Raw genomic sequence first — 115,343 nt, forward strand, 5'->3', positions numbered from 1 at the left:
ATCGGCCCCGCCTGTCGGCTCTGTGAGCGGCAGGCTTGCCTCGCTCGCGCCGAGCCGCCGATCACACGGCCACTCGGACTGGATGAGATGGTCACGGGACTCTCCGCCTTCGATTTTCGCTAGTCGCCAGATCCCGTTATGAATGGCTCGGAGAAGGAGCCTCCGACAAAGAACCGGCTCAGCGTTTGCGGGCGCGCATCGTCCGGGACGGTTCCGGTGAGGCCGGGTGCGGGCATCGCCAGGAGGCGCCCTGTCAGGGCGAGGCTCCGGCTCATATAGGGCGCGCGCCCATTCAACTCGATCTGGTAGCGACCGGTGCGGATGGATGCATCGTTCAGAAAGGCGACGCCATTCAGAAGGCGTCCTTTGAAGTGTGCGTCATCATAATCGAGACCGTCACCGGTCAGGCGAGAGAGACTGAAGAAGCCGCCACCGAGCTGATCATCGATAATCGGTGACAGGTCGAGGTTGGGTAGCTCGCCATTTGAGAAAGACGCCTCGAACTGGCCGTCGCCTCGCGAGAGGAGGCGGTCCAGCGCCGGTGGTCCGGCAAGAGAGAGATCGATGCTGGCCGTTCCGGTTGGAAGTATGCCTGGAAGCGTGAGCGCGTCGGAGAGCTGCGAGCCTGAAATGTCCGCGAAGTGAAGTTCGAGGCGGCTTTCGACACCTTCCTCCCCATTGTTTCGACGCCAGTTGCCTTGCAGGGTCCCGCCGAGAAGGTCTGCATTATTGATGTCCAGTGCACTCTGGCCGTCGCCGAAGCGGCCGCTGACGGCAAGGTCGGCAAGCCTCACATCGCCATAGCTCGCCTCGTTCGCTGAAAGGCGGATATCGATATGAGTGGCCTCGCTGGAACCGACCGTTGTGCGCGGCGCGCGGTTTGTGCCCAGCCGTCCTCGGCGTCGGCCATCTCCACCATCAATGCGGGTGACGAGCGACAGCAGGTCCAGAGATTGAAAGGCGAGGGTGGCCGAGATCGATGTAGGGGACCCGCGGTGCGGCGGGACAATGCTGAGCGTACCGTTCCCATCGTGGTCCTCGACGCTCATCTCCTCGACGGTAAGCGTGGTCCGATCATTCGCCTGGGCGATGATCCCGCGCATGGAGAGGGAATCGGGCAAGGCCGTCGGAAGGCGAAGATCGAATGGCCTGAGAGCCCGTCTAAGCTGTGTGAAATCGCCTGAAAACTTGCCCGAGACGGAACGCAACCAGTTGCGGTGAAGAGGATCGAACTTGCCGTCAAATGTGAGGGAGCCGAGGTTCGAACGCAGATTGACGCCGAAAACTGTGGGCTCCAGACGAGCGAGGTTGCGAAGATGTTCGATCGTGATGGAGCCGCTTAACGGCATGTTCCGCCATGTGGCGCCGCCTTCCAGGCGAAGGGACCTGTCGGCATCGAGGCCGGTCAGGCGACCCTGAATATTGCTCACGACCGGACGCTCGTTCTCCTGACCTGATGCAAGGACGCTGCCATCGCGAAACTCGAGATAGGCCGGTCCGAGAGGCGCGGGGGTGGCGTCCGTGCCAATCCATCGGCGCAGTATATTGTCTAGAATGGCCGGTCCTTCCTCCCCCATATCGGCCGATGAGATGCGAAGGGTCGGTTCAATCAGGATGACGGAGGAGAGATTGGCTTCGCCAAACAGGGCATCGAGAAGGGAAAGCTGGAGGTTGGCCTGCTCGACGCGGAGCGGCGCATGGCCGTCGGTAGTCGTCTTTCCAATGCGCAGATCCGTCACCACCGCCGACAGGCGCGGAAAGTAGCGGATCGATAATTGATCGTCGATTTCGACCGGTTGGCCGGTCCAGCGCGTCAGCGACGTTGCGATCCTCTCGCGCAGAAGAACTTGCGAAGCGACATAGGAGAGCGCCGGCAGCAATAGCGCCATTACCAGCGCAGCGGACGCTGCGATAATACCGAATTTGCGAATGCGGCGTTTCATGAAGTCGCTCTAGCCTATCAGGCCGTCCCCGTGCTGCTTATCCATGAAGCACGTAGCCGATATGGTAAAGGAAGTCTGACCCGGTAATTTACCTTAGGCTCATATGTCTTAGTGAATTGTAAATTGCGTGGCAGTTTGGCAAGCTTTTGTTAACATTTGCTGCACGATCATGCGGAAGGCTCAGAGGCCTGACCCCTGTCCCCCGGGAAAGTGTTTTTGCTCTCTGATGTTCGGTTAGCACTTTTTCTGCCCCAGCCCCGCGCTGGGGCTTTTTTTGCATTCAGACAGGCCGGTCCCGTCCCAGAGCGTAAGAGAGCATCAGGACCGGTATCATCGCAAGCACAAGAATGAGAAGGGCCGCCGCCGCGCCCTCTTCGACAGCGCCGCGCGAGGCATTTTCGTAAACGTAAGTTGCCAGCGTGTTGAAGCCGAACGGGCGGAGGAGGATCGTCGCGGACAATTCCTTCACCGTATCGACGAAGACGAGGATGAAGGCTGTGCCGAGGGCAGGCTTGAGTAGCGGCAGCAGAACACGAAAAAGAGAACGACCAGCGCCGGCTCCGAGTGATCGCGCGGCATTGTCGATGTCCGGCGGCAGTTTTTGCATTCCCGAGCGCAGATTCGCATCGGCGAGCGCCAGAAAACGGGCCGTGCAGACATAACCGACAGCGATGGCCGATCCGGAAAGAAGAAGACCGGTCGAAATGTCCAGATGGGTGCGCAAGAAGCGGTCGAGCGCGTTATCGAAGCTTGTCAGGGCAAAAAGGAGACCGAGGCCGAGGATGGTGCCGGGCATCGCATATCCGAGCGTCGCAAGCCGGGAAAGGCCAGCCAGGATGTTAGAACGCTCGAGGCGGCTCGCCGCCAGCATTGCGAAGGCGAGCACCACGGTGACAAGGGCGACCGACGAGCCAAGCAATGCAGAGTGAGTGATCGCCTCCTGCATGCCGGGCGTGAAAAATTGCTCGGACCGGTGGATCGCGTAGCGCCCGAGGACGCCGACCGGTATGCCGAAGCCGAGCAGGATCGGAATGGCGCAGAGGCATGTTGCAGCCAGCGCGCGTCCGTTCGAAAGATTCTGACGCGCGGGTCGGCTCATCATCTGGGTGGCACGGGTACCGTGAAAGCTCTGCCGCCGCCTTGCCCAGTTCTCGGCCAGCACCAGTGAGAAGACGATAATCATCATGACGACGGCAAGCTGGGCCGCGCCGGAGAGGCTGCCGCGGGACAGCCAAGTGTCGTAGATCGCGAAAGTCAGCGTCCGGACGCCCAGATGCTCTACCGCTCCGATGTCGTTCAATGTTTCCATCATCACGAGCGCCAGGCCCGCGACAATGGCGGGTCGCGCGGTCGGCAGAAGGACCCGGCCGAAGACCGTTCCCGCCCCCGCGCCGAGGGTTCGAGCCACATCGGCAATATTGCGGCCCTGCATCAGAAAGACGACGCGGGTCGCCAGATAGAGATAGGGGTACAGAACCGCAGCCATGACCAGCGCGGCGCCGGCTGTGGAGCGGATATCGGGAAACCAGTAGTCCCGCGCACTCTGCCAGCCGAAAAAGGCGCGGAGGGCGCCCTGCACCGGGCCGGTATAGGCAAGAAATTCAGCGAACGCGTAGGCCGCTAAATAGGGCGGCACGGCGATGGGCAGGATCAGCATCCAGGCGAAGAGGCGACGGCCGGGAAATTCGAAGGTTGCGATCAGCCATGCCGTGCCAACGCCCACCACCACCGTGCCAAGGCCGACAAGCATCAGGAGAAATAGGGTCGTGCCAAGGGCATTTGGCAGAACGACCGTTGTCAGATGGGCCCATTGCGCGGTGTCGGTCGTGCCGAATAGGGCGATCAGCAGAACCGTCGCGATGGGAAGGAGAGCGAGCGCCGCAATGATGCCGACGCCTATGAGAGGCTTGCTGTCCCGCGGAGTGCGTGTGCCTTCGATCCGCCGTGGTTTCAGCCGAACGCGCCATTCTGAAAGAAACGCTTCCATCAGACCTCATCGCCCCGCTGGGCGCCGTACGGAAGACAGCGAACGCACCGGCAAGGGGGTTTGGCCGGTGCGTTCGCTGTTACGGCTGGTTGCCCAGCCGATCAGTTTGTCGGCCCTTGGTTTAGTCCGACGCGATCCACCATCTCCGACGCTGCTTTTCTGTTGGCAGCCACCTCGGAAAGAGGCAGATCGTCGGCGCGCAGTTCGCCAAAACCCTTGACGACATCCGAAGGCTCCACGCCCTCCTTGACCGGATATTCGAAAACCTGGCTGGCGTAGATGTGCTGGGCTTCGTCCGACGCGAGGAAGCTCATCAGCTTCTTGGCGGCATCCGGATGCGGCGCATGTTTTGCAAGCGCCATGCCTGAAATGTTCACATGGGTGCCATGTTCGCCGATCGTCGGGAAGATGATCTTGATGGCATTGGCCCAGTCCTGCTGTTCCGGCTCTTTCTCGTTGGTCAGCATCAGACCCACATAATAGGTGTTGCCGAGCGCCAGATCACATTCGCCGGAATAGATACCCTGCGCCTGCGCACGGTCGTTGCCATCGGGCCGACGAGCCAGGTTTTCACGCAGTCCTTCCATCCACTGCTCGGTCTTCTCCTCACCCCAGCGAGCGATCAGGCTGCCGAAAAGTCCGAGATTGTAGGAGTGCTGCGCATCGCGGATGCAAATCTGGCCACGATACTTCTCGTCGGCGAGATCGGCGTAATCCATTTCATCCGTGTCGATACGGTCCTTGCTGGCGTAGATGACCCGTCCCCGGCGGGTCAGGCCGAACCAGTTGTTCTCTTCGTCGCGATATTCCTGAGGGATCGCCGTGTTCAGCTCATCCATTTCGACCGGCTGTGTGATCCCCATTTCCTTGGCATTCACCAGCCGGGAAATGTCGGTGGAGAGGATTAGGTCGACCGGGGAATTCTCCGCTTCGGCCTGCACCCGCTCTTCGAGGCCCTTGTTGATGAAGAGAACGCGTGTGGGAATGCCCGTCTCTTCCGTGAAGGCATCCAGAACCGGCTTGATGAGGTCGGGCTGCCGGTAGCTGTAGATGTTGACGACATCGTCCTGCGCTTGGGCAGCCGACATGAGAAGAGGCGAGGCCAGCAAAGCTGTCGCGACGGTCAGGCGCGTGACAAATGACGTCATGGAGAACTCCCAAGTATCAAGAAAAGCGCCATCCCGAAGAAGCATGGCGATCAATCTACGGTTCTTCTCCGAAAGTCGATGCAATCGGTCAAGGATAGTGCGACTTGGCTAGAACGATTCCAGTCTGAAAGGTCGCTTCAGGTCAGGACGCGTTCCGGGGGGAAGGTGACTTCTACAAGGGTGCCGATATTCGGCTCGCTCTCTATGGAAAAACGCGCCTTGTTCGCCTCTACGAGCGCCTTTGTCAGCGGCAGGCCGAGGCCGGTGCCATCCCGCCGGGTTCGGCGCAATGTGCTGATCTGCTTGAATGGCTTCAGCGCCTGGGAAATATCCTCTTCGCTCATACCGATGCCGCTATCGCGAAAGCGTAGCGCCACGGAGCCATCGCGGTTTGGGCCGGTCGAGACGATGACCTGACCCCCGGCCGATGTGAACTTGACCGCATTGGTCAACAGATTGATGGCAATCTGCTTGATCGAGCGCGGATCGGCGACGACGTCCGGGAGCCCGGAGGACAGCGATGTGCGAATGATGACCCGTTCGGCATTCGCCTGTGGCTGCAACATGGCCACGGCATCCGCTACCACTTCGTTGAGGCCGATCGCCTCATATTCCATTTCCTGATGGCCCCCCTCGATCTTCGAGATATCGAGCAGATCGTTGACGAGATCGAGGACGTGATTGCCCGACTTCTGAATGTCTCGCAGGTAATCGCGATAGCGCGGATTGCCCACAGGACCGAAGCGCTCCGAGATCATGAGTTCCGAGAAGCCGATAATAGCATTGAGCGGTGTGCGCACCTCGTGGCTGACGCGCGCCAGAAATTCCGTCTTCTGGGCCGAGGCATCCTCGGCTGCTCGCCGGGCCTGCCGCAGTTCGTTTTCAACCCGTTTCCAAGGGGTGATGTCACGCAGGACAACGCAATAGCCGCCATTGGCCGGCAATTTGCCCAATGTGATGAAGAGCGGGATGAATCCGCCGCCTTTCTCCTTGCCGATCACCTCGCGTCCGTCGTTCAGAACAGATGCGCGCTCGCTCTCGCGCAGCGACGCGAGATAAGCGTCGATGGTGAGGCGGCTCTCATAGGCGAAGAGTTGTCGGAACGGCCGGTCCCGCAAGCTCTCCGCATCATCGCCGAACAGAGCCTCGCTGGACCGGTTCATCGCCCGGATATCGCCTTCCGGTGTCAGCAGAACAACGCCATCGGTGGCCGTATCGAGTATGGCGGTCAGCTCTTCGACATGGCGGCGAAGCGGGGCCGCCGTTTCCTCGACGCGGCGCTCGGCTTCCTCCTCGGAAATCAGGTCGGTTGCTGCCGCATACGTTTCGGCCTGCTGATCCTGTGCCTCGATCTGCGGAGTGTCGTCCGCCTGATCCTCCTCGCTGCCAGGCAGTGGCATGAACGCAAAAAGCAGAGCGCTGCCCTCGTTCCAGCCTATGGCCTGCATTTGCGCATTGATCGGCACCACCGAACCGTCGGATTTCACCATTTGGACTGGCGGGCCACCGCGCCTGTCGCCATCGGCGGAGGCCGCTTCGTCGAAAAGTGCAGCGAAGCCCCCGGATTCTTCGATCGTCGCGACGTCTCGATAGGCGGTGAGTGTCAGTAGTGAGCGTGAGGCGTAAGCAATCTTGCCATGGTCGAGCACCAGAGAGGCGATGGGAAGCCGGGCAAGCGCCGACGGCGTGAGATGTGTACTCCGCGCCGGGGAGGGCGTGACCTGCGGATCGCTCGTTGCGTCGCCTTGGGCTTCTGTTTCCTCCGAAATGTGTTCGGCAGCAGGCTCCTCGACGGGAGCGACACCAAGGTCCTCACCGGACATGCCTACCGCGCTTGCGGCATCACCGGCTGCTTCGTCGGCCACCATTCCATCGTCGGTGAGGAGCGGAACGCCTGAGTGGGAGGCGTTTTCATTCGTTTCCGCAGCGTCCGCGGCTGGCTCCGCCGATCCGTAATCAGGATCTGGTGAAGGGGAAGTCTCGACCGCAGCAGATTCGGCAGATCCTTCGCTCTCCTCCGACAGACTCGTTTCCGCGTCTTCGGCTCCATCATCGCTCGTCGCTTCGACGTTTCGCTGCCGATCCAGCCCCGATATCCGCGCCAGAACCTCGGGAGCGAGCCGATTGCTTCGCTGCCATCCCATGGCCTCGATCGCGAGGCGTGCAGCTTCGTCGCCTGCTTGCTCGAGATCGGCGTCGCCCGTCGACAGGGTCGGCGGGCTGGAGACCTCGTCGACCAGTTCAGCTTCCCTCGTTGTCGGTGCCGTCTGCCGATCATCGTCTTCCACGACTGGCTCGGATACCTCGTCCGAAAGCAAAAGATCCGACCTCTCCTCGGCGGCGCGCGTCCTCTTGTCCGGTGCCGACTTCGCTTCGCTCTCTTCTGCAGGAAGGGTCTTTGCACTCTCTTCGCGAAGGTGAGCGCCGATACTCTGGAAGGCAATTGTTTCGGCGTCGGTCAGCGTTCTGCGACTTCGTCTGTCCAGTGCGGAATGGTCAGACCTGCGTCGCAGCGGTGCAGGAGCCATGGCCGGCGGTTCCGCCTGAGTCTCCGCTTGTGCCTCGGCTGCGGCCTGCGTCTGGGAGGCGGGGTGCTGCGGTCCGTCCCCCGTGCGGCTGCCGTCCGGCCATCCTTTCGCAAATAGCAGGCCCCGCTGCTCAGGGTCCGGCGATATCCGGTCCGGGTGGGCGACGCCGTAGCCGCGATATCCGAGGAAATGCCGTTCCCGATCGTAAAGGGGAAGCGCGGCCAGATCGGTGGGGACAGCGTTCGGCGTCCCCGCAATTGGCCAGTCGACAGAGCGGCCCGACCACGTGTCCCGGCGTTTCATCAGGCCATCAAGCCTGTGGTCGGGATCCATGCCGAGCCGTTCCATCACGATGTGAAATTCGCGGCCTTCGATGGCGCCCGTGGTCCCGACAAGCCGCTTGAAAGATTCGGAGACGATCGTGAAGCGGTTGTCGGCGTCGGTCTCCCAGAGAAAACGGAGCGGCGCTTCCGTACGCCCTGCAGCATCCTCATCGTCTTCGGAGCTTTGTGGAGGGGAGGCCTCGTCCTTTGCCGATGCCGGTTCGAGAAACAGGAAAAGAATAAAATGGCGCGGCGAGCCGCCAAGATCGCCAAGTGCGGCCGGTACGCGGCCCCAGTCAGTCCCGATGCGCTGTTTGACCGATGTCGCGCCTTCGCTGTCGAGTCGGCTACGCAGGAAAAGAATGTCTTCCGGCGACGGGTTGATCTCGGCCAAGCGTGGATCGCTCGCGACATGCCGGCCCTTTTCGTCCAGCAGCGCCGCCACCGCCTTTTCGTCAGAGAAACCTGTAATGGCCTGGGAGGGGCCATCGCCGGGCGCGATCAGCAGAATTGCCGTGACGCCGTCCGGCAACTCGACCTGCCGCGCTTTGACGGCTAACTGGCGGGCTCCGATGCCGCGGTCGACTCGAAGGAGCAAGGGGCGGGGAGAGACGCCACTGCCCGCAGCGCGCAACTGACGCCGGGCCTGTGCCTGCAAAGGCGCGGGCTCGCCGATCAGATCCTCGATCGCAAACGAGCCAAAAAATGAAGCGCCCGGCCCGTTCACCCAGATAATCTCGGCGGCATCCTCCGTGAGGACGGCCAGAGCGTCTCCCCGTGAGAAGCTCTCCCGAACCTCCGGCAATACCGCAATATCGATAAAAGGGTAGAGGCGCATGAACTGTCCTGATGGGCGGCGCGCGATGGCCCTGTTTACGTTTCTTTAAATAATCAAAGCATGACCGTCACGTAAACTGGATAACACTGCCGGTGCCAAACGACGGTTAACGGGCAATATGCTGCACTGCAAAATCAATGTTGCAATGCAGCAATATGTCTCCTATATTGTAATGAAGCAGGAACCGATAACACGCTTGACCATTGGTCATATTAAATGGTCAGAATACTGAAAAGGAAGGAGTTTCCAATCATGGCACGTTCCACGACAAAGACAGGCTCCGAAGCTCAGGACGCCATCAACAACACGGCGGAAGCCACCAAGGAAGCTGTTGATACAGCGACCGCAAATGCCAATAAAGCTGCCGCGGCGATGGCTAATAATTTTCGCCCGGAGGCGATGAGCGAGCAGTTTCGCAGCTTTACCGAAAAGGGAATTGCTCAGAGCCAGGAGGCTTATGCCCAGTTCAAGTCCCAGGCTGAAGAGAACCAGAAGGCTCTTGAAGAATCGGTCGAGACCGTTCGCTCTGCCGTGCAGACCGTTTCGCGCAAGAGCATCGAGAATGCGCGCAAGCAGTCCGAGGCGGCTTTCGATCACGTTGAGCGCCTGATGGGCGTCAATTCGATCAGCGAACTCATGGAAGTTCAGACGTCATTCTTCCGTCAGCAGGCCGAGATGAACATCGCCCAGGCGAAGGAAATGCAGAACGTCACCAGCAGTGCCGTTGAAGAGGTTTCCAAGCCGGCTCGCGAAGCCTTCACAAAGGCCGTCGACAAGACGACGCGCTGATTGGCAGCCGGCCATCAAGGCCGGCAACCGCTTTGAAAGATGAAAACCGCCGCATCTCCGGATGCGGCGGTTTTGCTTCTGGAGGAGAGCGAAAACTCATCGCATCTTCCCCTTGAAAGAGCAGCCGTGCGGCTGTATGGAGCCTTTCGCCGGACGCGTCAGCTTGCCGGCGGATAGTGTGCGGTCGTAGCTCAGCTGGTTAGAGCGCAGGATTGTGGCTCCTGAGGTCGGTGGTTCGAACCCACCCGACCGTACCATCCCTCCGTTGAAACATCTCGCTTTCGGCAGTCGCTCTTTCCGCATGGCGGAAAATGATGGCCGACTGCCAATCCCATGTGAACCGCTGGCGTCCCTGCCTTCCGTTCGTGGTGCCGAGCGTGTCACTCTTTCTCTTCCGATTCGCTGGAATGGTTCCGACTTGTCACGCTTCTGTTTCGTCCACGCCGCCGACCTCCATCTTGGCACCAGATTTCATGGTCTGGCGATGCGCGACGAGGAAATGGCGCGTCATTTCGCTGCCGCGACACGACGGGCGCTTGAGCGCCTCGTGGACAAGACGATAGAGCGGCAGGCGTCGTTCCTGCTGATTGCCGGCGATATTTACGACGGGGAGTGGCGGGACGCGGCTGCAGGGCTTCACTTCGCCGCTCAGATGGCACGGCTGGACCGCGCCGGTATCAAGGTGGTGACGCTGCGAGGAAACCATGATGCCGCCAGTGTGGTGCGTGGTCGTATAACCCTTCCCGATAATGTCGTCGAGCTGGCGACAGCGCGGCCACAGACGATCGAGATGGACGAACTGCGGGTCGCTGTTCATGGTCAGGGCTTCGCCGATCGCTCCTGCGCGGAAAATCTGGCCACCCGCTATCCGTCACCTAAGGCCGGGTTTTTCAATATTGGTCTCCTGCATACCTCTCTCGACGGCAGACCCGGCCATGGTAGCTATGCGCCATGCACACCGGTGGATCTGGAAGCGCGCGGCTATGATTACTGGGCTCTTGGCCACATCCATGAATTCGAGGTCGTCCGGCGATCCGATCCGATGATCGTCTATCCCGGTAATTTGCAAGGGCGTTCGATCCGGGAAAAAGGGCCGAAAGGCGCGGTTCTCATCACCGTAGAGGATGGACGTATCGTCGGCGAGCCGGAACGACTCCTCGTTGATGCCGGACAGTTTGCAGAAGTGCAGCTTTCGATCGATGGCATAGAAGAAATGCACGATCTCTGGCTGGCTCTCAGCGAACTTTGCGCCCATGAGCCTGCTGCGGTGGAAGGAGCGCTTCACGCCATGCGGATCGTGTTGACAGGGCAGGGGCCATTGCATGGCCCGCTCGTGGCCATGGGCAATACCGAGCGCGTCGCCGAGGCTCAGGCCGCAGCCGACCGAAAGCGAGGTGACGTTCGAATTGAAAAGGTGAAGCTTCGCACTCGTCCTTCCGCCCGGCCGGCCGCGGACAATGAGGACATGGCCAGTCTCGACGATCATCTGTCTGCTGTTGCGGAGGATCCCGCGGTGAAGGAGCGTCTGAGAGCAGCGCTCGAACAGATCGGCGCGCGCATGACGGCCGGGGTTGGTCAGTTTTCCGAGCAGGATGTCGAGGCGCTTCTGTTGGAAGGGCTTGCCACAGCCCAGCAGCGGGTCGACAGGGGAGACTGAGCATCATGCGCTTTCTCCATCTCGATCTTATGGCCTACGGCGCGTTTGCGGATCGGCGACTGACCTTTCGGCAGGACGCCGGCCTACACGTCGTTTACGGTCCGAACGAAGCCGGCAAGTCGACGATGCTGCAGGCCATCGGGGATCTGCTGTTCGGTTTTCCAGCCCGCAAACAGATGGACTTTCGCCATGATGCCGCATCACTGCGTGTCGGCGCATCCATACGGGCCGCAGACGGCCGCGAATTCGCCTTTACGCGGCGGCGTGGCAATAAGGCGACGCTGCGTGATCCCGGTAGCGACGACGTTCTGCCCGACGAAAGCCTGGCAGCCTTTCTTGGCGGAATGGATCGTCAACGTTTCGAGCGCGAGTTCGGTCTGACAGCCGAGGCGCTGCGCCAAGGCGGGGAAACGCTTGCCGGTCTGTCGGGCGATCTTGGCGCGAGCCTCCTTGCGGCCTCTTCGGGATTGGGCGGTCTTCGCAAGTTGCGAGAGGCCATCGAGGCTGAAGCGGATTCGATTTTCTCCAAACGCAAGTCGAAAGATCGGATCTTCTGGATCGCCAGCGAAGAGCGCGATGAGGCACGGGCTGAAGAGCGCGACGTTGAGATTGCCTTGAGCGCTCAGGAGTGGCGCGATACGGAAAAGGCCATCCAGGAGACGGCCGGCCTGCAGGAAGAGGCCAATGCGGAGCTTGCCGCGGCCGAGATCGCGCTGGCTTCGGCGGAAAGGCGGCTGGCGCTTCGGCCCGCTCTTCGACATCTGGACCAGGCGCGGGAGCGGCTTTCCCAATTTGCGAGCCTTGAAACCTTCACCGACGACCTGCCGGAACGCTTGGAATCCACGCTTGCAGAGCGTGAGAGCGCGGAGGAAGTCCTTCGCGATCTCTCCGAACGGCACCGGGTCGCCGAGGCTCGCCGAGAGGGGCTCGAGGCGCGACCTGATCTGGCAGAGGCGGCGGACGCCGTGCGCCTCGTCGCGGAAGACCTCGGACGCTATCGCAAGGATGTCGCCGACGTTCCCAAGGTTCAGGCGCAACTGCGTGAACGGCGCGAAGCGATTGGCCGCCAGTTGAGCGAAATGGGGATTGCGGCCGACAAGGCGACGGTGACTCGCATCACCGTGGCGCAGCGCGCCGATCTTCGTCAGGAGGCTCTCCATCTTCAGGATGCGGAACGCGAGCGTGGGCGACTTGAGAAAGAAGCGGAGGCCCTGCAGCGTCGCCTCGATTCGGAAACCTCGTCGGACGAGATCACAGCGCTTCCGGAGACAAGACAGTTGGAGCGGGCCGTGGCCGCGCTGCGTCCGGTCTTCGACGATGCGGTGGCCGCTGAGCAGGAAAGTCGCAGAGCGCAAGATGATCTTGAGGCGAGCCGGCAGGCCGCTCTCGCTCTCGATCCATCCGTCGCCGATCTCGACCGTTGCGTCGATAGGCCGGTCCCGCTCCAGCGCGAATGGTCCGTCCTCCTCAACGAATGGCGCGGCCACCATCAGGAAAGGGAGAACCGGGGCAATCGTCTGGCAGAAACCCGAAAGCGCATCGCGGCGATCAAGCAGCGTATTGGTGAAGCGGAGCGCACTGAAGCGCTGGTCGATCCGCTGTTACTTTCGCAGTCTCGCCAAAGTCGCGACCGCAAGTTGGGCGATCTGCGCGAGGGAACGTCATCGGACTGGGATGGGCTGCACACTGCGATTGTCGAAACCGATCGGATCGCAGATCGACTTCTGGCAGAAGCCGAGAGTGGCGCAGGGTTGCGCCGCGATCGGGCCGAACAGGCTCGAGAAGAAAAGGCTCTGGAGGATGACGAGAGCGCGATCGAGGAGCTGGATCGGCAACTCGCCAATTGGCAAGCTCGCTGGCAGGCCCTTTTCGCTTCCATTACCGAAAAGCCGCCTTTGCCGGAGCGAACCGAGAGCTGGATGGCCCGGTTTGTCGATCTGCGCGATGATGCGTCTGACGCCAGACGCAGACTCAAAGCCGCAACGAGGGCTCTGGCGACCGCGCAGGATCAGGTGCCGGCATTGCGTGAACTTGCCGGAGTTCTAGGGCTCGGCCAGCTTGGTGGACTGGGGGTGCTTCATCTCTGGGCCGCCATCCTCGAACGTCTCGCGGAAGTCGCCGCCGAACGCCAGTCGCGTGCGGCGACGGATGCTCTACGCCACGAGCACGAGAGAATGCTTCGTGATCATCGGCAGCAGATTGAGCAGTTTGATGCGACGATCGCGCTATCACGCGCCCGTCTCGATCAGGATCTTGGCGATCTTGGCTTGCCGACGGGCCATGGCGCCGATGCCGTACTCACCCTTCTGGAAAGTCTGGCTTCGATGTCCTCCATGCAGGAAGAGGCAGCCCGCCTGCAGACACGCGTCGAGGGTCTCGAGGCGGATGTGGAGCGCTATCGTTCACGTGTCATGGACCTCTTGAGCCGATTGGCCCCCGATCTTTGTGAAGAGGCACCCGATGCAGCCGTCACGATTCTCTGGCAGCGATGCCAGAAGGCTGTGACGACGGCGGAGCGCCTTTCCGAAGCGGAGGAGGAACTGACGACGGTCGAAGATGAGTTGGCGTTTGCGAGAGGTCGAACTGAGGAGACGCGGCAAAACGCGGACCTGATCCTGAGCACTCTGCCCGAGACGCTGGATGCCACGACGTTCATCGAGCGTCTACGGGAGCGCCGCGCTGCACGCCGTTCCTGCCAGGATCAGGAGCGTCAGTTCACCGAAATTGCTCAGGACCTGACGGAAAGCGAAGTGCGTGAGGCCGTTCAATCCGAAGGGGAGGAGGCGGCCCACCGCGCCATACTGGAACTGCGTGACGCCAAGGATGCCGCGCAGGACAAGAAGCAGCGTCTCGCGCAGGAGCTTGGCCGGCTTGGCCAGCAGCTTGAGGGTTTACGGCGGAGGAAGGGATCGGAACTTGCCGCGTTCCGTCGCCAGGGGGCAGAAGAACGGATGGAGATCGCCGCCCACGAATGGGGCCGCTTGAAAGCAGCGTCCATCCTTTTGGATGCGGCGATGGATCGCTACGCAAAGTCCGTTCCGAATACGACATTGGATGGGGCGGCGAACCTCTTTGAATTATTGACGGATGGCGCGTTCTCTGGCCTGGCGGAAGACCTCGATGCGGAAGGACGCCCCATTCTTCTCGTCACACGAAATGATGGCACGCGTCTGCCGGTGAACGGCACGCTGTCAGAGGGCACCCGCGATCAGCTCTATCTCGCCCTGCGTCTCGGCTGGTTGAAGGAACGCGCGGCGCAGGCCGATCTGCCGCCTTTTGTGGGCGACGACCTCTTCGCCAGTTTTGACGATCAGCGCACCGAAGCAGGATTGAAGGCGCTTTCATCTGTTTCGCCTTCACTTCAGCCCATTCTCTTTACACATCACAGGGCCGTAGTGGAGACCGCTCGAAAAGCTCTTGGCGACAGGCTCGACCTGATCGAACTCTGATCTTATTCAAAAAGGTCGATCTGCTTGATCGGAGGAACATTCGCTCCGGTTTCGCTCTTGGCTGGCCCGGATGCGATTTTCGGAGACGAAGCTTTTGTCGACCGACGGACCTTCCCGGCGGCCCGCTTCGGTGTTTCGCGAACTGAGGCATTGTCTTCTCCGGCAATGGCCGGAACGGTCCCACCATCCATCTCGATCTGAAGCGACATGCCGGCCGCGATGTCGGCAGCTTTGGTCAGAACATTCTGTTCGCCGTCGCGTACCACCGCGTAGCCACGGGCCAGAACCTTATGATGCGAAAGCACTTCGATCAGCCGGGTGGTTGACGAGAGGCGGTCGCGTTTCCGCTCCAGAACGCGCCGGATGGCGGGTGGAAAGCGTTCCACGACGCCGTCGAGACGACGGCGCTCGACGCGCAACTGACGGTCGAGAATGATCGGCGCCAGCCGGTCCCGAAGATAGAGAAACCGGTGCCGCCGAAATTCGATACCGGCGACGAGTGCTCGAGAAAGGCGCCCCGCCGCTTCATCATGTCGCCTGCGGGGAATGGCAAGGAGTGCGTCGGCAGCGGGGAGAGCACGCGAAAGGCTCCGCAAATCCTGCAATCGGCGGTCGAGGAGGCGGCGATGGGCCGATCTGAGGCGCGCGCCGAATGTGGAGACGGCGGCCTCGAGTTCTGCGCGCACCGGAACGGCCATTTCCGCCGCGCCTGTCGGTGTCGGCGCACGCCTGTCTGCCGCGTGGTCGATCAGCGTCCAGTCGGTCTCGTGGCCCACAGCGGAAATGATCGGGATCGAACAGGCTGCGACCGCACGCACGACCGCTTCGTCATTGAAGCCCCAAAGATCTTCCAGAGATCCGCCGCCGCGCGCGACGATCACGACATCCGGCCGTCGGATCGGGCCGTCATGCGGCAATGTGTCGAATCCGGCGATCGCTCGCGCGACCTCGTCGCCGCTTGTTTCACCTTGGACACGGACGGGCCATACGACGACACGGCTTGGAAAGCGGTCGGTGATGCGGTGACAGATATCACGGATCACCGCACCGGTCGGCGATGTGATGACGCCGATCGTGAATGGCAGAAATGGAAGCGGCCGTTTGCGCGCTTCGTCGAACAGGCCTTCGGCGGCGAGCGCCTTACGCCGCGCCTCCAGCAGCGCCATCAGGGCGCCTTCGCCCGCCGGCTCGATCCGGTCGATGACGATCTGATATTTGGACGACCCCGGATAGGTGGAAAGGCGCCCGGTCGCGATGACCTCAAGGCCTTCTTCCGGCTTGAAGGGCAACTGCTGAAAGGTGTTGCGCCAGACCACGGCATCCAGGCGGGCGCGGTCGTCCTTCAGGCAGAAATAGGCGTGGCCGGACGAATGCGGCCCGCGATAGCCGGAGATTTCGCCGCGCACGCGAATATGGCCAAAGCGGTCCTCGACCACGCGCCGCAAGGCGTTGGACAGATCGCTGACCGAAAATTCCTCGGCGTTGGATTTCACGCTCGCCAAAAAACTCTCCAGGACAAAGGCTCGGTCCGGCTCGGCTTAACTCTTCTTCTTACCGACGCCAAACTGATCGAAGAGCTTTTCCATCGTTTCGATCTGCTGGCGGCTGACGGCTTCGCCTGCTGCAAACATGGGGCCGAAAATATGATCCGTCTGGCCCGAAGAAGCCGAGTCATCGCGGTCGGAAGAGTCAGGGTCGGGAGCCTGATCGACGAGCTCCGGTTCCGGCTCCTGCGGAAAACCCGGCGGTACGACCCCGATACCATCAGCCGTGTGGTTTTTTTCCGGGCTGGAGCGCGGCCGACCGAAAAAGGTTTCCATCATGTCGCCCATCCCGCCCGTTCCGCGCGTTGATCCGCCAAAAGCGGAACTCTGCGGCAGAAAAGGTGCCCATAGCTCGTCCCACATTTTTCCTGCGGGCCCGTAGATCGATTCCATGAGGCCGGGTTCCGGTTCGCTCTTTCTCGGCGTTTGCGGCGCCGGTGTCGCACCGGGCTGTGCAAACGGGGTTTTATAGGGTGGCGTCGCGTCGCTGGCGGCGATGAAAAACTCCGTCATCTGCCGCGTTATGCCGCCCATCACGGCGCTCGCGATCACAGGCAGCATCTGGCGGACGGTATCGCGCGGCACGCCGGTCTCGTTGGCGACCTGATCGGTGATGGCGCGCATCAGACCGGCGGAGCGAAAGAGCTGGTCGAGCACCGTTTGCGCCTGCCTTATGGCACCGGGTTCAAAAGCCTTCGAAACATCGAAGCCGTAGGGTGCGTGCTGTCCCGAACTCAACGCTGCCAAGAAATCGTTCGTGTCGGCGGGGGTCGCCGTCTGTCGGCGTAGGCCTTCGCTAAAGGCGGGAGCCACCGCGGCCAGCACCTTCACGGCCTGCTGCTGGTTCACGGCGAATTGGTCGGCCAATTGTCGCTGCAGCGCGCCGTCATTCATCGATGACAACATGGGATAGAGCGGAATCATGAGGCGCCTCGCTTGTCTTCTTCCGCAACCATAACGCTTTTCGGGAAGAATGCGACCGCTCGCTAGCAAGGCCCCGGCTTCGCCCGGTATTATTAGTAGGCGTATTCTTCGAAAAGCGGCTCGATGGAAGCGCCCCAGCGCAAATGGTAGGCGCGGAGCATTTCTTCGGCTTCGGAGGTGCCGCGCGCCACGATTTCCTCTAGCGGGGCCAGGAAATGCGCTTCATCGAATCCGTCAGGATTCATCTTTGCGCGCCGCTGCAAACCGGCGCGGGCGATGGCGAGAGCGCGATAGCCGAGGTCGCGCACCGTTCCCTCGCGAAATGGCGTGGCAAGAGCCTTCTCAGGCACAATGTCGCGTATGGACTGAACCTCATCGACCGTCCAGTCTTTCGTCCACTCGAACGTTTCATCCAGCGCCTGCTCATCATAAAGCAAGCCGACCCAGAAGGCGGGAAGCGCGCATATGCGCCGCCAAGGGCCGCCGTCAGCCCCGCGCATTTCCAGGAACTGCTTCAGGCGAACATCGGGGAACAGGGTCGAGAGATGATTGATCCAGTCGCCCAGAGTTGGCTCGGGATCGGGCACGTCGTCTCGGAGGGCTCCGTCAAGGAACTGTCGGAAGGTCACATGTGTCGCGCGGTGGTACTGGCCATTACGGAGTATGAAATACATCGGAACGTCCAGCGCCCACTCCGCATAATCGGCAAAGCCGAAATCGGGGGCGAAGCTGAACGGAAGGATGCCGGCACGGTTATTGTCGACATCGCGCCAGATATCGCCGCGCCATGACAGCAGGCCATTCGGTTTGCCCTCGGTGAAAGGCGAGGAGGCGAAGAGAGCTGTTGCCAGTGGCTGCAACTTCATGCCGACCTGCATCTTGCGGCGCATATCGGTCTCGGATGAGAAATCCAGATTGGTCTGGATGGTGCAGGTCCGGCGCATCATGTCGCGGCCTTGCGTGCCGACCTCCGGCATATAGGCCGACATGATCTCATAGCGCGACTTCGGCATGAGCGGTGTCTGATCGATCGACCATTTCGGGCTGCCGCCCATGCCGAGAAAACGAATGCCAAGCGGTTCGGCAATCTGACGCAATTGAGAAAGATGTACGTTGGATTCCCGGCAGGTCTGGTGAATGGTCTCCAGCGGCGCGCCGGAAAGTTCGAACTGGCCGCCCGGTTCAAGGCTGATCGCGCCCTCTCCGATGGGTGAGGCAAGGCCTATGAGCTTGTTGCCATCGATGATCGGCTCCCAGCCGAGCTTCGCCTGCATGCCTTCCAGAAGGGATCGTATGCCGGCGTCTCCATCATAAGGGACCGGATTGTTGCCGTCGGCATAGAAGACGAATTTCTCGTGTTCCGTTCCGATCCGCCAATCCCTTGGCGGCTTGCAGCCCGCAGCAAGATAATCGACGAGATCGTTAAAGCCTTCGATGGGCGTCGTGTTGCTTGTATCGCGTGCCATTTCCGTCCCGTTTATCTCGGCGCTAGGCACGCCTGTGGCATGAGCATATGGCGAAGAGAATCGCGAAGATCAATCTGCGGCAGTCTGCTCCGGGTGAACATTGTGTCGCCAGTCTCCGCAAACGGCTTGCACCAGAGCGAGAGCGGCGACCGCCGCTGTGTCGGCCCGGAGGATGCGCGGACCAAGCGGAATCGGCGTCACGAAAGGCAGGTTGCGGAGCATGGTCCGCTCTTCTTCCGAAAAGCCGCCTTCCGGGCCGATCAGAACCGCGATCGGCTGCGCTGGCAGGGAGGACAGGATTGGGAGCGGATCGTCGCCGGCAGCGTCTTCATCGCAATATATAATGTGACGACCCGCATCCCATTCTTCCAGAAGGGAACCGATTTTCTGGATCGGTCGCAATTGCGCAAGCGAAAGAATGCCGCACTGCTCGGCAGCCTCTCGCATATTTGCTTCCAGCCGGTCATGGTTGATTTTCGCCATTTGCGTATGCTGAGTCTGGACCGGTTGCAGGATGCCGGCGCCCATTTCGACCGCCTTCTGGACCATGTAGTCCATTCTTCCGGTCTTTAGCGGCGCAAAGAGATAGTGCAGGTCGGAGGGCAGAGGCTGGGGTCGGCTCTGCTCGGCAAGTCGCAGCAAGGCGTTCTTCTTGCCTTCCCGTTCGATCTCCGCACGCCATTCGCCATCGCGACCATTAAAAACCAAAAGTTTCTCGCCCTCCTTCATTCTTAGGACGTTGAGAAGGTAGTTCGCCTGGTTCTTGTCGAGTTTGATCGAGGTTTCAGCCGACAGGTCATCTGACACGAAAAGTCGGGGCAATCGGTAATCGGCGCGCATTATGTCTCTGTAATTGAGGGTGGTTCTTGGGAGGTGTGTTGCCGCCGCGACACGTACTCTCTGTCATGCAGGGAAAAAAGTTTTTCCATCTATCGCTTGTCGTATTTTGCGCTCATAAGCCGCGCACCTCAAGGGTGATGGTTACGCTTCGATAACGGGAATGTGAGCAGAATTGTGTTCCTGGAGGGAACCAGTTTCACCACACTCCGTTAGGTTTGTGAGTGAAGCGACCCAGCCGGCGGGAACGTTTCGGAAAGCAAATTGACCTATAACTGAAGATTGCAGAGACCATTCGAGATGAACGCCGTGAAAGCCGCCCTTTTTTCTGTCTTTACCCTCACCGCAGCCGGTATCTGGTATGTGGGCATGACTGCCACGACCGCCGAAGCGAGTAACAGTTCCATCGGCTACGGCGTGGTCGCCGCGATCGACTGATTTCGGCGATCGAACCAGCCAATATTCGAGTTTAAAGCGCTCCGTCCCGACGGAGCGCTTTTTTCATGGCCGATCAGCCGACGAGAATGATGTGGAGCGCCCGGGGGCCATGCGCGCCGAGCACAATCTGCTGTTCCACATCGCCAGACCGAGATGGCCCGGTAATCATGTTGATGACTCGGGGCAAGATTGAATCGGCTTTGTCTGATGCAGTGACAGCGGTCTTTCGAAGTGCGTCTTCGAGCGATCCATGAATGCGCTGGATCGGCAGCACCACGATGTGGTGTTCCGGCAGAAAATTCAGAGTGGTGGGATTATCAGGTCCCGAAGTGAGAATGAGCGTGCCGGTTTCGGCGATGGCACCGTCTGCCACCGACAGACCCACCAGGTCTGAACCGTCGGACGGGCCAGCGACGGTTTCGAGAAGGGGCTCCTCGCTCCATCCTGCTTCATCGAGCAGCGGATCTGCCCCATGGCGCAGCGCCATCGGCAAATTGTTCGCATTGAGGTATTCGACGACAGCCGACGCGATATCACTGGCCGCATCAATCCGGGAGACGGTCGTGTCGACGGCTTGCGCCTTGCGCGTAAAAAGTTTGACCGCCTCTTTATCCGACACTTTGGAGCCGGCGGGGAGAATGCCGGGCGTTTTCGCCCTTAGCCGCTCGTTCGCGCCCGCTTCGCGTGCGCATCTCGCTGGCGCACCGCCTTCGCTGATCGCCTTGCTTATTCTCCCAAGGATCGCTTCCCGTGCGCCGCTCATGATCGGTCCGCCTTCTTGGCCGCAGCATAGGCTTGCATGAAGGTCTGTCCTTCCGGAGCGGGAAGGTCACGCGCTCCGGTCCAGCCGGATGCGAAGGGAAGGCGGGCGATACGGCGTCTCGCTCCTCCAAGCCTCGAAAGAAGAGCGGCGGCATATTTCGTTCCGAAGCGATAGACCCGCGGATGCTGCGCCGCAAAAGCCCAGAGGCTGATGCCACGACGCATCGTCGCTGGCTGCAATCCCTTTTCATATTCCTTGTCGCGCCAGCGGCGCATCAGCTTGGGTAGCGGTATCCGCATTGGGCAGACGGATTCGCACCGGCCGCAAAAAGTGGATGCGTTCGGCAGATGCCCGGCTTTCTCGATTCCCGCGAGGGCCGGCGTGATGACAGCGCCGATCGGACCGGGATAGACCGCGCCATAGGCGTGGCCGCCCACCGCATGAAAGACCGGGCAATGGTTCATGCACGCGCCGCAGCGGATGCAGCGGAGAACCTCCTGAAACTCGGTGCCAAGAAGGGCGGATCGCCCATTGTCGAGCAGGACGATGTGATATTCTTCCGGTCCGTCCTGATCGTCCGCGCGACGCGGGCCTGTTGAGATCGTCGTGTAGACGCTCATCTCCTGGCCGGTGGCCGAACGCGCCAGAAGACGAAGGATCGTCGACAGGTCCTCCATCGTCGGGACGATCTTCTCGATGGAGGCGAGTGCAATGTGCACGCGCGGCAGGGTCTGCGTCAGATCGCCATTGCCCTCATTGGTCACGATGACCGAACTGCCGGTTTCCGCCACGAGGAAATTGGCGCCCGTAATGCCGACATCCGCGTCGAAATAGCGGCGGCGTAGAACCTCTCTTGCCTCGCCGAGGAGGCTCTCGGGTGTCTCCAGAGCCCGCTCTTCCGCCAGATGGGAATGGACGCGGCGAAAGTCTGCCTCCACCTGATCGCGATTGAGATGAACGGCCGGGGCAATGATGTGGCTCGGCGATTCACCGCGAAGCTGGATGATGTACTCCCCGAGATCGGTTTCCACGGTTTCAATGCCATGCGCTTCGAGATGGGCGTTCAATTCGATCTCTTCGGTCAGCATCGACTTGCCCTTGGTGACCGTCCGGGCATTTTCCTTGCGACACAGTTCGAGAATGATGGCGCGCGCCTCGGCATCGTCCCTTGCCCAATGCACATGGCCTCCGGCCGCTTTCACATTGGCTTCGAACCGCTCCAGATAGACGTCGAGATGGTTGAGCACGTGGTTTTTGATGCCCACCGCTTCATCGCGGATCGCTTCGAATTCCGGAAGCGCAGCCGCTGCCTTGGCGCGTTTGCCGATAAACCCCTTGCGGACATTGCCGAGTGCCCGTTGAAGCTGCTCGTCGCCGATCGCCTTAGCGCTGCGGTTGATGAAGTCGGCTGATTGGACCTTCACGACTGATCCTCCTGCCGTCCCGCGATCGGCGGCGCCTCGGTCATGCCGGACAGGATTTCGACAACATGGCGGACTTCGGTCCTTCGACCCTCGCGCCGGAGGCGGCCGGCCATGTTCATCAGGCAGCCCATATCGCCGGCCAGGAGCAGATCGGCCCCCGTTGCGTCGATGTCCTTGGTCTTCGCGGAGACGATCACTTCGGAGATCGCCGGATATTTCGTGCAGAACGTCCCACCGAAGCCACAGCAGACTTCCGGCTCTTCCATCTCCTTCAATTCGAGATTTTCGATGGTGCCGAGCAGGCTTCTCGGCTGCGTCTTCACGCCGAGTTCTCGCAGTCCCGAGCAGCTATCGTGATAGATCGCAATCGTCTTTTCCGGCAATTCGACCTTCACGCCAGCGAGGGAGCGAACATCCGTCAGGAAGCTGGTCAGTTCGTAGGTTTTCGAGGCAACCGCCTCGGCCCGCGACGACCATTTCGGATCATCGGCGAGAAGCTCTGGATAATGACGACGAATGGTGGCCGCGCAGGAGCCGGAAGGCGCAACGACATAGTCGAAAGGTTCGAAGGCCGCGATGACCTGCCGCGCGATCGTTACGGCCTCTTCGCGGTGGCCGGCATTGAAGGCAGGTTGGCCGCAACACGTCTGGGTGTCCGGCACCTCGATCTGACAGCCCGCCTCTTCCAGCAACTTGATACTGGCGAAGCCTACGGCCGGCCGAAAGAGGTCGACCAGACAGGTGACGAAAAGGCCAACCGTCGGCGGCGTACTGTTGCTGTCCTGAAAGATGGCTTCCTCCCCCGCCAGTCTGCGAAACAATTCGCTTTTCGCCCTTTCTGCTATATCAGGCACCCTCGGGCGAGGAAACGACACTTTGGTACCGACGATGAAGAGCAGCGATCAAGATATCCCGGCAAGGCAGTTGCGTTCCGAGGATGATGTTTCCGACGGTCCGCACGTCGCTCCGAGGCAGTACGTTGCAGGTTTTCCCGCCCATCATCTCAGAAACGCTGCGATCGGAGAGGTCCATTCCCGGCCGAACCCTATCGTTCATACGCCCGCGGTCATCACCGCCATCGCCTTTCTTTCGGAGGGCGGCAGCGGCGCTGCATGGTCGGCCTTCGCCTCGCAATGTCGGGCTCAGGGCGCCGCAGTGCCGGATCGCAGTGTGCGCCACAGTTCGATAGCCATGCCACACGGCGAACTGCGTTGGGAGCGGCATACCGAATTCTCGACATATCTGTGGCATGCTCCGCTCGACATCGAGCGTGACCAGCCGCTCGGCAAGAGCCCGTTCGGCAGCTCTTTCAACCTGCCGGGATCGGTGATTTCGGGCGTCCGGCTGGAAGTCCGGTTGCGCAACAGCCAAAGTGAACGGCTGATCGAACGCTTCGATCCCGCATCGCTATGCGATTCGCTGGTTGAAAACGGCCGCGCCAGGGCAATCACCGATTTCCGTCAGGACGCCGATGGTTTTACCCACATCCTAGTTCTGCACGAGGGCCTGTCACCGGCGCGGGCGGGCGTTCTGGCCCAGCGCCTCATCGAGGTGGAGTTCTACCGGACCCTGGCCATGATGGCGCTGCCGCTTGCCAATGAACTTTCGCCACGTATCCGTCGCGTGGAAAACGATCTTGCCGACATTGCCGAGCGCATGCGTGCCGGCGGGCGCGCGATGCGGAGACCTTGCTGGCCACCGTCACCGACCTGGCTGCTGATCTGGAGGCGGACGCGACGTCGAGTCTCTATCGGTTCGGGGCTTCGCGCGCCTATAGCGGCATTGTCGAGGAGCGGCTGAACTCATTGGGCGAAGTGCCTGTCTCAGGTTCCGACAGTTGGGCCGCCTTTCTGGAGCGACGGCTTGCGCCGGCGATGCGGACTGTCCGCTCGGTCGAGGAACGGCAGGCCAATATGAGCCGCAAGTTGACCCGAACATCGGCGTTGATCCGCTCATGGGTCGAGATCGACCTTCAACGGCAGAACGCCTCACTGCTGACCTCGATGAACCGGCGCACCGCCGCACAGTTGCGTCTTCAGCAGACCGTGGAGGGCCTGTCGGTTGCGGCGATCTCCTACTATGTGGTCGGGCTGATCGGCTATCTTGCCAAAGGGCTCGCGCCATTCGGGATGGAGGTGGAACCAGCCTATGTGACGGCTTTTTCGGTGCCTCTCGTGGTTCTCGGCGTTGCCGCCATCGTATGGCGCTTGCGGAAAACCCACGGTGACGGCTGAGCCGATGCGCTATTCCGCCGCTGCGGTGTAGAGCGCGTCTCCCGGATTGTCCCAGTAGGGCTCCGGGCCATAAAGATCGGCAAGATAGTCTATGAAGAGACGCACCTTTATCGGCAGGAAGCGCCGGGAGGGATAGACGGCGTGCAAGCCGATATGTTTGGAAGCGCCCCATTCCGGCAGCACGTGGACAAGGTCGCCTTTGGCCAGTTCCGGCCCGACATCCCAGGTCGAGCGAAGGGCAATTCCCATGCCGGCGACGACCGCTTCGCGCAGTACCTCGGATGAATTTGTCGAGAGAGGGCCATCGGGGCGAAACGCCCTGATCTCGCCATCGGGGCCCTCGAGCCGCCACACCTCGCCATTATGCGGCGGAAGGCAGATGTGCTCGTCGAGATCGTCGAACGTTTGCGGTTGTCCATGCTTGGAAATATAGGCGGGCGACGCGACCAGAACGCGTTTGACGTCGGCAAGGCGGCGCGCCACCAGCGAGCTGTCGGGCAATTCGGCGATCCTGATGGCCAGATCGAAACCCTCTGCAACGATATCCACGAATTCGTCCGACAAGACCAGATTGATCGACAGATCCGTATGCGCTTCCATGAAGCTCGTCAGATGAGGCGCGATATGCATTCGTCCGAAAGATGTCGGTGCCGATATTTTCAGCGTTCCCTTGGCCTGCGCGGAGCGCCGGGAGACAAAGGCCTCCGCCTCCTCGACCGCAGCGAGGACGGCGACGATGCGTTCATAGAAGCCTTGGCCGGCTTCGGTCAGTGCAATCTGCCGGGTTGTCCGCTGCAAAAGGCGCGTCCCCAGCCGGTCTTCCAGCTTGCGAAGTCGCTTTGAGACGACAGCCGGCGAAAGACCCAGTTCGCGACCGGCCGCAGACAGCGAACCCGCTGATACAACGTGCGAAAAGATCTCCAGCTCTTCCGTGGGCGTCATCGTGGGACCTGACCTGAGCGCACGCTGCACTTTCGTTCAATGGAGTTTCCGGCTGCCAGATGTTCTGTTAGTGTTTCGCACGGCAGATCAGATGGAGGATTTACCCTGTCGAGCATCCAGTTTCTCAAGCCCGATCCCTCCATTCTCGCGCGACGGGACGACATCGTTTCCAGTCTGCGATCGGTATTGGCAGGCGAGGCTGTCATCTCCGATCCGGTAGAGCTGCGCGCTTTCGAAACCGATGGTTTTACGGCTTACCGCCGCGTACCGCTTGCGGTTGCCCTGCCATCGACGACCGAAGAGGTGGCAGCAGTGATGAAAGCGCTGGCCCGGCAAAAGGTTCCGGTCGTGGCGCGAGGGGCGGGCACCTCTCTTTGCGGTGGCGCGATACCTCAGGAAGACGCGGTGATCGTTTCTCTGACGCGGATGAATCGGATTCTCGAGATCGACTATCCGAACCGTCTGGCGCGCGTTCAGGCAGGAGTCACCAATCTGTCGATCTCCGATGCCGTCGCCGCAGACGGCTTCTTCTACGCCCCGGATCCCTCGAGCCAGCTCGCCTGTACGATTGGCGGCAATATCGGCATGAATTCCGGCGGCGCGCATTGCCTGAAATACGGTGTAACGACCAATAATCTGCTCGGTGTGACGATCGTCCTCTATGATGGCACGGTGGTGCGATTGGGCGAGGGCGAACTGGATTCCGCCGGCCTCGATCTGCTCGGACTTGTCTGCGGCTCGGAAGGACAGCTTGGACTTGTGACGGAGGCCCTTGTCCGGCTGGTGGCCAAGCCGGCAGGCGCGCAGCCTGTTCTGTTCGGCTTCGGAAGCTCGGAAAAGGCGGGCGATTGCGTGGCCGACGTCATTGCCGCCGGCATCATTCCGGTTGCCATCGAATTCATGGACAAGGAGGCGATCGCGATCTGCGAGGCCTTCGCCCAGGCCGGCTATCCACTCGATGCCGAGGCGCTTCTGATCGTCGAGGTAGAGGGCTCCGACAAGGAGATGGCCGATCAACTCGGGCGGATTGTCGAGATCGCCAGAAAGCACGATGTCGAGACGATAAAGGAAAGCCAGAGCGCCACGGAAGCCGCCTTGATCTGGAAGGGTCGGAAAAGCGCTTTCGGCGCGACGGGGCGCATTGCCGACTATATCTGCATGGACGGGACGGTGCCTCTCAGCCAGCTTGCCTATGTGCTGAAAGAGACCGGCGAGATCGTCAAGCGATACGGCCTTCGGGCGGCCAATGTCTTCCATGCGGGCGACGGCAATATGCATCCGCTCATTCTTTATGATGTGAACGATCCTGAAGAGCGTGAAAAGGCGGAGGCCGCCGGCATGGATGTGCTGCGCCTCTGCGTCGATGCAGGCGGATGTCTGACGGGCGAACATGGCGTCGGCATCGAAAAGCGCGAATTGATGACCCATCAATATGATGAGGTCGATCTGAATCACATGAAGGCTGTCCGGTCGGCGTTCGATCCCAACTGGGTCCTCAACCCCTCCAAGGTCTTTCCACTGGCGGGGCAGGGCGAGACCGATGGCGGCAAGCCCATGACCTCGCCTCTGGGCCATGACGAACCCATGGAAGCGGCTGAATGATCCCCGATAGCGAATTCGGCCGCATCGTCGAGCCGTCGGACGAAGGCGAACTGGCGGCGGCTGTTCGTGATGCCCGGGAGAATGGAACGCCCCTGGCGATCACCGGCGGTGGGACGCGGCCGATCGGCCGCCCGGTCGATGCACTCGCGACGGTCTCGACCACCAAGCTCTCGGGTATCACTGCCTATTCCGCAAATGAAATGGTCGCGACGGTTCGGGCCGGCACGCCCCTTTCGGAACTCCAGGCCGCTTTGGACGACGCCAATCAGCGGCTGGTCTTCGAGCCCATCGATCACCGCGATCTGTTGGGCACCGAGGGCACCCCGACGGTGGGCGGAATGGTGGCGGTCAATGCTTCCGGCCCGCGGCGTTTCGTGGCCGGCGCGTGCCGTGACAGCCTTTTAGGCGTCCGCTTCGTCAATGGCAATGGAGAGGTCGTCAAGAATGGCGGCCGCGTCATGAAAAACGTGACGGGCCTCGACCTTGTGAAGCCGATGGCTGGAAGTCACGGAACGCTCGGCATCATGAGCGAAGTGACGTTGAAGGTGCAGCCCCGGCCGGAAACGGAAGCGACGCTGGCGCTGCGCGGTTTGCTGGATGTCGACGCGATATCCGTGCTTGCCCATGCCATGGCCACACCCAATGAGGTGACAGGCGCGGCCCATCTTCCGGAGCTTGTCGCTGGTAGCGTTCTGGATGGCGAGCTTGGCTCTGGCCCCGCGACCCTTCTGCGGATCGAGGGCTTTGCGGCCTCGGTCGGCGAGCGATCGGAAAAGTTGAAGGCCATGTTTGCCAGCCTCGGCGATATCGAGGATATCGATGCGGATCGGAGCCAAAAGCTCTGGCGTGAAATCCGTGATGTGAAGCCATTTGCCGACCATCGCGAGCGTCCGGTCTGGCGTATTTCGATGAAGCCGTCGGATGCGCATGAGGCGGTGATGGCGCTGCGCATGGAGGCCGGCGCGTCGGCCTTCTACGACTGGCAGGGCGGTCTCGCTTGGGTGCGCATGGAAGGCGGGAATACCATGTCCGGCCTTGTTCGCAAGGCGGTTCAGGACAATGGCGGCGGCCATGCCACGCTGATCCGCGCCACCGATAGCGAACGCCGCTTTGCGGTCCCGTTCCAGCCGCTCGACAAGCCGCTTGCGATACTCGAAAAGCGGGTCCGAGAGGCCTTCGATCCGCAGGGTATCTTCAACCCCGGCCGCATGGTGGCCTGAGGACAGACATGCAGACCAATTTCACAGCCACGCAGCTTGAAGATCCGGCTGTCGCGCATTCGGAAACGATCCTGCGCAAATGCGTTCATTGCGGCTTTTGCACCGCGACCTGCCCGACCTACGTCACGCTGGGCAATGAGCTCGACAGTCCCCGTGGGCGCATCTACCTGATCAAGGACATGCTTGAGAGCGGCCGGGACGCCGACGAAAAGACCGTCACCCATATTGATCGTTGCCTGTCGTGCCTTTCTTGCATGACGACGTGCCCCTCCGGCGTCGATTACATGCATCTTGTCGATCATGCCCGCGCACATATCGAAGAGACCTATAAGCGGCCTTGGCATCAGCGCATGCTGCGCGCCGTTCTCGCAGCCGTTCTGCCCTATCCGTCGCGCTTTCGCCTCGCTCTTCGGGGCGCGCAACTGGGCCGCCCTTTTGCGGGCGTGCTGAACCGTTGGGAAGCAACAAAGCCCTTCACCGCGATGCTGGCGCTGGCGCCCGAAAAGATGCCGCCCCGAAGCGATAGCGCTACGCCGGGAAGCCGGAAGCCGGACGGTCACCTCGCCAGACGTGGCCGCGTCGCCATTCTGACCGGCTGTGCCCAGAGCGTTCTCGATGCCGAGACGAATGCGGCAACCATTCGCCTTCTCAACCGGCTGGGAGTCGAGGTGGTCGTGCCGCGCGGCGAGACCTGCTGCGGCGCGCTCGTTCATCACATGGGCCGTGAGGATGAGGCTCTCTCGTTTGCGCGGCAGAATGTCGATGCCTGGAGCCGCCAGATAGAAGGCGAAGGTCTCGATGCGATCATCATTACAGCCAGCGGATGCGGCACGACGATCAAGGATTACGGTTTCATGTTGCGGCTCGATGAAGCCTATGCCGAGCGTGCGACCAAGGTTTCGGCGCTTGCCAAGGATATCACGGAATATCTTGCTTCGATCGAATTGCCGGCGCCGACCAACGAGACTGGTTTGAACGTCACCTATCATTCGGCGTGTTCGATGCAGCACGGCCAGAAGATCACCGAAACGCCTGTGAAGCTTCTGAAAGCCGCTGGCTTCACTGTTGCCGAGCCGGCAGAGAAGCATCTTTGCTGCGGATCGGCCGGCACTTACAATATCACGCAGCCGGAAATCGCCGGACGCCTGAAGGAGCGAAAGCTCAAAAATCTGAAGGCCACGGCTCCGGAAGTGATCGCAGCGGGTAATATTGGCTGCATCATGCAACTGGCCGGGGAGGCGGGCGTGCCTCTGATCCATACGGTCAAGCTGCTCGATTGGGCCTATGGCGGGCCGAAGCCGGACCACTTGCCAGAGGGCCGCGGGCCTGCGCCGAAGAGCCAGACGAAAGAGCTTCTGGACGAATTATCCTAGCTCATAGGTGTGCCGCCCGGTGGCGACTTGAAATCGTGGCAGGCGCGCCCATCATACTAGGCGAGCCACATTTTCTTGCATTGCAACAGGGTGCACCAGACGACCGATGGTATTGATGACGCATGTTCATTTTCAGAAGAGCGATTGCCGATGAGCGGTTCTTCCGACTGGCGTTTCGTTCTCGCGACGGATCTCGACGGCACATTTCTGGGCGGGTCGGAAGACGACCGGCTGGCGCTCTACAGATGGATCGAGGCGCGCCGCGACGATGTCGGCCTGATTTTCGTGACGGGCCGCGATCCGCGCTTCATCGCCGACCTTTGTGACGACACGCCGGTGCCATGGCCGGACTTCGTGGTGGGCGATGTCGGAACGACGATCGCCGAGGTCACCGACGGGCAGGGCGAAGAACGCATCGCCTTCATGCTCGATCTGGAAAAGCATATCGCCATGCAGTGGGACGACGCGGGCGACAGGGTTCGCGAGGCTCTCTCCGACGCGCCCGGCCTGACCGAGCAGGAGACCGAATTTCGGCACCGCCTTTCCTTCGATTATGATCCGCAGACCTATCATCCGGCCGCGCGCCAGAAGATCGAGGAAATGGGTTTCGACGTGATCATATCCGATGATCGCTTCTTCGATGTCTTGCCGAAAGGCGTTTCCAAGGGGCCGAGCCTGCTGCGCCTCATCGACCATCTCGGGATGGACCGGGATCGCGTTCTCGTCGCTGGCGATACGATGAATGATCTGTCGATGTTCCGCACCGGTTTGCACGGCGCCGTGGTAGGCGGAGCGGAGAAGCCGCTTCTCGAGGCCACCAACGGTATCGAGAAGGTGCGGCAGTGCGATCGCATCGGCGCTGGTGGCATTGCCGAGGCGATCATGGCCTTTTCGCTTCATCCCGTACCGATCGAAGTTAAGTAGAAACAGGAGCAATCCGTATGAAATCCGACCTCGTCATCGTCTATCACCGCCAGCCTTACGAGGAGGTGGAGCACGAAGACGGCACGGTGGAACTGGTCGAGAACAAGAGCCCCAACGGCATCGTGCCGACCCTCAAGGGCTTTCTCGGGCGGGCGGAGCATGCCTCTTGGGTTGCCTGGAAATATGCCGACGACCCGGTCAATCCGCAGTTCGAAAGAACGGTCGAGATCAGCGACACCTACGGCGACTACAGCGTGACGCGCCTGCCATTGACCCGCAATCAGGTCGCAAGTTTCTATCATATCTCATCGAAGGAAGCCTTCTGGCCGATCCTGCACGGCTTCAAGGAACGCTATAATTACGATCCGGTCGACTGGCCGACCTTCCGGGAGGTGAACTGGGCCTTTGCCGAAGCTGCGGCCGAGGAGGCCTCGGATGAGGCGGTGATCTGGGTCCATGACTATAATCTCTGGCTCGTGCCGGCCTACATCCGCCGCCTCAAGCCGAATGCCAAGATTGCTTTCTTCCACCACACGCCGTTCCCCGCGCCGGATATGTTCAACGTCCTGCCGTGGCGCGAGGAGATCATACGCAGCCTTCTGGAATGCGATGCCGTCGGTTTTCACATCCCGCGCTATGCGCGAAACTTCCTGGCGTGCTGCCGCTCGCAGACCAGCGCCCGGACGGCGGAGGAGCGGGCAACGGAGCCTGCGCTGGTGAAGAAGGATTCCACCGCGCTTTCGGAGCGGGTGACGCCGGTTTCGATCGAGTTCAAGGGACGTAAGGTGCTCGTCGACGTCAATCCGGTCGGCGTCAATTACGATTACATCACCGAACTCTCCCAGCGCGACGAAGTCCAGGAGAAGGTCGCCGAGATCAAGGAGAGCCTCGGCGATTGCAAGCTGGTCGTGTCCATCTCTCGAACGGATTATACCAAGGGCAATATCGAACAGCTCGAAACCTTCGAACGGTTTCTCCGCGATCGGCCGGAATGGCGGGGCAGGGTCCGGCTGATGCTTGTTTCGGTGGCGTCGAACCGCAACATGGCGGCGTATGAGGAAATTCAGAACCGGATTGAGGAATTGACCGGCCGCATCAACGGCACCTTCGGCAATTTCGAGTGGCAGCCGGTTTCACTCATGTCGACCGCCATCCCGCTGGAGGATCTCGTCGCCTATTACCGCGCGGCCGATGTGTGCTCCATCACGCCGCTCGCCGACGGGTTGAACCTTGTCTGTTCGGAATATTGCGTTGCCCAGAGCGAAGAGCAGCCCGGCGTTCTTATCCTCTCGGAATTCGCCGGGGCCGCCGTACTTCTCGACGGCGCTATTCCGGTCAATCCGTTCTCTCACCGCTCCATGGACCGTGCGCTTGAACAGGCGCTCTCCATGGGCCCGACCGAACGGGCCGAGCGCATGAAGAAGCTGAAGGCAAGCGCCGGACGCTTCACGAACGCCAACTGGACAGACAAGGAACTGGAGCTCTTCGAGGCGCTGCGCAACGGCGCCAGCGAAATCGAGGACTAGCGCACCACGACCTTCGTTCCGACGCCAACCTTGGTGTAGAGGTCGACCACGTCTTCATTGCGCATGCGAATGCAGCCGGAGGAGACGTTCTGACCGATCGTCCATGGCGCGTTGGTTCCGTGAATACGATAGAGAGTGGAGCCGAGATAAAGCGCCCGAGCGCCGAGCGGGTTTGAGGGGCCGCCGGCCATCCAGACCGGCAGTTCGCGGCCTTTCTTTCGCTCGCGCGCAATCATCTCCGCCGGCGGGCGCCATTCCGGCCATTCCTTCTTGCGGCTGATCTTGTGCGTTCCGCTCCATTCGAAGCCCGGCTTGCTGACGCCGACGCCGTAGCGCTTGGCCTTGCCGCCGCTCATGACGAGATAGAGAAAGCGGTTCGAGGTATTGATCTCGATCGTGCCGGGGGCCTGACTGCCAGGATAATCGACTATTTGAGGCAGATAGCGTGGGTCCATGGCGCGTTTGGCGGGCGGCACCGATGCCGCTGCGATGGAAGAGCGCTGCGCTGGGACGGCAAGCGCCGTCTGCCGCTCATAGAGACGATCCGGCTGACGCGGGGCAGCGCGGCGTGTTGGCACCGGCAGCGCCCGGCGGGACGGAGCGGGCCGCATGACATAGCCGCGCGCACGGCCTGCGGAGCGGCCCGGCAGGGCACGAGGCTGCAACTGCATGATCCAGGGTTCGGCGACCGCGCGACTGACCTTGACCGGTTGCTGGGCATAGGCTCCGCCTGATTGCAGCGTTGCTGCCAATGCGAGGGAAGCGATCAGGGCTGACAGTCTGAACGATTTGAACATACGCAACTCTTCAACATCATGGCGAGCGGCAAAGGGCCGTTCGCCGGCGCTCCCGAACCGGGGCGCGGGTTTCCGTGCTATGAGGGTGATCGTCGGACCGAGTCGAACCGGTTAAAAACACTGCCTAAAATATGAAATATCGAGGAAAGCGCTGCGAAGGGTTAGGGCCTGCTTTCCAAAAACGGTAAAGACAGTCTGAAGCCGGATCGGCTGTTTCAGAACGGTACAGATTGAGCGAACGGGAGTCTTCATGCCGGAGAATGGTCTGCGAAAGGGAGAGGACGGCGTCTGTCGCTGCGCATGGGTCGGCGACGATCCGCTTTACAGGCGCTATCATGATGAGGAGTGGGGCCGCCCGGTCGGCGATGATGACCGTCTGTTCGAAAAAATCGTGCTGGAAGGCTTTCAGTCGGGGCTCTCCTGGCTGACGATCCTGAAGAAGAGAGAGAATTTCCGTGCTGCCTTCGCAGGTTTTCAGCCGAAGAAGGTCGCCGGGTTTGGCGAGGACGACGTGCAGCGGCTGCTGTCCGACGCCGGCATCGTCCGTCATCAGGGTAAGATCCGCTCTGCCATCAACAACGCGCAACGTGCGCTGGAACTTCAGCAGGAGGCCGGCAGCCTGGCAGCGTTTTTCTGGTCGTTCGAACCGCCGCAGGACGAGCGCCCCGAACCCGTGACATGGGACGCGCTGGTCGCCAACCCGTCCACGCCGACCTCCAAAAGACTGGCAAAAGAGTTGAAAAAGCGCGGCTGGAGTTTCGTCGGCCCGACCACGGCATATGCCTTCATGCAGGCGATGGGGCTGGTCAACGACCATATTGAGGGCTGCGATACGCGGCAGCAATGTGCCGACGCGCGAGCGCAATTCTCTTCGCCGGCTGCGGTCGGATGAACGGCAGATGAATGGGCTGTTCCGATCGCGTGCAGGAATGAGCTGTTAAGAATTCCTTCACAGGCGGTTGATCCGCCACCCGGCTTGCCGATGTGCCGAAACAGGTCATCATCAGGGCGAAGCAGGGAACTCCGCCTCTCTCAGTTCGTTACGCAAAAAGAGGGGCACGCTCTATGAGGAGAGAAGAATGAAGAAATTTCTCACGGCGGTATCCCTGTCGGCAGCGATGGCGTTCACTCCCATCGCTACTGCGATGGCCGCTCCGATTTCGGTGCCGACGCAGCCCAAGCTGACCGTCAGCCAGGATGTGGAACAGGTTCGTCACCGCCACCACCGGCGCGGTTTCTACCGCTATAATCGTGGCTATTACTACAATGGCCACCGTGGTTATCGTCATCGCCCGGGCCGGCACTATCGCCGTTACAACGACTTCTGGTTCCCGCTGGCTGCCTTCGGGATCGGTGCCGCGATAACGTCTCAGCCGCGCGTGATCTATCGGGATGCGCCGCGTCGTCATTACCGCAGCGGTTATTCCCGGGCTCACTATCGCTGGTGCGATAATCGTTACCGGTCCTACCGGGCCTCGGACAACACGTTCCAGCCCTATAACGGTCCCCGTCGTCAGTGCTATTCGCCCTACGATTGATCCGTAAAGCCTGAAACAGAAAAGCCCCGCCAGATCGGCGGGGCTTTTTTCATGGCCGGAACGCAGCGTCCTCCGCCTTGCCGTCCATGGGCCTTTTCGCTAGGGGGAAGGCGCGCCTGCGCGGCGTCCCGAACATTCACGTCCGACCCGTTAAGTGATCCCCATGGCCGAGAAGAAAAAGAAGAAGCCCGCCAGACTGAAGGCGCGCCTGCCGCGCGGTTTTGTCGACCGCTCGCCGGACGATATTCGTGCCACGGACCGGATGATGGCCGCTATCAAGCGGGTCTATGAGAGCTATGGCTTTCAGCCGGTCGAAACGCCGATGTTCGAATATACCGATGCGCTCGGCAAGTTCCTGCCCGATCAGGACCGGCCAAACGAAGGCGTCTTTTCGCTGCAGGACGATGACGAGCAGTGGATGAGTCTGCGCTACGACCTCACCGCGCCGCTCGCCCGCCATGTGGCCGAGAACTTTCAGGAATTGAACCTGCCTTACCGCACCTATCGCGCCGGCTGGGTCTTCCGTAATGAAAAGCCCGGCCCCGGCCGCTTCCGCCAGTTCATGCAGTTCGATGCCGATGTGGTCGGCGCGCCAAGCGTCCAGACCGACGCCGAAATGTGCATGATGATGGCCGATACGATGGAAGCGCTCGGCATTCCGCGCGGGCAATACGTCATCCGCGTCAACAACCGCAAAGTGCTGGATGGTGTGATGGAGGCCATTGGCCTCGGTGGGGACGAAAATGCAGGCCGCCGCCTGACCGTTCTTCGCGCCATCGACAAGCTGGATCGCCTCGGCATTGAAGGCGTCCGCCAGCTTCTCGGTGAAGGTCGCTGGGACGGCGGCAAGGAAGGCGAGGGCGATTTCACGCCGGGCGCGGGGTTGGATGAAAGGCAGATTAATAGCTTAGATCGCTGGCTTGGCGTCGGGGCTCATTCAGCGAGCGTAGGTTATCAAACGCCACCTCGAACTGCAGCCAGCAGCGATCACCGCATCAAAAATGAAGGTTCTGAAAATCCATTCTATCCCTATTCGCCTTTACAACTCGACTGGATGAGCGAACTTTTTGAAGATGACTTAGCTGTTTCAGCAGCTTTGTCCGACCTCAAGGCGATGCAGGAAATATTCCAATCATCTGGTTATGGGACGAAGCGGATCATCGTAGACCCCTCCGTCGTCCGTGGCCTTGAATACTACACAGGCCCTGTCTACGAAGCGGAACTCCTCTTCGATGTGACTAACGAAAAGGGCGAGAAGGTACAGTTCGGCTCGGTCGGCGGTGGCGGGCGCTATGACGGGCTCGTCAAGCGTTTCACCGGTCAGGACGTGCCGGCAACCGGCTTTTCCATCGGCGTCTCGCGCCTGATGACCGCGCTCAAGAACCTCGACAAGCTGCCGGATATGGGCAGCGACGCGCCGGTTCTCGTGACCGTAATGGATAAGGGGCGCATCGGCGACTATGCCGCCATGACCAAGGCCCTGCGCGACGGGCTGAATGCCGGGCGGCGCGGCCACAACATCGTGGCGGTCGAGATGTATCAGGGCAACCCCAACAAGTTCGGCAAGCAGTTGCAATATGCCGATCGGCGCGGCTGCCCGCTTGCTATCATCCAAGGCAGCGACGAGATGGAGCGCGGCATCGTGCAGGTGAAGGACCTGATCGAGGGCCGCAAGCAGGCCGCGGCCATTGAAAGCAATGAGGAGTGGCGGGAAGCCCGCCCCGGCCAGTTTGAGGTGGACGTCTCCGATGGTTACGACAAGCTTATCGAGGCGATCCGTGATCGGCTCGCCGAACACGCGTCCGAGCGCGCAGGCTGAGCGGAGCGGGACGGCATGGCTTTACGGCAGATGTTGAGCGCCGCAGAGGCGTTTCTCGAGGAGGCTGGCGCGCAGCGCACCGTGCTGCCGGTCATCCAGCCGGCGGACCCGTTTCTGGACATGGCCGGCGAGGATCTGCGCCGCCGCATCTTCCTGACGGAAAGCGAGACGGGGCAGGCGCTCTGTCTGCGGCCGGAATTCACCATACCTGTCTGCCTCAAACATTTGCAGGAGCGGCCGCCGGAGCCGATCCGCTACGGTCTTTGCGCGCAGGTCTTCCGCCAGCATCGCGATGGCGACAGCGAGTTCTTTCAGGCCGGTATTGAGGATCTCGGCACCGAAGACTGGATCGCTGCCGATGCCCGTGCTCTGGCCGATGCGGCGGGCCTCGTGGCGCGGCTTCGCGGCAGCGATGAGGGCCTTGTCGCGACCCTTGGCGATCAGGCGGTTTTTGCCGCCATTCTGGAAGCGCTCGGCCTGCCGGAAGGGTGGCAGATGCGTCTCCTTCGCGCTTTCGGTCAGCCGAACGCGCTTGCAAACGCGCTGGCGGTCCTGTCTGGCCGTGAAAAGGCTGCCGTGACGGAGGATGACCGCGTCGCTCAATTGCTTCAGTCTGGCGACGATGAAGCGCTGCTTGCTCATGTCGAAGCCTCGATGGCAAGCTCCGGCATATCACCCACGGCGGGGCGTCGGCCCAAAGAGATTGTCGCCCGCCTGAAGGAGCGCGCTGCACTGTCCGCCACTCGCTTGCCGGATGACGCGCTGGCCGCGCTCGAAGCGTTCATCGCACTCCGCGTGCCGCTTGCCGAAGCGGGTCGGGCGCTCAGCGCCTTTGAAGCCGAGGCCGGGATCAACGTTACCGAGCGGATTGAACTCTTCGCCGCAAGGATAGAGGCGATCCGGCTGGCGGGACTCGATCTGGACCGGATCACCTACGATGCGGCCTTCGGTCGTCCGCTCGATTATTACACCGGCCTCGTTTTCGAGATCGGGCTCGAAGGCCACGCCAAGCCTCTTGCGGTCGGCGGCAGATACGATCGGCTTCTGACGCTTCTTGGCGCGGATCGAACGATTCCCGGTGTCGGCTTCGTCGCCTGGCTGGACCGGATCGAACCGCTGGAGGCAGGCCGATGAATGAGACGGTTACGCTCGCATTGCCCTCCAAGGGGCGATTGAAGGAGCAGTCCATCGGCGTTCTTCGCGCTGCCGGTTACGATGTCCGCGAGCCGGAGGATGCGCGCCAGTATCGCGCGCGGGTCGAGGGCACCGAAGGCCTCGAAATCGCTTTTCTCTCGGCATCCGAAATTGCCCGCGAACTGGGCGCCGGCACGGTCGATCTGGGCGTGACCGGCGAGGATCTGGTGCGCGAAAGCCTGCCCGCATGGGATGAAAAGGTTTCTATCGAGGCGCGTCTCGGCTTTGGCCGGGCGGACGTTATCGTCGCGGTGCCGGATTGCTGGTTCGACGTGCGGACCATGGCGGATCTGGATGACGTCGCTGCGCATTTTCGGGCCGGCCACGGGCGGCGGCTGCGCATTGCCACGAAATATTGGCGGCTGACGCAGGACTTCTTCTCGCAGCGCCATGGCATTCAGGTCTACCGGATCGTCGAGAGTCTCGGCGCGACGGAGGGCGCACCCGCCGCCGGCAGCGCCGACGTGATCGTGGATATCACGTCCACCGGTTCGACGCTGCGCGCGAACGATCTGCGGGTCCTGGATGACGGCATTATTCTGGAAAGCGAAGCGTGCCTCGTTGCCAATCGCACCGCTCTGGCGGGGGCGAAGGGCGAACGGATGCGGCAGATTGCCGCGTCCGTTCTTTTTGCGTAGCGCCCTGTCGCTCGGCCTCCGGCTTCCGCCGCGCTAAACGTATCTCGGCAGGATGACACGCCGAAAAGGCTGAAAAGGGCGGCCGGCCAAAGCGATAGCCGACCTTAAGTCTTGGGCTTTCCGTCCGTTTTTCTTTAACGCTTCGCTGGAAGTTTTGGATTTCTGCCGACTTGGGAGCCTTACTCGAAATGTTCGCCTTGCTTGACCTGCTGAGCCTCCTCCTTCCCCTCCTGGTCATCGCTCTTCTCGTTTCCAACAGAAAGCTCAACAGCAGGGTCAATCGGCTTGAGGCAATTATCGCCAGCCAGGCCATGTCTGCCGAATCGGAAACCCGCCAGCCAGCAGAGCCCGCCGAACACGCTGGTCCGGAAAGCACAGCCGAGGCGGAGCCTTCTCCCCAGCCGGAGACCGCGCCGGTATTCGATGAAATCCCCGCCGTAGCCCGAGAAGCAGCCGGGGGAGATTGGCGTCTCGAAGCGATCGCCGCCTCGGGCAAAGAGGGTGCGGCGTCGAAAGGCGGCGATCGCCAACCGGCGAAGGCCGACTTCTTTGAAACCGTTCGCGGCTGGCTGGCGGAGAACTGGTTCTATGCCGTTTCGGCTGTTTCTCTTGCGCTCGCCGGCATCTTCGCCGCGCAATACGCAGCGGAGCATGGCATGTTGGCGCCCTCCGTGCGTGTTTCGCTCGCCGGACTTTTCGGCTTAGCCCTGATCGGTGCGGGCGAAATCATCCGCAGGCGTTTCGGAGATGATAGAAGCGTTGCGACCGCCTATCTGCCATCCGTCTTTTCAGGCGCAGGGCTGGTGACACTGTTCGGCGCCGTGCTTTCGGCAAGGGCGCTCTACGGATTGATCGGCCCGGAAACCACTCTGGCAGGGCTCGTCGCGGTGGCTGCGCTGGCTGTCATTCTCGGCTGGTTCTACGGGCCGCTTCTGGCGGCCATCGGGCTGATCGGTGCCACGGCTGCGCCCTTCCTGGTCGGTGGCCGGCCCGGCGCGCCGTTTGGGCTCTACGGCTATTTCGGTACGCTCAGTCTCGCCGGGCTGGTCATCAATATTCTGCGCAAATGGCGTTTCATCAGCGAGTTATCGCTCTTTCTTCCCTACGGCGCGGCGATTTTCGTCATGCTCAGCCTGGGCGAGCCGATCGCCTTCTGTATGCTTTCGGTCGTCGTGTCTGTCGCCGCCGTCCTGTTCCTTGCCGGATCGACGCAGCCGACTATGGCAGGGGACGCATGGTGGACCGTGGTGACGCGGCGGGTCTCGGCGCACGCTACCTACCGGATCTCGGTCATCGATGTCTTCTGGATCGTCGCCGTGGGCGCCATGTTGATGTCTTCTTTCGTTGAGCCCATGGGCGTCATTGCCGTGGCATTGGCTCTGCTGGTGCTTTTCGCCCTCTCCTCTGCGTGGTGCCGTACCAGCACAGCCCTGTTTGACCTGCCGCTGATTTCCGCGCTTGGTCTGTTCGCGCTGGCGACGATCCATGCTCCGGCAGGCTGGCCGCGACTACACGATTTCGAGGGATCAACGGCCTTTTGGGTATTTGCGTCAATCGCCGGTTCGGCGCTGGCAATGTCGGCGATTGCGGCTCTGCGTTCAGCGCAGGAGGAGGGGCAGGTCGCCCGCGACTGGGCCGTCGGCGCGGCAGCAATCGTTCCTGCCATGGCGACGCTTCTCGAAATTCTATGGACGCCTGCCAATCAACTCGGCGCAGAGAGCTGGGCTTTCGCCTGTCTGGGCGTTGCCCTCGCCGCGACCGCCCTCGCAAAGATCGCCGACCGGACAGATGGTGACGACCGCTTCCGCCCCTCGCTGGCCGCGCTCGTCGCGATGACGATGCTGTCTCTGGCGCTGTTCATTCTGCTCACCAAGGCCGCCCTCAGCGTAGCGCTCGCCGTACTCGTGCTTGGAGCGGTCGTCTTCGACAACCGCTTCCGCCTCCCACAATTGAAAATCTTTGCCGATGCCGCCGTGGCCGTTCTTGTATACCGTTCGGTCGTCGATCCGGGAATTGACTGGGCTCTGAAAACGTCCTGGCCCGAATTTATCCTCGCTTACGGGGTTCCGGCAGGAGCGCTGGCCGGCGCGTGGATGGCGGGCAGGAGCACACTGCGTCCCTTGGAAAAGGCCGTTATCGAGGGCGGTTTTGCCGTACTTGCGGCGACGGGCGTGACGGTCGCGATCATGCGCCTCGTTAAGGCCTTGTCGCCGAGCGCCGATTCTTTCACGCATTGGAGCCTTGGATTGACGGGCGCTGTCTGGCTGATCGTCGGTTTTGCTTCGCTCCGGACAGCGCTCTTCGTTGATGAGCCCGCCGAAAGCGGCTTCAGCACTCGTAAACTCACAGTTTGGTTGCGGAAGGCGATTGCTGGCTGGTCGCTCGTTCTGGCCACGGTTTGTCTGTTATCCGTTCTGACCTTCAACAACCCTCTCGTCACACGGACGGAAGTGATTATCGGCGTCGTGGGATTCAGCTCTCTTCTGCTGGCCTATTTGGTCCCGGCCCTCGTTCTTGTCGCCGCCGCCCGGCTGATCGAAGGGCTGCCCGATCGCGCCCGCCTGGCGGTCTATCTTGGCGGAGCGGTTCTCGCGGCCACCTATATCGGCCTTTCCATTGCACAGGCCTGGCGGGGCAATGTTCTGGCCGGGCGGTCTATGAGCGACGGGGAACTCTGGACCTATACCGTGTTCATGCTATTGACCGGGGCAGGGCTTCTGATGGCCGCCATCCGCCAGCGGTCCGTGCATTTGCGTTACGCCGCCAATGCCGTTCTGGTCGCGGCGATACTCAAGGTGTTCTTGGTGGATGCCAGCGACCTGGACGGTCTCGTCCGGGCCGGCTCTTTCCTCGTGCTCGGGCTTGCGCTCGCCGGCCTCGCCTGGATCAATCGGCGTGCTTCAATGGCTGCGGCATCCGACTGAATGACAGACGCCTCAGTCTATGCCCTTTGGATGGAGCGTCAGCCGCGGTCGACCGAGAAGCGCCCGGCGCCGACGGCGGCAAAGGCCAGATAGCCGCCGGCCATGGCGAGGTTCTTCATGAAGCTGGTGATCTGCTGCTGGTCGTCCGGCTGAAAGTGGAAAACGAAAGCCGTGAAAAGGCAGAAGGCTGCCAAAGCAGCCGCCGTCGAGCGGGTCATGAACCCGATCAGCAGCAGAATGCCGGCCACGGTTTCGAACAGACCTGCCGCCCAGGCCATGATGACCGGATAGGGCAAGCCGACGGACTCGATGTAACCGGCCGTGCCTTCGATCCCCATCAGCTTCTGTATGCCGGTTGCGATAAAAATACCGGCGGCCAGAATGCGCCCTATCAGCAAAAAGACATCATTGTTGGCGCGTTTCGTGGCTAGCGTGTCGGCCATAGCTAAAATGCCCCCTCCATTCAGTGCGTTAGGCGGTCCTGAAAGATCGCAACCACTTATAACGCGGGTCGAGGGCCGGCAATAGGTGCGGTCGTTACCTTTCTATCCAAGCACGCCGAAATATCGGGCAAACTGGTAAATCGCGAGCACGAAGATTAACGTTCCTACACTGCGCAGGAGCACCTTCTCGGGTATCTTTCGGACGAGGATGCCGGCCATTGGGGCGGCCAGCAATCCGCCGACAACAAGTCCGCCGACCGCGCTGAGATTGTCCATCAGATCGCCGGCCTCTTCCCAATGCCCAGTGAGGATGGCCGTGACGAACGAAGCCGAAACGGCCAGCGTGACAAGAAATTCCGTCGTATTGACGGTGCCGATCACATAGCGTGGCGCGCCGCCGGCGCCAAGGAGCCCGGTCGTCACGACAGGTCCCCAGCCACCGCCGCCGACCGCATCGAAAAAGCCGCCCGCAGCGCCGAGCGGCGCGACCACCGCGCCCTGGACCGGCTTGCTCGGAATTTTCTTGAAGGAGCGGAAGAAAAGATAGCTGCCGATGAGAAGCATATAGCCCGCGATGAAGGGGCGCATGACCGATCCGTCGAAAGACGTCAGGACGTAGGTACCGACAACCCCGCCGAGAATGCCGAAAGGGGCGAGGTGCCAGAACAGCTTCCAGTCGATGTTGCGGTTGGCGATGTGCGAAGTACCGGATGCCGCAGTGGTAAAAAGTTCAGCGCCATGGGTTGCGGCCGAGGCCTGTGCGGGTGCGAAACCAAAGGTGAGGAGTGTGGTGGTTGCGACCACGCCGTAGGCCATGCCAAGGGCTCCGTCCACAGCTTGAGCAACGAAGCCGACAAAGGCGAAAATAAGAAAGGTGATCATGAGGCGTGAAGTCCCGATTGAGTTGGTACTTCACACTACACTGGCCGCTAACCGACAGCGCGATAGGTTTTTTCCAAAGAGATTCGGTTGGCAGCAGTTTCGTCGCGTTCTTTGAGCCATTGCCAGCCGAAACCAGCCGTATAATTCGCTAAGGTCTCTGGGGCGGCTTGGACTGATATTCTGCTATTGTGTCACAGGTGGCCTCGCGCAAAAAAGCGCAAATCACGGAATCAAAGGAAATGGCAATGTCGGATCGACGCCTCGCGCAGCAATGTCAGACAATGAAGGAGTTGCGCACGCAGATCGACGTGATCGATGCCGAACTGATGGATCTTCTGGCGCAGCGTGTCACCTATATCGACCGGGCCATCGAACTGAAGCAGATCGAGAAACTGCCCGCGCGCGTCCCTGCTCGGGTTGAGGAAGTGCTCGCGAATGTGCGCCGCACCGCAGCGAACCACGGCTTCGATCCTGATCTTGCCGAGACGATCTGGCATGAAATCATCGAATGGTCGATCGAGCGCGAAAGCAGGGTCATAGCCGACTAACCCTGTTTGGTTGTCGCGTGGGATTGGCCATCAGGCGGAGAAAAAGACCTATTGCTCGAGCTGTTCGACCAGTTCGACACGCCGGTTGAGTTGCCGGCCGGCTTCGTTCTCGTTCGAAGCGAGTGGCGCCAAAGGCCCGACCCCTCCCGAGCGCAGTCGGTCGGCCTCGACGCCATATTGTTCGATGAGAGCGCGGACGATCGATGCGGACCGATCTGCCGATAGCGACATGTTCATATCGAATGAACCGGTATCGTCGGTATGGCCCACCACGTAGAATTTGCCCGGCCGAGCAGCCAGCACCTTGGCGATAATGTCCATGGATGCGGCCGATGAGGGACGGATCGTTGCGCTGCCCGTATCGAACTTGACGCCGTACAGGATCGCCTTTCCAGCCTCCTCAATATCCGCGGTCAGGCTTTCCTCGCTGATCGATACCGTGTCCTCCTCCATGGCGGCGGATGTGGCTTCCTCCATCATATAGATACGCGCCTGGCTGCTCATGATGAGGGTAAACACGGTCTCCTGACCGTCCTTCGAGCGTGACGCGGATATGTAATGCGCGGGAAAGACCGCGATCTTCTGCACGTCGAGCGCCGCATTGCGCTGTGGGTTGTCGAGAAGAGGATAGCCACGCTTCTGGAGGCGGTTGCTTTCGAAAAGCTTCATCAGCGCTTTCTCTTTCGCAGAGAATTGCGGCACCTCGGTATTGACCAGAATGTCGAACCCGGCGGCTTTCAGCGCGTTCTCGAAGCTGCGCTCGATTTCAAGGGGCGATTTTTCCTCGGGCCATTTGAGGACGCCGACCCGAACTTGACCTTCAATCGTGCCGGTCTCGGCATCGTCTTCTCCGACCTCGCGCAGATAGGTCAACCGGTCGAACTCGGATGTGTATTGCGCAATGTAGTCCGAGCCGGCGAAGGGCTGGACGATAGTCTGCTCCTGGGACAGCGCCGGGGCGGCGAAGAGCACGCCGCAGATCAGGGCGCCATGGCGTAGGATGCGGAACATGCCGGCTTCTCCTTCTCATCATTGGTCGGGGAAGCTGAACTTTCGCAAGGGAAGAGGCAAGACAAATTATCTTGATGAGATTTGATCGTGCGCTTCGAACCTAAAGAAAGGGGGCGGCCCGAAGGCCGCCCCCACATCATTTTGGTATTGGCTCGGGCCGGGCTTAGAAGCCCATGCCGCCCATGCCGCCCATATCACCACCCGGCATGGCCGGAGCAGCATCCTTCTTCGGAAGCTCGGCGATCATGGCTTCGGTGGTGACCAGCAGGCCGGCAACCGAAGCTGCGTCCTGAAGGGCCGTGCGAACGACCTTGACCGGGTCGACGATGCCCATGGAGACCATCTCGCCATATTCGCTCGTCTGAGCGTTGTAGCCCCAGGTGCTCGAGCTGTTTTCGAGGATCTTGCCGACCACGATCGAGGCTTCGTCGCCTGCGTTCGTAGCGATCTGGCGAAGCGGAGCCTGAAGGGCGCGGCGAACGATCTGGATACCGGCCACCTGGTCGTCATTCTCGCCCGAAAGGCCTTCCAGAGCCGAGGTCGCACGCAGAAGCGCGACGCCACCACCAGCGACGATGCCTTCTTCCACCGCAGCGCGGGTGGCGTTCAGGGCGTCGTCAACGCGGTCCTTCTTCTCCTTGACTTCCACTTCCGTGGAACCGCCAACGCGGATGACGGCAACGCCGCCGGCCAGCTTGGCGAGACGCTCCTGGAGCTTCTCACGGTCGTAGTCCGAAGAGGTCTCTTCGATCTGCGCCTTGATCTGACCGACGCGGCCCTGAATGTCGTCCTGCGAACCGGCGCCGTCGACGATGGTGGTCTCTTCCTTGGTGATGGAGACCTTCTTCGCCGTGCCAAGCATGTCGAGCGTGACGTTTTCCAGCTTGATGCCGACATCTTCCGAAACGACCGTACCCCCGGTGAGGATCGCGATGTCCTCGAGCATGGCCTTACGGCGGTCGCCGAAGCCCGGAGCCTTGACGGCAGCAATCTTCAGGCCGCCGCGCAGCTTGTTGACGACGAGCGTGGCCAGAGCCTCGCCTTCGACGTCTTCAGCGATGATCAGCAGCGGACGGGAAGACTGAACGACAGCTTCCAGAACCGGCAGCATGGCCTGAAGGTTGGAAAGCTTCTTCTCGTGAAGAAGGATGTACGGATCTTCGAGGTCCGCAATCATCTTCTCGGTGTTGGTCACGAAGTAAGGCGACAGGTAGCCGCGGTCGAACTGCATGCCTTCGACGGTTTCCAGCTCGGTCTCGGCGGTCTTGGACTCTTCGACCGTGATGACGCCTTCATTGCCGACCTTCTGCATCGCCTCGGCGATCATCTGGCCGATCTCCTTCTCGCCATTGGCGGAGATGGTGCCGACCTGGGCAACCTCGTCGGAGGTGGAAATGTCGGCGGCGCTGCCGCGAAGCTGTTCGATGACCTTGGTCACGGCGAGATCGATGCCGCGCTTGAGGTCCATCGGGTTCATGCCGGCGGCGACGGCTTTTGCGCCTTCCTGCACGATAGCCTGTGCCAGCACAGTGGCGGTCGTGGTGCCGTCACCGGCCAGATCGTTGGTCTTGGACGCAACTTCACGGAGCATCTGCGCGCCCATGTTCTCGAACTTGTCCTCAAGCTCGATTTCCTTGGCGACGGAGACGCCGTCCTTGGTGATACGGGGTGCGCCGAACGACTTGTCGATGACGACGTTGCGGCCCTTCGGGCCTAGCGTCACCTTCACCGCGTCGGCGAGGATGTTGACGCCCTTGAGCATGCGCTCGCGGGCATCGCGATTGAATTTAACTTCCTTGGCTGCCATTTTTTCTTCTCTCCTGGGCTCAGAGGCCCTTCAGATCAGGATGTACGGAACGGTTCGTCAGGATGGGGGATCAGGAGACCACGCCCATAATGTCGCTCTCCTTCATGATGAGGAGGTCCTGACCGTTCAGCTTGACTTCGGTGCCACTCCACTTGCCGAAGAGGACGCGATCACCGACTTTGACGTCGAGAGCATTGACCTTGCCGCTGTCATCACGAGCGCCGGGCCCAACGGCCACGACTTCGCCTTCCTGCGGCTTTTCCTTGGCAGTGTCCGGAATGATGATGCCGCCGGCGGTCTTTTCCTCGGATTCGACGCGCTTGACCACGACGCGATCATGAAGCGGACGGAAATTTGTATCGGCCATGTTATTCAAACCCTTGGCTGTTACGTTTCTGCGAAACGATGAAACCTCGGCGTCGGCCGAGGTCGCTTTGGCACTCCCTTTAGGCGAGTGCTAACGGCCGTCGAGGTAAGGGTGAAGCCATCCGCTGTCAAGAATTTCGTCCGCAAATTTTTGCGGTCGGGGATGCTGATCCGCGATATGGTTATGAAGAACCGGCTTCGCCAGGGGGTACCTGGCGTCGGAGTGGGCGAGGGATGCCGAAATGATGGCCGCTCATGTAGCGAAAGCCCCGGTCCAGAAGGGCGACGGCATCTTCTTCCCCATGGACATGCGTCACGATGATGTCCATGCCGAGCGGTCCGCATATAAAGCCATATCGCTCGCTGTCTGGCTCGCTGAGGATCGCCTTCGCGGAGAGTTTGAGCCAGCGTATATCGGCTTCCGCCAGAGCTCTTATATCGCTTTCGGGAAAGCTGTCCGCCTCGCAGGCCAGCAATGGCCGCCAGTCATCGGCGAAATAGGGCGGCGCCTGTTCCAGAATATCGTCGAGCGATACGGAAAGGATCAGTCCATCCGGCAGGGCCCTATCTCCTGTGCCAACCAGATCCTCAACGGATCGCTCTTTCGCAGCCCGCAAAAAGGACCCGCTTACCGCCACATGGATGGGGTGACCATGCTGTTCGCCCTCTTTCCTGTCGAACTGTCGGGCCGCCTCAATGGACCTTGCGAGGAGAAGCTGGCTCAAACGCGACTGGACACTGTCCGGCAAGTGGTCCGCCCGCTGAATATCGATCGTCTGGTCACCTGCTCTGAGTGAGGCATAAGCCTCGAAGGCCATCGGTGTCATCTCGATCACATCAACGATTGGCAAAAGACTGAGGCGTCCTTGGCCGGTCTCGATCATCTCACGTAGCGTGCCGGCGTCGGTATCAGGGCGGGAAGGCGTGGCTGATTGCTCGATCTTGATGGGAACGATCTTGCCCGGCTGCGTCTTCGTTCCGCCGGCCTCCGGTGGCGAAGGCGGCAATCCTGCGTCTTCGTCCGTCGCCAACTGTTTCTGCATGGTCATGATGTCGCGATGCGTGGCTCGAGCGAGGTCGGCCATGGAAAGCGCCGCTACATCCGCCCGATTGGCGAAATCGGAAAGGGCGCGGTCGATCGCCACCAGTCGATCCTCGATCTGCTTTTCCACGCGACTGGCGCGGAGCAGGGCGACGAGGGAAATGACGAGCGAAAGAGCCGCGATCAGCAGGCTCACCACGAGAACGTCGCGGACGACAAGGCTGGAGAAATCAGGATTGGCCGAGAGGATAGGCGTCAGCACCTGATAGATGGTGAAGAAAAGGATGACGACGAAAAGAGCGAAAAGGACTTTCCGCATTGCGCTACCCCGCATGGCTGGTCGCCTCCTTTTTATGATGAGATGCCAAACATCGCCAGCCATGGTGACTTGTCTTTAGCCATGGTCTAGATGCAGCGCGAAACAATCAATCCAAAGGGATCCCATGGCCTGGCAGCCCCCGCTCATGATCGACGCGCTCGAAGACGTATCCGGTGCGTACTCTCTTCTCCTGTGCGATGTCTGGGGCGTCGTTCACAATGGCGTCCGGCCCTATGACCGGGGCTGTGCGGCGCTGACACGCGCCCGGAGCCAGGGAAAGACCGTCGTGCTGATTACCAATTCGCCGCGCCGCGCCGATGCCGTAAGCGAACAGATGGTGCAGATCGGGGTGCCGGACGACGCCTGGGACGCCATCGTCACCTCGGGCGACGTCACGCGCAGGCTGATCGCCGAAGGGGCGAAGCGCATCTTTCATATCGGCACGGAAGCCGAACTCCATATCTATGACGGTCTCGATGTTGAACTCGTCTCGAAAGAAGAGGCTGACGTCATCGTCTCCACCGGCCTCATCAATGATGAGGAAGAGACGCTCGACGATTACGATGCCATGCTGAACGAATTTGCAGCGCGCGAACTGCCGATGATCTGCGCCAATCCGGACCTCAAGGTGCGTCGCGGTGATATCGTGGTGCCTTGCGCCGGTGCTCTTGCGCAAGCCTATGAAGAGCGCGGCGGCCTGGTTCGGGTGGCCGGCAAGCCGCATGGCCCGATCTATGACGCCGCGCTCGATCTGGCAGCGAATAGCGCGGGTCGCTCCTTTGCGAAATCGGATGCGCTTGCCATCGGTGACGGTGTCCCGACCGACGTTCGCGGCGCGATCGCGCAGAACATTGACTGCCTTTTCGTCACGGGCGGCGAGGCGAGCATCGAGGGCGATATCGATACGTTCGAACTTCTGAAGGCGGAAGGGATGCGCCCGGTCGCCGCTATGACGCAACTCGTCTGATCCGATGGCAATATCTCGCATCGATCACTGCCGGGACCTGCCCGCCGAACTTCGCGGCGGCATCATCGCCATTGGCAATTTTGACGGCGTGCATCGCGGCCATCAGGCCGTGCTGACAATGGCGCGGGCTGAAGCCGACAAGATCGGCGCGCCGTTGATCGTGCTGACCTTCGAGCCTCACCCACGCGCCTTCTTTTCGAAGGAGACGGTTTACCGGCTGACACCGCCCTCGCTAAGGGCTCGTCTTCTGGAAGCGCTCGGCGTCACGGCCGTCGTCGAGCAAGAGTTTGATGACGAATTCGCGGCCCTTTCGCCGGAGGCCTTTATCGAGAAGATGCTCTGCGAGGGACTCGGTGCGCGCGCGGTTATCGTCGGCCATGATTTCCATTTCGGTCACAAGCGCGCCGGCACGCCCGATATGCTCGCTGACGAGGGAAAACGGCGCGGCTTCGATGTGGAGATCGTCGAACCGGAAACGGCAGAAGACGGATTGCTGATTTCCTCGACAACGATCCGGCAGGCGCTGGCCGATCACGATCTGGCGCACGCCAATGGGCTGCTCGGCTATCGCCATACTGTGGTTGCTCAGGTGGAGAAGGGCCAGCAACTGGGCCGGACGCTCGGCTATCCGACGGCCAACATGTCGCTGCCGGAGGAGACCGAGCTCGCACTCGGGATTTACGCCGTCCGGTTCAGGCGCGCCGACGGCACGCTCCACAATGGTGTCGCCAGCTTCGGGCGTCGGCCGACGGTGACCGAGAAGGGCGCTCCTCTGCTTGAGACCTTCCTGTTCGGATTTTCCGGCGATCTCTACGGCGAGACATGCTCCGTCAGCCTGTTTTCCTGGCTGCGCGGTGAAGAGAAATTCGATGGGCTCGATCCGCTGATCGCGCAGATGAAGCGCGATGAGGAGGAGGCACGGGCGGTTCTTGCTGGCGTCCAGCCACTCGGCCCGCTCGATCTGCCTGTCAGTTTCGACGGGCTGGTCGGTGATGTTGCGGGCTAATGCCCCTTCCCACCTCGCGCGCCTTCCGCTAGAAGCGCGGCCATGACGGAATGGCGCATCCCTCCGGCTCTCGCCGGCATACGAATTAGCCGCCCGGCCTTCGCCTGCGCGTGACTGGCGCGCACGAAGGTCCGGGATGTTTCGCTTGCGGCCCGCATTTCTGCCGGTCGCGGAAGTTTTCCTACCAATGGCGCGCCCACACTTTTGTTTTTCGCCGCGCCCAGGCTGATCCGACCCTATGACCGACGATACCAAGACCGACACCGGCATCGACTATTCCAAAACGCTTTTTCTGCCGCAGACCGATTTTCCCATGCGGGGCGGCCTCCCCAAGAAGGAGCCGGAAATCGTCGCCCGCTGGAACGAGCTCGACCTCTACAAAAAGCTGCGTGAAGACGCCAAGGACCGACCGCTGCATGTGCTGCATGACGGCCCTCCCTATGCCAATGGCAACATCCATATCGGTCACGCGCTCAACAAGATCCTGAAGGATGTCATCACGCGCTCCTTCCAGATGCGCGGCTTCAACTCGAACTACGTGCCGGGATGGGACTGCCACGGCCTGCCGATCGAATGGAAGATCGAGGAACAGTACCGCGCCAAGGGCAAGAACAAGGACGAAGTGCCGATCAACGAATTCCGCAAGGAATGCCGCGATTTCGCCGCGCACTGGATCGAGGTGCAGTCCGAAGAGTTCAAGCGGCTCGGTGTGATCGGTGATTTCGACAAGCCCTACACGACGATGAACTATCACGCCGAGGCGCGCATCGCCGGCGAACTGCTGAAATTCGCGATGAGCGGCCAGCTCTATCGCGGATCGAAGCCGATCATGTGGTCGGTGGTCGAACGCACCGCATTGGCCGAGGCCGAGGTGGAGTATCAGGACTACGAATCCGATACGATCTGGGTGAAGTTTCCTATAGGTACAAACACCCGAGTTTTCCTAGAAGGAGACGGGGCAACTTCCTCGCGAGATAAATTCGAAGTTTTGAAGCCTCTCGCGGCCAAGATCGCTGATGCCTCGATCGTCATCTGGACAACCACGCCTTGGACGATCCCAGGTAACCGCGCCATCGCGTTTTCGCCGCGCATTTCCTACGGTCTTTATGAGGTCACAAGCGCGGAAAACGATTTCGGCCCACAGCCCGGAGAGAAACTGATCTTTGCCGATGCGCTGGCTGAAGAGAGTTTCGAAAAGGCCAAGCTTGGCTTTGAGCGTAAGATGGACGTGACAGCCGAGATGTTGTCAGCCATGACCTGCGCGCATCCTCTTGCGGATCTCGGCTATGATTTCCCGGTCCCGCTTCTTGCTGGCGATCACGTGACCGACGATGCCGGCACAGGCTTCGTCCACACCGCGCCATCCCATGGTCGGGAAGATTTCGACGCTTGGGTTGGCAGCGTTGTCGAACTTGAGAAGCGCGGTGTTCCGACCGACATTCCGTTCCCGGTCGATGATGCCGGCTATTACACCAAGGATGCGCCGGGCTTCGGCCCGGATCGCGAAGGTGGCCCGGCCCGCGTCATCGACGACAAGGGTAAGAAGGGCGACGCCAACAAATCCGTGATCGCGGCGCTGATCGAAGCAAACGCGCTCTTCGCGCGTGGTCGCCTGAAGCATACCTATCCGCATAGCTGGCGCTCCAAGAAGCCGGTGATCTTCCGCAACACGCCGCAATGGTTCGTGTCGATGGACAAGGATCTGGAAGGCTACGGTCTTTCGGGCCGCGAGCCGGCGCAGACCGATACGCTTCGCAGCCGTGCCCTGGCCGCCATCGATGCCACCCGCTTCGTGCCCGCGGCCGGCCAGAACCGGCTGCGCGCGATGATCGAGGACCGACCGGACTGGGTGCTGTCGCGCCAGCGTGCCTGGGGCGTGCCGATCTGCGTGTTCGCGAGCGAAGATGGCGAAGTCCTGAAGGATGAAGAGGTCAACCGCCGCATTCTCGAAGCGTTCGAGGCAGAGGGCGCCGATGCCTGGTTTGCCGAAGGTGCGCGCGAGCGTTTCCTCGGTGATCGCGCCGGCGAAGACTGGCAGATGGTGCGCGACATTCTGGATGTCTGGTTCGACTCCGGTTCGACGCACACCTTCACGCTGGAAGACCGCGACGACATGAAATGGCCGGCGGATATCTATCTCGAAGGGTCCGACCAGCATCGCGGCTGGTTCCATTCGTCCCTGCTGGAAAGCTGCGGAACGCGTGGCCGCGCGCCATACGACGCCGTCATCACCCATGGGTTCACCATGGCGGAAGACGGGCGGAAAATGTCCAAAAGTCTGAACAATCAGGTCTTTCCGCAGGATGTGATGGCGCAGTCCGGCGCCGATATTCTGCGTCTCTGGGTCATGACGACCGATTACTGGGAAGATCAGCGTCTCGGAAAATCGGTCATTCAGACCAACATCGATAGCTATCGCAAGATCCGCAACACGACCCGTTGGATGCTCGGCACGCTCGCCCATGATGAAGGCCAGCAGGTGCCGCTGACGGACATGCCGGAGCTGGAACGGCTGATGCTGCATCGCCTGGCCGAACTCGACCAGCTGGTGCGAACCGGTTACGACAATTTCGACTTCAAGCGGATCAGCCGTGCCCTGACCGATTTTATGGTGCTGGACCTTTCCGCCTTCTACTTCGATATCCGCAAGGATGCGCTCTATTGCGATGCACCGAGCTCCAAGCGTCGCCTGGCCGCGCTTCAGGTGGTGCGCACGCTGTTCGATGCCTGTGTCAAATGGCTGGCTCCCATGCTCTGCTTCACCTGTGAGGAAGCCTGGCTGGAGCGTCACCCGGATGCGGTGTCGGTCCATCTGGAACAGTTCCCCACCATCCCGGCGGAATGGCGCGACGATGAGCTGGCGGCAAAGTGGAAGAAGGTTCGGCAGGTACGCCGCGCCGTGACCGGCGCGCTGGAAATCGAGCGCAAGGACAAGCGCATCGGCTCGTCTTTGGAGGCCGCGCCGACCGTCTACATCACCGAGCCTTCGCTGGCTGACGCAATCGCCGGTCTCGACATGGCCGAAATCTGCATTACCAGCGATATCACGATCAGGACGGAGGACGCGCCGGAAGGGGCATACCGCATGGCGGATGCGCCGGGTGTCGGTGTCCTGCCCACCCTCGCCGAAGGCCGCAAATGTGCCCGCTCCTGGAAGGTGACACCGGACGTTGGCAGTGATCCGGAGTTTCCGGACGTCACGCCTCGCGATGCCGATGCCTTGCGCGAATTGAAGGCGGCGGGCCGATTGACGGCATGAGGATTGCCGTGGCATCGCTGCAACTGTCGATGGCGGGGTCGGCAGCCCCTAGCCGGGCCGGACCTGCCTTCGACATGATCTTGCCGGATTGTTCCGTCAGGGGAATGTGGGATGAATGGCGTCCTTTGCGGCGGGCGCATGGGGAACTGAGGGACAATTGATGAACCGTTTCACTTCCTTGCGGGCGTTTGGCGCCCTGGCGGCGCTTGCCGCTCTCGCCGGATGCGGTCTGCAGGGGCCGACCTATGGCACCGGCAAACCCGCGAACGTCCAGCTTGTCGAGGACGTCACGTCGATTATCGATTTGACGCCCGACAAGGGCGAGGCGATCGCTTACCAGCCGCGGCCGGAACTCGTTCAGCCACCGGCGCTTGCCTCCAATGGCGCGCTACCGGCACCGCAGCAGAATGCGACAGAGTCCGACCAGTGGCTGGAATCGCCCGAGGAACGCCGTCAGCGCTATCGGGATTACGCAACCGCCAATCGTGACGACCCGACTTTCCGCCCTGCCGTGAGCCGGCCGGAAGACTACGCGTCGGGCAGGGACGACAGGAATACGACGAGCGCCATGCGGCTGGACCGGATGAAGCAGCAGCGCGAAGAGTATCAGCGTCGCAAGCGCATCGCGACCGTTGGCGATGCGGACCAGCGCCGGTATCTTTCCGAACCGCCGACAGAATATCGTGTACCGGCTTCCACGGCGCCCGTCGGTGAAATTGGCGAGGACGAGAAGGCCAAGGCCGAACGGCTGGCCCGAGAAGCCGGCAAGGAAAAGAAGAAGCGTTTCATCTTTTTCTGACGGGAGACGGGCTCTCAGCGTTTTTCGCTGAAGAATCGTCGAAGCATGTCGGCGCTTTCGCTTTCCGAAAGCCCGGAATACACCTCCGGCGCGTGATGGCAGATGGCGGACCGAAAGTAGTTCGGACCGCTTTCCACGGCTCCGCCCTTGGCGTCCTGCGCGCCGTAATAAAGTCGTCCGATCCGGGCGAAAGAGATCGCTGCCGCGCACATCGGGCAGGGCTCCAGCGTCACATAGAGATCGGCCCCGACCAGCCGCTCCTGGTTCAGTATCACGCAGGCCCTTCGAATGACGAGCATTTCGGCATGAGCGGTCGGGTCGTTGGTCTGACGTGTTTCGTTGCCGGCGGCGGCGATAACGGTCCCATTCAGGATCAGGCACGCGCCGATCGGCACTTCGCCACGCGCATCGGCCTTTCGCGCTTCCTCGAACGCAATTTGCATCGGGCTCTGTCTGTCGGCGTTATAGTCCATATCTCGCCTCTATCGCATGGCTTGGCTTCCTGTTAGGGGAAGCGCCGCACACAGGAAAGGTCCGCGCGCGGATGAATGACAGGAACGACAAGCGGGGATCCGGCGGCAAAGGCGGCCGGCCGGAAAAAGGGTCTCTCCGCCCGGATGGCGATGCGCCCCGGCACCGCAGCGCCGATAGAAGCGGCGACCGAAAGGGACCTCCCCCCGGACGAGGGAAATCCGAGGGGCCGGAGGCTGGCCGCCCGACATCGGAACGGATCGAACAGGGCGAACGGATCGCAAAGCATCTGGCGCGTGTCGGCATAGCTTCGCGCCGTGAGGCGGAGGCACTGATCGAAGACGGACGGGTAGCGGTTAATGGCAAGGTGCTGACGAGCCCGGCCTTCAACGTGATGGCGGATGACCGCATAACGCTCGACGGCGAACTGATCGCCAAGAAGGAGCGCACCCGGCTCTGGCTTTTCAACAAGCCCGCCGGCCTTGTGACGACCAATAGCGACCCGGAAGGCCGGCCTACGGTCTTCGATGCCATGCCGAAAGACATGCCGCGTGTGATCTCCGTCGGCCGACTGGACATCAATACGGAAGGGCTTTTGCTCTTGACGAATGATGGGGGTCTTGCCCGGGTTCTGGAGTTGCCGTCGACCGGCTGGCTGCGGCGCTACCGTGTTCGCGTGCATGGACAGGTGGATGAGAAGCGGCTTGCCGATCTGAAAGACGGTATTGCGGTCGACGGTGTCTTCTATGGCGGTGTGGAAGCCGCTCTGGAGCGGACGCAGGGCAGCAATGCCTGGATCGAGGTCGGCCTACGGGAAGGCAAGAATCGCGAAGTCAAAAACATCATGGGTGCGCTCGGCCTCGAAGTGACGAGACTGATCCGCATCTCATACGGGCCGTTCCAATTGGCAGATTTGCCGGAGCGCGCAGTGCGCGAGTTGAAGGGCCGCACATTGCGCGACCAGCTTGGCGTCCGCCTGATCGACGAATCGGGCGCCGATTTCGACGCGCCGATCCTCACCGCCTTCAGTAACAAGCCGGTCCGCGCCGAGCGTAAGCCGGAGGACGCTTCCAGCGCAAAGTCCGGCCGCAGCCGGGATCGTGACGAACGGCGCTCGGATGCTCTCGACCGGCTTTCGACAAGCCGCGACGAGGGTTGGGTTCGCAGTTCCGGCCGCGATCGCCGCGATACCAGGGATGATAGCAAGTCAGCCCCCGCGCGCGACTTTGGTCCGTTGCGGTCGCGCCAGCGCAACACCCATGTCTGGCTCGGCGAGGGCGCTCGTCCGCTGAGCAAGAAGGAAAAGGAAGCCGCCAAGCGGCGCGAGGCCAACAAGGCCGCCGTTTTCGCGCGTGATGTGCAGAAGGAGCGTGAGGAAAGCGGCGAGAGCCGACGTTCCGGGCCGGCTCGTCCTAAAACACAGGGCGCGGATGATCGAGGCCGGAAAAACGCGACCGGCGACAAGAGAGGACCGTCTTCTGCCAAGGGACGGCAAGATCGCGAGGCACGACCCACCGGCGACCGTTCACGCGGCGGCGAGCGTGCGGACAAGCGCGGCGGCGGACGCTCCACGGATCGAACTGGCCCGAAAGACGCTGCCAAGCGCGGTGAGGGACGCGGGCCGACGGGACGTCCGAACCGCGACGGCCCCCGCAGCGCCAAGCCGCGTGATGGCGGGCGTGCAAGACCCGGAGGCGGCTCGAAAGGCGGGCGGCCCGGTGGGGGCAAGCCACGTGGCGGTGGCGGTCGTAAAGGCTGATGCGGATCGTCGGCGGCGAATTCCGGGGCCGGAACCTGAAGGCGCCGGGCTCTGACGCGACGCGTCCGACCACGGACCGTATGCGCGAATCCCTGTACAATATTCTCGCTCATCGGGACGATATCGACCTTCCGGGAGCGCGCGTTCTCGATCTATTTGCGGGAACGGGTGCGTTGGGTATCGAGGCTTTGTCGCGGGGCGCCGCCTATGCCCTTTTCGTCGAGGATGCCGGCGCGGCGCGGGCCGTCATCCGAACGAACCTGGAAACGCTCGGACTCGGTGGCCGAACCCGGATTTTCCGGCGTGACGCGACCCGTATTGGCGAGGTCGGCACGATGAAGCCATTCGATCTCGTTCTTGCCGACCCGCCTTACCGGATGGGTTTGGGCGAAAAGGCTCTGGCGGCCGCGAAGGAAGGCGGCTGGCTGGCAGATGGCGCTTTTTGTATTCTGGAAGAGGCCGCGGACGCAACGTTTTCCCTGCCTGATGGCTTTTCCGTGCTGGATGAACGCCGTATCGGTGAGAGCCTCTTGCGTTTTCTGCGCGCAGGTGAATAGTCAGCCTTACGATCTTTTCATCGTCCCGGCGCGTTTCCGCCTCAATCTCTCGTCCTATCTGGCACCACAGCAAGAGAATGACGGGAGACTGTATGACCCAGCGTCTGGCACTTCGCATCTTTGCACTCTGTCTTTCCACGATGCCGCCTGCCGCGCTTATGGCGCAGGAGACCACGGTGCCGGCCCAATCGTCCGAGAAACGATCGGCTTCTGACGAAGTCCCCAATGTCAGTCACTTCGTGCTCGATAACGGAATGGAGGTCGTCGTCATTCCCGACCATCGGGCCCCGGTCGTGACCCATATGGTGTGGTACAAGGTCGGCAGTGCCGATGAGGAACTTGGCAAGAGCGGCATCGCTCATTTCTTCGAACACCTGATGTTCAAGGGGACGACGAACCATCCGGCTGGCGAATTTTCGAAAGCAGTTTCGGAAATCGGTGGTGAGGAAAACGCTTTCACCTCTTACGATTACACCGCCTACTATCAGAAGGTTCCGCCTTCTGCGCTCAAGGAAATGATGGCATTCGAGGCCGACCGCATGGTCAATCTGGTTCTGACCGACGATGTGATCGGCCCGGAACGCGATGTCATTTTGGAAGAACGCAACAGCCGCGTGGAGAACAATCCGGGCGCTCTCCTTCGTGAAGAGCACTCTGCGACGCTCTGGCAGAACAGCCCTTACGGAATACCCGTCATCGGCTGGAAACACGAGATGGAGCAGCTCAATCGCGAGGATGCGATCGATTTCTACACGCGCTTTTACGCGCCCAATAATGCGATTCTGGTCGTTGCCGGTGATGTCACCGCTGAGGAGGTGCGCCAATATGCCGAAGAGACATACGGCAAGGTGCCTCACGGCCCCGAATTGCCGCCGCGTGTCCGGCCGAGAGAGCCGGAGCAGAATACGGCCCGGAGTGTAACCTTGCGCGACGAGCGCGTCAGCGTGCCGTCCTTCTACTCCGAGTGGATCACGCCGAGCTATCACACCGCAGAGGACGACAAGGAAACGGCAGCGCTGGAGATGCTGGCCGAAGTGTTGGGCGGCGGCGTGCGCTCCCGCCTCTATGAGCGGCTCGTCGTGAAAGACGGAACAGCGCAGAGCGTCGGTGCTTCCTATGATGCGACCGCCTGGGACGACGGGACCTTTACCATATGGGGCTCGCCGCGAGGTGAAGGCGACATCGAGACAATGCGCGCCGCGATCCGCGAGGAGATCACCCGCATCGCCGAAGAGGGCGTACCGGACGATGAGTTGGAGAAAGCGAAAAACCGTTCGGTCAAGTCGCTTATCTTCGCCCGTGACGAGCAGTCGACCATGGCCCGGATTTACGGTTCTCTTCTCGCCACAGGCGGCGAAGTGGAGGACGTCAACGAATGGGCAGGACACATTCGCGCGGTGACGAGCGATCAGATCCGCTCTGCGGCATCCACCTATCTCGGAGCGGAAACGGCCACTACCGCGTTCCTGTTGCCGCCGGAGGATATGGGTGGCGGAGCAGACGAGGGAGCGTCTCCAGGAGACCAGAGCGCGGTCAACGACAATATCGAGCCGGCAGTTGAGGAAACAGACGGCACGACGGCCGGGGAGCAGGGTGAATGAGCATGATCGGGACGTTCGGAATACATATCCGCAAATCAGCCCTCGCTTTCTTCGCTGTCGCCTCTCTGGCCGTGGCCGGCAAGGCCGAGGCGGCGGTCGAGATACAGGAGGTCGTTTCGCCGGGTGGCGTGAAGGCCTGGCTGGTCGAGGACTATACGGTGCCTCTTGTCTCCATGAAGTTCGCGTTCAAGGGCGGGTCCTCACAGGATCCGGAAGGCAAGAGCGGTCTGGCAAAGCTGATGACCGGTCTTTTCGATGAGGGAGCCGGTGATCTGGACAGGGCTGCATTTCAGGACGCGCTCGATGTCTCGGGTGCGGAGATGGGCTTTTCTGCCGGGATCGACGAGATCACCGGATCGATGACGTGGCTCGCGGAGCGCGAGGACGAGGCGGTGCATCTGCTGACGCTCGCCGTCAACGATCCCCGTTTCGACGCCGAACCGGTACAGCGCATGAAGAGCCAGTTTCTGACCAGCCTGATCGCCGACGAGCGCGATCCCAACACGCTGGCTGGCCGGAAATGGCGCAAGGCCATCTATGGCGACCATCCCTATGCGCGCGACAGCGATGGCACGAAGGAAACGATGGGTGGCTTGACGGCGGAGGATCTCCGTAGCTTCCACGACAGCCAGTTTGCGCAGGATAATCTGTTTGTTGCCGTGGTGGGAGCGATTTCAGCCGAGGATCTTGGCAAGCGTCTGGACACCATTTTCGGCGATCTGCCGGAAAAAGCGAAGCTGCGCGAGGTTCTCGAAGTGCAGGCCAAACTCGGCGAGCGTGTTCACTACGAATATCCGCTCCCGCAGACGAGCCTATCGCTTCTTTACCCCGGTATCGAGCGCGAGGATCCCCGCTTCTTCGCCGCCTATCTCGCCAACCACATTCTTGGTGGCGGCACGTTCTCTTCGCGTCTTTACGAGGAAGTGCGCGAAAAACGCGGCCTAGCTTATGGCGTCGGGTCCAATCTCTCCAATTACGATCACGCCAGCAACTGGGGTATCGGCACCGCCACCCGGTCGGACCGGGCTGCCGAAACGCTCGACCTCATCCGCGATGAAGTCAGCAAGATCGTCGAGGGCGGTGTGAGTGAAGACGAACTGGAAGCGGCGAAAAACTATGTGACCGGCGCCTATGCGATCGCCAATTTCGATTCATCGTCGGCGATCGCCAGCACCGTTCTCGGGCTGCAACTGGCTGGTCTTCCGCGTGATTATATCGAGACCCGTGAGGCGACGATTGATGCCGTCACACTGGATGAGGTCAATGAAGAGGCGAAGCGGCTTCTTTCGGCGGAACCATCCGTTCTCATCGTCGGGCCTGCATTTGAACAAACGTCGGCAGGCCCGGCCGGCGATGGCGCTCTGAACGGCGATGATGGCGGTCAGCCCCTGCCATCGGACCTTCAGCCTTCGGCGGACAATGACAACGCAGCCGTGGGCGACGCGAAGAGCGGGCCGACGGAGCGCGCGCCGGAAGCCGAAACCGGGCCGGTTGACGACCAGGAGGCGAAGCCGGCCAGCATTGACAACAATGATGATCGGCAGGACGCTTCGGAAGCGCCGCCGGAAATGGAAGCTGGAGGCAACTGACGGGAACAGCCAGGATGGCAGAAGACGAGACCCCTTCAAGTTCGGTTGATGCCAGGACCTCGCGGGACCTCGAACGTCCCCGCATTGGCCTGGCCCTCGGCGGCGGCGGCGCGCGTGGTTTGGCGCACATCCATGTTCTGGAGGAACTGGACGCGCTGGGTATCCGGCCGGCGGCGATTGCGGGGTCGTCCATCGGCGCGCTGATCGGCGCGGGCTATGCTGCCGGCATGAGCGGGAAAGAAGTGCGCCAATATGCTGTCGGCGCCTTCAGCAAGAAGGTCGATACGTTGCGCCGCGTCCTGCAGATGCGTCCCGGCCGGCTTGGTGATAGCGCTACGGGCAGTTTCCATCTCGGACAGTTCAACATCGAAACGATACTGGCGGCCTTTTTGCCGGAGAAGCTACACGGCCGTTTCGAGGATCTGGAAATACCGCTCCTTGTGACCGCCACCGATTATTACGGCCATAAATGCCAGTTGCTGGAAGAGGGCGATCTGCTGAGCGCGCTCGCCGCATCGGCTGCCGTTCCCGCGCTTTTCGCTCCCGTTCGTCGCTCCGGCACACTCTATGTCGACGGCGGGATCTGCTCGCCGGTTCCTTTCGACGTTTTCGGTGACCGGGTCGATATGATCATCGCGGTGGATGTTGTCGGCACGCCGCGCTCCGGCCTGAAGAGCCCTTCATCGATCGATCTGCTGTTTGGTGCGACGCAGCTCATGATGCAGTCGATCACGGCTGGCAAACTCGAACGTCAGAGGCCCGATATCATGCTCAGGCCGGCGATCGATCGCTTTCGTGTGCTCGATTTCGCCCGGATCGACCAGGTGCTTGAAGAGAGCCGAAATGTCCGCCTCGATCTTCGGGAGGCGCTGTTGCGGCTGAGGCCCGAACTCGTCGCCGACCGTATCGTCGAGCAGTTTTCCGCCGCGCCGTAACGCCGCTACTCTGCTGCGGTCTGCTTCGTGTCCGAGCTGTCTTCTTTGGTGGCCTTTTCTTGAGCGGCACGAGCCGCCTCCCGCCGCTTCTTCGGCTCGATCAGCGGTTCTGGCACCGGGCTTGTCAGCATTTTCTCCTGCCCCGCGAAAAGGCCTTCGACCTGCTGAATGGCAAGTCGCTCCTCGTCGCGCTGCCGCACATCCTTTTCGATTTCGTGGGCGAGGCGTTCGTCTAGGCCGAGCGCGTAGAGTGTGTGGCGTCCGAAGACGAGCGCGCTTTCGACGGTTTCACGAAGTTCGAAGTCCACATTCCGCTTGCGAAGCGCGATCGCATGGGCGCGGTCCCAGGACCGCGCGTAGATCTTCGCGTTCGGATATTCGGACGAGACGAGATCGACAATCCGATTGGTGATCGAAGGCAGATGCGTACAGACGAGGACGATCTTCGCGCGGCGTATGCCCGCCGCTTCCAGCACGTCCTTGCGGCAGCCATCGCCATAATAGATGCGAAAGCCGAATTTGCCGGCCTGCGTCACGCGCTCGGCGGAGAGGTCGATCACCGTCACCTCGACACCACCGGCCAGCAGCATCTGGGCGGTGATCTGGCCAAAGCGCGAGAAGCCGATCATCAGGACCTCGCTGCCGGCATCGGCGAAATCCTCTTCGATGACGTCATCATCCCATGCGGCGCTGCTGGTGATCCAGTCGCCGAACCGGCGCGTCAGAGGGGTGAGGGCCATGGAAATGGTGACGATGGCGACGAGAATGGATGCGATACGGTCCGGGAAGATTCCGCTGCTTGCGGCAGCCGAGAAGAGGACGAAACCGAATTCGCCGCCTTGTGGCAAAAGGCTGGCAATGCGCACGGCATCGTCGCTGTAGGAACCGAACAGGCGCGCCAGCACGAAGATGATCAACGCCTTGATGGCGAGAAGGGCGGGCACCGCCGCGAGAATAAGCCAGAGATTGTTCTGGATGACGGTAAGATCGAGCGAAAGTCCGACCGCCATGAAGAACAGCCCGAGCAGAATGCCGCGGAAGGGTTCGATATCGGCTTCGAGTTCATGGCGGTAGCGCGACTCGGCAAGTAGCACGCCGGCAATAAACGCACCCATCGCCATCGACAGACCGGCCCATTGCATGGCCATGCCGGAGCCGATCACCAGCAGCAGGGCCGCAGCGATCATCACCTCACGGGCGCCGGTATTGCCAATGACCCGAAAGATCGGGTTCAGCAGATAGCGTCCAGCCAGTACGAGCGCAGCGACGGTTCCGATCGCGATCGCGATCGATAGAGCCGGCGAGCGCGCATCTTCCGCACCATAGGGTGCAAGAAAGGTCGCAAGAACCAAAAGCGGCGCGATAGCCAGATCCTGAAACAGCAGGATCGAGAAAGCGCGCTGTCCGTAATGCCGGTTGGTATCGCCTGTATCTTCCAGGATCTGCATGCCAAAAGCCGTAGACGACAAAGCCAGACCGAAGCCCGCGATAATTGCGGCCGCAGGGTCCAGAATGAACAGAAGAATGCCTGAAAGGACCACGCCGCTCAGCATCACCTGAGAAAGGCCGAGACCGAAGATGTCGCGGCGCAAGGCCCATAGTCGCGATGGCTTCAGCTCAAGACCGATAAGGAACAGAAGAAAGACTACGCCGAGTTCGGCGATATGCAGGATTTCTTCGCCGCCGGCGATCAGCCGTGCGACCGGTCCGATCAGAATGCCTGCGGCGATATAGCCCAGAACCGTGCCGAGGCCGATGCGTTTGAAAAGCGGAGCGGCCACGACCGCTCCCGCCAACAGCAGGACTGCTTCACCGTAGAAAGATACTTCAGGCGTGGCCAAGTTCGTCCGTTCCTCGCTTTGGAATATATAACCGTCATTATGCCCTGCTTGTCACGACCGGCCATGCCTCATAGATGGTGCAGAGCAATATCGAGAGAAGAGAAGCCGTTGACCAACGCAGTTAAGGACAGTCTCGCCGCCCCTGTCGAGAACCAGCAGGTCCATCTCGACCGTGTTGCGGAACTGGTGGAAGCGGCCCGGCGGGCGGGAGCTGATGCGGCGGATGCCGTCTGCGTGACAAGCCAGTCCGTGTCCGTTTCGGTGCGGGAAGGCAAGGTCGAGGAAAGCGAGGCCGCGGAGAGCGACGGCATCTCCTTGCGTGTGTTTGTCGATGGCCGTGTGGCCTCCGTCGGTGCGACTGCCGGCTATGACGCGGCGCGGCTTTCCGAGCGTGCGGTTGCGATGGCGCGTGTCTCGCCTGTCGACGAAAGCCGCTCTCTGGCCGATCCGGATCGGCTGGCCGCAAAAATTCTCGATCTCGACATCTATGACGAGGCTTCACTGGAAGCGGAGACAATGGTTTCCGACGCGCTCGCGCTGGAAGGCGCGGCCCACGCCGTGCAAGGCGTCTCGCAGGTCATGGGGGCAGGTGTCTCCTGGACGCGAAGCGGTCTGGCGCTTGCGACGTCAGGCGGATTTTCGGGCGCCTATCGCGGCAGTCATTTCTCTCGCTCGGTTTCCGCGCTCGCCGGAGCGGGGCAGGCGATGGAGCGCGACTACGCCTTTTCCTCGACCCGCCATCTCTCCGATTTGCGGCAGCCCGAAGAGATCGGCCGCGAAGCCGGCGAACGGGCCGTGCGCCGCACCGGAGGCCGCAAATTGCCGACAGGCCCGGTAACAGTGGTGTTCGACCCGCGCGTGGCGCGTGGCCTGGCCGGCACGATGGGGCAGTTGCTCAACGGTGCGGCGGTGGTCCGCAAAACCAGCTTCTGGCGCGATCAGATGGGGCAGTCGGTCGCCAGCGAAGCTATTACACTCACCGATAATCCCCTTCATCCGCGCGGCACCGGTTCGCGGCCGTTCGACGGTGAAGGCGTTCAGGGTGAACCGTTGATCGCGATTGAGAACGGAGTTTTGAAAAACTGGTTTCTCTCGACCTCGACCGCGCGTGAGCTCAAATTGCAGACCAATGGCCGTGGTGCGAGGAGCGGCGCGCAGGTTCTGCCGTCCCGTACAAATCTCGCCATCGAGGCCGGTAGCATCACGCCACAGGAGATGATCGGCGATATCGCCGACGGCTTTTATGTCACCGAGGTGATCGGCCAGGGCGTCAACCTCATCACCGGTGATTATTCGCGGGGCGCATCCGGCTTCCGTATAGAGAACGGCGAGCTGACTTATCCGGTGACGGAAGTGACCATCGCAGCAAATTTGAAAGACATGTTCCGCCGGATGATCGCTGCCGACGATCTCGATCGTTCATTTGCCACGGCGGCTCCGACCCTTCTTGTGGAGGGAATGACCCTTGCCGGCGAATGAGCCTCTACCTTCGTTGAAAGATGATCTGAGGCTGATCCGGGAGGCGGCTGCTACGGCAGGGCGGATCGCGCTGAAGCATTTTGGCCGCGACCCGGATGTCTGGCACAAGGAAAACGACAGTCCCGTCTCGGAGGCTGATTTCGCGGTCGACGAATTTCTCAAGACCGAACTTCTTGCGGCCAGACCGGACTATGGCTGGCTTTCGGAGGAGACGGAGGCCGATCCGGCACGGTTTTCCCGGCGACGGTGCTTCGTGGTCGATCCGATTGACGGAACCCGCGCATTTCTTGCAGGAAAAAAGACATGGTGCGTGTCGATAGCTATTGTCGAGGAAGGCGTGCCGCTGGTCGGTGTGCTCGATTGTCCGGCCATTGGCGAAATATTTGAAGCCACCCGCGGCGACGGCGCCTATTGCAACGGAAGCGCTTTGAAACGGCAGGAAAGGCAGCCGCCTTTCTCGATCGCGGGCCCGGCCAGTATGCTGCGGGAAATGCCCGGATCTCTCTTGCAGACGAACCGCGCCCAGAAACATATTCCTTCGCTCGCCTATCGTATCGCGATGGTCGCTGATGGCCGGCTCGACGCCACCTTCATCAAAACCAATTCCCATGATTGGGATATCGCTGCGGCCCTGCTGATGTTGAAAGAAACCGGTGGTCAGGTCCTGACCCCTGATGGATCAGAGGCGACCATCGGCCGTTCGGCTTCGAGCCACGGCCCTTTGCTTGCCTGCCAAAATCATCTGATCGAACAACTTCTGCCTGTTCTTAAAGCGGTCGCCAACAAGCGATCATGATTGCGCAATAGTCCTTGGGGCGATCATTCGATGGGCTTGCGTGGCCGGGGTATTGATAGTCTAAACGCCTCACACGATCGGCATCATCCAAACGGTACTTCAGGAGGCACGCTTGACCGCACACAGCCAGGAATCCGAACAGCTTCTTCACCTCGTCTTCGGCGGCGAACTTGAACGACTGGACGGAGCGACATTCCGCGACATTGACGACCTCGATATTGTCGGCATCTTTCCGAACTTCGCGAGCGCCGAAAAAGCCTGGCGCCGCAAGGCGCAGCAGACCGTCGACAACGCCCATATGCGCTACTTCATCGTTCACCTCCACCGCTTCTTGTCGCCGCAACAACACGATTGATCGCGACGTGGGCCGTAGAACAATGATGGATGCAAGTCTCGAACCGGCAAAACTGTCGCTGGTTCGCGGCCGTCAGTGCCAAGGCACTGGCTTTTTTCGGCTAAGGTCTCGTCCAACATGAAGGCTCTTTTTCCCCGTGTCGCGTTCATGGCCTACAGGACTGCCGGACGGATGCTGCGCCCGTTCTCCGGGGTGTATCTGACCGGGCGGACGTTCGCCGGCAAGGAAGACCGCAGTCGCCGCCGTGAGCGATACGGCCACGCCTCGGCCGAACGCCCCGAACGGCCTCTGGTTTGGGTTCATGCGGCCAGTGTAGGCGAGCTCAACGCCATTGCAGGACTGATCGATTATCTTGCGCGGCACAATGTGCACGTTCTTCTGACGACCTCCACGGTCACAGCCGCGGCCATCGCAACCAACCGTTTCGGCGAAAGGGTCACGCATCAGTACCGGCCGCTTGATATTGCGCCGATCATGCGCCGCTTTCTCGACCATTGGCGTCCCGATCTTGCGATCAGCTGTGAATCGGAAATCTGGCCGGTCTCGGTGCATCTTCTGTCGGAGCGGCATATTCCACACGCGCTCGTCAATGGCCGTCTGTCGGACAGGAGCTTTGAGCGATGGACCAAAAACTCTTCGCTCGCGGCGGAACTGCTGAGCCGTTATGCGTTGATTCTGGCTCAGTCGGACGAGCAGGCGGAACGCTTCAGCGCGCTGTCGGAGCGGCGGGTCATCTCCACCGGCAATTTGAAGGCGGATGCGCAGATTCCACCGGCCGATATGGAAGAGGTCAGGCGCCTTCGCGCAGCAATCGGGGAACGTGACGTCTGGGCGGCGATCTCCACGCATCCGGGCGAGGAGAAAATGGCTGGCGTCGTCCATAAAATGCTGACGAAGCGCCATCCCGACATTCTGACATTGGTGGTGCCCCGCCACGCCGAGCGTGGCGATGCCGTCGCCAAGGAATTGGCGGAGGCCGGGCTTCGTGTCGCGCAACGCAGCAAAGGCGAGGCGCCCGACCGGCAAACCGATATCTGGATCGGTGATACGATGAACGAGCTTGGGCTTTATCTCCGCCTGACCGGCATCGTCTTCATGGGCCGCTCGATGGCGGACGAGGCGACCGGTGGCCAAAATCCGCTTGAGGCCGCCATGCTCGACAGCGCAATCCTGACCGGGCCTGCGATGACCAATTTCCGCGATGCATTCGACCGCTTGCGCAAGGCGGGTGGTGCGAAGACGATCAACGACAAGGAAATGTTGGCGGGCGCCGTGAGTTTCCTCCTATCCCGTCCGACGGTCCGCAACGGAATGGCCGCCGCCGCATCCGACGCTGCGGGAAAGATGCGCGGCGCACTTGATGCCACCTTGCGGGAACTGGACCGTTATATACATCCGCTTGTCGTGGATGCGACCTTCCGCGACGAGAGCGACGATCTTCAGTAGGCAGGGACGGGGGGCAACCATGGCGAGCGAGGCACCGCCGTTCTGGTGGATAAGAGGCGACGTGCGGGGCTATGCTCTGGCGCCGTTCGGTTGGGTCTACGGCGCCGTGGCCGGTTATCGTCAGGACCACGCGCCGCGCCGTCCGGTCGCAGCGCCCGTGCTCTGTGTCGGCAACTTCACCGTCGGCGGCGCCGGCAAGACGCCGGTCGCCATCGAATTGGCGCGCACTGCTATTTCGCTAGGCTTTAAGCCCGGCATCCTTTCGCGCGGTTATGGCGGCAATCTCGACCGCCCTCGGCTGGTGGACCCGGACCACGATCTGGCGCGCCATGTCGGCGACGAGCCTCTGCTTCTGGCCCGTGCCGCACCGGTCGCCGTCACGCCGAACCGGCATGCCGGCGCCAGGATGCTGGCCGATGAGAAGGGCTGCGACCTCCTCATTATGGATGATGGATTTCAGAGCGCCCGGATAGCTATCGATCACGCCTTACTTGTCGTGGATGCGGGCCATGGCTTCGGCAATGGCCATGTCATTCCGGCGGGGCCACTTCGGGCTCCCCTGTCTATACAGTTACGCCACGCCGACAGCCTTCTCGTAATGGGGCAGGGCGATGCGGCGGATCGCGTCATTCGCATAGCAGCGCGGGCGGCATTGCCGATCCACCGGGCGGCCATCCGCCCACGGCAGGAACTGAATCGCAGTCAGCGCTATCTGGCCTATGCGGGGATTGGCGTACCAGAGAAATTCTTCGACACCCTGAACCGCCTTGGTGCGGACGTAGCCGCAACGCGTTCGTTCCCCGATCACCATGCATTCAGTGAGGACGAGGCGGTGGATCTCATGGCCGATGCGGCGCGGGACGGACTGACGCTGATCACCACGGAGAAAGATGCGATACGGTTGCGCGGTGGCGGAGGCGAACTGCAGCGGCTTTTCGAAAAGAGTGCGGTTCTGCCGATTGAGGCGAAGTTCGACAATCCGACGGCGGCATCACGGATCATCGAGGCCACGGTCGAATCCTACAAGCGCCGCCGTCTTGCCAAAGGCTAGGCAGAGGGCTTCTGGAGTTTCCGAAGAGAAGGATTGATTTCGATCTCTCTTTGAAGCGAGACCTGGGCGTCGCGATAGGCCTCCTGCCGGTCGACGCTCCAATATTTCAGCTCTTCCAGCGGAATCGGGTCGCCTGTGACGGCACAACGCACGAAACTTCCGTTCTTCTTGATGCGGTAATCGCCATCCAGATATTCGATCTCGGCCTCGCGAGGGCTGACAATGTCGAGATGGTTCATGGCCAATGGTTTCCCGGCAGGTTCGAATGTGTAGCGCCGTTACTGCCTTGCGCCGCCTTCATGGTCAAGAACAGGCTCCGAAGCGGTCGGCACAGGCATGCAGACCGCTGGACTCTAACGACGTCCGAAGAGCTTTTCGATATCGTCCAGCTTGAGTTCGATATAGGTCGGCCGGCCATGATTGCACGTGCCGGAACCGGGGGTCTGCTCCATCTGTCGCAGAAGGGCTTCCATCTCTTCCACACGCAGCCGGCGCCCGGACCGTACGGATCCGTGGCAGGCCATGGTTGCCGCAACGTGGTTGAGGCGTAGCCGCAGCTCTTCGCTGTTTTCATTTTCCGCCAGCTCATCGGCAAGGTCGCGGATCAACGCGCCGGCGTCGATTTCTCCCAGCATGGCGGGCGTCGCCTGGATCGCAACGGCGCCGGGGCCGAACCGCTCAACGATAAGGCCGAAGCGGGCAAGGTCCTGCGCAACAGCCTCCAGCCGATTGACGTCGTCCATCGGCAAATCGACCACCTCGGGAATGAGGAGATGCTGGGCGGGAAGAGCACGGCCCTCCATCGCTGTCTTCAGTTTTTCGTAGACGAGGCGCTCATGCGCTGCATGCTGGTCGACGAGGATGAGCGAATCCGCCGTTTGCGCCACGATGTAATTTTCGTGAATTTGCGCTCGGGGCGCGCCCAGCGGGTAGTCCGTTTGCGGTGGACTGGCGGGCCCCGGCGGCTCTCTGTTTTCGCTGCTCCACCCATTGGAAGGATGCTCTGAAAAGCCGGTGGGGGTGGCCTGCTGCGTCGATGGCGAAACGAAACCTTCCGGAGCGTAGCTTTGCGCTGATGGTGAGAAGGAAAAACCGCTCTCGGTCGAATGCGGTGAAGCCGTAAGGCCTCTCGCCTGATAGGCCGACGGGCGAACATCTTCTGCGGGCCGGAAAGCCGCGGCCATGGCGCTGGCGGCGTCAGTGGAGGGGCGGATGCCGGCCTCGGAAAGAGCCTGGCGGATCGCCCCCACGATAAGACCGGAAATCATTCCGCTATCGCGGAAGCGCACATCGGCTTTTTGCGGATGAACGTTAACGTCCACCAGCGCAGGATCGAGATCGAGAAACAGGACGACGGCGGCATGGCGGTCGCGCGGCAGCGCATCGGCATAGGCACCCCGTATCGCGCCCGCCAGTCTCTTGTCGCGTACCGGCCGGCCATTGACCATGACGAATTGGTGCTGGGCGTTGCCGCGGCTGTAGGAGGGGACCGAAATGCGGCCGGTCAGCCGAACCCCGTCACGCATCGCATTGATCGGCAGTGAATTCTCTGCGAAGCCATGGCCGAGTAGGGCGCGCATGCGTTCCGTGGCGGCTTTTTCCGGTGTGCCTTCGCACAGTGGAAGTTCGAGGGATGACCGGTCCGGCCCGGTCAAGGCGAAACGAACGCCCGGGAAGGCGAGGGCGATGCGGCGTAACTGATCCGTGATGGCCGCGCTCTCCGCGCGCTCGCTCTTCATGAATTTGAGCCGCGCGGGTGTAGAGAAGAATAGGTCGCGAACCTCGACCACGGTTCCGCGATTGCAGGCGGCAGGGCGCACTGCAGACAATTCTCCGCCCTCAACGGTGATTTCGGCGCCTTCGCCGGCTTCGGTCGCCGAACGGATCGAAAGGCGTGCCACGGAGCCGATCGAGGGCAGGGCTTCGCCGCGAAAGCCGAGTGAGCGAATATCGAAAATATTGTCGCTCAACTTGCTAGTGCAGTGGCGAGCCACCGCCAACGGCAACTGTCCGGGTTCTATTCCGCTGCCATTGTCGCTCACCCGCAAAAGGGAGAGCCCGCCGCCTGCCGTGGCAATCTCTATTCGCGTCGCTCCGGCGTCGATCGCGTTTTCCACCAGTTCCTTGACGACCGAAGCCGGTCGTTCGACCACCTCGCCGGCAGCGATGCGGTTGACGATCGTTTCTGGCAATTGGCGGATGGTCATGACGTCATCCTACGCCAGTCGCGCGATGAAATCGAAAGGCATGGCGGTCTATCCACCGCCTTCTGGCGGAAAAGCAGGTGGCGCTACCCGCGCCCCCGATAGGGCGGCACGCCCTGATCCGGAATCCACACATCGGCCGGCAAGGGGCCCGTCTGCCAGAAAACGTCGATGGGGATGCCGCCGCGCGGATACCAGTACCCGCCGATCCGCAGCCACTGGCATTCTGTCGCTTCGGCAATCCGGCGACCGACCATGCGCGTACAATCTTCGTGAAACGCACCATGATTGCGGAACGATGTGAGAAACATCTTCAGGCTCTTGCTCTCGACGAGCTTCGGTCCGGGAACGTAGTCGATGACGAGATGCGCGAAATCCGGTTGCCCCGTCATGGGGCAGAGCGAAGTGAATTCGGGGCAGGTAAAACGGACAACGCAGGGCGCTTCGGACGTTCCCGAATAGGGTACGGTTTCCAGAACGGCTTCGTCCGGGTTTTGCGGCTGATCGGTCTTGCTGCCGAGCAACGTCAGATCGGACGTATCGGTCACCGTCGACTCCTTCCTTGAGATATCTGAGACGTCACGATCTAAAGGTTGGCGACGCGCCCTTCAACCGCTTGAGACAGGGAGATCGCAAGAAGTCCGTTTACATGACCGGCTGGTCGGTCTTTAATACGGAAGAGGTTCAGGACCTGATCGCTGTGGATATGTCAAAATGTCCGGGGCATCACGGGGTCGGGCGGTAGTATGGCCTAGCCATGCGAACCGGGAGGGAGCAAATTATGCCGAACACCGTGCTGCGCCATATGGTAGCGGCCCTATGGGTCGGGGCTGTCGCCGCCTTTGCGGCCCCCGCAAGTTCTTCCGCTCAGGAGGTCACGCTCCGCATGGAGCATTTCCTGCCAGCGCAGGCCAATGTGCCAAAGCTGATACTGGAGCCCTGGGCGAAGGCCGTGGAAGAGGAATCGTCTGGCCGCATCGCCATCGAGATCTACCCGTCCATGCAGTTGGGCGGCACGCCACCGGAGCTGATCAACCAGACGCGCGACGGTGTCATCGATATCAGCTGGTATGTGGTTGGCTACAAACCCGGCCTCTTCCCGCGCACAGAAGTGTTCGAGCAGCCCTTCATCATGAAGAATGCTGAGGCGACTTCACGCGCGTTCTGGCGGCTCTTCGAAAAGGAAATGCGCGACACCGAATTCAAAGATTTCAAGGTTCTCGCGACATGGGTGCATGGACCCGGGCTTTTTCATACCGACGAGCCGATCCAAAGCGTCGAAGATCTTAACGGCATGAAAATTCGTGGCGGCTCGCGTTCGGTCAACGCGCTGCTGACCGAGCTGGGAGCCGAACCTGTCGGTATGCCGGCCCCCTCCGTTCCAGAGGCTCTGTCGAAAGGCGTCATCGATGGCGCCGCCGTTCCATGGGATGTCGTTCCCTCTATCAAGGTCGCCGAACTCATCGGCAATCACACCGAGTTCGGCACGCCTGCTTTGTATACGCTCACCTTCGTTCTGGTGATGAACAAGGACCGGTATGAAAGCCTTCCCGATGATCTGAAAGACGTCATCGACGCAAATTCAGGCATTGAATTGTCGGGCTTTGCCGGGCGGACCCAGGCCGCGTCTGATGCGCCAGCCCGTCAGGCGGCCAAAGAACGCGGCAACACCGTCACCGTGCTGGAGGGCGAAGCGCTGCAAGGCTTCAAAGACGCCGCTGAGCCGGTCATAGACGCCTGGGTCGCCGATATCGATTCAAAGGGTCTCGATGGGGCCGCGTTGCTGGATGAGGCCGAGACGTTGATCGATGAAGAAAACGAATGGCTGGAGGCCGGCAATGTTTCGTCCGGGCCGCTTGAGTCTACCGCAGATTGAAGGCTCTGCCTGCCGATCGAAATCCGCAAGGAGCAGCTCATTGATAACGACGATGACGAATAGGCCGCGAGGGACGATCTTCGTCCGGCCTTGTTGGGGAGAGGGCGCTTCGTGACCAGATGGGTGGAATGGCTCGCGCGGATAGCTGCGATGGCTGGCGGCATCGTGCTCGTGCTTCTGACGATCATGACCTGCGTGAGCATTATCGGGCGGGCAGGAATTGAATATGGTTTGAGGCCCGTGAAAGGCGACTTCGAACTGATAGAGGCCGGCGTCGCCTTCTCGATCTTCGCCTTCCTGCCGTGGTGCCAGCTGAGGCGGGCTCACGCGACCGTGGACCTATTCACCTCCGGTCTGCCGCCGCGCGTCAACCGCTTCATCGACCTTCTGAGCGAGATCGTCATGACGGTCGCGCTGCTGATCATTACCTGGCGTCTCTATCACGGCATGATGGACAAGTTGGGCTATCACGAGACCACCTTCATTCTTCAGTTTCCGGTCTGGTGGGGATATGCGGCAGCGTTCATCCCTGCTGTCATCTCTTGCATCATCTCCGTCTACATGGTGGGTGTTCGCATCGGCGAACTGTCGAACAAAAAGCCGGTCGAGACCGGGGGGACCATCCATTGACCAATCTCGAACTTGGCCTCTGGTCGTTTCCGGTTCTTCTGCTTCTCATCTTCCTGAGAATGCCTATCGGTCTCGCCATGCTCGTCGTCGGTTTTTGTGGATCGTGGATTGTCGGCGGTTCGACGATGATGATCATGGCCAAGCTCAAAAGCGAGACCTACACGACCTTCTCATCCTATTCCCTGTCGATCGTGCCGCTGTTTCTGCTGATGGGACAATTCGCGACGCTTGGCGGCATGAGCCAAAGCCTCTTCAAGGCCGCCGAAGTGTGGCTCGGTCACCGTAAGGGGGGCGTCGCGATGGCAGCGGTCGGTGCTTGCGCGGGTTTCGGTGCGATCTGCGGCTCGTCGCTGGCGACGGCCGCAACGATGGGGCAGGTGGCCCTGCCGGAACTGCGTCGATACGGCTATAGCGGCGCGCTTGCTTCCGGCACCTTGGCGGCGGGCGGCACGCTGGGCATTCTGATACCGCCCTCGGTCATTCTGGTGATCTACGCCATCCTGACCGAGCAGAATATCGCCAAGCTGTTCGTGGCCGCCTTTGTGCCGGGCATATTGGCTGCCATCGGCTACATGATCACCATCTCGATCTATGTGCGCCTGAAGCCCGACAGCGCCGGCATACGCGAGCGGGTCTCCTATCGCGAACGCTTTCTGGTGTTGAGTGAAGTCTGGCCGGTATTGCTCATCTTCCTGCTCGTGGTGGGCGGTATCTATGGCGGCTGGTTCACGCCGACCGAAGGCGCAGCGGTCGGCGCCGCGGGCACGGGGCTCGTCGCGCTTTTCAATGGCGGAATGACGTGGCGCAGTTTTTCCGAGAGCATTCTGGCGACGGCGTCCGCCACGGCCATGATCTTCCTGATCGTTCTCGGCGCCGGAATCTATAACGGTTTTCTGGCACTGACACAGGTGCCGCAGGAGGCCGCCGCGTGGGTGACCGATCAGGGTTTCGCGCCCATGGCGGTCCTCATCATCATTCTGGTCTTCTACCTCTTGATGGGCTGCGTCATGGATTCGCTCTCCATGATCCTGCTCACCATTCCGATTTTTTATCCGATCGTGATCCAGCTCGATTTCGGCATGAGCGTCGAGGACTTCTCGATCTGGTTCGGAATCCTCGCCTTGATCGTCGTGGAGGTCGGTCTCATCACGCCGCCGGTCGGGATGAACCTCTTCATCATCAATTCGATGGCGAAAACGAGCATTCCGATCCGTGAGACATTCGTCGGCGTTCTGCCCTTCGTTGCCTCGGACCTCATTCGCGTTGTGATTCTCGTGCTGTTCCCGGTTCTGACGCTCGGTCTATTGCGGGTTTTCTGAACGCGTATCGTTCCTTACAGCAAAAAGCCGCGTCGGTTTTGACGCGGCCTTTTAATCTATGCCCAGGCTTGAGCCGGTTCAGTAGCCGGCCTGTTTTGTCAGTGCATAGAGGTTGGTGCAGCGGGCACCGGAACGGCAATACGCAAGGACGGGCTTCGGCAGAAGTTTGAGCGCTTCGCCCATATCGGTCACATTGTCGCCGGTGATCGCTCCCGACGTGACGGGGATATAGCGAAATTCCAGCCCTGCTTTCAGGGCCGCGCTCTGAACGGTCTCATGAGAGACGGCTCCGGCTTCGCTGTCGGGACGATTACACACCACCGCCTTGAAACCCTCCTCGACAATGGCGGGAATGTCATCGGAGGTGATCTGGCCGATGACGGCCAGATCGTCGGTGAGATAGCGCAAATCCATGAATCAGGGGTCCTTGCAGACTGCTAGAGAGACTGCGATTCTGTCGCCTTAATCGCCGCGCTGCAAGACCCTTAGACCACGCTGGAGCGGAAAAGAGGCAGAAGAATCCGCCACGCGAAAAGGCCGCCGGCCAGTAGCGAGATGACAAAAGTACCGACCGGTACCGCATTGACCAGGAGCGCGACGGGTGCCGCCCCGGGCAGAAGCCGACAATTCCCCATCCGATGCCGAATATGGCTGCGCCCGAGAGCAGTCTGCCATCGATTTGTTTCGCCTCCGGGAGGTGGAAGCTCGTGTCCAGCAAAGGATGCGACCAGCGGCTGAAAACCAGACGATAGCCGATGAAGGTGGTCGCGACGGCGCCTGCCATGACGAAGACGAGGGAAGCGTCCCAATGACCAGTCACGTCGAAAAAACCAATGACTTTTGCCGGGTTGATCATGCCCGATAGCGAGATGCCGAGCCCGAAAAGAAGACCGGCCGCCGCACCTGCCAGAAGCTGCCGTGTCATGCCGCCACCCCGCTGAACAGGCGGATGGCGAGAACGGTAAGGATAGCGAAGGCGAGGAAGGTGATTGTGGCGACCATGGAGCGTACCGACAGCCGTGCCGTGCCGTGCCGCATACCCCGTGGCCCGATGTGCAGCCGCTGGCCAGTGTGCTGCCGATGCCGACAAGAATGCCTCCGACGACCAGAAGGGATGTCGGAGCGGCCACCTGAACCGCAACGATGCCGCCCGCGCCGACCAGAACAAGAGGTGCCGCGACAGCTGCCCCAAGAAAAGCGAACTTCCAAGGCTGAGAAAGCCATTCAGCAGGCCGGGTCAAAACAGAGAGAATGCTGGTCATCCCGGCAATCCGTCCATTCAAAGCCATCAAGAGCACGGCCGAGAGACCGATGAGGATGCCGCCGGCCAGGGATCTCCAGGGCGTGAATTCGGTCGGTATGAAATCCATGGCGAAACCCGATAAGTCGAGGATAAAAATATATATAAAAAATAATATATGTAAGCACTGTCCAAACGACAAGGCACTTGTTGGTCGCCGCAACGAAAAAGGCGCAGTCTGAGCTGCGCCTTCTGGAAACCGGTTCATGTCGACCGACTAGTTTTCGAGCAGCGGTCCGCTCTCGGCAATCCGGCTCATATGATAGTCGGCATTGCCGAACAGCATATCGTCGACCGTGATCCGCTTGAAGTAGTGGCTGATCGCATACTCCATGGTCACGCCAACGCCGCCATGAAGTTGAATCGACGTCTCCGCAGCCTTGCGCCCCTCCTGTCCGAGCATGACCTTTGCCGAAGAAGCGGCCTTCGAGCGAACGGCGGCATCGTCATTATCGGCTTCCGACGTCGCGAACATGGCAATGGAGCGCATCTGCTCCAGCGCAATGAAGATGTCGACGCTATCGTGCTGAAGCACCTGAAACTTCGAAATTGGCACGCCGAACTGTTTGCGGTCCTTCAGATATTGGGTGGTGCTTCCAAGAATTTTCGTCAGGAGACCGACGGCTTCGGCAGCGAGGGCGGCGATGGCCTGATCGTAGACTTTGGCAATTGCGCGATAGCCTTGCCCCTCTTCTCCAAGCAGCGCAGATGCTGGAACCGTTACATCGGACAATATGATATCGGCCGCTGGCCGGTCGTCCTGAAGCTTGTAGCTGCGCCGCGAAATGCCCTCCGCGTTCGCATCCATGAGAAACAGGCTGATACCGTCCTGGTCGGCCGCTTCGCCGGAAGTCCGCGCCGAGACGATTAGCTTGTCGGCGTCTGCCCCATGCAGAACGATACTCTTCTCGCCATTCAGAACGTAGCTGTCGTCCGCCTTTTTGGCTGTTGTCTCGACATGGCTGAGCGTGTAGCGCGCGCCGCGCTCTCCATGGGCGAGAGCCATGACGAGTTCGCCGCCGACGATCTGCGGCACCAGTTCCGCGCGTTGTTCATCGGAGCCAGCTTCGCGCAGAATGCCACCCGCAAGAACGACGGTCGCGAGGAAAGGCTCGAGCGACAGCGCGGCGCCCAGACTCTCCATCGCGATCATGACGTCTTCCGGCCCGCCGCCATAGCCGCCATCCTCTTCGGCGAAGGGCAGCATGAGAAGGCCCAGTTCGGCCAGCTGGCCCCACACCTCTTTCGACCAGCCCGGCTCTGCCTTGCGGATTTTTTCGCGTGCCTCGAAACCGTAATTGTCGGACAGCAGCCGGTCGAGGCTGTCCTTGAGCATAGATTGTTCTTCGGTGAGATCGAAATCCATCCGATCATTCCTCCTGTGACGATCGCGTCAGGCCGGTTCAGAAACCGAGCACGGCCTTGGCTATGATGTTCTTCTGGATTTCGTTCGACCCGCCATAGATCGAGACCTTGCGATAGTTGAAATAGCTCGGCGCAGCATGGGCGGCGTAGTCCGGGCCGATGGGCGGCTCGTTATGGCCTAGATAATCGTCATGCTGGCGTGGGGCGGCATAAGGTCCCATCACCTCCATCAAAAGATCGGTGCAGCGCTGCTGAATTTCGCTGCCCTTAATCTTGAGGATGGAAGAGGCCGGGTTGGGCGTTTTCGCGTCGGGATTCTTGGCATCATCTGCCACGACCCGCATCTGCGTGATTTCCAGCGCCTTCAGATCGATCTCCAGCGCCGTCAGCTTTTCGGCAAAGCGGCGATCCTCGATCAGCGGCCGACCGCCTGCCTGTTCGATGCCGGCCAGCTCGCGGATACGCTTGGCGGCGTGCTTGCTCATGCCGATGCGGGCAATGTTTGTCCGCTCATTGCCAAGCAGGAACTTGGCATAGTCCCAGCCCTTATTCTCCTGGCCCACAAGGTTCTCGACCGGCACTTTCACATCGTCGAAGAAGACCTCGTTGACCTCGACGCCCCCGTCGACCGTCCGAATCGGGCGGACGGTAATGCCTTCGCTCTTCATATCGATAAGCAGGAACGAAATGCCCTTTTGCAGTTTGTCGGCGTCAGGATCGGTCCGCACCAGGCAGAAGATCCAGTCGGCATGTTGGGCGAGCGTCGTCCAGGTCTTCTGACCGTTGACGACATAGTGGTCGCCCTCCTTGACCGCGCGGGTCTTGAGCGAGGCCAGGTCGGACCCGGCGCCCGGCTCGGAGAAACCCTGGCACCACCAGTCGGTCAGATCGAGGATGCGCGGCAGATATTTCTGCTTCTGTTGCTCATTGCCGAATGTGTAGATGACCGGCGCGACCATATTGACGCCGAAGGGCAGGGGAGCCGGCGCAGGATAAGCCTGCAACTCTTCCAGAAAGATATATTGCTCGACTGGGCCCCAGCCCGTACCGCCATATGCCTCCGGCCAGTGCGGCGCACCCCAGCCCTTCTCGGCGAGGATCTTGGTCCACCGCTGAAACTGCTCTTTGCTCGGGTGGCCACTATCGACCATCGTCTCCCGGATATCGTCCGGCACGTTCTCCTGAAAGAAGGTGCGGACGTCATCGCGAAACGCGCGCTGTTCGTCGGTAAGTTGAAGATCCATGCTGCAATCTCCTCAGACGATCTCGATAAGGCCGGCCGCACCCATTCCGCCTCCGACGCACATGGTGATGACGGCATATTTGGCGTTGCGGCGCTTGCCCTCAACAAGGGCGTGGCCGATCATCCGGCTACCGCTCATGCCATAGGGATGGCCGACGGCAATCGAGCCACCATTGACGTTCAGTTTTTCGTCGGGGATGCCGAGCTTGTCCCGGCAATAGAGGACCTGCACGGCAAACGCCTCGTTCAGTTCCCACAAATCGATATCGTCGACCGACAAGCCATGACGTTCCAGAAGGCGCGGCACGGCAAAGACCGGGCCGATACCCATCTCGTCAGGCGCGCATCCGGCTACATTGAAGCCGCGGAAAATGCCGAGCGGCTCAATACCGCGCTTTTCGGCTTCCTTGCTGCTCATGACGACCTGCGCGGATGCACCGTCGGAAAGCTGCGATGCGTTGCCCGCCGTGATTGTTCCGCCTTCGCGAACAGGCTTCAGGCCTGAGACGGCTTCAACTGTCGTGCCGGGACGCACGCCCTCGTCCTTTTCGACCGTCACGTCCTTGTAGGAGATCTCCTTCGTCTCCTTGTCCATGACGCCCATCGTGGTGTTGATTGGAACGATCTCGTCATCGAACTTGCCGGCGTCCTGCGCGTCGGCCGTTCGCTGCTGACTGCGCGCGCCATATTCATCCTGTGCTTCGCGCGAGATGCCGTAGCGCTTGGCGACATTTTCCGCCGTGTCGATCATCGGCATGTAAACGTCGGCCGCGTCGCCTGAAAGAGACTTGTCGATGAGGTGGAATGTATTGCGGTGATCGTTCTGCACGAGGCTGATCGATTCCACGCCGCCCGAAATGCCAGCGGTCACGCCATCATTGCGGATAGCATTGGCGAGCACCGCCATCGATTGCAGACCGGAAGAACATTGCCGATCGATGGTCGAGCCTCCGACCGTGACAGGCAGTCCGGCGGACAGAAGCGCGCGGCGCGCGACATTGAGTCCGGTTGTTCCCTCCTGCATGGCGCAGCCCAGCACGACGTCTTCAATGTCGCTTCCATCCAGTCCGGATCGCTGAAGCGCGTGCTTGATGGCGTGCCCGGCCAGCGTGTGGCCCTCGGTATTGTTGAAGCCTCCGCGATAGGCCTTGCCGATCGGTGTGCGGGCCGTGGAAACGATAACTGCATCGACCATTGATTGATGTCCTCCATGCGTCTCAGCGCTTTATCTGGCGCTCAAGCGCCCTGTTTCTGAAAATCCGAAAAGCTTTTGCCTTCGTCGGCCAGGCGCCGCAGAAGGGGCGATACTTCGTAAACCGGCTTTGCGGTCTCCTTGCCCCAATGCTCCAGCCGCTCGACGATCGTTGCGAGACCATGGCGGTCGGCCCAGTGCATCGGCCCGCCCTTGCCGACGGGGAAGCCATAGCCGTAGACCCAGACCACATCGATATCGGATGGTCGCGTCGCAATGCCCTCTTCGAGAATTTTCGCGCCCTCATTGATCATCGGATAGAGCGTTCGCTCCATGATCTCATCGTCGGAGATATCGCGCCGCTCGACGCTCTTCTCCCTGGCGACACGCTCGATGATCGCCTGCGTTTCACCGCGAGGCACCGGCGTTCGCCCGTCCTCGTAACTGTAGTAGCCCTTGCCCGTCTTCTGGCCGAAATCACCCTTTTCGGCGAGCGTGTCGGCGATCTCGGCGCGTTCGCCGAGCGCCTGCCGTTTGCGCCAGCCAATATCGATGCCCGCCAGGTCGCTCATCTGATAGGGGCCCATCGGCCAGCCAAAGTCGCGGAACGCCTTGTCGACCTGGGCCGGTGATGCGCCTTCGAGCAAGAGATCTTCTGCTTCAGCCGAGCGCGCTTCCAGCATGCGGTTGCCGACGAAGCCGTGACAGACACCAACAACCACCGGGATCTTGCCCGCGCGTTTTCCGACTTCCAGGGCCGTCGCGATGACGTCGGGCGATGTTTCCTTGCCGCGTACGATCTCCAGCAGCTTCATCACATTGGCCGGTGAAAAGAAGTGTGTGCCGAGCACGTCAGCAGGACGTCCGGTGAATCCTGCGATCGCATCCACGTCAAGATAGGAGGTATTGGAGGCGAGGATCGCACCGTCTTTTACGATCTTGTCCAACTTGCCAAAGACGTCTTCCTTGACGCCGATATCCTCGAACACGGCCTCGATGATGAGGTCGCAATCCTTCAGATCGTCATAGCTGGTCGTGCCGGAGAGGCGCGCCATGCGCTTGGCCTTGGCATCTGCGGTCATCGACCCGCGCTTGACCGAAATATCATACGTCTTCGAAACGCGATCGAGACCCTTGTCGAGCGCTTCGCGGTTCATCTCCAAAATGGTGACGTCGTAACCGCCATTGGCCAGGGACATGGCGATGCCGCCGCCCATAGTGCCCGCGCCAATCACGCCAACCTTCCTGACGGTCCTCGCTTGTACGTCCTTTCCGACGCCCGGCACCTTGGCCGCCTCGCGTTGGGCAAAGAAGATATGGCGCTGAGCGACGGACTGCTCGCCTTCCATCAATGCGATGAACTGATCCCGCTCGAATTTCTGGCCCTCTTCAATCTCCATCGTCAGCGCGGCCTTGACCGCGCGGCCCGCGGCAACGGGTGCGTCCAGACCGCGTTTTTTCTTCGTCTTATCGGCGATCACCGCGTCGAAGCGGTCAGGATCGTCCTTCCATTCGGCGATCTTGTCGTCTCGATCGCGGATTCGCGTGACAGTCGTCCCAGCTTGAACCTTATCGCGGATGAAGGCGACCGCGTTTGCGATCAGATCGTCTTCGAAGACAGCGTCGATAATGCCGTCTTCATGAGCCGCTTCGACAGGAAAGGGCTTTCCGGAAAGAATGATGTCCAACGCCCGCTCGGGGCCGACCAGTCTCGGCATGCGCTGCGTGCCGCCAGCGCCAGGGATGAGGCCGAGATTGATCTCGGGCAGACCGACTTTCGAGCTGGCGAGGGCGACGCGATAGTCGCATCCGAAGGAAAGTTCGAGGCCGCCGCCAAGCGCCGTGCCGTGAATGGCTGCGACCGTTGGCTTGGTAATAGTTTCGAGATGGGCGATCAGCTCCGGCAAACTCGGGTTCGCCATGGCCTTGTCCGTGCCGAACTCCTTGATTTCCGCCCCGGCCACGAAAGTCCGGCCCGAGCAGGCGATCACGATTGCGTCGACGGCAGAATCGGCCTCTGCGTCTTGCAGCGCTTTGTCGAGCGCGCTCCGCATCGCGTGGCTGAGTGCATTGACCGACGGATTGTCTATCGTGAGAACGGCAATGCCGTCCTGTGCCGACGTCGAAACGATGTCGCCCATATAACCTCCCTGGAACGTCGGGCCCGTCCGTCGAAGCGTGACAGATCGGCCCGCGGCTCTAATCAGCGAGGCATACTACCGAGTATGTTGCCCGATGCAAGGCGACTTTGTCAGCGCGCCGCGGCCGCCGCGTCGAGGCCGCGCCTCAGGTCCTCAATCAGGTCGTCAACATCTTCGAGACCGATCTGCAGGCGGATCACCGGGCCGCCATAATCGGACCGTGTGACGATCCGGTCGGAAAGGCTGACGAGAACCGCGAGGCTCTCATGGCCGCCCCAGCTATAGCCGAGGCCGAATATCTGGAGCGCATCAAGGAAGGCGGCGCCGTCGCTGGGCCCGCCACCATCGAGCACGATCGAGAAGAGGCCGGACGAGCCGGAGAAGTCCCGCTTCCACAGATCGTGGTCTGGATGGCTTTCCAGAGCGGGATGGAGAACGGCGCTGATGCCGTTCTGCTCTTCGCACCAGCGCGCGATCTTGAGCGCGCTCTCCTGATGATGCGCGAGGCGCACACCCATTGTCTTCAATCCGCGCTGGACCTGATAGACATCGTCCGGGCCAGCAATGCAGCCCATCCAGATGAAGGTCTCGTGAAGCTGTTCCCAGCACCGCTCATTGGCGGAAACGAGTCCGAGCAGCACATCGGAATGGCCACCAGGATATTTCGTCGCCGCATGCACCGATACGTCGACCCCGAAATCGAGCGGTCGGAAATAGAGGGGCGTGGCCCATGTATTGTCCATGATGACGATGGCATCCTGCCGATGGGCGACCTCACTTATGGCCGGAATATCCTGGATTTCGAACGTGTTCGAGCCTGGGCTTTCGGTCCAGACCACTTTCGTGTTCGGCTGCATGTATTCGGCGATCTTCTCGCCGGCTTCTGGCGGATAATAGGTCGTCTCAATGCCCATCCGTTTCAGGACGGTATCGGCAAAGCGGCGTGTCGGGTGGTAGACGCTGTCCACGCAGAGGAGGTGGTCGCCGGTGGAGAGGAAGGCCAGAAGCGGGATGGTCACGGCGGCCAGTCCGCTCGGCACGCAAACGGTTCCGGCTGACCCTTCGAGCGCATCCACGGCGCTCGCCAGCGCGTCCGTCGTCGGTGTACCGCGCGTGCCATAAGTGTAACGCTGCTTGCGGCTCTGCATGGTTTCGACATTCGGAAAAAGAACGGTCGATGCGTGAACGACAGGCGGATTGACGAAACCGTGGAAATCCTGCGGATCGTGGCCGGCGTGGGCCAGCAAAGTGTTCATACCCACATTTTTCGGCAGTTTCGCCATGAAATCTCGCTCCGTTTGTTTCTGGAAGGGTGGCACGGGACGCGCGCATCATTAGCGTCGAAGGCGTCGTGCTTCGGTCTAGCGTCCGGCGTCGTAACCGTAGAGCCAGTCCAAATCGTTCAGCAGGCTCTCTCCGCTTCGCGTGCGCAGAACCATATTGCGGCCAAGTGAGACCGGAAAACGGGCGTGCCAGACGAAATGGTTGAAGGCCCCCCGGCGTCGTGCTCTCGCGATGCGCGGTCGCCGCTCGGCCTCGTACTGAAGAAGAGCAGCCCGACGGTCGTCGCGCCAGGTTTGGAGGCAGCGGGCCAGAACGGCCGCGTCCTCGATGGCCATCGCGGCACCCTGCGCGGCAAAGGGCGTCATGGCGTGTGCCGCGTCACCGACCAGGGCAATGCCACCCGGATCGATAAACGCCGTACGGGGCGGCACGGCGTGCAGACCCCAGGCCAGCCACTCTGTTTCACCGGCCAGCTTGCCGAGCCCGGGAGCAATGCGCGATATCGCCTTTCGTGCGACGTCCGAAGACAGCTCCTCACTCCAGCCTGGGCCAGGATCCTCGCCGGCAATATTGGCCACGAGATTGACACCCTGGCCCTCGCCGAGGGGGTAAGCCACCAGATGAACGGAAGGCGCCAGGAAGGCCGAGACGCATCGCGTATCGATGCCGAAACGCGATGCCTTGGCCAGAGCATCTTCGCCGCGCAGCAGGGCTCGGAACGCAATCTCACCGGTGAAGCGCGGCGGCAGGCCACCTCGCATCCTCATTCGGATGACCGAGCGAACACCGTCGGCCCCGACGATCAGGTGACCCCACCGCTCTTCCTCGCCGCTCGGACCGTCGATGACCGCTCGTGCGCCGACCGCATCGCAACTGGCATCGACCACTGCACGGCTCGTTTCGATGGAAATCTGCGGCTCGTTCTTCACCGCGTTCCAGAGGATCGAATGCAGCCGCGCGCGATGAATGGTGAGGTAGGGCGCGCCCCAGCGCTTCTCGGCCATCGCACCGAGCGGCAGCTCGGTAATGGCCTTGACGCTCGGCGCCGCGACAAGCCGGATAGCGTCCGGCTGATGGGATTGTTCCCGAAGCTGCTTTTCGAGGCCGAGTCGGAAAAGGATGCGGCTGGCATTCGGCGAGAGCTGGAGCCCCGCTCCGACCTCGGTCGGTTCGTCGAAACGTTCCAGCAGGGTGACGGGGCGCCCTTGCCGCGCAAGGATCAATGAGGTGGTCAGGCCGGCAATGCCTGCCCCAGCGACGATAATGGATCTGGGAGGTTCCACGGTATTTTGCCTTTTCAGGCGGCGGCGACCTTGTAGGTGCAGCCTTCAGGTTTGGTTTCGTCAGCCGAGAGTTCGGGATTGTAGAGATAGAGTGTCGAGCAATAGGGACAGACTTTCTCGTCATCGCGGCCCATATCGAGAAAGACATGGGGATGGTCGAACGGCGGATTGGCGCCGACACACATGAATTCCCTGACGCCGATCTCGATGCGCTCGTGACCGGAACTGTTCTGGAAATGGGCGATGCGACTGGCCATTGATATCTCTCCGTTCGCCGTCTTTTTGCCGGCGTCTGTTGCGGGCCGGCAGGCAGAGGGTTTGTATCATCATGCGGGCCAATGCAAGGGTTGCCTTGCCGCTAATCGTTTGTTGCCCAATTGTTACACGATCGCGATAGGCCGCGTCGAATCAGGTTACAGCCGAGGCGACGGAGAGGACAGATCATGGATGCGACGAAGGATATTGGACGGATCGAAATTGCCGAGAACGGCTCGATGGTGGATCCCGTGCCAGATTCCGGTGACGTTCCCCTGAGCGAAAGGCCGGAACGTTTCGTCAATCGCGAACTGTCCTGGCTTCAGTTCAACCGCCGCGTCCTCGAGGAAGCGACGAACGAAAACCATCCGCTGCTGGAGCGGCTGCGCTTTCTCTCCATCTCGGCAGACAATCTCGATGAGTTCTTCATGGTCCGCGTCGCCGGGCTGGCCGGTCAGGTGGGGGCAGGCGTTACCGTGCGCTCGGCCGATGGTCGCACACCTGCGCAGCAGCTCGACGTGATCCTGAAAGAAGCGGCGCGGCTGCAGAACGAGCAGCAAAAGGTTCTGGTGGGACTGCTGGCTGCGTTGAAAAAGGAAGAGATCGATCTGGTCCAGCCGGGCAATCTCTCTCAGGCTGACCGGCGTTGGGTGACATCTCATTTCGAAGATTCCGTTTTTCCGGTTCTGACGCCTCTTTCGATCGACCCGGCACATCCTTTTCCCTTCATCCCCAATCTTGGCTTTTCGATCGCCCTGCAACTGAAGCGCAAGGCGACCCGCGAGCAGATGACGGCGCTGCTGCGTCTTCCCCCAGCCTTGACGCGGTTCATTAAGTTGCCGGATCGGGAGGTGCAGCCGACACGCTTCATCGCGCTGGAAGATGTGATCGAACTCTTCGTGCCGAAGCTGTTTCCCGGCTTCGAGGTGATCGGCTCCGGAACATTCCGTGTCATTCGGGACAGCGATATCGAAGTCGAGGAAGAATCGGAGGATCTCGTTCGCTATTTCGAAAGCGCGTTGAAGCGGCGCAGAAAAGGCTCGGTGGTGCGGGTCGAGTTTTCTGCCGCCATGCCGGAGGCGCTTCGAGAATTCGTGGCCGAACACCTCGGCGTCATGGGCAATCGCGTCACGGTGATCGATGGTCCGCTGGCCCTCAACCAGATTTCCGAAATTCTCGCATTGCCGCGTGAAGATCTAAAGTTCGAATCCTATTCCGCGCGCTTTCCCGAGCGTATCCGCGAGCATGATGGCGACTGCTTTGCGGCGATTCAGGAGAAAGACATCATCGTCCATCACCCCTATGAGAGCTTCGACGTCGTGGTCCAGTTTCTCCGCCAGGCAGCTCAGGATCCCAACGTCGTTGCCATCAAGGGCACGCTCTACCGGACCTCGAACAACAGTCCGATCATTCGCGCGCTCATCGACGCGGCGGAGGCTGGAAAGAGCGTCACGGCGCTCGTCGAACTGAAAGCTAGATTCGACGAAGAGGCCAATATCCGCTGGGCCCGTGATCTGGAACGGGCTGGCGTGCAGGTCGTTTTCGGGTTTCTGGAGATGAAGACCCATGCCAAGCTGACCACAGTGGTCCGCAAGGAGGAAAAGGGGCTCGTCACCTACTGTCACGTGGGGACGGGCAATTATCATCCGATCACGGCGAAGATTTACACGGATCTTTCCTATTTCACCGTGGATGAAACGATCGCGCATGATGTGGCGCAGATCTTCAATTTCGTAACCGGCTATGCCGAGCCGACCGATGAAATCGAACTGGCGTATTCGCCCTTCATCATGCGTGATCGCATGATCGGTCATATCGAGGATGAGATCGCCCACGCCAAGGCCGGTCGGCCCGCGCAGATCTGGATGAAGCTCAACAGCCTGCTCGATCCGGAAATCATAGACGCGCTCTATCGGGCCAGCGGCGCCGGGGTCGATATCGATCTGGTCATCCGCGGCATCTGTTCGCTGCGGCCGGGCGTTCCCGGCCTGTCGGATAATATTTCCGTAAAATCGATCGTCGGACGATTTCTGGAACACAGCCGCATCCTGTGTTTTGGAAATGGACAAGGGCTGCCAAGCGACAAGGCCATTGTCTATATCGGAAGTGCCGACATGATGCCGCGTAATCTGGACCGAAGGGTGGAGGTGCATGTGCCGATCCGCAACGGGACGGTCCACGAGCAGATTCTCGACCAGATCATGGTGGCCAATATCATCGATAACCAGCAGAGTTGGGAGATTCTACCCGATGGCAGCTCGCGCCGAATCGTGCGAGAGGAAGGCGAGGAAGCGTTCAGTGCCCAGGATTACTTCATGAACAATCCCTCTTTGTCGGGGCGCGGCGCGTCGATCAAGAACCATGCGCCGAAACGGCTGGCCAATTATCGGCGCCGTCGGCAGAATGCGTCGGCATCGACCAACGAGGCTGGACCACCCAATAAATGAGACTGCAATCCCAAGGCCGCCTACCGGGGCGCGAACCCGTCGCGATCGTCGATATCGGTTCCAACTCGGTTCGTCTGGTTATTTTCGAGGGCGTCACCCGGGCGCCCACACTCTTCTTCAACGAAAAGCTTCTTGCCGGGCTGGGGCGTTCTCTGGTCGATACGAACCGCTTGAACGAGGAGGGCGTCGAAGCGGCGATGCAGTCCTTCAGCCGCTTCCGCGCACTGTCTGATCAGGCGGGCGCCACCAAGATCCATGTCATCGCAACCGCTGCCGCGAGAGAGGCGGAAAACGGCGAGGCGTTCATCAGCGAGGCAGAAAAGCGTCTCGGCGCAGAAATTCGCGTTCTTTCAGGGCGAGAGGAAGCGTATTTCGCTGCGCTGGCGGTCAAGGCTCATTTCCATAAGCCGGCTGGCATTGTCGGTGATCTCGGAGGCGGGTCACTTGAACTCGTGCGGTTGAACGGTGACCACCCGGACGAGGGAATAACACTTCCGCTCGGTGGGTTGAGGCTCTGGGACGTGACAGGGAGCAATCCGCAGAAAGCAAGAAGCGTCGCGTCGGAGGAATTGAAACGCGCGCCCTTCCTCAAGGATGCGGCGGGCATGGATTTTTACTGTGTCGGCGGGACCTGGCGAAATCTCGCCCGGCTCCACATGGCGACGGTCAACTATCCGCTCTTCGTGCTCCACGAATATGCGATTGACGCCGAAAACTCCAAAACGATCGATTTTCTGAAGACAGTTGCCGCCGGCGATATCGATCAGATGAAGGGGATCGGCGACATATCGAAAAACCGCCGCGGCCTGTTGCCTTATGGCGCTGCGGTTCTGCTGGAAATCATCGAAACCATGCGGCCAAGGCGGATCGTCACTTCGGGTGTTGGCGTTCGCGAGGGCTATCTCTTTTCGCTTCTCGACGAAGAGGAACAGCGCGACGACCCGCTGACGGTCGGTGCCCGCGAACTGGCGATTCTGCGCGCCAGATCGGTGCGCCACGCCGAGGAGCTTGCCGATTGGACCGGCAGGGCATTCGAAGTCCTGGGTCTCGATGAAACCGAGGACGAGGCCCGATTGCGGCATGCAGCCTGTTTGATCGCCGATCTGGGCTGGCGGGCGCACCCGGATTATCGCGGTCTGCAATCCATGAATGTCATCGCCCATGCATCGCTGACCGCGATCGGCCATGGCGGCCGCGCTTTCCTTTCACTCGCCAATTTCTACCGTCATAACGGCCTTCAGGAGGAAGGATGGGCAGGCGAACTGCTGAGGCTGATGGATGAAAGGCTGATCCGCCGCGCGCAAGCGCTGGGGCTTCTGATGCGCGTTCTCTATGTGCTCTCGGCTTCCATGCCTCGCGTATTGCCTCGACTGACGATTCAGCGAACCGATGATGGTGAGATCGAGATCGCGATTCCGGCTGCTTTGAGCGCCTTGCACGGCAGCCGCCCATCCAATCGCCTCGCCAAGCTGTCCAAGTTTCTAGATATGCCGATGCGGCTGGTGGTTCGCTGACGTTCGTTCAGTCTGCTTCAGCGTTTTGCTCGTCATCCGCCTTTTGAGGCGGAGAGACCAGAAGCTTGTCGACGCGTCGTCCGTCGAGATCCACGACTTCGAAGGTCCAGCCCGAGACCTCGAATATTTCTCCCACCGTGGGCAGATGGCCAACTGATTCCAGTGTGAGGCCACCGACGGTTTCATAGTCGCCCGAGGGGATGGAAACCCTGAACTCGTCACGAAATTCATCGACGGGCATCCAGCCGGAGACGAGGTAGCTGCCGTCTTCGCGTTTCACGAAGGCCGGCTCGCCGGTCTCTTCTTCCTCGAAGACGCCAGCAATGGCCTGCAAGATGTCTTCGGTCGTAATCACACCTTCGAAATGGCCGTATTCATCGAAGACGAGACCCATATTGATCGCCGATTCCTTCAGTTTGTTCAGAACCTGGATCGATCGCGCATTTTCATAGATGACCGGCGCTTTCTGGATCATTTCTCGCAACTGCACGTCTTCGTCTCGTCCGAGCGCGATCAGCAGATCATGAGTGCGCACAATGCCAATAATATTGTCGTCCGATCCTTCGCGGACCGGCAGCCGTGAGCGGCGCGTTGTTTCGATCTGCTCGCGAATGGACTGAATGCTCTGCGCCACATCAAGCATTTCAACTTCGATCGTGGGCGTCATCAGAGCCTTGGCCTGTCGATCGGCAAAGCGCATGACGCCGCCGATCATAGCCTTCTCCTCGCTCTCGATCGTGCCCGATTCCTCGGCTTCGTCGAGCAGACTCCGAACCTCTTCGTCGGTGACCGTCTGCTTGATTTCGCGGCTCTGACCAAGCAGCATCAAAACGCCCTTGCTGCTGATGTTGAGAAGCCAGACCAATGGCGCCGCGATCCTTGAAAGAATATTCATCGGCCGGGCGACGGTCGCGGCTACGCCCTCGGGATGGCGGAGCGCAATCTGCTTGGGTACCAATTCGCCGATCACCAGCGACATGTAAGTCACCAGAGCGACAGTCAGACCGACGCCGGTCGTATAGGCCAAGTCTTCCGACATGCCGAAGATGTCTACGAGGTGAGCGGCAAGTTTGCGGCCGAGTGTCGCCCCCGAGAAGGCGCCGGAAACGATACCCACAAGGGTGATCCCGATCTGAACGGTCGAAAGAAAGCGCCCGGAGTCATTGGCGAGCTTCAAGGCCGTGGCCGCGCCCTTGTCACCGTTCTCTGCCAGTGCGCTCAAACGGGCAGGGCGCGCTGAAACCACCGCCAGTTCGCTCATGGCCAGCACGCCGTTGACGATGAAAAGCGCGAGGATGATCAGAAAGTCGATAAGCAATTTTTCGGTCCGGCGATAAGGAAAACGGTCTTCCCGCATCTAGGCCGATCATGGCCGCGGGGAAGCGCTCCCCGGCGATTCTGCGAAACGCCGGGCGATACAGTCGTCTTCAGGCCGACTTACAGATCGATGGCGCTGATTTTCCGGTCACGGAAGGCAAGGCCCACATCGCCGCGCAGAAGCCGCAGGGCTTCCAGCCCGAAAACGTCGCGTCGCCAGCCGGTGAGGGCCTGAACGTCCGCTTCCTCACCCATCACGGCGATTTTCTCGATTTCATCGCTCGTGGCGAGAACCTTAGGAGCAACGCCCTCCCGCTCGGCGACGAGACGCAAGAGAACCTTCAGAAGCTCGCTCGCCGCGCCGGCCCCTTCCGGAGAGCGTCGCTGCTTGGCAATTTTCGGCAGATCGCTTTCAGGCAAGGCGAGAGCTTCCTGGACCGCATCGGTGAGGCCCTGGACATGCTGGGAGCGCTCCCATCCCTTGGGAATGGCGCGCAGACGGCCGAGGTCTTCGGTCGTTTTCGGTTGCTGCTGGGCGATCTCGTAGATTGCATCGTCTTTGATGACGCGTCCGCGCGGCACATTGCGCTGCCGAGCCTGTTCTTCCCGCCATCTGGCGACGGTCTGCATGACAGCCAGTTCGCGAGGCTTACGTACCCGCATTTTGAGGCGCGTCCAGGCATCTTCCGGCTTGAGATCATAAGTCGCCGGCGACGTCAAAACGTCCATCTCTTCGCTGACCCAATGTGTGCGGCCGGCCGATTCAAGGCTCTGTTTCAATTCACGATAGACATCCCGCAGATGCGTGACGTCGGCGGCGGCGTATTTGAGTTGCTTCTCGGAAAGCGGCCGCCGTCGCCAGTCGGTGAAGCGGCTTGACTTGTCCAGTTGCTGGCCGGTGATTTTCTGGACCAGCGCATCATAGGAAACAGAGTCGCCATAGCCGCAAACCATCGCGGCGATCTGGGTATCGAAAATGGGATGGGGAATGAGACCGCCCATCTTGTAGATGATTTCCAGATCCTGCCTGGCGGCATGAAAGACCTTTACGACCTCTTCATCGCCCATCAGCGACCAGAAGGGTGACAGATCGATGTCCTTGGCCAGCGGATCGATCAGATAGACATTGTCGTCATCGGCGATCTGGATCAGGCACAGTTCCGGCCAGAAGGTCGTCTCGCGAATAAACTCCGTATCGACTGTCACGAAGGCAGCTTTCGAGAGCTGATCGATGGCGCTCTGAAGTTCATCCGTCCGGATAATGATCTGCATTTCACCTCGGTCCTGGCAGGCTGGTCTGTGGTTGCCTTCGTAAAGTCCATCCGTTAAGGGCCGCTACCGGTCGTCGTCAAGGCGCGTGCCGCGTCTGCCTTGACACGGGCACGGTCCCGTGCGCTTGTCCGCGCCGGTTTCCACCGGGCTTCGCGCGCCCGGTTCGGCACAGAAGAGTATCGCCAGGTGACCGCTTGGCCAAACCTCAAGGGTTTTACGAGAATGGACGATTCCATCCACCGCTATCGCACGCATAACTGCGGTGCGCTGTCGCTTTCCGAAGTTGGCCAGACGGTCCGCCTGTCCGGCTGGGTTCATCGCGTAAGAGACCATGGCGGCCTGCTCTTTATCGATCTGCGCGATCATTACGGCATCACCCAGATCGTGGCCGATCCGGATTCTCCGGCCTTCACGACCGCCGAAAAGCTACGCAGCGAATGGGTCATACGCATCGACGGCGTGGTCAAGCAGCGCGCCGAGGAAGCTGTCAACGCCAACCTTTCGACCGGCAACATCGAGGTCTTTGCTCGTGAGATCGAGGTGCTGAGCGAGGCAAAGGAACTGCCGCTGCCGGTGTTCGGTGATCTCGATTATCCCGAAGAGGTTCGCCTGAAATATCGCTTTCTCGATCTGCGCCGCGAGAAGCTGCACAACAACATCGTGCTGCGCACGAAAGTGATCTCGGAGATGCGCCGCCAGATGGTGCTTGCCGGTTTTACGGAATATTCGACGCCGATCCTGACGGCCTCCTCGCCCGAGGGCGCACGCGACTTCCTCGTGCCGAGCCGCATCCATGCCGGAGAATTCTACGCGCTTCCGCAGGCACCGCAGATTTACAAGCAGCTTCTGATGGTGTCCGGTTTCGACCGTTACTTCCAGATCGCGCCATGCTTCCGAGACGAAGATCCGCGGGCCGACCGCCTGCCGGGCGAGTTCTACCAGCTCGACCTCGAGATGAGTTTCGTGACGCAGGAGGATATTCTCGGCACGATGGAGCCGGTTGTCCGCGACGTGATCAAGGCCTTCGCAGGCGAGAAGTCGGTCACCGAGACATTCCGCCGTATTCCCTATGACGAGGCGATCCGCAAATACGGGTCCGACAAGCCGGACCTTCGCAACCCGATCGAGATGGAAGAGGTCTCCGACCATTTCCGCGACTCTGGCTTCAAGGTCTTCGCGAACATCCTTGCCTCTTCGGACAAGAACCAGATTTGGGCCGTCCCGGCAAAGAGCGGCGGCAGCCGCGCTTTCTGCGACCGGATGAATTCCTGGGCGCAGAGCCAGGGCCAGCCCGGCCTCGGCTATATCTTCTGGCGTGAAGAGGAAGGCGCTATTGCCGGTGCCGGCCCGCTCGCCAAGAATATCGGCCCTGAACGGACCGAAGCGATCCGCAATCAGCTCGGCCTGCAGGCAGGCGATGCCTGCTTCTTTGTGGCAGGCGATCCGAAGAACTTTGCTTCCTTCGCCGGAGCGGCGCGTGACCGCACGGGCGAAGAGCTGGGCCTGATCGACGAAGACCGTTTCGAACTGTGCTGGATTGTCGACTTCCCGTTCTTCGAATGGAACGAGGACGAAAAGCGCATCGAGTTTGCGCACAACCCCTTCTCCATGCCGCAGGGCGGGATGGAGGCGCTGGAAGAGGCGGAGAAGGGCGGCGACGAAGCGCTGCTCGGCCTGAAAGCGTTCCAGTACGATATGGTCTGCAATGGTTTCGAGATCGCCTCTGGCGGCATCCGTAACCACTTGCCAGACACCATGGTCAAGGCGTTCGAGCTGGCGGGCCTCTCCAAAGAGGTGGTCGAAGAACGTTTCGGCGGTCTCTACCGGGCCTTCCGGTATGGCGCACCGCCCCATGGCGGCATGGCCGCTGGCGTGGACCGTGTCATCATGCTTCTGGCTGGCGCGAAGAACCTTCGCGACGTTTCGCTGTTCCCGATGAACCAGCAGGCGCGGGATCTTCTGATGGGCGCTCCGGCTCCGGCTACCAACGCCCAGCTTCGCGAACTGAATCTCCGCGTCATTCCGCGCGAAAAGGAATAAGAGGATGGGCCGGGAAGCGCGGGCGACGAAAATCCTCGTCACCGGCTTCACGGCCTTTCCCGGCGCGCCCCAAAATCCAACCGAGTGGCTGATGGGTGCGCTGGCCGGCTGGCGGCCCTCCGGTTCCGATATCGCGACCGCCGTCCTGCCGGTCGATTACGCGGCGGCGCCGCGAACGCTCGAAGCCATCGGCGCCGATTTCGCACCGGACATCGCGATCCATTTCGGCCTCGCGCTTGCGGCGAAAGGGGTTTGCCTGGAGCGGCTTGCACGCAATCGCTGCACGGTGGACATTCCAGACAATGCCGGCATCAGCCGAACCGGCGAACTGATCGTGGCTGACGGCGATGATTGCACGTCGACACTCCCGCTGGAAATCATGGCGGAGCATCTGGCGGGTGCTAGCCTGCCCGTCGAGTGGAGCGACGACGCCGGCGGCTATCTTTGCAACCTCGTCATGTTTCACGCGCTGTCGGATCGTGTTGCGCGTGACTATCACCCGGAAATGGCGGGCTTCATCCATGTCCCGTTGCTGGAACGTATGCGGGGAGACGGGCAGGACGATCTTCACGCGATGACGGAAGCGCAGCTCTTGCTCGGCGCTCAGATCATTATCGGTGCCGCGCTGGCGGCCTATCGCGCCGACTTGTCGAAAGAGTAGCAGCCCGCTTCTTCCCAGGGCCCTCCGTGATAGCGCCACAGAAGGAGAGATACGGCCTTGGCTTTGAAAGGTGCGAAGCCAGCTTTCAATTTTCCAAAGAACGCCTTCGCTTCATCGGCGGCTACCTTGTTCTGGATCGTGATATGCGGCCGGAAGGGCTGTCGGTCCTGCCGTGTCAGCCATGGCGAGAAGCGCTCGGCCAGTCGCTGCCGAAGCATTGAGAGCGATTCGCTTTCGATCCTGTAGGCGCAGCCGAATCCCATGAAGAAGATGTCTGCGGCGGTGAGGGTGATCTCGCGTGTATGCGCGGCTTCATCCCTCAAAGCCTGACGGATGAAAGATTCTTCCGCCGAGGGAAGATGGTGAAAGAGAGGGCAGGAATGAAATTCCGTGCAGTCGGAAAATGACGCCGCCTCATCTCGTCGAAATGATCGAATGAGGCAGCGTCGAGTCCGGCGGTGACGATCAGTGGGCGATCGTCCTGAGGCATCAGTCCTGGTTGGCTGTCACGCTGGCGCCCAGCAGGTTCGTCAGCGTGTTGGGCTCAGACTTGGCGCGCTCGATGATCTGGCCGACTGTCGTTCCGTCTTCAGGCGATAGTTCGATGGTCAAGGATTGCGGATCGGCGAGATAGGTCTGAAGAGCCTCACTCACCTGACGCGCAAATTCCGCCGGGACGTACGAGGCCAGAAGGGCCGGTGCCAGCATGGCTGCCTGCAGCTTCAACTGCTCCGGCTGTGCATTCTGCCTTTCGGCCATGACGCCGATGACCTTGTCCGTCAGCGAATTGTCTTCCAACCGGATCGTGGCGCTTTCAACGCCGATCTTCTCGTAGAGTGGAAGAAGCTTCTCCTGCAGGAACTTCATCTGCTGTTCGTCATCATCCGTCTTCTGCATGTCCTTGGTGACGGCCTGGATCTTCGTGGCCAGATCGGCAGTGACGTTTGAGAACGCCCCGTCAACATCGAGCGTGAGCGCGTCCTCGACGACGATGGTTTCGTTGAAATCCATTTCTCCGCTCGAGGGATCGTATGTTCCGGTGACGTCGAAGCTCGCTTCGATCTGCGAATAACCGAGATCGGCGAGTTGCTTGCGCATCGCTTCACCTTTTTCACGATCTTCCTCGTCTTCGGGAGCCAGTTGGGTGTTGAAGGAAATGCGCTCGACGGAGAAGCGCGGCTCGATCACCCTGTCTTCACGGAAGGCAAGGTCGCTGCCATCGATATTCTCGACCGTCAGGAAATCGCCCTGCGGAACAGAGACCACAATGCTGTCCATCTGAACGCTGCCCACCTGCAGGCCTATGGTCTCGGCGTCTTCCTTCACTCCGAAAGACATGTCTCCGAAAACGGCAGGGGTAAGGGAGGTCTTGATCTCGTCCTCACTCTCGATGGTTTTTGCCGGCACTTCCAGCCGACCGATCATGTACCGATCGTCGGCTTCTGAAACATCCTCGAGGACGATCTGCTCATAGGTCGTCGAAGCGTCATCATCGAAACCGACCGTAACGTCTTTCAGCACGATATCGTCACCGTCGGCGCTGGCCGTGTCGAACTCGAAATCGATATCCTGTTGATCCAGCACTTCCGACAACCGATCGGCGACAGCCTGGGCATCCAGCGCCCATGCCGGCGCGCTGAGGGTGGGAAGCAGGGCAAGCCCGAATCCGGCTTGAAGCAGGAATTGGCGCATAATCGGGAATCCTCCGTGTCGGCAGCATCTCGTGCTGCGCTTTGGGCAAGTGCACGCAACCTATGGCTCGTTGCTGCGAGGAAAAGACATGACCGGAGAAATCTGCCCAAAGTTTGAGCGCCTGCGCCCGGCATTCGCTTATCAGATTGTCTGGCGAATGCGCGTAGGCCCCGATCCGCACGGAAGACTGCATTTGTTTTTCGGAAACCATGGAACGCGGCGCGCTTACACGCTTCATCACATTAGCGTTACCTGAACGAGGGCTTCATGGTCGCGACAGGTTGAGGCTGTCATTCTGCCCTTCTTCCGCAACGGAAGACAGGGAAGAGGAGAATGATCATGTCCCAAGTGTCAAATATCCTAAGACCATCACGCCTAGCGGCGCTCGCCGCGGTGACAATGACCCTGGCCATGCTTGCCGGGCCAGGGCCGGCGGCTGCACAGGTCAATTGCCGCGTTGTTCAGTCGATCGGCAATGCTTTGTCCGGTCAGATCCGCAACGAGATGAATGCCCGGGTTGCCGATACCAGTTACAGGATCAGCCGCCGCAAATCGTTGAACATTTACGGCGTCGACCAGGTCCGGTTCGATGGCTGTCGGATGCAGGCCGTTCTCTCGGTGAAGCTGAAGCGCAAGATAAGGCGCGATGCCTCCGGCACGGTGCGTATCGGCGCCACGGTGCAGAGCTTTGCCGGGGGGCGCATCTGCGTCGGTAATGTCGAGGTGGAAGACGTCTCGTTGAGCCGCACGCTCGGCGTTGGTGAGCGGTGGTACCGACGTGCGGCCAACCGCGCGCTGCCGAACGCGCAATGCTTTTCACGCTAGGTTTCTGAGCGAAGAAGCGTTCCGCTCCGCCGGATGGGCCTCATTCCGGCGGAGCGAGCCGGCAAGATGAGTCGAAAGCCGGTGAAAACCGCTGGAAAGCGGCGTTTCTGATTGGTGAAAGCGCAAGATTTCGGTATGACGATATCATGGGTAAAGAAGGCGACTCGGCAAGAGACGATATCACTCCGATCGATCTGAAAGGTGCGCTCGAAGAGCGCTACCTTGCCTATGCCCTTTCGACGATCATGCACCGGGCTCTGCCGGATGTGCGAGACGGGCTGAAGCCGGTTCATCGCCGGATCATGCACGCCATGCGACTGCTCAGGCTCGATCCCGACCGCGGCTACGTCAAATGTGCGCGCATCGTCGGCGACGTGATGGGTAAGTTTCACCCACATGGCGACAGCGCGATTTACGACGCTCTCGTGCGCCTCGCCCAGTCCTTCTCCGTGCGCTATCCGCTGGTGGACGGTCAGGGCAATTTCGGCAATGTCGATGGCGATAACGCCGCTGCCATGCGCTATACCGAAGCGCGGATGACCGAGGTGGCTTCCCTCCTTCTGGAAGGGATTACCGAAGATGCGGTCGATTTCCGGGATACCTACAACGAAGAAGATCGCGAGCCTGTCGTTCTGCCGGGCGCGTTTCCCAATCTTCTGGCCAACGGATCATCGGGCATCGCCGTTGGCATGGCGACGAATATTCCGCCGCACAATGCTGCCGAGTTGTGCGACGCCGCTCTCCACCTGATCAAGCATCCCAATACTCAAAGCCGTGATCTGACGCGCTTCGTGCCGGGGCCGGATTTTCCGACCGGCGGCATCATCGTCGAGAGTGCCGAGAGCATCGCCGAATCCTACGAGACGGGCCGTGGCGGTTTTCGCGTACGAGCTCGCTGGCACAAGGAAGATCTTGGCCGCGGCAACTGGGTCGCGGTCGTGACCGAAATTCCGTACCAGGTCCAGAAGGGCCGACTGATCGAGAAGATCGCCGAGCTTCTTCTGGCAAGGAAGCTTCCCCTTCTCGAAGATATTTCCGATGAGAGCGCGGAAGATATCCGTATCGTCCTGACGCCGAAGACGCGGTCGGTCGATCCGGAACTTCTGATGGAGAGCCTGTTCCGTCTGACGGACCTGGAAAGCCGCGTCTCACTCAACATGAATGTTCTGTCGGGCGGCAAGGTGCCCGGCGTTCTCTCTCTGGCCGAGTGCCTGCGCCAATGGCTCGATCACCGCAAGGATGTGCTGATCCGCCGCTCACGCCATCGCCTCGGCAAGATCGAGCAGCGGCTGGAAGTGCTCGGCGGGCTGCTGATCGCCTATCTCAACCTTGATGAAGTGATTCGCATCATCCGCGAGGAGGATGAGCCGAAGCAGGAACTGATCCGCACCTTCGAGCTGACCGACGTGCAGGCCAATGCCATTCTGGATATGCGCCTGCGCAATCTGCGCAAGCTGGAAGAAATGGAAATTCGCCGGGAGCACGAGAACCTGACCGAAGAGAAGGCGGGTCTGGAAGCGCTTCTCGCATCGGATGAGGAGCAGTGGAAAAGGATCGCCGAGCAGATCCGTGAGGTGCGTAAGACCTTCGGCCCCAAGATAGAACTGGGGCGCCGGCGAACTGACTTCGGCGACGCGCCCTCCAAGGATCTGGCGGCCATTCACGAAGCGATGATCGAGAAGGAGCCCGTGACCGTCGTCCTTTCCGAAAAGGGATGGGTGCGGGCGCTCAAGGGCCATCTTGCGGATCTTTCGAACCTCTCCTTCAAGGAGGGAGATTCGCTTAAGGTCGCGTTCCATGCGCAAACGACCGACAAGGTTCTCGTCCTATCGCGGTTCGGCCGGGTCTACACGATCGGCGCCGACCGTCTACCGGGTGGGCGCGGTGCGGGGGAGCCAATCCGCATCATGGTCGATATGGAGAACGACGACGACGTCGTTGCGGCTTTCGTCTATCAGCCGGGCGCTAAGCGGTTGATGGCCAGCAAGGCCGGATATGGTTTCATCGCCACGCAGGACGATCTTGTGGCCAATACCCGCAAGGGCAAGCAGGCCCTGAACGTCAAGGCGCCAGACGAAGCCGCCTTCGCCGTTCCGGTCGATGGAGACACGATCGCCATTGTCGGCGAGAACCGGAAAATGATCGTCTTTCCGATATCACAGGTCGCCGAACTGACGCGTGGCAAGGGGGTGCGTCTCCAGCGCTACAAGGATGGCGGAGTCTCCGACGTGAAGGTCTTTGCTCTCTCGGAGGGTCTGACCTGGCAGGATAGTGCAGGCCGAAGCTTCAGCCGTTCGGAAGAGGATTTGCTGGAGTGGAAGGGCGACCGGGCCATGGCGGGTCGGATGGTGCCGAAGGGCTTTCCGAAGAGCGGCAAATTCGGCGGCTAGGCAGGCCTGCAGGCAGCGAAGTCATCAAAAAGCGGCCGATTTTGACCCGGCTTTCAAAATCGCCTCGCCACCGGCGAAAGGTTTGGATGGGAACCGGACCGTCCGATTTTCAGCAGTTGCGGTAGAGCTTCTACCCGAGCGGTCGAAACAAATGGGTCGTGTGCGCGCGATCTATAGGTACAAAGCCGAGCGTCGGCCAGAACATTTCGGCATCCGGTCCATCGGCATGAAGTATGATCGGCCTGTTGAAGGGGGTGGCGTGTTTCAGGACATGCATTGCAATCTGTCGACCGACACCGAGCCGACGGAATGAAGGACGCACATAGAAGCGCCTCATCCGCAAGTAGCCGGCTTCGACAAAGTCATGAGTGATCCCCCCAATTCCCGCCGTTTCACCGTCGACTTTCGCCAAAAGCAAAATTTCGCCAGGGCGCTCGAAGCGATTGAGGCCGGCGCTCCATTCATCGCTGAGCACTGATATCGTGTCGAAGCCTTCGGCATCTGCGTCCTGCATCAGTACGTCGATTGTTTCGGGCAAAAAGCCGACCCGGCTTATCTCGATAGCGCGACGATCTGACACTGTTTCGCTCTCCTGCCATCACTTGCCTGTAGCTTGGCGAGTCAGAGGTGACGCTGCAACGACTGCGAAAGGCGCTTATCGACTGCAGGACGCCCCGGGTCCGGCCGGTTAGCAATATTGGCGAACGCCGGCGCGTTTTCATGGCGCTATCTCGCGTTTCTTTTAACCACTTCGGTGCAGAGTGCGAATGATCGTTCGCTTCTCCTTGACCAAAGGTACGGTAGATAATAAATGCGAATGACTGTTCGCACTTTGGCCGTTCCTATGAATTTTTTCCAGTCTTGCAGATATCGTCGTGGAGAGACGCGACAATCCAGCCGCGCAGAAAATCGCGAGCTCCAGACCGCTCGCATTCTGCAGGCCGCAGCGGCCTGTTTCGTCCGGTCGGGGTTTCAGGGCGCTTCCATGCATGAGATCTGCCGTGAGGCCGGTATGAGCCCGGGCGCGCTCTATCGCTATTTCCCCTCCAAGGAAGCGATTATCGAAGCGATCGTCGAAGAGGTTCGCAAGCGCGACGCCGAGTTTTTATCGGAAATGGCAAATAGCGACGATGTGGTCGAAGGGCTGGTAAAGGCTTTTTACAATCATCTCCGCTCTGCGGAGGAAACCGGCTTGAGGCCTCTCTTTATTGAAATTCGTGCCGAAGCCATGCGCAACAAGGCGGTGCACGAGACGTGCCAGCTCGTCGAGGGCGTGGTACGCGAGAGTTTCCGTTCCTATCTCAGCGCAGCAAAGGACGATGGTCTGATCGATCCCGTCGTCTCTCTCGATGCTCTGATGACCGTTCTTATGTCGATCGGGGAAGGGTTCCTGATAGCCGATCTGCCCGGCCATGAGCTTTCTCGGGACGAGATCAAACAGGCCCTTACAGATACGATTTCCGCCGTCGTGCGACCGACCACACGTTCGCGCGAGCCCTCACTTGTTTGCATTGATGGAAAAGTTTGACATGCGTCGCTACGCCTTTCTCCTGATGACGGCCTCATTGCTGGCCCTCGCGCCGGCATCTTCCTCTGCATGGGCAGAGGAAACCGGCGCAGCCACGGAGTCGAACCAATCGCAGAGCAAGCCCCCTGCCATTCGCGTGACTGAAGCCGGCAATCGCCGCATGACGTCTACGCTCCCCGCAAACGGGACCATTCGCCCACGACAGGAGGCCGTGGTCGGAACGGACCTTTCGGGGCTGACGATCGTCGAGCTTCTGGCCGATCAGGGCGACATGGTGAAGAAAGGCGAGGTCTTGGCGCGCCTTGATACCAGCTCACTTGAAATTCAGAGAGCGCAGGCTGTCGCACAGCGCGAGGCTGCGAAGGCACAGGTCTCGCAGGCGGAGTCGCAAGTGGCTGACGCGCAGGTGGCCGTTCGCCAGGCCGAAGACGCTCTGCAGCGCCAGGAGAGGTTGCGAAAGAGCGGAACCGTGGCGCAGGCCGCCCTCGATGATTCAAGTTATGCCGTCGACAGTGCACGCGCGAAAATGCAGACCGCCCAGCGTGCCGCTTCCGCCGCGCAGGCCCAGATCGCCGTTTCCGATGCCCAGATCCGGGATATTGACCGTCGTCTCGCCGATTCCGAGGTAACGGCGCTGGCAGATGGGCTCGTTCTGGAGCGGAACGCCACCTTGGGCGCTATTGTCGGTGCGGGTGCAGCGCCTCTTTTCCGGATTGCGGTGGGCGCCGAACTCGAACTGGCCGCCGAGATTTCGGAAACCGAACTCCTGAAGATCGAGCCTGGTATGAAGGCGGAGATATCGCTGCCCGGTCGCCGCGATACGATCGAGGGCACTGTCCGTATCGTCGATCCCGAAATCGATCCCACCACGCGGTTGGCCACAGTCCGGATTTCCCTACCGGAGGTCGATGGACTTCGCGTCGGCGCTTTCGCCAGAAGCAATATCGAGACGGTGGACCGCGAGGCGGTGGCCGTTCCGTCCACTGCAATTCTCTACGATGGGCGCGATCCGCAATTGCAAAAGGTCGTCGACGGGGTCGTCCAGACCACCGCCATCGATATTGGTGTGCGGACCGAGGGCTTTGTCGAGGTTCTTGGCGGGGTCGATGTCGGCGACGTTGTTGTAACCCGTGCAGGTACGTTCGTCGCCAATGGAGACCGCATTCGCCCTATTCGTGAAACGGCAGCGGTTTCCGACGCTGGTCAGCAGACAGGCTCGATCGACTGATGAATTTTTCCGCCTGGTCCATCCGGCATCCCATGCCGCCAATATTGCTGTTCATCGTGCTGCTGGTGATCGGCCTGATGAGCTTTTCCAAGCTGCCTGTCACACGGTTTCCCAACATCGATTTCCCGCTGGTCTCGATCGTGGTGACAGACCCCGGGGTTGCCGCATCGGAAATGGTGACGCAGACGACCAAGATCGTCGAAGACGCCGTCGCCAATATTTCCGGCGTCGATCAGGTTATCTCCAATATCACGGAAGGCCGCTCCGTAACTGTCGTTCAGTTCAAGCTGGACGTCGAGACACAGGAAGCGGTGACCGATACGAAAGATGCGGTCGAACGCATTCAGGCGGATCTACCGGGTTCGGCGGACGATCCGATCGTCAACCGGATCGATATCGAAGGTCAGGCGATTGTCACCTATGCGGTTTCCAATCCCGCCATGACGCTGGAAGAGCTTTCCTGGTTCGTGGACGATACGGTGATCTCTGATCTGCAGGGGCTCTCCGGCGTCTCGAGGGTGGATCGCTATGGCGGCGTCAAGCGCGAGGTCGAGGTCGAGGTCGACCCGGACCGGCTTGCCGCGCTCGGCGTTTCCGTCGGACAGATCAACAATGCTCTGCGCGCGGCAAATGCTGACCTTACGGGCGGCCGGGTCGAGATTGCCGGCCGTGAACAGACCGTCCGTGCACTTGGCGCAACGCAGACGATGGAAGATCTGCGACAGCTCGAAATACCGCTGGCCGGTGATCGACGGATCCGGCTTGAGGAGGTGGCGACGGTCACCGATGGCTGGTCGGAACAGCGGTCCTTCTCGCGGGTCAATGGTGAACCTGTCGTCAGCTTCGGCGTCTTTCGGGGCAAGGGCGCGTCCGACGTTTCCGTAGCCGAGCGCGTGTCGGAGGCCGTTGCCGAAATTCAGCAGGCCAATCCCGACATCGATCTGCGCATCGTGGATACCTCGGTCGAATACACCGAGGGCAATTATGAAAGCGCGATGCATACCCTTTACGAAGGCGCCTTGCTGGCCGTCGCGGTGGTCTTCCTCTTCCTGAGAAATCTGCGAGCCACGCTCATCGCGGCCGTGGCGTTGCCGCTTTCCATCATCCCGACCTTCTGGATGCTGGATATGCTCGGCTTTTCGCTCAACCTCGTCTCACTGCTTGGCGTGACGCTGGTCACTGGCATTCTCGTCGATGACGCCATCGTGGAGATCGAGAATATCGTCCGCCATATCGGCATGGGCAAATCTCCCTACCGCGCGGCTCTGGAGGCCGCCGATGAGATCGGCCTTGCAGTGATCGCCATTTCGACGACGATCATCGCCGTTTTTGCGCCCGTTTCCTTCATGGATGGCATCGCAGGCCAGTATTTCAAGCAGTTCGGCCTGACCGTTGCCGTGGCGGTGTTCTTTTCTCTGCTTGTCGCTCGACTCATCACTCCGCTCATGGCGGCCTATCTGATGCGCGGGTCCGGCCATCCTGAGGATCAGGAACCTGGCCGCCTGATGCGTTTCTATACAGATTTCCTCTATGGCACGCTGCGTTTCCGCTGGCTCACGCTTTTTGTCGGCGTCGCATTCTTCTCGACCGCCATTTGGAGCACGTCGCTCCTGCCGACGGGATTTCTGCCGAAGGAGGATGCGTCCCGCGTGGTGCTGTCTCTGGAGCTCCCGCCCGGCAGTCAGTTGGACGACACGCGAGGGTCCGCTGACGAACTGGTTACGCGTCTGAGGCAGATTCCAGAGGTGGAAAATGTCTATGTGGTCGGTGGTGCGAGCCCAACAGGCGATCTTGAGCTGCGCCGCGGCTCCATCACCGTCGATCTGATCCACAAATCGGAGCGCGACCGGACACAGGCGCAGATCGAAACGGAAATCCTGGATATTGTAGAAGATGTGCCGGATATCCGCGCCTATTTCGTCGATGATCGCGGCGAGCGGGAGCTTCAGATCGCTCTTCTGGCTGAAAATGAGGACGCCCCGCTGGACGCCGCCGCACGGGATATCCAGCAGGCGATGGTCGAGACCGGGCTCTTTCGCTCGGTGACCTCCAATGCCGCGCTCGACAGGCCGGAAATCATCATTGAGCCGCGGCAGGACCGTTTGGCGGAACTGAACATTTCGACGTCGACCTTGTCCGAGGTCTTGCGTGTGGCAACGATCGGCGATTTCGATCAGAACCTGGCGAAGTTCACGATTGAAGATCGGCAGATTCCGATTCGCGTGCAGCTTTCCGATGCCGCGCGCGAAGATCTGGACGTGATCCGGCAGCTCAGCATTCCGACCCCCTCGGGGCGGACGGTTCCGCTTGATTCCGTGGCAAATGTGCGTTTCGGCCAGGGGCCGACCTCGATTCAGCGCTTCGATCGTGAGCGTCGCATCCTGATCGGTGCGTCTATGGCGGAGGGTTTGGAGATCGGCGTCGGCACGGAGGCCATCGACAATCTGCCGGAAGTTCAGAACCTGCCTGACGGATTGCGCGTGCAGGAGGCCGGCAATGCCGAAGTAATGGGCGATGTTTTCGCGGGCTTCCGGGATGCCATGATCACCGGTCTCATGCTGGTTCTCGTCGTCCTGATCCTGCTGTTTGGATCGGTCTTCCACTCAATGACCATTCTTCTGTCGCTGCCATTCTCGATCGGCGGCGTGGTGGCCGCGCTCGTCCTGACCAATACGGCCATTTCGATGCCTGTCGTCATCGGCATCCTGATGCTCATGGGCATCGTGACGAAAAACGCCATCATGCTTGTGGATTTCGCGATTGAAGAGATCAAGCTGGGCGTGCCGCGGCGCGACGCGATGATCGACGCTTGCCGTAAGAGAGCGCGTCCGATCATCATGACCACCATCGCAATGAGCGCCGGCATGATACCGGCCGCCCTTGCCATTGGCGATGGCGGTGAATTCCGCGCGCCCATGGCCATTGCCGTGATCGGCGGTCTGCTCGTCGGCACCATGCTGACCCTGATCTTCGTGCCGAGCCTCTTCGACATCATGGACTCCGTCAGCGGGCGGGTAACGTCCTTTTTCAAATGGCTGCTGAAGCCGAATGCGAAGGAGGAAGTGAGCGACGAGGAGATCCACAGCGCCAATGTCGAGCAGCACAAGCATGATGCCGAGGAAGTAGCGGGCCGCTATGGCCACGCCGCCGAATAGCTGTCAGGCGCCGCGGAACGGGACCGTCCGTCGCTCACGCCGCCGCCGTCTTATCTGGCAGACCGTGTCGAAAGCTACGGCGCCCACGATGAGCGCGCCGCCTAAAAGCGAAAGCGGGGTGATGCCCTCGCCGAAGATCAGAAAAAGCCAGATAGGCGCTATGGTGGTCTCAAGCAGATAGAAAAGAGCCGCCTGAGGCGCCGGTATATATCGCGGCGCTTGTGCCAGACAGAAAAAGGCGATCGGAAGCGTGATCGCCCCGTTCACAGCAAGCCAGAACCACGAGCCGACCTCAGGCGCTGTTTCGCCATCCACCAGCATCATGCCTCCCATGAGAGCAGGTAGAACGCAGGCGATCAGCGGGGTGAAACCCATGGATTTGCCGCTCCATCTCGAAACGGTAATGGCGCCGGCGATCAGGCTTGCCACGCCGAAGCCGCAGAGTTTGACGAAACCGCTTCCAGCCGTGGGATTGCCGACGATCAACCCGACGCCGAGCAGAACGAGGATAAGCGCGATCCAGGTGGCGGGGGCTGGTCGTTCGCCAAGAAAGAAAAAGGCGAGGAGGGCCGCGATCAGCGGGCTCGTCGCAAGAAGAAACAGCATCGCGCCTGTTGCGCCCTCATCGGCCGAGGCGACCACGCCAGTGACGAAGACGATCGATCCCGTTCCGTAAAAGAGACTGACGAGAAGGCCATGCCAGCCGGGAATGAGCGGTGGCGCGTCCTTCCTGAGCGAGCGCCAGACCGCCCAGATGCCAATGGCAGCCAGCACTTCCAGCATCGAACGGAAAAGTAGGGCCGAGGCCAGGTTGGCGTCGGCCAGTCGCAATGTGGGTATGTCGAAGGTCAGGGTCAGTCCGCCCGTCAATGCGAGCGCATAGCCCAGCAATAAGGGCCTCGGTCCTGTCTTATTCATCTCGTTCCTGCTGAAAACATCGTGCCGCGGTTGGGCCATAGACGGCTCACGGCGGGCTGTCGACAGGTGCCGCTTTGCAGGAAATCGGCGGTCAGTCGGGCTGGTAGCGTTCCCAGCCGGCAGGCATCAGATGTTCTTGCGGTTGGAAGCGGATCTTATAGGCCATCTTTCTGGAGCCCTTGACCCAATAGCCGAGATACACATGCGGCTTGCCCGCTTCGCGCGCCCGTCGCACATGGTCCAGAATGAGGTATGTGCCGAGCGATCGGTCTTCCTGTTTTGGATCGTAGAAGGAATAGACCATCGAGAGACCGTCGGACATTTCGTCCGTCAGCGCGACGGCGACGAGTTCGCCTTCTCCCTCGCCGGTGAGGAAGCTATCCGGGCCGCGTCTGCGATATTCGATGACCCGCGTGTCGACGAAACTGTCTTCCACCATCATCGCATAATCAAGGACCGACATTTCCGCCATGCCGCCATGGGCGTGTCGCGCCAGAAGGTAATCCCGGAAGAGATCATACTGTTCGGAACTCGGCTCTGCCGGATAGAGGGTGCCAACCAGATCGGAATTGCGTTTCAGAACGCGTTTCTGGTTTTTCGACGGCGCAAATTCCTCCGCTAGAATGCGGACCGAAACGCAGGCCCGGCAGGTCTCGCACGCCGGCCGATAGGCAATATTGGCGCTTCGGCGAAAACCGCCCTGCGTCAGCAGGTCGTTGAGTTCGGGAGCGCGGTCGCCGACAAGATGCGTAAAGACCTTCCGCTCCTGCTGGTCTGGCAGGTAAGGACAGACCGAAGGGGAGGTTAGAAAAAATTGCGGCGTCTTGGTCGGATGCTGCGTCATCGTCCCGGTAATGTGGTCTCGCTGTCCGGTCAGTTCCAGAGCCCATAATACCACGGTGCGAAAAGACTGAAAGCAACCCAAAGAATAATGACGAGAGGAACGCCAGTCCGGACGAAATCTCCAAAGCTGTAGCCGCCTGGACCCATCACCAGCAGATTGGTCTGATAGCCCATCGGCGTGGCGAATGAAGCGTTGGAAGCGAAGATGACCGTCGCGACCATGGCTTCGGCGGGAATGCCGGCAAGCTCGGCAGCCGAAAGGGCGACTGGTGTCGCCAGAACGGCCGTCGCATTGTTGGAAAGAAAATTGGTCAGTATGGCGACGAAAAGGAAGAAGCCGGAGAGAACAAACGGCGTGGGCCATGCGCCCATAGCGGCGATCACAGCTTCGGCCAGAAACTGCGCGCCGCCCGTTTCTTCCAGAGCCGTCGCCGCCGCGATCGACGCTCCGACAAGGAGGAATATCTGTCCGTTGAAGGCGCGCTTGGCCTGAGTGAGCGTAAGGCAGTTGGTCGCCACCATCAGAACGGCGCCGACGGTTGCCGAAATGGAAATCGGTGCGATCCCGCTCAGCGCTGCAAGCACGACACCGGCAAATATGCAAAGCGCCAGCCAGGCCTTCTGCGTCTGCGGGACAGCTTCGGCGCTCCATTCCATCAAGAGAAGGTCGTGATTGTCGCGGATCGCAATCAGCCGCTCACTACGGCCGCCTACCAGAACGATATCGCCCGGCTCGAGCCTGATATCGCCCATCGAAAGCCGCCCCATACGGCTCCTGCGCTGCACGGCGAGCACATCGACGCCATGCTCCGTCTGGATGCCGGAGTTGCGGACCGTTCGTCCGCTATGGCGGGAACCGGGAGCGACGATCGCCTCGACGACCTGATAATCCGGGCCTGGTGTGCTGGGGGTCTCTGCCGAGCTGGGATCGTCGTCGTTTTCGCCGACCATCGTGCTGCGCGTTCCACGCGCCAGCGCCTGCATGAACGCCTTACGCGTGCCCGCCAGAACGATCAGATCACCCTGGCTGATGACGACGTCCTCAAAGGGCGGGAGAATCTTGACGCCGCGCCGTTCGATGATCCTCGGCATGAGGTTGCGCAGTCCCGGGAAAAGTCCGGCGCGGCTTTCCATGCCAACAAAGGGGTGATCGGGACCGACCCGGATTTCACCGATGAACTGGGCGCCGGCGCCGGATCGCTTTCGAGCTGCGGCGTTATCCTTGCGTCCGATCAGTCTTGGGACGAAGAACAGCACATAGAGACCGCCGCAAAGAAGTAGGACAACGCCGGGCACAGTAATGTCGAACATGCCGATCTGCAGGCCCTGCTTGGCAGCGACACCCGCCACCAGAAGGTTGGTGGATGAACCGATCAGCGTTGTCATGCCGCCGAGAATCGAGAGATAGGAGAGAGGAAGCAGCGACTTTGCGACATCCAGATTGCGCTGGGCGGCCAGCACGGTCATCACCGGTATGAAGATGACGACAACGGGCGTGTTGTTGAGGAAGGCCGATAGGATCGCAGCCGCGACAAGCGTGATCGTGACGGACAGCGTCGCGGATCGCCCGCCCAACTTGCTGATCATCCGCGCGGGCCGATCCATCGCATCGGTAGCGAAGAGGCCCTGTCCGACAATAATGAGCGCGAGGACGCTGATGAGGGCGGGGTTGGCGAAACCGTTCAGAAGCTGCTCGGGCGGAAGCGCCGCGCCGGGGCCCTGCAAAGGCACCAGTGTGAAAAGAGCGAGCAGCGCCGCCAGAGACCCGATGCTGACTGCCTCGAGCGTGAAGCGGTTGCTGACATAGGCCGCAATGGTCAGCCCGATGACGAGAAATGTCGCCCAGATGTGAAAGTCGCCCATTTAGCCGACTGGTCCCCCATAGTCAGCCGGGAACATACGCCAAGCGTGGACGGTGAAAAAGAGAGTTATCATCGGCACATGTAGAAGGCGGAAAAACTTTTCCCTCCTTTCGGCTCCACGCGCCAATCGTGTTTCGGCAGGTCTCGCGCCGTGAGAGTACGCCTGTCCCGGGGGTCCGAGCGGCGCTAACGACCTGCTGAAGAAAACGCCTCTCAGCGGAGGTTGCGAACCACCACCGTTCCAAGAAGCAGGTCATGGCCCGTCTGCTTGCGGTTGGTGAAAAGAGCGATCAGGAGAATGAAGGGCGTGAGGAAAATGTTACCTGTCCAGAACAGCACCGAATGCAAAGCCCCCCAGAGCGGATCGAGCGGCTTTCCATCCAGGCGTTCGATCTTCAGGCCGAAAATCTGCATTCCAGGGGTCGCCTGAGAGGAGCCGCCCAGCGTGAACGCGGTATAGACGAGGCCGACAAGCGGAAAGATCGCACCATAGAGAAGCCAGGCCAGGCCGAGCGTCAGGATGCCGAGAAAGAAAACCAGCACGCCGGCCACCAAGCTCAGCACCGCCACGACCGTCCAGTCGAAGATGAATGCGAAGACACGCCGGCTGAGGACACCGTCGTAAAGAGCGGGCTCGTCCAGCCGCGTCTGCGGTCGCTCCATCGTATCGCTGCCGCCGAATGTTCTGGCATCTGTCTGGCTCACTGTTCCATCCACCTGTGTTGGGCTTGCCGTCGCGTCAATCGCGCTACAGACATGTAGGTGGCGCCCGATCCCGGTGCAAACGGACGGAGAAAGTCGGGTCAGTGCTCCGCAAGCAGTTCGGCGACGCGAGGCGTAAAATACGAAAGAATGCCGTCGACGCCGGCGCGGCGAAAGGCCATCAGGCTTTCCATCATCACGCGGTCATGGTCCAGCATTCCCGCAGCCGATGCCGCCTCGATCATCGAGAATTCACCGGATACCTGATAGGCGAAGGTGGGGATCTTGAACGTTTCCTTCACCCGCTGACAGATGTCGAGATAGGGCAGTCCCGGCTTGACCATCACCATATCGGCGCCCTCCGCGAGGTCCTGCTCGACCTCTCTGAGAGCCTCTTCCGTGCTGGTGGGCGAGAGATAATAGGTCTGTTTGTCACCCTTCAGCAGACCGCGTGTGCCGATGGCATCCCGATAGGGGCCGTAGAAACCCGACGCGTATTTCGCCGAGTAGCTCATGATCGCCACATCCTGATAGCCGGCGGCGTCGAGAGCATCGCGGATCGCGCCGATCCTCCCGTCCATCATGTCGGATGGCGCGATGATGTCGGATCCCGCCCGGGCCTGACCGACCGCGGCTTCGGCGAGAATCTCGACCGTCTCATCATTGACAATGATGCCGTCTCGCAGCACTCCGTCATGGCCATGGCTGGTGAAAGGATCGAGCGCCACATCCGAAATGATCCCGATCTCAGGCACGTCCGCCTTGAGAGCGCTGATAAGCCGGTTCATCAGATTGTCGTCGTCGAGAATGTGACTGCCGCGCTCATCCTTCCGGTCGCCGGAAATGTGGGGGAAGGGGGCAATGGCAGGCACACCGAGAGCCGCAAGGCGTTTGGCTTGGGCCACAAGGCGGTCGATAGAGAGTCGGCTGATCCCCGGCATGGCATCGATCGGCTCGGCGTAATCCTCCCCCTCGGTCACGAAGCAGGGCCATATCAGATCGTCGACCGTCAACCGGGTCTCGGCGACGAGCCGCCGCGACCAGTCGGTCTTTCGCATACGGCGCAGGCGATGCGAACCGGTGATTTCGTCCACTGTCCGGCGCATCGAAAACGAATTCTTCTTCAACATCGGGTTGCCGGAGCCTTCCATTATGAGCGAAGCGAGCGCTTCTCATCGTCGTGTTCGGCTGTTCCTGCCAGTCTTTTCGGTGCACAGCAACCGTGCCCGCTTGGCAGTTGCCAATGTCGTAGCCATCATCCGTCGGTATGATTCAGTGGTGGCGAAAAAGACAGTTGGCAGACGCGGGCGAAGCCGTGGAGGAGAGCGAAGGCAACGCTATCGCTGCCGGCAGCTTCCTGAATCAGCATGCAAGCCTGTCCCAGAACGGGTATGTCGTCTTTCTTCGCCTGTTGGCTCTTCTCGGCATGGCATGGGGCATAGGCTACTGGCTGCGTCTTATCGGCTGGCACACCGGTCCGGACTGGCGCTTCGATACGATGACCGTGGCCTGGCGCGTGGCCGCCTGCACTCTGGCAGTGCTGTATCCCTTCGCAGCTTCTGGCCTATGGATGCTCGCCAGTTGGGGAACGGTGCTCTGGTTCTGCGCGGCCGGCATCGAACTGACAATGTATCTGGTGTTCCCGGGAGAGTTCGGCGCGCGACCGCTGATCGTGACGCTACACCTCCTCGTCATACTGCTCTACGCCGCCTGGCGCTTTCAGATGATGCACGAGGCCCGCAAGCACAGGCGTGCTGAGGTTGAGCAATCGTGAACGACTCACGATCCGTTTACTCTCTGATTCAGTTCGCTTTTTGAAAGCCTTCGTTAAGCGAGACCTTTAAGTCGAATTTTATGTGCCGGGTGCAGTGTGGCTGCATGGTGAGAAGAACGGAAAACCGTTCCCGCCGGAGCGTCAGACTGGAAGGAACAAGACAATGAGCAGGACAAATCTGCGTACCGCCGCACCCAAAGCCGAACTGAAGAGCGGCGAAATTCGCGACCTCTATATGGAATCGGTTCATCTGGTTGAACGGCTGCATCGCCGTCTTCTGGATGTCATCAAGGATGAATTCGAACGTCAGGGCCGCAGCGACATCAACGCCGTGCAGGCGCTGCTTCTCTTCAATATCGGCGACTCCGAGCTGACCGCCGGAGAACTGCGTTCGCGGGGCTACTATCTCGGCTCCAACGTTTCCTACAATCTGAAGAAGCTGGTCGATCTCGGCTTCATCAATCATCAGAAGAGCCGCGTCGATCGCCGTTCCGTTCGAATTTCGCTGACGGAAGAAGGTCATGAAATCGCGGAAGTGGTTGCGGGCCTCTACAACCGGCATATCTCTTCGATCGAGGCCGTTGCGGGAATCGACGAAGATGAATTCACGCGGATGAACCGTGCGCTCCAGCGTCTGGACCGCTTCTGGAACGACACGATCGCCTACCGCATGTAACGCCCGATCCGGCTTTGTTTCGAAGCCATCTCCAGTCTGGCCCGATTGGCGCGGATGCGATGGTCGGGCCGCTGGCGCTTCTGCGTTTTTATCGGCTCCCGGGCGTATCGGGTCATTCTCACGCCATATTCACGGCGCACCACGAAACGGCAGGTGCGGGGGCTATCGCTATCTGATCGCTGGACGGTCTAACGGCAAAAGGTCGCATTGGTTAGCGAATCCTTAAGGGAACCCGCGCTACTATTTTACTTTCCGGCTTTTGCCGGTGTTGCGTGAAAACACAAAGCGGGATCCGACTTCCATGCAGATCAAACGCCGTCATCTTCTTGCCGGAGCAGGAGTCATGGCTCTTTCGTCGGCCACAGGCGCGAAAGCTGACCAGATTCTTCAGCAGATCTTCAATACGCACGGCCGCAGTGCTTGGAACGACCAGTTCGACAGCCACTACTCCGGCGATCAGAAGGTCATCACGACCCAGCCGATTTTCAGCCCTGCCACCCTGTCCTATGTGCAGCAGGCGATCTCGAACTACGAGATGATCAACGCCTCCGGTGGCTGGCCGAACGTGCCTGCCACTGTCAAACTGGAATTGGGCGTGGTCGATCCGTCGGTCGGTCCCCTTCGCCAGCGCCTGATGGTGTCGGGCGATCTGGACCGCAATGCGGGCATGAGCAACGCTTTCGATTCCTATGTCGACGCGGCGGTCAAGCGCTTCCAGACCCGTCACGGCCTGCCGGCGGACGGCGTGGTCGGTGAATACACGCTCAAGATGATGAATGTGCCGGTTTCCACACGGCTGATGCAGCTTCGCACCAACCTGGTTCGTCTGGAGACGATGGCGAACAGCTTCCTTGGCGATCGCTACGTCGTGGTCAACATTCCAGCCGCCGAGATTGAGGCTGTCGAAGGTGGACGCGTCGTTCAGCGCCATACCGCCATTGTCGGCAAGGTCAGCCGTCAGACGCCGATCCTGAATTCCAAGATCAACGAGATCATCATCAATCCGTACTGGAATGCACCGGAATCGATCATCCGCAAGGATATCGTTCCGCTGATGCAGAAGAATCCGAACTACCTCGCAGAGAACGCGATCCGCATCTACAATCACGGCGATCTGGAAAACGAGATCGATCCCCGCTCGATCGACTGGCATGATCCGGCGACACCCGATTATGTCGGCAAGCTTCGCTTCCGCCAGGACCCGGGCAAGATCAACGCCATGGCCAGCGTGAAGATCAATTTCCCGAATGCTCATGCCGTCTATATGCATGACACCCCGCAGCAGGGCCTCTTCAACCAGCTCATGCGCTTCGAAAGCTCCGGTTGCGTCCGCGTTCAAAACGTCCGTGACCTTGTGGTCTGGCTGCTGCGTGATACGCCCGGCTGGGACCGCCGCTCGATCGAAGCGCAGATCAAGACTGGCGAGTCGGAGCCGGTTCACCTCAGCGAGCCTGTGCCGAACTATTTCACCTACATCACCGCATGGTCTACGGGGAATGGCGTGGTTCATTTCCGCGACGACATTTATGGCCGCGACGGATCCTCTGATCTGCAGCTAACCAGCGCGATGTGAGACGTTCGCCTATTTGATGTTGATCGGGCCGCCATCGCGCGGCCCTTTCTTTTTTCTGCGCCCGGTATCCTTCCAAGGGTCCGGGCAGGGCCTGTCTGACAGATAAATCTGATTGACCCATAGCGATCACCGGATTGATGGTCGCTGGTCAAACTGCTAAGGCGCTTTCTTCCCGACGGGGACGTCGCGAGAGCCAAGTGGGTGATCGCAAGGGCGGCCGCGTTAATCGACACCAGGGACCCACCCGGACCAAGACGTACGACAGGAGCAGGCGCATGAACATCCAGGCGCGTCACGACGGCTTTTTTTCCGATACGCTCGAGCAGAGCGACCCCGAGGTATTCGACGCGGTCCGCAAGGAACTTGGCCGTCAGCAGCATGAGATCGAGCTGATCGCCTCCGAAAACATCGTTTCGCGGGCGGTGCTGGAAGCGCAGGGATCGGTACTGACCAACAAATATGCGGAAGGCTATCCTGGCCGCCGTTATTATGGTGGTTGCGAATTCGTCGATATCGCCGAGAACCTCGCCATCGACCGCGCCAAACAGCTTTTCAACTGCGAATTCGCGAACGTTCAGCCGTCTTCTGGCTCGCAGGCGAACCAGGCCGTCATGCTGGCGCTGGCCAAGCCGGGCGACACGCTTCTCGGCATGAGCCTCGATGCCGGTGGCCACCTGACGCATGGCGCCAAGCCGAACATGAGCGGCAAGTGGTTTAATGCCGTGCAGTATGGTCTCGATCTCGAGACCGGACTGATCGATTACGATCAGGTTGAGGAACTGGCCCTCGAGCACAAGCCGACCATCATCGTTTGTGGCGGTTCGGCCTATTCGCGCCAGATCGATTTCGAACGTTTCCGTGCGATTGCCGACAAGACAGGCGCAAAGCTCTGGTGCGACATGGCGCATTTCGCCGGCCTCGTTGCCGGTGGCGAGCATCCGAGCCCGTTCCCCCATGCCGATGTCGTCACCACGACGACCCACAAGACGCTGCGCGGCCCGCGCGCCGGCATGGTGCTGACGAATGATGAGGATATCGCCAAGAAGATCAATTCGGCGGTTTTCCCCGGTTTGCAGGGCGGCCCGCTGATGCATGCTGTGGCCGGCAAAGCCGTCGCTTTTGGCGAAGCGCTCAAGCCCGCTTACAAGGACTACATGCACAATGTGGTCGAGAACGCCAAGGTTCTGGCCGAAACGCTGGTCGGCCATGGCTTTGCGATCGTCTCCGGTGGTACCGACACCCACCTCATGCTGGTCGATCTTCGCCCGAAGAATCTCACCGGTAAGGACAGCGAAAAGTCGCTCGGCCGTGCCGGCATCACCTGCAACAAGAACGGTGTTCCGAACGATCCGCAGAAGCCGATGATTACGTCCGGCGTCCGCCTCGGCACGCCGGCGGCGACGACACGCGGCTTCGGCAAGGACGAATTCCGCGAGGTCGGCAATCTGATCGCCGAAGTGCTGGATGGCTTGTCCAAGTCGAATGATCCGGAGGGCAATGCCCGGGTCGAAGCTGCGGTCAAGGAGAAGGTGGAAGCGCTGACGAGCCGTTTCCCGATCTATCCGCATCTCGACTGAGCTGGCGGCGGTCTTTTCACTGCCACAGAAACGCTCTAAGGCCTCGCGCAGCAATCCGCTCCGCGAGGCTTTTTCATGCGCTGCCCTTTCTGCCAATCAATGGACACCCAGGTGAAGGACAGTCGTCCTGCAGAGGACGGCGCGGCCATTCGCCGCCGACGTGTCTGCCCCGATTGCGGCGGGCGCTTCACGACTTTCGAGCGCATTCAGCTTCGGGATCTGGTTGTGATCAAACGGTCGAGCCGCAAGGTGCCCTTCGACCGGGACAAGCTGGCGCGATCTTTCGAAACGGCGCTGCGCAAGCGCAATGTCGAACCCGACAGGGTCGAGCGCGCCGTCTCCGGCATCGTCCGGCAATTGGAGAATTCCGGCGAATCCGAGATCGAGGCGGAGATCATCGGCAATCTCGTCATGGACGTTCTGAAGAGCATGGATGACGTCGCCTATGTCCGGTATGCGTCCGTCTATCGCAATTTCCGCGAAGCCAAGGATTTTCAGGATCTTCTGGGTGAACTGGGCGGTCCTGCCGGTCAGGCCGGCGAAGAGCTGTCCGAAGTGAGCGAGGACGGCGTACCGCGCGCCGACGTCAATGACAGGGCAGGCGACTGACGGCTCCATGACGACGGCTCCGCAGCAGATGCCGAAAAACGGTGTCGCACCGCGACCGCTCGGCGCCGGCCCGCGCGCGACCGATGTTGGCGAGATCGAAAGCCGCTTCATGGCTGCGGCAATCCGCCTGTCGCGTCGCAATCTCGGCCGAACCGGCACCAATCCTGCCGTGGGCACTCTGATCGTCTCGCCGAAGGGCAGGATCGTCGGCACGGGAGTCACCGCCCACGGAGGCCGCCCGCATGCCGAGACCGTCGCTCTGGCGGAGGCTGGCGAGGCTGCGCGGGGCGCGACCGCTTATGTGACACTGGAACCTTGCGCGCATCACGGACGCACTCCGCCCTGCGCTCAGGCGCTGATCGACGCCGGCATCGCCCGGGTCGTCTGCGCGGCATCCGACCCCGACGGCCGTGTTGCGGGAAAAGGCTTTGCAATGCTCGAAGCGGCCGGCATTGCGGTCACGACCGGGGTATTGGCCGGAGAGGCCGCGGGCGTGATGGCGGGCTATCTCTCGCGCACCTTCCGCAGGCGGTGTCACGTCACGCTCAAGATGGCCGTGAGCGCTGACGGCATGATCGGTCGTCCGGGCGAAGGACAGTTTCCGATCACCGGCAGTATAGCTCGCGGCCATGTGCATGCCCTCAGGGCGCAGACGGATGCCATCGGGGTCGGTATCGGAACGGCTCTGGCCGACGACCCCCAACTGACGTGCCGACTGCCCGGACTGGAGCAACGATTTCCGGCGAGGATCGTATTCGACGGGGCAGGGCGTTTGCCGCTCGGTGCCAAGCTCGTCAAGACCGCGCCCGCCGTTCCCCTGCTCGTGGCGACGGTTCTGGAAGAGGCCGGGGCCAGAGCGGCAGCCCTGAGAGCCAATGGTGCGGTGATTATCGGCGCGGAACGGGCGGGTGGACGTCTCGCTCTGCCGGAGCTTCTGGAGGATCTTGCCGCGAGGGGACTTGGATCGCTGATGGTCGAGGGCGGCGCCGAAGTCGCGCAATCGCTTCTCGCCGACGGTCTGGTCGACCGCATCTGGCTCTATACGGGCCCGCACCGTCTTGGTACGCCGGCCATAAGATCTCCCCTGACGTCGGAAACGATGCCGGAGGGGTTTCGTCTGACGGACCGCCGAATGCTGGGGCCGGATCGATTTGAGGAATGGGTACGGGACAACTGATGTTTACCGGAATTGTCACTGATATCGGCGAGATCCATACGATCAGCCCGCGCGAGGGCGGCCGTCGTTTTCGCATCAAGACGAATTACGATCCCGCGACAATCGAGATTGGCGCTTCCATTGCCCATGGAGGCGTTTGCCTAACCGTCGTTGCGCTGTCCGAGCGCGAATCGAACGAGCGCTGGTTCGAGGTGGAGGCTTGGGAAGAAGCCCTTCGGCTGACGACAGCGGGTTCGTGGGAGGAGGGGACACGCGTCAATCTGGAGCGGGCGTTGCGTCTCGGCGACGAACTCGGCGGCCACATCGTATCCGGCCACGTGGATGGCACCGCCCGGATTCTGGAGCGCCAGTCC

The 115,343-nt window shown here is 60.8% G+C and carries 93 protein-coding genes, 1 tRNA gene and 1 pseudogene (2 of these 95 only partly in view); 52 read left to right on the top strand and 43 right to left on the bottom strand.

The annotated features are described in order from the left end of the window. On the top strand, nucleotides 1–123 hold the 3' portion of the coding sequence (locus tag D8780_RS02435; RefSeq protein WP_121644205.1) for a helix-turn-helix domain-containing protein. Its footprint begins 1,323 nt before the window's first position; 123 of the gene's 1,446 nt are visible here — the last part of the coding sequence; the start codon falls outside the window, past its left edge; its stop codon occupies nucleotides 121–123. On the opposite strand, the gene D8780_RS02440 is transcribed toward D8780_RS02435, so the two are convergent. From D8780_RS02440 to D8780_RS02455, 4 genes are all read right to left on the bottom strand, one after another. Beyond that, nucleotides 120–1,943 (bottom strand): AsmA family protein, encoded by a 1,824-nt coding sequence (locus tag D8780_RS02440; RefSeq protein ID WP_121644206.1) that lies wholly within the window; start codon nucleotides 1,941–1,943, stop codon nucleotides 120–122. The two genes, D8780_RS02435 and D8780_RS02440, sit on opposite strands and share 4 nt — an antisense overlap. 280 nt (nucleotides 1,944–2,223) lie before the next feature. Continuing rightward, the gene (locus D8780_RS02445; protein ID WP_121644207.1) at nucleotides 2,224–3,930 is read right to left on the bottom strand and encodes an ABC transporter permease; all 1,707 of its coding nucleotides are present in this window, start codon (nucleotides 3,928–3,930) and stop codon (nucleotides 2,224–2,226) included. Between the two features lie 101 nt (nucleotides 3,931–4,031). Beyond that, complete coding sequence (locus tag D8780_RS02450; protein ID WP_121646310.1) at nucleotides 4,032–5,078, bottom strand: extracellular solute-binding protein; 1,047 nt, start codon at nucleotides 5,076–5,078, stop codon at nucleotides 4,032–4,034. A gap of 137 nt (nucleotides 5,079–5,215) precedes the next feature. Next, nucleotides 5,216–8,767 (bottom strand): ATP-binding protein, encoded by a 3,552-nt coding sequence (locus D8780_RS02455; protein WP_121644208.1) that lies wholly within the window; start codon nucleotides 8,765–8,767, stop codon nucleotides 5,216–5,218. Between the two features lie 252 nt (nucleotides 8,768–9,019). Between D8780_RS02455 and D8780_RS02460 the strand changes: the two genes are divergently transcribed. From D8780_RS02460 to D8780_RS02475, 4 genes are all read left to right on the top strand, one after another. Further along, a complete protein-coding gene (locus D8780_RS02460) occupies nucleotides 9,020–9,556 on the top strand; it encodes a phasin (RefSeq protein WP_245412227.1) in 537 nt (178 codons plus the stop codon). Between the two features lie 180 nt (nucleotides 9,557–9,736). After that, nucleotides 9,737–9,813: transfer RNA gene (locus D8780_RS02465), tRNA-His, on the top strand. 161 nt (nucleotides 9,814–9,974) lie between these two features. Beyond that, complete coding sequence (locus D8780_RS02470; protein WP_158598420.1) at nucleotides 9,975–11,213, top strand: metallophosphoesterase family protein; 1,239 nt, start codon at nucleotides 9,975–9,977, stop codon at nucleotides 11,211–11,213. Nucleotides 11,214–11,218: 5 nt separating this feature from the next. Beyond that, on the top strand, nucleotides 11,219–14,662 hold the full coding sequence (locus D8780_RS02475) for an ATP-binding protein (RefSeq protein WP_121644210.1): 3,444 nt from the start codon (nucleotides 11,219–11,221) through the stop codon (nucleotides 14,660–14,662). A 2-nt stretch (nucleotides 14,663–14,664) separates the two neighbouring features. Here D8780_RS02475 and xseA read toward each other — a convergent pair whose 3' ends face one another. From xseA to D8780_RS02495, 4 genes are all read right to left on the bottom strand, one after another. Then, nucleotides 14,665–16,176, bottom strand: a complete 1,512-nt coding sequence (gene xseA / locus D8780_RS02480; protein WP_121644211.1) for an exodeoxyribonuclease VII large subunit — start codon at nucleotides 16,174–16,176, stop codon at nucleotides 14,665–14,667. A 24-nt stretch (nucleotides 16,177–16,200) separates the two neighbouring features. Then, on the bottom strand, nucleotides 16,201–17,130 hold the full coding sequence (locus D8780_RS02485) for a DUF937 domain-containing protein (protein WP_121644212.1): 930 nt from the start codon (nucleotides 17,128–17,130) through the stop codon (nucleotides 16,201–16,203). A 92-nt stretch (nucleotides 17,131–17,222) separates the two neighbouring features. After that, nucleotides 17,223–18,596: a glutamate--cysteine ligase gene (locus D8780_RS02490; RefSeq protein ID WP_121644213.1), complete on the bottom strand. Its 1,374-nt coding sequence runs from the start codon at nucleotides 18,594–18,596 to the stop codon at nucleotides 17,223–17,225. A 69-nt stretch (nucleotides 18,597–18,665) separates the two neighbouring features. Beyond that, nucleotides 18,666–19,436: a 16S rRNA (uracil(1498)-N(3))-methyltransferase gene (locus D8780_RS02495; RefSeq protein ID WP_121644214.1), complete on the bottom strand. Its 771-nt coding sequence runs from the start codon at nucleotides 19,434–19,436 to the stop codon at nucleotides 18,666–18,668. Nucleotides 19,437–19,733: 297 nt separating this feature from the next. On the opposite strand from D8780_RS02495, the gene D8780_RS15715 reads away from it, so the two are divergent. Then, the gene (locus tag D8780_RS15715; protein WP_158598421.1) at nucleotides 19,734–19,871 is read left to right on the top strand and encodes a hypothetical protein; all 138 of its coding nucleotides are present in this window, start codon (nucleotides 19,734–19,736) and stop codon (nucleotides 19,869–19,871) included. Nucleotides 19,872–19,944: 73 nt separating this feature from the next. Here D8780_RS15715 and D8780_RS02500 read toward each other — a convergent pair whose 3' ends face one another. The 3 genes from D8780_RS02500 to D8780_RS02510 are packed head-to-tail and all read right to left on the bottom strand — an operon-like array spanning nucleotide 19,945 to nucleotide 22,879. Continuing rightward, entirely contained in the window at nucleotides 19,945–20,634 is a 690-nt protein-coding gene (locus D8780_RS02500) for a LutC/YkgG family protein (RefSeq protein WP_121644215.1), read from the bottom strand. Continuing rightward, nucleotides 20,631–22,058 (bottom strand): LutB/LldF family L-lactate oxidation iron-sulfur protein, encoded by a 1,428-nt coding sequence (locus tag D8780_RS02505; RefSeq protein WP_121644216.1) that lies wholly within the window; start codon nucleotides 22,056–22,058, stop codon nucleotides 20,631–20,633. The genes D8780_RS02500 and D8780_RS02505 overlap by 4 nt, the downstream gene beginning before the upstream one ends. Further along, on the bottom strand, nucleotides 22,055–22,879 hold the full coding sequence (locus tag D8780_RS02510; protein WP_425373619.1) for a (Fe-S)-binding protein: 825 nt from the start codon (nucleotides 22,877–22,879) through the stop codon (nucleotides 22,055–22,057). The genes D8780_RS02505 and D8780_RS02510 overlap by 4 nt, the downstream gene beginning before the upstream one ends. A gap of 67 nt (nucleotides 22,880–22,946) precedes the next feature. On the opposite strand from D8780_RS02510, the pseudogene D8780_RS02515 reads away from it, so the two are divergent. Then, nucleotides 22,947–24,292 (top strand): annotated as a pseudogene (locus D8780_RS02515) (DUF3422 family protein). A gap of 9 nt (nucleotides 24,293–24,301) precedes the next feature. Here D8780_RS02515 and D8780_RS02520 read toward each other — a convergent pair. Beyond that, nucleotides 24,302–25,234 carry a LysR family transcriptional regulator gene (locus tag D8780_RS02520; RefSeq protein WP_121644217.1) on the bottom strand — a complete coding sequence of 311 codons (933 nt, stop codon included), beginning with the start codon at nucleotides 25,232–25,234 and terminating at the stop codon, nucleotides 24,302–24,304. 39 nt (nucleotides 25,235–25,273) lie between these two features. Between D8780_RS02520 and D8780_RS02525 the strand changes: the two genes are divergently transcribed. The 5 genes from D8780_RS02525 to ggpS all read left to right on the top strand — a co-directional run bounded on the left by D8780_RS02525 (nucleotide 25,274) and on the right by ggpS (nucleotide 31,879). Beyond that, nucleotides 25,274–26,836 (top strand): FAD-binding oxidoreductase, encoded by a 1,563-nt coding sequence (locus D8780_RS02525; RefSeq protein ID WP_121644218.1) that lies wholly within the window; start codon nucleotides 25,274–25,276, stop codon nucleotides 26,834–26,836. Further along, complete coding sequence (glcE, locus tag D8780_RS02530; RefSeq protein WP_245412229.1) at nucleotides 26,833–28,056, top strand: glycolate oxidase subunit GlcE; 1,224 nt, start codon at nucleotides 26,833–26,835, stop codon at nucleotides 28,054–28,056. Before D8780_RS02525 ends, glcE begins: the two co-directional genes overlap by 4 nt. A gap of 8 nt (nucleotides 28,057–28,064) precedes the next feature. Continuing rightward, a complete protein-coding gene (glcF, locus tag D8780_RS02535) occupies nucleotides 28,065–29,429 on the top strand; it encodes a glycolate oxidase subunit GlcF (protein WP_121644219.1) in 1,365 nt (454 codons plus the stop codon). 150 nt (nucleotides 29,430–29,579) lie between these two features. Beyond that, nucleotides 29,580–30,353, top strand: coding sequence for an HAD-IIB family hydrolase (locus D8780_RS02540; RefSeq protein ID WP_121644220.1), 774 nt, complete (start codon nucleotides 29,580–29,582; stop codon nucleotides 30,351–30,353). A 17-nt stretch (nucleotides 30,354–30,370) separates the two neighbouring features. After that, nucleotides 30,371–31,879: a glucosylglycerol-phosphate synthase gene (ggpS, locus tag D8780_RS02545; RefSeq protein WP_121644221.1), complete on the top strand. Its 1,509-nt coding sequence runs from the start codon at nucleotides 30,371–30,373 to the stop codon at nucleotides 31,877–31,879. Here the strand turns inward: ggpS and D8780_RS02550 are convergent. Continuing rightward, nucleotides 31,876–32,676 (bottom strand): L,D-transpeptidase, encoded by an 801-nt coding sequence (locus tag D8780_RS02550; protein WP_121644222.1) that lies wholly within the window; start codon nucleotides 32,674–32,676, stop codon nucleotides 31,876–31,878. The two genes, ggpS and D8780_RS02550, sit on opposite strands and share 4 nt — an antisense overlap. A gap of 250 nt (nucleotides 32,677–32,926) precedes the next feature. Here D8780_RS02550 and D8780_RS02555 point away from each other — a divergent pair, with 250 nt between their 5' ends. From D8780_RS02555 to D8780_RS02580, 6 genes are all read left to right on the top strand, one after another. Then, nucleotides 32,927–33,568, top strand: coding sequence for a DNA-3-methyladenine glycosylase I (locus D8780_RS02555; RefSeq protein ID WP_121644223.1), 642 nt, complete (start codon nucleotides 32,927–32,929; stop codon nucleotides 33,566–33,568). A gap of 187 nt (nucleotides 33,569–33,755) precedes the next feature. Beyond that, entirely contained in the window at nucleotides 33,756–34,214 is a 459-nt protein-coding gene (locus D8780_RS02560; protein ID WP_121644224.1) for a BA14K family protein, read from the top strand. Nucleotides 34,215–34,377: 163 nt separating this feature from the next. Continuing rightward, a complete protein-coding gene (hisS, locus tag D8780_RS02565; RefSeq protein WP_121644225.1) occupies nucleotides 34,378–36,033 on the top strand; it encodes a histidine--tRNA ligase in 1,656 nt (551 codons plus the stop codon). A 15-nt stretch (nucleotides 36,034–36,048) separates the two neighbouring features. Then, a complete protein-coding gene (locus tag D8780_RS02570) occupies nucleotides 36,049–37,167 on the top strand; it encodes an ATP phosphoribosyltransferase regulatory subunit (RefSeq protein ID WP_121644226.1) in 1,119 nt (372 codons plus the stop codon). Then, nucleotides 37,164–37,865, top strand: coding sequence for an ATP phosphoribosyltransferase (gene hisG, locus D8780_RS02575; RefSeq protein ID WP_121644227.1), 702 nt, complete (start codon nucleotides 37,164–37,166; stop codon nucleotides 37,863–37,865). Before D8780_RS02570 ends, hisG begins: the two co-directional genes overlap by 4 nt. Before the next feature lie 188 nt (nucleotides 37,866–38,053). Then, complete coding sequence (locus D8780_RS02580) at nucleotides 38,054–40,789, top strand: DUF2339 domain-containing protein (protein ID WP_121644228.1); 2,736 nt, start codon at nucleotides 38,054–38,056, stop codon at nucleotides 40,787–40,789. Nucleotides 40,790–40,827: 38 nt separating this feature from the next. Here the strand turns inward: D8780_RS02580 and D8780_RS02585 are convergent, their stop codons facing one another. Then, on the bottom strand, nucleotides 40,828–41,232 hold the full coding sequence (locus D8780_RS02585; protein WP_121644229.1) for a DoxX family protein: 405 nt from the start codon (nucleotides 41,230–41,232) through the stop codon (nucleotides 40,828–40,830). A 102-nt stretch (nucleotides 41,233–41,334) separates the two neighbouring features. Then, nucleotides 41,335–42,114 (bottom strand): sulfite exporter TauE/SafE family protein, encoded by a 780-nt coding sequence (locus tag D8780_RS02590; RefSeq protein WP_121644230.1) that lies wholly within the window; start codon nucleotides 42,112–42,114, stop codon nucleotides 41,335–41,337. A gap of 245 nt (nucleotides 42,115–42,359) precedes the next feature. Here D8780_RS02590 and D8780_RS02595 point away from each other — a divergent pair, with 245 nt between their 5' ends. Next, the gene (locus D8780_RS02595) at nucleotides 42,360–42,662 is read left to right on the top strand and encodes a chorismate mutase (RefSeq protein ID WP_121644231.1); all 303 of its coding nucleotides are present in this window, start codon (nucleotides 42,360–42,362) and stop codon (nucleotides 42,660–42,662) included. A 48-nt stretch (nucleotides 42,663–42,710) separates the two neighbouring features. Here D8780_RS02595 and D8780_RS02600 read toward each other — a convergent pair whose 3' ends face one another. The 4 genes from D8780_RS02600 to D8780_RS02615 form a co-directional block, all read right to left on the bottom strand. Next, entirely contained in the window at nucleotides 42,711–43,673 is a 963-nt protein-coding gene (locus D8780_RS02600) for an OmpA family protein (RefSeq protein WP_121644232.1), read from the bottom strand. Between the two features lie 163 nt (nucleotides 43,674–43,836). Continuing rightward, nucleotides 43,837–45,480 (bottom strand): chaperonin GroEL, encoded by a 1,644-nt coding sequence (groL, locus tag D8780_RS02605; RefSeq protein ID WP_121644233.1) that lies wholly within the window; start codon nucleotides 45,478–45,480, stop codon nucleotides 43,837–43,839. 70 nt (nucleotides 45,481–45,550) lie between these two features. Further along, entirely contained in the window at nucleotides 45,551–45,847 is a 297-nt protein-coding gene (gene groES, locus D8780_RS02610; protein WP_121644234.1) for a co-chaperone GroES, read from the bottom strand. Nucleotides 45,848–46,028: 181 nt separating this feature from the next. After that, complete coding sequence (locus D8780_RS02615; protein WP_121644235.1) at nucleotides 46,029–47,207, bottom strand: EAL domain-containing protein; 1,179 nt, start codon at nucleotides 47,205–47,207, stop codon at nucleotides 46,029–46,031. A 124-nt stretch (nucleotides 47,208–47,331) separates the two neighbouring features. On the opposite strand from D8780_RS02615, the gene D8780_RS02620 reads away from it, so the two are divergent. The 4 genes from D8780_RS02620 (at nucleotide 47,332) to D8780_RS02635 (ending at nucleotide 53,238) form a co-directional block, all read left to right on the top strand. Further along, the gene (locus D8780_RS02620; RefSeq protein WP_121644236.1) at nucleotides 47,332–48,174 is read left to right on the top strand and encodes a TIGR01459 family HAD-type hydrolase; all 843 of its coding nucleotides are present in this window, start codon (nucleotides 47,332–47,334) and stop codon (nucleotides 48,172–48,174) included. Between the two features lie 4 nt (nucleotides 48,175–48,178). Beyond that, the gene (locus D8780_RS02625; protein WP_121644237.1) at nucleotides 48,179–49,180 is read left to right on the top strand and encodes a bifunctional riboflavin kinase/FAD synthetase; all 1,002 of its coding nucleotides are present in this window, start codon (nucleotides 48,179–48,181) and stop codon (nucleotides 49,178–49,180) included. A 238-nt stretch (nucleotides 49,181–49,418) separates the two neighbouring features. Further along, nucleotides 49,419–52,439 (top strand): isoleucine--tRNA ligase, encoded by a 3,021-nt coding sequence (gene ileS / locus D8780_RS02630; protein WP_121644238.1) that lies wholly within the window; start codon nucleotides 49,419–49,421, stop codon nucleotides 52,437–52,439. A 160-nt stretch (nucleotides 52,440–52,599) separates the two neighbouring features. Further along, on the top strand, nucleotides 52,600–53,238 hold the full coding sequence (locus tag D8780_RS02635) for a hypothetical protein (RefSeq protein WP_121644239.1): 639 nt from the start codon (nucleotides 52,600–52,602) through the stop codon (nucleotides 53,236–53,238). Nucleotides 53,239–53,252: 14 nt separating this feature from the next. On the opposite strand, the gene D8780_RS02640 is transcribed toward D8780_RS02635, so the two are convergent. Continuing rightward, nucleotides 53,253–53,711 (bottom strand): nucleoside deaminase, encoded by a 459-nt coding sequence (locus tag D8780_RS02640; RefSeq protein WP_245412230.1) that lies wholly within the window; start codon nucleotides 53,709–53,711, stop codon nucleotides 53,253–53,255. Nucleotides 53,712–53,782: 71 nt separating this feature from the next. Between D8780_RS02640 and D8780_RS02645 the strand changes: the two genes are divergently transcribed. From D8780_RS02645 to D8780_RS02665, 5 genes are all read left to right on the top strand, one after another. Continuing rightward, a complete protein-coding gene (locus D8780_RS02645) occupies nucleotides 53,783–55,468 on the top strand; it encodes a pseudouridine synthase (protein ID WP_121644240.1) in 1,686 nt (561 codons plus the stop codon). Next, nucleotides 55,468–56,025, top strand: a complete 558-nt coding sequence (gene rsmD, locus D8780_RS02650; protein WP_121644241.1) for a 16S rRNA (guanine(966)-N(2))-methyltransferase RsmD — start codon at nucleotides 55,468–55,470, stop codon at nucleotides 56,023–56,025. Before D8780_RS02645 ends, rsmD begins: the two co-directional genes overlap by 1 nt. A 92-nt stretch (nucleotides 56,026–56,117) precedes the next feature. After that, on the top strand, nucleotides 56,118–57,626 hold the full coding sequence (locus D8780_RS02655) for a M16 family metallopeptidase (protein ID WP_121644242.1): 1,509 nt from the start codon (nucleotides 56,118–56,120) through the stop codon (nucleotides 57,624–57,626). Then, complete coding sequence (locus D8780_RS02660; RefSeq protein WP_245412231.1) at nucleotides 57,623–59,215, top strand: M16 family metallopeptidase; 1,593 nt, start codon at nucleotides 57,623–57,625, stop codon at nucleotides 59,213–59,215. The genes D8780_RS02655 and D8780_RS02660 overlap by 4 nt, the downstream gene beginning before the upstream one ends. Nucleotides 59,216–59,229: 14 nt before the next feature. Further along, nucleotides 59,230–60,150, top strand: a complete 921-nt coding sequence (locus D8780_RS02665) for a patatin-like phospholipase family protein (RefSeq protein ID WP_121644243.1) — start codon at nucleotides 59,230–59,232, stop codon at nucleotides 60,148–60,150. Nucleotides 60,151–60,155: 5 nt separating this feature from the next. On the opposite strand, the gene D8780_RS02670 is transcribed toward D8780_RS02665, so the two are convergent. Continuing rightward, a complete protein-coding gene (locus tag D8780_RS02670; RefSeq protein WP_245412232.1) occupies nucleotides 60,156–61,991 on the bottom strand; it encodes a monovalent cation:proton antiporter-2 (CPA2) family protein in 1,836 nt (611 codons plus the stop codon). Between the two features lie 108 nt (nucleotides 61,992–62,099). On the opposite strand from D8780_RS02670, the gene D8780_RS02675 reads away from it, so the two are divergent. The 5 genes from D8780_RS02675 to lpxK all read left to right on the top strand — a co-directional run bounded on the left by D8780_RS02675 (nucleotide 62,100) and on the right by lpxK (nucleotide 67,118). Then, entirely contained in the window at nucleotides 62,100–63,470 is a 1,371-nt protein-coding gene (locus tag D8780_RS02675) for a TldD/PmbA family protein (RefSeq protein ID WP_245412233.1), read from the top strand. Nucleotides 63,471–63,483: 13 nt separating this feature from the next. Continuing rightward, complete coding sequence (locus D8780_RS02680; RefSeq protein ID WP_245412234.1) at nucleotides 63,484–64,266, top strand: 3'(2'),5'-bisphosphate nucleotidase CysQ; 783 nt, start codon at nucleotides 63,484–63,486, stop codon at nucleotides 64,264–64,266. Nucleotides 64,267–64,378: 112 nt separating this feature from the next. Continuing rightward, a complete protein-coding gene (locus D8780_RS02685; RefSeq protein ID WP_121644246.1) occupies nucleotides 64,379–64,621 on the top strand; it encodes a DUF4170 domain-containing protein in 243 nt (80 codons plus the stop codon). Between the two features lie 117 nt (nucleotides 64,622–64,738). Beyond that, a complete protein-coding gene (locus D8780_RS02690) occupies nucleotides 64,739–66,067 on the top strand; it encodes a 3-deoxy-D-manno-octulosonic acid transferase (protein ID WP_121644247.1) in 1,329 nt (442 codons plus the stop codon). A gap of 19 nt (nucleotides 66,068–66,086) precedes the next feature. Then, on the top strand, nucleotides 66,087–67,118 hold the full coding sequence (lpxK, locus tag D8780_RS02695) for a tetraacyldisaccharide 4'-kinase (protein ID WP_121644248.1): 1,032 nt from the start codon (nucleotides 66,087–66,089) through the stop codon (nucleotides 67,116–67,118). On the opposite strand, the gene D8780_RS02700 is transcribed toward lpxK, so the two are convergent. The 3 genes from D8780_RS02700 to queF all read right to left on the bottom strand — a co-directional run bounded on the left by D8780_RS02700 (nucleotide 67,115) and on the right by queF (nucleotide 69,870). Continuing rightward, entirely contained in the window at nucleotides 67,115–67,357 is a 243-nt protein-coding gene (locus D8780_RS02700) for a DUF2093 domain-containing protein (protein WP_121644249.1), read from the bottom strand. The two genes, lpxK and D8780_RS02700, sit on opposite strands and share 4 nt — an antisense overlap. A gap of 114 nt (nucleotides 67,358–67,471) precedes the next feature. After that, entirely contained in the window at nucleotides 67,472–69,325 is a 1,854-nt protein-coding gene (gene mutL, locus D8780_RS02705) for a DNA mismatch repair endonuclease MutL (protein ID WP_121644250.1), read from the bottom strand. Between the two features lie 83 nt (nucleotides 69,326–69,408). Further along, complete coding sequence (gene queF / locus D8780_RS02710; protein ID WP_121644251.1) at nucleotides 69,409–69,870, bottom strand: preQ(1) synthase; 462 nt, start codon at nucleotides 69,868–69,870, stop codon at nucleotides 69,409–69,411. A gap of 233 nt (nucleotides 69,871–70,103) precedes the next feature. Between queF and D8780_RS02715 the strand changes: the two genes are divergently transcribed. The 3 genes from D8780_RS02715 to D8780_RS02725 all read left to right on the top strand — a co-directional run bounded on the left by D8780_RS02715 (nucleotide 70,104) and on the right by D8780_RS02725 (nucleotide 73,147). Continuing rightward, nucleotides 70,104–71,198, top strand: a complete 1,095-nt coding sequence (locus D8780_RS02715) for a TRAP transporter substrate-binding protein (protein ID WP_245412235.1) — start codon at nucleotides 70,104–70,106, stop codon at nucleotides 71,196–71,198. A gap of 111 nt (nucleotides 71,199–71,309) precedes the next feature. After that, nucleotides 71,310–71,828, top strand: a complete 519-nt coding sequence (locus D8780_RS02720; protein WP_245412236.1) for a TRAP transporter small permease — start codon at nucleotides 71,310–71,312, stop codon at nucleotides 71,826–71,828. Then, a complete protein-coding gene (locus D8780_RS02725; RefSeq protein ID WP_121644253.1) occupies nucleotides 71,825–73,147 on the top strand; it encodes a TRAP transporter large permease in 1,323 nt (440 codons plus the stop codon). The genes D8780_RS02720 and D8780_RS02725 overlap by 4 nt, the downstream gene beginning before the upstream one ends. 78 nt (nucleotides 73,148–73,225) lie before the next feature. On the opposite strand, the gene D8780_RS02730 is transcribed toward D8780_RS02725, so the two are convergent. The 9 genes from D8780_RS02730 to D8780_RS02775 form a co-directional block, all read right to left on the bottom strand. Then, nucleotides 73,226–73,561, bottom strand: a complete 336-nt coding sequence (locus D8780_RS02730; protein WP_121644254.1) for a protein tyrosine phosphatase family protein — start codon at nucleotides 73,559–73,561, stop codon at nucleotides 73,226–73,228. Next, entirely contained in the window at nucleotides 73,503–74,072 is a 570-nt protein-coding gene (locus tag D8780_RS15870) for a DUF6691 family protein (protein WP_342633438.1), read from the bottom strand. The genes D8780_RS02730 and D8780_RS15870 overlap by 59 nt, the downstream gene beginning before the upstream one ends. 592 nt (nucleotides 74,073–74,664) lie before the next feature. Continuing rightward, entirely contained in the window at nucleotides 74,665–75,813 is a 1,149-nt protein-coding gene (locus tag D8780_RS02745; RefSeq protein WP_121644255.1) for an acyl-CoA dehydrogenase family protein, read from the bottom strand. 37 nt (nucleotides 75,814–75,850) lie between these two features. Further along, a complete protein-coding gene (pimC, locus tag D8780_RS02750; RefSeq protein ID WP_121644256.1) occupies nucleotides 75,851–77,056 on the bottom strand; it encodes a pimeloyl-CoA dehydrogenase large subunit in 1,206 nt (401 codons plus the stop codon). A gap of 12 nt (nucleotides 77,057–77,068) precedes the next feature. Beyond that, entirely contained in the window at nucleotides 77,069–78,250 is a 1,182-nt protein-coding gene (locus D8780_RS02755) for an acetyl-CoA C-acyltransferase (protein WP_121644257.1), read from the bottom strand. 41 nt (nucleotides 78,251–78,291) lie between these two features. Continuing rightward, a complete protein-coding gene (locus tag D8780_RS02760; protein WP_121644258.1) occupies nucleotides 78,292–80,388 on the bottom strand; it encodes a 3-hydroxyacyl-CoA dehydrogenase NAD-binding domain-containing protein in 2,097 nt (698 codons plus the stop codon). 110 nt (nucleotides 80,389–80,498) lie between these two features. Further along, on the bottom strand, nucleotides 80,499–81,671 hold the full coding sequence (locus D8780_RS02765) for a cystathionine beta-lyase (protein WP_121644259.1): 1,173 nt from the start codon (nucleotides 81,669–81,671) through the stop codon (nucleotides 80,499–80,501). 78 nt (nucleotides 81,672–81,749) lie between these two features. Further along, a complete protein-coding gene (locus D8780_RS02770; RefSeq protein ID WP_158598422.1) occupies nucleotides 81,750–82,955 on the bottom strand; it encodes an FAD-dependent monooxygenase in 1,206 nt (401 codons plus the stop codon). A 14-nt stretch (nucleotides 82,956–82,969) separates the two neighbouring features. Continuing rightward, entirely contained in the window at nucleotides 82,970–83,212 is a 243-nt protein-coding gene (locus tag D8780_RS02775) for a zinc-finger domain-containing protein (RefSeq protein WP_121644261.1), read from the bottom strand. A 237-nt stretch (nucleotides 83,213–83,449) separates the two neighbouring features. On the opposite strand from D8780_RS02775, the gene D8780_RS02780 reads away from it, so the two are divergent. Both D8780_RS02780 and D8780_RS02785 read left to right on the top strand, forming a co-directional pair. Beyond that, nucleotides 83,450–85,657, top strand: coding sequence for an RNA degradosome polyphosphate kinase (locus D8780_RS02780; RefSeq protein ID WP_121646318.1), 2,208 nt, complete (start codon nucleotides 83,450–83,452; stop codon nucleotides 85,655–85,657). Then, nucleotides 85,654–87,171 carry a Ppx/GppA phosphatase family protein gene (locus D8780_RS02785; RefSeq protein ID WP_121644262.1) on the top strand — a complete coding sequence of 506 codons (1,518 nt, stop codon included), beginning with the start codon at nucleotides 85,654–85,656 and terminating at the stop codon, nucleotides 87,169–87,171. Before D8780_RS02780 ends, D8780_RS02785 begins: the two co-directional genes overlap by 4 nt. 7 nt (nucleotides 87,172–87,178) lie before the next feature. Here D8780_RS02785 and D8780_RS02790 read toward each other — a convergent pair whose 3' ends face one another. Both D8780_RS02790 and rnd read right to left on the bottom strand, forming a co-directional pair. Then, a complete protein-coding gene (locus tag D8780_RS02790; RefSeq protein ID WP_121646319.1) occupies nucleotides 87,179–88,489 on the bottom strand; it encodes a hemolysin family protein in 1,311 nt (436 codons plus the stop codon). 119 nt (nucleotides 88,490–88,608) lie between these two features. Then, nucleotides 88,609–89,760, bottom strand: coding sequence for a ribonuclease D (gene rnd, locus D8780_RS02795; protein WP_121644263.1), 1,152 nt, complete (start codon nucleotides 89,758–89,760; stop codon nucleotides 88,609–88,611). Between the two features lie 234 nt (nucleotides 89,761–89,994). On the opposite strand from rnd, the gene aspS reads away from it, so the two are divergent. Then, nucleotides 89,995–91,800, top strand: coding sequence for an aspartate--tRNA ligase (gene aspS / locus D8780_RS02800; protein WP_425373640.1), 1,806 nt, complete (start codon nucleotides 89,995–89,997; stop codon nucleotides 91,798–91,800). Nucleotides 91,801–91,804: 4 nt separating this feature from the next. Further along, on the top strand, nucleotides 91,805–92,461 hold the full coding sequence (locus tag D8780_RS02805) for a pyroglutamyl-peptidase I (protein WP_121644265.1): 657 nt from the start codon (nucleotides 91,805–91,807) through the stop codon (nucleotides 92,459–92,461). Here the strand turns inward: D8780_RS02805 and D8780_RS02810 are convergent. Both D8780_RS02810 and D8780_RS02815 read right to left on the bottom strand, forming a co-directional pair. Further along, the gene (locus D8780_RS02810) at nucleotides 92,434–92,784 is read right to left on the bottom strand and encodes a 2'-5' RNA ligase family protein (RefSeq protein WP_245412237.1); all 351 of its coding nucleotides are present in this window, start codon (nucleotides 92,782–92,784) and stop codon (nucleotides 92,434–92,436) included. The genes D8780_RS02805 and D8780_RS02810 overlap by 28 nt on opposite strands. Nucleotides 92,785–92,950: 166 nt before the next feature. Further along, on the bottom strand, nucleotides 92,951–94,153 hold the full coding sequence (locus tag D8780_RS02815; protein WP_121644266.1) for a hypothetical protein: 1,203 nt from the start codon (nucleotides 94,151–94,153) through the stop codon (nucleotides 92,951–92,953). Between the two features lie 339 nt (nucleotides 94,154–94,492). Between D8780_RS02815 and D8780_RS02820 the strand changes: the two genes are divergently transcribed. Together D8780_RS02820 and parC are read left to right on the top strand one after the other, a co-directional pair. Continuing rightward, complete coding sequence (locus D8780_RS02820) at nucleotides 94,493–94,978, top strand: hypothetical protein (RefSeq protein WP_147440268.1); 486 nt, start codon at nucleotides 94,493–94,495, stop codon at nucleotides 94,976–94,978. Between the two features lie 146 nt (nucleotides 94,979–95,124). Continuing rightward, nucleotides 95,125–97,368: a DNA topoisomerase IV subunit A gene (parC, locus tag D8780_RS02825; protein ID WP_121644268.1), complete on the top strand. Its 2,244-nt coding sequence runs from the start codon at nucleotides 95,125–95,127 to the stop codon at nucleotides 97,366–97,368. A gap of 130 nt (nucleotides 97,369–97,498) precedes the next feature. Here the strand turns inward: parC and D8780_RS02830 are convergent, their stop codons facing one another. Continuing rightward, nucleotides 97,499–97,948, bottom strand: a complete 450-nt coding sequence (locus tag D8780_RS02830) for a GNAT family N-acetyltransferase (protein WP_245412238.1) — start codon at nucleotides 97,946–97,948, stop codon at nucleotides 97,499–97,501. 264 nt (nucleotides 97,949–98,212) lie between these two features. Here D8780_RS02830 and D8780_RS02835 point away from each other — a divergent pair, with 264 nt between their 5' ends. Genes D8780_RS02835 through D8780_RS02845 form a run of 3 tightly spaced genes read left to right on the top strand, consistent with a single transcriptional unit; the run spans nucleotide 98,213 to nucleotide 103,279 of the window. Then, nucleotides 98,213–98,896, top strand: coding sequence for a TetR/AcrR family transcriptional regulator (locus D8780_RS02835; RefSeq protein WP_158598423.1), 684 nt, complete (start codon nucleotides 98,213–98,215; stop codon nucleotides 98,894–98,896). Between the two features lies 1 nt (nucleotide 98,897). Beyond that, nucleotides 98,898–100,124, top strand: a complete 1,227-nt coding sequence (locus D8780_RS02840) for an efflux RND transporter periplasmic adaptor subunit (RefSeq protein ID WP_158598424.1) — start codon at nucleotides 98,898–98,900, stop codon at nucleotides 100,122–100,124. After that, nucleotides 100,124–103,279, top strand: coding sequence for an efflux RND transporter permease subunit (locus tag D8780_RS02845; protein ID WP_121644271.1), 3,156 nt, complete (start codon nucleotides 100,124–100,126; stop codon nucleotides 103,277–103,279). The genes D8780_RS02840 and D8780_RS02845 overlap by 1 nt, the downstream gene beginning before the upstream one ends. A gap of 3 nt (nucleotides 103,280–103,282) precedes the next feature. Here the strand turns inward: D8780_RS02845 and D8780_RS02850 are convergent, their stop codons facing one another. From D8780_RS02850 to hemB, 5 genes are all read right to left on the bottom strand, one after another. Continuing rightward, nucleotides 103,283–104,197, bottom strand: coding sequence for a DMT family transporter (locus D8780_RS02850; protein ID WP_158598425.1), 915 nt, complete (start codon nucleotides 104,195–104,197; stop codon nucleotides 103,283–103,285). Nucleotides 104,198–104,288: 91 nt separating this feature from the next. Then, nucleotides 104,289–105,041, bottom strand: a complete 753-nt coding sequence (locus tag D8780_RS02855) for an arginyltransferase (RefSeq protein ID WP_121644273.1) — start codon at nucleotides 105,039–105,041, stop codon at nucleotides 104,289–104,291. A 29-nt stretch (nucleotides 105,042–105,070) separates the two neighbouring features. Continuing rightward, nucleotides 105,071–106,903, bottom strand: a complete 1,833-nt coding sequence (locus tag D8780_RS02860; RefSeq protein ID WP_121644274.1) for a sodium:proton antiporter — start codon at nucleotides 106,901–106,903, stop codon at nucleotides 105,071–105,073. Nucleotides 106,904–107,115: 212 nt separating this feature from the next. Then, entirely contained in the window at nucleotides 107,116–107,565 is a 450-nt protein-coding gene (locus D8780_RS02865) for an RDD family protein (RefSeq protein ID WP_121646321.1), read from the bottom strand. A 140-nt stretch (nucleotides 107,566–107,705) separates the two neighbouring features. After that, nucleotides 107,706–108,710, bottom strand: a complete 1,005-nt coding sequence (gene hemB, locus D8780_RS02870; protein ID WP_245412240.1) for a porphobilinogen synthase — start codon at nucleotides 108,708–108,710, stop codon at nucleotides 107,706–107,708. Nucleotides 108,711–108,898: 188 nt separating this feature from the next. Here hemB and D8780_RS02875 point away from each other — a divergent pair, with 188 nt between their 5' ends. From D8780_RS02875 to D8780_RS02905, 7 genes are all read left to right on the top strand, one after another. Then, complete coding sequence (locus D8780_RS02875) at nucleotides 108,899–109,378, top strand: DUF6163 family protein (RefSeq protein WP_245412241.1); 480 nt, start codon at nucleotides 108,899–108,901, stop codon at nucleotides 109,376–109,378. A gap of 163 nt (nucleotides 109,379–109,541) precedes the next feature. After that, a complete protein-coding gene (gene ldtR, locus D8780_RS02880) occupies nucleotides 109,542–110,054 on the top strand; it encodes a transcriptional regulator LdtR (RefSeq protein ID WP_121644275.1) in 513 nt (170 codons plus the stop codon). 301 nt (nucleotides 110,055–110,355) lie between these two features. Then, complete coding sequence (locus D8780_RS02885; protein WP_121644276.1) at nucleotides 110,356–111,627, top strand: L,D-transpeptidase family protein; 1,272 nt, start codon at nucleotides 110,356–110,358, stop codon at nucleotides 111,625–111,627. A 275-nt stretch (nucleotides 111,628–111,902) separates the two neighbouring features. Continuing rightward, the gene (gene glyA, locus D8780_RS02890) at nucleotides 111,903–113,204 is read left to right on the top strand and encodes a serine hydroxymethyltransferase (RefSeq protein ID WP_121644277.1); all 1,302 of its coding nucleotides are present in this window, start codon (nucleotides 111,903–111,905) and stop codon (nucleotides 113,202–113,204) included. A 75-nt stretch (nucleotides 113,205–113,279) separates the two neighbouring features. Then, a complete protein-coding gene (nrdR, locus tag D8780_RS02895) occupies nucleotides 113,280–113,813 on the top strand; it encodes a transcriptional regulator NrdR (RefSeq protein ID WP_121644278.1) in 534 nt (177 codons plus the stop codon). A gap of 109 nt (nucleotides 113,814–113,922) precedes the next feature. Beyond that, nucleotides 113,923–114,990: a bifunctional diaminohydroxyphosphoribosylaminopyrimidine deaminase/5-amino-6-(5-phosphoribosylamino)uracil reductase RibD gene (gene ribD / locus D8780_RS02900; RefSeq protein ID WP_245412372.1), complete on the top strand. Its 1,068-nt coding sequence runs from the start codon at nucleotides 113,923–113,925 to the stop codon at nucleotides 114,988–114,990. After that, nucleotides 114,990–115,343, top strand: partial view of a riboflavin synthase gene (locus tag D8780_RS02905; protein WP_121644279.1) — the 5' portion only. 261 nt of this gene lie beyond the right edge of the window; the window shows 354 of its 615 coding nt (coding positions 1–354); the start codon lies at nucleotides 114,990–114,992; its stop codon lies beyond the right edge, outside the window. Before ribD ends, D8780_RS02905 begins: the two co-directional genes overlap by 1 nt.

It is taken from the genome of Notoacmeibacter ruber, assembly GCF_003668555.1.
Classification (GTDB): Bacteria; Pseudomonadota; Alphaproteobacteria; order Rhizobiales; family Rhizobiaceae; genus Notoacmeibacter; species Notoacmeibacter ruber.

What these genes read in the sequence shown, in the direction of transcription:
- D8780_RS02775 (WP_121644261.1), bottom strand. Translation starts at nt 83,212, where the DNA reads ATGGCCAGTCGCATCGCCCATTTCCAGAACAGTTCCGGTCACGAGCGC.
- D8780_RS02500 (WP_121644215.1), bottom strand. Translation starts at nt 20,634, where the DNA reads ATGAGCGGCGCACGGGAAGCGATCCTTGGGAGAATAAGCAAGGCGATC.
- hisS (WP_121644225.1), top strand. Translation starts at nt 34,378, where the DNA reads ATGGCCGAGAAGAAAAAGAAGAAGCCCGCCAGACTGAAGGCGCGCCTG.
- D8780_RS02550 (WP_121644222.1), bottom strand. Translation starts at nt 32,676, where the DNA reads ATGTTCAAATCGTTCAGACTGTCAGCCCTGATCGCTTCCCTCGCATTG.
- ggpS (WP_121644221.1), top strand. Translation starts at nt 30,371, where the DNA reads ATGAAATCCGACCTCGTCATCGTCTATCACCGCCAGCCTTACGAGGAG.
- D8780_RS02590 (WP_121644230.1), bottom strand. Translation starts at nt 42,114, where the DNA reads ATGATCACCTTTCTTATTTTCGCCTTTGTCGGCTTCGTTGCTCAAGCT.
- D8780_RS02450 (WP_121646310.1), bottom strand. Translation starts at nt 5,078, where the DNA reads ATGACGTCATTTGTCACGCGCCTGACCGTCGCGACAGCTTTGCTGGCC.
- D8780_RS02655 (WP_121644242.1), top strand. Translation starts at nt 56,118, where the DNA reads ATGACCCAGCGTCTGGCACTTCGCATCTTTGCACTCTGTCTTTCCACG.
- D8780_RS15870 (WP_342633438.1), bottom strand. Translation starts at nt 74,072, where the DNA reads ATGACACGGCAGCTTCTGGCAGGTGCGGCGGCCGGTCTTCTTTTCGGG.
- D8780_RS02785 (WP_121644262.1), top strand. Translation starts at nt 85,654, where the DNA reads ATGAGACTGCAATCCCAAGGCCGCCTACCGGGGCGCGAACCCGTCGCG.
- glcF (WP_121644219.1), top strand. Translation starts at nt 28,065, where the DNA reads ATGCAGACCAATTTCACAGCCACGCAGCTTGAAGATCCGGCTGTCGCG.
- D8780_RS02730 (WP_121644254.1), bottom strand. Translation starts at nt 73,561, where the DNA reads ATGGATTTGCGCTATCTCACCGACGATCTGGCCGTCATCGGCCAGATC.
- mutL (WP_121644250.1), bottom strand. Translation starts at nt 69,325, where the DNA reads ATGACCATCCGCCAATTGCCAGAAACGATCGTCAACCGCATCGCTGCC.
- D8780_RS02525 (WP_121644218.1), top strand. Translation starts at nt 25,274, where the DNA reads ATGGAGTTTCCGGCTGCCAGATGTTCTGTTAGTGTTTCGCACGGCAGA.
- D8780_RS02645 (WP_121644240.1), top strand. Translation starts at nt 53,783, where the DNA reads ATGAATGACAGGAACGACAAGCGGGGATCCGGCGGCAAAGGCGGCCGG.
- D8780_RS02780 (WP_121646318.1), top strand. Translation starts at nt 83,450, where the DNA reads ATGGTGGATCCCGTGCCAGATTCCGGTGACGTTCCCCTGAGCGAAAGG.
- D8780_RS02865 (WP_121646321.1), bottom strand. Translation starts at nt 107,565, where the DNA reads ATGGAGCGACCGCAGACGCGGCTGGACGAGCCCGCTCTTTACGACGGT.
- D8780_RS02445 (WP_121644207.1), bottom strand. Translation starts at nt 3,930, where the DNA reads ATGGAAGCGTTTCTTTCAGAATGGCGCGTTCGGCTGAAACCACGGCGG.
- D8780_RS02600 (WP_121644232.1), bottom strand. Translation starts at nt 43,673, where the DNA reads ATGTTCCGCATCCTACGCCATGGCGCCCTGATCTGCGGCGTGCTCTTC.
- D8780_RS02520 (WP_121644217.1), bottom strand. Translation starts at nt 25,234, where the DNA reads ATGACGCCCACGGAAGAGCTGGAGATCTTTTCGCACGTTGTATCAGCG.
- rsmD (WP_121644241.1), top strand. Translation starts at nt 55,468, where the DNA reads ATGCGGATCGTCGGCGGCGAATTCCGGGGCCGGAACCTGAAGGCGCCG.
- D8780_RS02850 (WP_158598425.1), bottom strand. Translation starts at nt 104,197, where the DNA reads ATGAATAAGACAGGACCGAGGCCCTTATTGCTGGGCTATGCGCTCGCA.
- D8780_RS02555 (WP_121644223.1), top strand. Translation starts at nt 32,927, where the DNA reads ATGCCGGAGAATGGTCTGCGAAAGGGAGAGGACGGCGTCTGTCGCTGC.
- D8780_RS02640 (WP_245412230.1), bottom strand. Translation starts at nt 53,711, where the DNA reads ATGGACTATAACGCCGACAGACAGAGCCCGATGCAAATTGCGTTCGAG.
- D8780_RS02840 (WP_158598424.1), top strand. Translation starts at nt 98,898, where the DNA reads ATGCGTCGCTACGCCTTTCTCCTGATGACGGCCTCATTGCTGGCCCTC.
- ribD (WP_245412372.1), top strand. Translation starts at nt 113,923, where the DNA reads ATGGCTGCGGCAATCCGCCTGTCGCGTCGCAATCTCGGCCGAACCGGC.
- D8780_RS02805 (WP_121644265.1), top strand. Translation starts at nt 91,805, where the DNA reads ATGGGCCGGGAAGCGCGGGCGACGAAAATCCTCGTCACCGGCTTCACG.
- D8780_RS02885 (WP_121644276.1), top strand. Translation starts at nt 110,356, where the DNA reads ATGCAGATCAAACGCCGTCATCTTCTTGCCGGAGCAGGAGTCATGGCT.
- D8780_RS02495 (WP_121644214.1), bottom strand. Translation starts at nt 19,436, where the DNA reads ATGCGCGCCGATTACCGATTGCCCCGACTTTTCGTGTCAGATGACCTG.
- glcE (WP_245412229.1), top strand. Translation starts at nt 26,833, where the DNA reads ATGATCCCCGATAGCGAATTCGGCCGCATCGTCGAGCCGTCGGACGAA.
- D8780_RS02620 (WP_121644236.1), top strand. Translation starts at nt 47,332, where the DNA reads ATGGCCTGGCAGCCCCCGCTCATGATCGACGCGCTCGAAGACGTATCC.
- D8780_RS02635 (WP_121644239.1), top strand. Translation starts at nt 52,600, where the DNA reads ATGAACCGTTTCACTTCCTTGCGGGCGTTTGGCGCCCTGGCGGCGCTT.
- D8780_RS02460 (WP_245412227.1), top strand. Translation starts at nt 9,020, where the DNA reads ATGGCACGTTCCACGACAAAGACAGGCTCCGAAGCTCAGGACGCCATC.
- groES (WP_121644234.1), bottom strand. Translation starts at nt 45,847, where the DNA reads ATGGCCGATACAAATTTCCGTCCGCTTCATGATCGCGTCGTGGTCAAG.
- groL (WP_121644233.1), bottom strand. Translation starts at nt 45,480, where the DNA reads ATGGCAGCCAAGGAAGTTAAATTCAATCGCGATGCCCGCGAGCGCATG.
- D8780_RS02660 (WP_245412231.1), top strand. Translation starts at nt 57,623, where the DNA reads ATGAGCATGATCGGGACGTTCGGAATACATATCCGCAAATCAGCCCTC.
- D8780_RS02835 (WP_158598423.1), top strand. Translation starts at nt 98,213, where the DNA reads ATGAATTTTTTCCAGTCTTGCAGATATCGTCGTGGAGAGACGCGACAA.
- D8780_RS02560 (WP_121644224.1), top strand. Translation starts at nt 33,756, where the DNA reads ATGAAGAAATTTCTCACGGCGGTATCCCTGTCGGCAGCGATGGCGTTC.
- D8780_RS02665 (WP_121644243.1), top strand. Translation starts at nt 59,230, where the DNA reads ATGGCAGAAGACGAGACCCCTTCAAGTTCGGTTGATGCCAGGACCTCG.
- D8780_RS02765 (WP_121644259.1), bottom strand. Translation starts at nt 81,671, where the DNA reads ATGGCGAAACTGCCGAAAAATGTGGGTATGAACACTTTGCTGGCCCAC.
- D8780_RS02855 (WP_121644273.1), bottom strand. Translation starts at nt 105,041, where the DNA reads ATGACGCAGCATCCGACCAAGACGCCGCAATTTTTTCTAACCTCCCCT.
- D8780_RS02540 (WP_121644220.1), top strand. Translation starts at nt 29,580, where the DNA reads ATGAGCGGTTCTTCCGACTGGCGTTTCGTTCTCGCGACGGATCTCGAC.
- D8780_RS02455 (WP_121644208.1), bottom strand. Translation starts at nt 8,767, where the DNA reads ATGCGCCTCTACCCTTTTATCGATATTGCGGTATTGCCGGAGGTTCGG.
- D8780_RS02820 (WP_147440268.1), top strand. Translation starts at nt 94,493, where the DNA reads ATGTCCCAAGTGTCAAATATCCTAAGACCATCACGCCTAGCGGCGCTC.
- ldtR (WP_121644275.1), top strand. Translation starts at nt 109,542, where the DNA reads ATGAGCAGGACAAATCTGCGTACCGCCGCACCCAAAGCCGAACTGAAG.
- hisG (WP_121644227.1), top strand. Translation starts at nt 37,164, where the DNA reads ATGAATGAGACGGTTACGCTCGCATTGCCCTCCAAGGGGCGATTGAAG.
- D8780_RS02595 (WP_121644231.1), top strand. Translation starts at nt 42,360, where the DNA reads ATGTCGGATCGACGCCTCGCGCAGCAATGTCAGACAATGAAGGAGTTG.
- D8780_RS02475 (WP_121644210.1), top strand. Translation starts at nt 11,219, where the DNA reads ATGCGCTTTCTCCATCTCGATCTTATGGCCTACGGCGCGTTTGCGGAT.
- D8780_RS02490 (WP_121644213.1), bottom strand. Translation starts at nt 18,596, where the DNA reads ATGGCACGCGATACAAGCAACACGACGCCCATCGAAGGCTTTAACGAT.
- D8780_RS02745 (WP_121644255.1), bottom strand. Translation starts at nt 75,813, where the DNA reads ATGGATTTCGATCTCACCGAAGAACAATCTATGCTCAAGGACAGCCTC.
- nrdR (WP_121644278.1), top strand. Translation starts at nt 113,280, where the DNA reads ATGCGCTGCCCTTTCTGCCAATCAATGGACACCCAGGTGAAGGACAGT.
- D8780_RS02585 (WP_121644229.1), bottom strand. Translation starts at nt 41,232, where the DNA reads ATGGCCGACACGCTAGCCACGAAACGCGCCAACAATGATGTCTTTTTG.
- D8780_RS02755 (WP_121644257.1), bottom strand. Translation starts at nt 78,250, where the DNA reads ATGGTCGATGCAGTTATCGTTTCCACGGCCCGCACACCGATCGGCAAG.
- D8780_RS02440 (WP_121644206.1), bottom strand. Translation starts at nt 1,943, where the DNA reads ATGAAACGCCGCATTCGCAAATTCGGTATTATCGCAGCGTCCGCTGCG.
- D8780_RS02690 (WP_121644247.1), top strand. Translation starts at nt 64,739, where the DNA reads ATGAAGGCTCTTTTTCCCCGTGTCGCGTTCATGGCCTACAGGACTGCC.
- D8780_RS02580 (WP_121644228.1), top strand. Translation starts at nt 38,054, where the DNA reads ATGTTCGCCTTGCTTGACCTGCTGAGCCTCCTCCTTCCCCTCCTGGTC.
- hemB (WP_245412240.1), bottom strand. Translation starts at nt 108,710, where the DNA reads ATGCGCCGGACAGTGGACGAAATCACCGGTTCGCATCGCCTGCGCCGT.
- lpxK (WP_121644248.1), top strand. Translation starts at nt 66,087, where the DNA reads ATGGCGAGCGAGGCACCGCCGTTCTGGTGGATAAGAGGCGACGTGCGG.
- D8780_RS02715 (WP_245412235.1), top strand. Translation starts at nt 70,104, where the DNA reads ATGCCGAACACCGTGCTGCGCCATATGGTAGCGGCCCTATGGGTCGGG.
- D8780_RS02615 (WP_121644235.1), bottom strand. Translation starts at nt 47,207, where the DNA reads ATGCGGAAAGTCCTTTTCGCTCTTTTCGTCGTCATCCTTTTCTTCACC.
- D8780_RS02760 (WP_121644258.1), bottom strand. Translation starts at nt 80,388, where the DNA reads ATGGGCGACATCGTTTCGACGTCGGCACAGGACGGCATTGCCGTTCTC.
- D8780_RS02570 (WP_121644226.1), top strand. Translation starts at nt 36,049, where the DNA reads ATGGCTTTACGGCAGATGTTGAGCGCCGCAGAGGCGTTTCTCGAGGAG.
- D8780_RS02845 (WP_121644271.1), top strand. Translation starts at nt 100,124, where the DNA reads ATGAATTTTTCCGCCTGGTCCATCCGGCATCCCATGCCGCCAATATTG.
- glyA (WP_121644277.1), top strand. Translation starts at nt 111,903, where the DNA reads ATGAACATCCAGGCGCGTCACGACGGCTTTTTTTCCGATACGCTCGAG.
- D8780_RS02700 (WP_121644249.1), bottom strand. Translation starts at nt 67,357, where the DNA reads ATGAACCATCTCGACATTGTCAGCCCTCGCGAGGCCGAGATCGAATAT.
- D8780_RS02815 (WP_121644266.1), bottom strand. Translation starts at nt 94,153, where the DNA reads ATGCGCCAATTCCTGCTTCAAGCCGGATTCGGGCTTGCCCTGCTTCCC.
- pimC (WP_121644256.1), bottom strand. Translation starts at nt 77,056, where the DNA reads ATGGATCTTCAACTTACCGACGAACAGCGCGCGTTTCGCGATGACGTC.
- rnd (WP_121644263.1), bottom strand. Translation starts at nt 89,760, where the DNA reads ATGCAGATCATTATCCGGACGGATGAACTTCAGAGCGCCATCGATCAG.
- D8780_RS15715 (WP_158598421.1), top strand. Translation starts at nt 19,734, where the DNA reads ATGAACGCCGTGAAAGCCGCCCTTTTTTCTGTCTTTACCCTCACCGCA.
- ileS (WP_121644238.1), top strand. Translation starts at nt 49,419, where the DNA reads ATGACCGACGATACCAAGACCGACACCGGCATCGACTATTCCAAAACG.
- parC (WP_121644268.1), top strand. Translation starts at nt 95,125, where the DNA reads ATGGGTAAAGAAGGCGACTCGGCAAGAGACGATATCACTCCGATCGAT.
- D8780_RS02860 (WP_121644274.1), bottom strand. Translation starts at nt 106,903, where the DNA reads ATGGGCGACTTTCACATCTGGGCGACATTTCTCGTCATCGGGCTGACC.
- D8780_RS02485 (WP_121644212.1), bottom strand. Translation starts at nt 17,130, where the DNA reads ATGATTCCGCTCTATCCCATGTTGTCATCGATGAATGACGGCGCGCTG.
- D8780_RS02625 (WP_121644237.1), top strand. Translation starts at nt 48,179, where the DNA reads ATGGCAATATCTCGCATCGATCACTGCCGGGACCTGCCCGCCGAACTT.